76 protein-coding genes, 1 tRNA gene and 12 pseudogenes are annotated in these 90,417 nt (G+C 60.9%); 48 read left to right on the top strand and 41 right to left on the bottom strand.

Annotation, left to right across the window (positions count from 1 at the left end; genetic code table 11):
* Nucleotides 1-427, bottom strand: a pseudogene (locus NKI58_RS25415) (OmpA family protein); the annotation flags it as partial.
* A 248-nt stretch (nt 428-675) separates the two neighbouring features.
* Between NKI58_RS25415 and NKI58_RS25410 the strand changes: the two are divergent.
* Together NKI58_RS25410 and NKI58_RS25405 are read left to right on the top strand one after the other, a co-directional pair.
* The gene (locus NKI58_RS25410; RefSeq protein WP_352457557.1) at nt 676-1,122 is read left to right on the top strand and encodes a YcgN family cysteine cluster protein; all 447 of its coding nucleotides are present in this window, start codon (nt 676-678) and stop codon (nt 1,120-1,122) included.
* A gap of 224 nt (nt 1,123-1,346) precedes the next feature.
* Nucleotides 1,347-1,706: a hypothetical protein gene (locus tag NKI58_RS25405; RefSeq protein ID WP_352787156.1), complete on the top strand. Its 360-nt coding sequence runs from the start codon at nt 1,347-1,349 to the stop codon at nt 1,704-1,706.
* A 118-nt stretch (nt 1,707-1,824) separates the two neighbouring features.
* Here the strand turns inward: NKI58_RS25405 and NKI58_RS25400 are convergent, their stop codons facing one another.
* The gene (locus tag NKI58_RS25400) at nt 1,825-2,535 is read right to left on the bottom strand and encodes an SIMPL domain-containing protein (protein ID WP_352457554.1); all 711 of its coding nucleotides are present in this window, start codon (nt 2,533-2,535) and stop codon (nt 1,825-1,827) included.
* A gap of 184 nt (nt 2,536-2,719) precedes the next feature.
* Here NKI58_RS25400 and NKI58_RS25395 point away from each other — a divergent pair.
* Nucleotides 2,720-2,795: transfer RNA gene (locus tag NKI58_RS25395), tRNA-Ile, on the top strand.
* Nucleotides 2,796-2,816: 21 nt separating this feature from the next.
* On the opposite strand, the gene NKI58_RS25390 is transcribed toward NKI58_RS25395, so the two are convergent.
* The 5 genes from NKI58_RS25390 to NKI58_RS25370 form a co-directional block, all read right to left on the bottom strand.
* Nucleotides 2,817-4,034 (bottom strand): tyrosine-type recombinase/integrase, encoded by a 1,218-nt coding sequence (locus NKI58_RS25390; RefSeq protein ID WP_245274750.1) that lies wholly within the window; start codon nt 4,032-4,034, stop codon nt 2,817-2,819.
* Between the two features lie 670 nt (nt 4,035-4,704).
* Complete coding sequence (locus tag NKI58_RS25385) at nt 4,705-6,018, bottom strand: HlyD family type I secretion periplasmic adaptor subunit (RefSeq protein WP_023678274.1); 1,314 nt, start codon at nt 6,016-6,018, stop codon at nt 4,705-4,707.
* Complete coding sequence (locus tag NKI58_RS25380; RefSeq protein WP_245274754.1) at nt 5,996-7,768, bottom strand: type I secretion system permease/ATPase; 1,773 nt, start codon at nt 7,766-7,768, stop codon at nt 5,996-5,998. Before NKI58_RS25380 ends, NKI58_RS25385 begins: the two co-directional genes overlap by 23 nt.
* A gap of 386 nt (nt 7,769-8,154) precedes the next feature.
* Entirely contained in the window at nt 8,155-8,955 is an 801-nt protein-coding gene (locus tag NKI58_RS25375; RefSeq protein ID WP_023678272.1) for a calcium-binding protein, read from the bottom strand.
* A 464-nt stretch (nt 8,956-9,419) separates the two neighbouring features.
* A complete protein-coding gene (locus NKI58_RS25370) occupies nt 9,420-9,629 on the bottom strand; it encodes a hypothetical protein (RefSeq protein ID WP_023678271.1) in 210 nt (69 codons plus the stop codon).
* 32 nt (nt 9,630-9,661) lie between these two features.
* On the opposite strand from NKI58_RS25370, the pseudogene NKI58_RS25365 reads away from it, so the two are divergent.
* Nucleotides 9,662-9,820: pseudogene (locus NKI58_RS25365) on the top strand (IS66 family transposase); the annotation flags it as partial.
* A gap of 29 nt (nt 9,821-9,849) precedes the next feature.
* On the opposite strand, the pseudogene NKI58_RS25360 reads toward NKI58_RS25365, so the two are convergent.
* The 9 genes and pseudogenes from NKI58_RS25360 to NKI58_RS25320 form a co-directional block, all read right to left on the bottom strand.
* Nucleotides 9,850-10,112 (bottom strand): annotated as a pseudogene (locus NKI58_RS25360) (hypothetical protein); the annotation flags it as partial.
* 8 nt (nt 10,113-10,120) lie between these two features.
* Nucleotides 10,121-11,083 carry a LysR family transcriptional regulator gene (locus NKI58_RS25355; RefSeq protein ID WP_352853881.1) on the bottom strand — a complete coding sequence of 321 codons (963 nt, stop codon included), beginning with the start codon at nt 11,081-11,083 and terminating at the stop codon, nt 10,121-10,123.
* 67 nt (nt 11,084-11,150) lie between these two features.
* Complete coding sequence (locus NKI58_RS25350) at nt 11,151-11,939, bottom strand: ABC transporter permease (RefSeq protein WP_023678268.1); 789 nt, start codon at nt 11,937-11,939, stop codon at nt 11,151-11,153.
* Nucleotides 11,940-11,942: 3 nt separating this feature from the next.
* A complete protein-coding gene (nodI, locus tag NKI58_RS25345; protein ID WP_023678267.1) occupies nt 11,943-12,854 on the bottom strand; it encodes a nodulation factor ABC transporter ATP-binding protein NodI in 912 nt (303 codons plus the stop codon).
* A 38-nt stretch (nt 12,855-12,892) separates the two neighbouring features.
* Nucleotides 12,893-13,141: pseudogene (locus NKI58_RS25340) on the bottom strand (carbamoyltransferase N-terminal domain-containing protein); the annotation flags it as partial.
* 35 nt (nt 13,142-13,176) lie between these two features.
* A complete protein-coding gene (nodS, locus tag NKI58_RS25335) occupies nt 13,177-13,773 on the bottom strand; it encodes a nodulation methyltransferase NodS (protein WP_352450799.1) in 597 nt (198 codons plus the stop codon).
* A 48-nt stretch (nt 13,774-13,821) separates the two neighbouring features.
* Nucleotides 13,822-15,180, bottom strand: a complete 1,359-nt coding sequence (gene nodC / locus NKI58_RS25330; protein ID WP_352853880.1) for a chitooligosaccharide synthase NodC — start codon at nt 15,178-15,180, stop codon at nt 13,822-13,824.
* Nucleotides 15,181-15,194: 14 nt separating this feature from the next.
* Complete coding sequence (gene nodB / locus NKI58_RS25325; protein WP_352586914.1) at nt 15,195-15,851, bottom strand: chitooligosaccharide deacetylase NodB; 657 nt, start codon at nt 15,849-15,851, stop codon at nt 15,195-15,197.
* On the bottom strand, nt 15,848-16,441 hold the full coding sequence (locus NKI58_RS25320) for a NodA family N-acyltransferase (protein ID WP_023678262.1): 594 nt from the start codon (nt 16,439-16,441) through the stop codon (nt 15,848-15,850). The genes nodB and NKI58_RS25320 overlap by 4 nt, the downstream gene beginning before the upstream one ends.
* Nucleotides 16,442-16,711: 270 nt before the next feature.
* Here NKI58_RS25320 and NKI58_RS25315 point away from each other — a divergent pair, with 270 nt between their 5' ends.
* Nucleotides 16,712-17,734, top strand: a complete 1,023-nt coding sequence (locus tag NKI58_RS25315; protein WP_352586917.1) for a LysR family transcriptional regulator — start codon at nt 16,712-16,714, stop codon at nt 17,732-17,734.
* A gap of 93 nt (nt 17,735-17,827) precedes the next feature.
* Here the strand turns inward: NKI58_RS25315 and NKI58_RS35615 are convergent.
* The 4 genes and pseudogenes from NKI58_RS35615 to NKI58_RS25300 form a co-directional block, all read right to left on the bottom strand.
* Nucleotides 17,828-18,072, bottom strand: a pseudogene (locus NKI58_RS35615) (IS1634 family transposase); the annotation flags it as partial.
* 414 nt (nt 18,073-18,486) lie between these two features.
* Nucleotides 18,487-19,518: a LacI family DNA-binding transcriptional regulator gene (locus tag NKI58_RS25310; RefSeq protein WP_352853879.1), complete on the bottom strand. Its 1,032-nt coding sequence runs from the start codon at nt 19,516-19,518 to the stop codon at nt 18,487-18,489.
* A 302-nt stretch (nt 19,519-19,820) separates the two neighbouring features.
* Nucleotides 19,821-21,149: a dicarboxylate/amino acid:cation symporter gene (locus tag NKI58_RS25305; protein WP_352853877.1), complete on the bottom strand. Its 1,329-nt coding sequence runs from the start codon at nt 21,147-21,149 to the stop codon at nt 19,821-19,823.
* Between the two features lie 54 nt (nt 21,150-21,203).
* Complete coding sequence (locus tag NKI58_RS25300) at nt 21,204-21,413, bottom strand: hypothetical protein (protein ID WP_156937379.1); 210 nt, start codon at nt 21,411-21,413, stop codon at nt 21,204-21,206.
* Between the two features lie 735 nt (nt 21,414-22,148).
* On the opposite strand from NKI58_RS25300, the gene nifA (NKI58_RS25295) reads away from it, so the two are divergent.
* The 3 genes from nifA (NKI58_RS25295) to NKI58_RS25285 all read left to right on the top strand — a co-directional run bounded on the left by nifA (NKI58_RS25295) (nt 22,149) and on the right by NKI58_RS25285 (nt 26,427).
* Nucleotides 22,149-23,921, top strand: a complete 1,773-nt coding sequence (gene nifA, locus NKI58_RS25295) for a nif-specific transcriptional activator NifA (RefSeq protein ID WP_352853875.1) — start codon at nt 22,149-22,151, stop codon at nt 23,919-23,921.
* A 234-nt stretch (nt 23,922-24,155) separates the two neighbouring features.
* Entirely contained in the window at nt 24,156-25,295 is a 1,140-nt protein-coding gene (gene hisC / locus NKI58_RS25290; protein ID WP_352853874.1) for a histidinol-phosphate transaminase, read from the top strand.
* Nucleotides 25,296-25,386: 91 nt separating this feature from the next.
* Entirely contained in the window at nt 25,387-26,427 is a 1,041-nt protein-coding gene (locus NKI58_RS25285; RefSeq protein WP_352853873.1) for an LLM class flavin-dependent oxidoreductase, read from the top strand.
* A 249-nt stretch (nt 26,428-26,676) separates the two neighbouring features.
* Here NKI58_RS25285 and NKI58_RS25280 read toward each other — a convergent pair whose 3' ends face one another.
* The 18 genes from NKI58_RS25280 to NKI58_RS25195 form a co-directional block, all read right to left on the bottom strand.
* The gene (locus NKI58_RS25280) at nt 26,677-26,946 is read right to left on the bottom strand and encodes a hypothetical protein (protein WP_352853871.1); all 270 of its coding nucleotides are present in this window, start codon (nt 26,944-26,946) and stop codon (nt 26,677-26,679) included.
* An 88-nt stretch (nt 26,947-27,034) separates the two neighbouring features.
* The gene (locus NKI58_RS25275; RefSeq protein ID WP_352853868.1) at nt 27,035-28,930 is read right to left on the bottom strand and encodes an ABC transporter ATP-binding protein; all 1,896 of its coding nucleotides are present in this window, start codon (nt 28,928-28,930) and stop codon (nt 27,035-27,037) included.
* Nucleotides 28,930-30,798 carry an ABC transporter ATP-binding protein gene (locus tag NKI58_RS25270; protein WP_352827691.1) on the bottom strand — a complete coding sequence of 623 codons (1,869 nt, stop codon included), beginning with the start codon at nt 30,796-30,798 and terminating at the stop codon, nt 28,930-28,932. Before NKI58_RS25270 ends, NKI58_RS25275 begins: the two co-directional genes overlap by 1 nt.
* Before the next feature lie 73 nt (nt 30,799-30,871).
* Nucleotides 30,872-31,777 carry an SIR2 family NAD-dependent protein deacylase gene (locus NKI58_RS25265; protein WP_352784635.1) on the bottom strand — a complete coding sequence of 302 codons (906 nt, stop codon included), beginning with the start codon at nt 31,775-31,777 and terminating at the stop codon, nt 30,872-30,874.
* Nucleotides 31,778-31,813: 36 nt separating this feature from the next.
* Complete coding sequence (gene nifT / locus NKI58_RS25260; RefSeq protein WP_352457024.1) at nt 31,814-32,026, bottom strand: putative nitrogen fixation protein NifT; 213 nt, start codon at nt 32,024-32,026, stop codon at nt 31,814-31,816.
* Nucleotides 32,023-32,343, bottom strand: coding sequence for a nitrogen fixation protein NifZ (locus tag NKI58_RS25255; RefSeq protein WP_031256099.1), 321 nt, complete (start codon nt 32,341-32,343; stop codon nt 32,023-32,025). The genes nifT and NKI58_RS25255 overlap by 4 nt, the downstream gene beginning before the upstream one ends.
* A gap of 99 nt (nt 32,344-32,442) precedes the next feature.
* Nucleotides 32,443-32,637 (bottom strand): 4Fe-4S dicluster domain-containing protein, encoded by a 195-nt coding sequence (locus NKI58_RS25250; RefSeq protein WP_352457023.1) that lies wholly within the window; start codon nt 32,635-32,637, stop codon nt 32,443-32,445.
* Between the two features lie 31 nt (nt 32,638-32,668).
* A complete protein-coding gene (gene nifB, locus NKI58_RS25245) occupies nt 32,669-34,144 on the bottom strand; it encodes a nitrogenase cofactor biosynthesis protein NifB (protein ID WP_352784652.1) in 1,476 nt (491 codons plus the stop codon).
* A 237-nt stretch (nt 34,145-34,381) separates the two neighbouring features.
* Complete coding sequence (gene nifA, locus NKI58_RS25240; RefSeq protein ID WP_352853867.1) at nt 34,382-36,145, bottom strand: nif-specific transcriptional activator NifA; 1,764 nt, start codon at nt 36,143-36,145, stop codon at nt 34,382-34,384.
* Nucleotides 36,146-36,321: 176 nt separating this feature from the next.
* Nucleotides 36,322-36,621, bottom strand: a complete 300-nt coding sequence (locus tag NKI58_RS25235) for a ferredoxin family protein (protein ID WP_352480510.1) — start codon at nt 36,619-36,621, stop codon at nt 36,322-36,324.
* An 11-nt stretch (nt 36,622-36,632) separates the two neighbouring features.
* Nucleotides 36,633-37,940: an FAD-binding protein gene (locus NKI58_RS25230; protein WP_352853865.1), complete on the bottom strand. Its 1,308-nt coding sequence runs from the start codon at nt 37,938-37,940 to the stop codon at nt 36,633-36,635.
* A gap of 9 nt (nt 37,941-37,949) precedes the next feature.
* On the bottom strand, nt 37,950-39,059 hold the full coding sequence (locus NKI58_RS25225; RefSeq protein WP_352853864.1) for an electron transfer flavoprotein subunit alpha/FixB family protein: 1,110 nt from the start codon (nt 39,057-39,059) through the stop codon (nt 37,950-37,952).
* 18 nt (nt 39,060-39,077) lie between these two features.
* Complete coding sequence (locus NKI58_RS25220) at nt 39,078-39,929, bottom strand: electron transfer flavoprotein subunit beta/FixA family protein (RefSeq protein ID WP_352853862.1); 852 nt, start codon at nt 39,927-39,929, stop codon at nt 39,078-39,080.
* 188 nt (nt 39,930-40,117) lie between these two features.
* Nucleotides 40,118-40,498: a nitrogenase stabilizing/protective protein NifW gene (nifW, locus tag NKI58_RS25215; protein WP_352503026.1), complete on the bottom strand. Its 381-nt coding sequence runs from the start codon at nt 40,496-40,498 to the stop codon at nt 40,118-40,120.
* Nucleotides 40,495-41,703: a homocitrate synthase gene (gene nifV, locus NKI58_RS25210; RefSeq protein WP_352853860.1), complete on the bottom strand. Its 1,209-nt coding sequence runs from the start codon at nt 41,701-41,703 to the stop codon at nt 40,495-40,497. The genes nifW and nifV overlap by 4 nt, the downstream gene beginning before the upstream one ends.
* The gene (gene nifS, locus NKI58_RS25205; protein ID WP_352853859.1) at nt 41,700-42,917 is read right to left on the bottom strand and encodes a cysteine desulfurase NifS; all 1,218 of its coding nucleotides are present in this window, start codon (nt 42,915-42,917) and stop codon (nt 41,700-41,702) included. Before nifS ends, nifV begins: the two co-directional genes overlap by 4 nt.
* Entirely contained in the window at nt 42,868-43,113 is a 246-nt protein-coding gene (locus tag NKI58_RS25200) for a NifU family protein (protein ID WP_352472419.1), read from the bottom strand. The genes nifS and NKI58_RS25200 overlap by 50 nt, the downstream gene beginning before the upstream one ends.
* A 264-nt stretch (nt 43,114-43,377) precedes the next feature.
* Nucleotides 43,378-43,698: a HesB/IscA family protein gene (locus NKI58_RS25195; RefSeq protein WP_023678237.1), complete on the bottom strand. Its 321-nt coding sequence runs from the start codon at nt 43,696-43,698 to the stop codon at nt 43,378-43,380.
* Nucleotides 43,699-44,286: 588 nt separating this feature from the next.
* Here NKI58_RS25195 and hemP point away from each other — a divergent pair.
* From hemP to NKI58_RS25135, 11 genes and pseudogenes are all read left to right on the top strand, one after another.
* Nucleotides 44,287-44,391 carry a hemin uptake protein HemP gene (gene hemP / locus NKI58_RS25190; RefSeq protein ID WP_023678236.1) on the top strand — a complete coding sequence of 35 codons (105 nt, stop codon included), beginning with the start codon at nt 44,287-44,289 and terminating at the stop codon, nt 44,389-44,391.
* A gap of 32 nt (nt 44,392-44,423) precedes the next feature.
* Entirely contained in the window at nt 44,424-45,491 is a 1,068-nt protein-coding gene (locus NKI58_RS25185) for a hemin-degrading factor (protein ID WP_352853857.1), read from the top strand.
* 881 nt (nt 45,492-46,372) lie between these two features.
* Nucleotides 46,373-47,590, top strand: coding sequence for a cytochrome P450 (locus NKI58_RS25175; protein ID WP_352853856.1), 1,218 nt, complete (start codon nt 46,373-46,375; stop codon nt 47,588-47,590).
* Between the two features lie 40 nt (nt 47,591-47,630).
* Nucleotides 47,631-47,843, top strand: coding sequence for a ferredoxin (locus tag NKI58_RS25170; protein WP_031195447.1), 213 nt, complete (start codon nt 47,631-47,633; stop codon nt 47,841-47,843).
* A gap of 212 nt (nt 47,844-48,055) precedes the next feature.
* Nucleotides 48,056-48,699 (top strand): annotated as a pseudogene (locus NKI58_RS25165) (nuclear transport factor 2 family protein).
* A 1,485-nt stretch (nt 48,700-50,184) separates the two neighbouring features.
* Complete coding sequence (locus NKI58_RS25160; protein ID WP_352571072.1) at nt 50,185-50,841, top strand: antitoxin Xre/MbcA/ParS-like domain-containing protein; 657 nt, start codon at nt 50,185-50,187, stop codon at nt 50,839-50,841.
* A gap of 317 nt (nt 50,842-51,158) precedes the next feature.
* Entirely contained in the window at nt 51,159-52,310 is a 1,152-nt protein-coding gene (locus NKI58_RS25155) for a porin (protein ID WP_352571074.1), read from the top strand.
* 100 nt (nt 52,311-52,410) lie between these two features.
* Complete coding sequence (locus tag NKI58_RS25150) at nt 52,411-52,623, top strand: hypothetical protein (RefSeq protein ID WP_352571075.1); 213 nt, start codon at nt 52,411-52,413, stop codon at nt 52,621-52,623.
* A gap of 113 nt (nt 52,624-52,736) precedes the next feature.
* Nucleotides 52,737-52,952: pseudogene (locus NKI58_RS25145) on the top strand (IS5/IS1182 family transposase); the annotation flags it as partial.
* A gap of 357 nt (nt 52,953-53,309) precedes the next feature.
* Nucleotides 53,310-53,930, top strand: a complete 621-nt coding sequence (locus tag NKI58_RS25140; protein ID WP_352853854.1) for a nitrogen fixation protein NifQ — start codon at nt 53,310-53,312, stop codon at nt 53,928-53,930.
* A 137-nt stretch (nt 53,931-54,067) separates the two neighbouring features.
* Nucleotides 54,068-54,824: pseudogene (locus NKI58_RS25135) on the top strand (ABC transporter permease); the annotation flags it as partial.
* A gap of 236 nt (nt 54,825-55,060) precedes the next feature.
* Here NKI58_RS25135 and NKI58_RS25130 read toward each other — a convergent pair.
* The 3 genes from NKI58_RS25130 to NKI58_RS25120 all read right to left on the bottom strand — a co-directional run bounded on the left by NKI58_RS25130 (nt 55,061) and on the right by NKI58_RS25120 (nt 58,375).
* Entirely contained in the window at nt 55,061-56,278 is a 1,218-nt protein-coding gene (locus tag NKI58_RS25130; protein ID WP_352571079.1) for an MFS transporter, read from the bottom strand.
* A gap of 58 nt (nt 56,279-56,336) precedes the next feature.
* Nucleotides 56,337-57,773, bottom strand: coding sequence for an RNA polymerase factor sigma-54 (gene rpoN / locus NKI58_RS25125; RefSeq protein WP_352853853.1), 1,437 nt, complete (start codon nt 57,771-57,773; stop codon nt 56,337-56,339).
* Between the two features lie 68 nt (nt 57,774-57,841).
* Nucleotides 57,842-58,375 (bottom strand): peroxiredoxin, encoded by a 534-nt coding sequence (locus NKI58_RS25120; protein ID WP_352571083.1) that lies wholly within the window; start codon nt 58,373-58,375, stop codon nt 57,842-57,844.
* 1,068 nt (nt 58,376-59,443) lie between these two features.
* On the opposite strand from NKI58_RS25120, the gene NKI58_RS25115 reads away from it, so the two are divergent.
* The 29 genes and pseudogenes from NKI58_RS25115 (at nt 59,444) to NKI58_RS24970 (ending at nt 90,053) form a co-directional block, all read left to right on the top strand.
* The gene (locus NKI58_RS25115; RefSeq protein ID WP_352853852.1) at nt 59,444-59,884 is read left to right on the top strand and encodes a hypothetical protein; all 441 of its coding nucleotides are present in this window, start codon (nt 59,444-59,446) and stop codon (nt 59,882-59,884) included.
* A gap of 175 nt (nt 59,885-60,059) precedes the next feature.
* Nucleotides 60,060-61,262, top strand: coding sequence for a cytochrome P450 (locus NKI58_RS25110; RefSeq protein WP_352853850.1), 1,203 nt, complete (start codon nt 60,060-60,062; stop codon nt 61,260-61,262).
* A gap of 94 nt (nt 61,263-61,356) precedes the next feature.
* Complete coding sequence (locus NKI58_RS25105) at nt 61,357-62,646, top strand: cytochrome P450 (protein WP_352853848.1); 1,290 nt, start codon at nt 61,357-61,359, stop codon at nt 62,644-62,646.
* Nucleotides 62,630-62,773 (top strand): annotated as a pseudogene (locus NKI58_RS25100) (ferredoxin); the annotation flags it as partial. The gene NKI58_RS25105 and the pseudogene NKI58_RS25100, both read left to right, overlap by 17 nt.
* Nucleotides 62,774-62,944: 171 nt before the next feature.
* Nucleotides 62,945-63,787 (top strand): SDR family oxidoreductase, encoded by an 843-nt coding sequence (locus NKI58_RS25095; protein WP_352637447.1) that lies wholly within the window; start codon nt 62,945-62,947, stop codon nt 63,785-63,787.
* The gene (locus NKI58_RS25090) at nt 63,787-65,130 is read left to right on the top strand and encodes a cytochrome P450 (RefSeq protein WP_352853846.1); all 1,344 of its coding nucleotides are present in this window, start codon (nt 63,787-63,789) and stop codon (nt 65,128-65,130) included. The genes NKI58_RS25095 and NKI58_RS25090 overlap by 1 nt, the downstream gene beginning before the upstream one ends.
* Nucleotides 65,131-65,278: 148 nt before the next feature.
* Nucleotides 65,279-66,277 carry a polyprenyl synthetase family protein gene (locus NKI58_RS25085; protein ID WP_352571132.1) on the top strand — a complete coding sequence of 333 codons (999 nt, stop codon included), beginning with the start codon at nt 65,279-65,281 and terminating at the stop codon, nt 66,275-66,277.
* 150 nt (nt 66,278-66,427) lie between these two features.
* On the top strand, nt 66,428-67,978 hold the full coding sequence (locus tag NKI58_RS25080) for a hypothetical protein (protein ID WP_352853845.1): 1,551 nt from the start codon (nt 66,428-66,430) through the stop codon (nt 67,976-67,978).
* Nucleotides 67,975-68,877, top strand: a complete 903-nt coding sequence (locus tag NKI58_RS25075) for a terpene synthase family protein (RefSeq protein WP_352853843.1) — start codon at nt 67,975-67,977, stop codon at nt 68,875-68,877. Before NKI58_RS25080 ends, NKI58_RS25075 begins: the two co-directional genes overlap by 4 nt.
* An 85-nt stretch (nt 68,878-68,962) precedes the next feature.
* Complete coding sequence (gene fni, locus NKI58_RS25070) at nt 68,963-70,012, top strand: type 2 isopentenyl-diphosphate Delta-isomerase (RefSeq protein ID WP_352853841.1); 1,050 nt, start codon at nt 68,963-68,965, stop codon at nt 70,010-70,012.
* 58 nt (nt 70,013-70,070) lie between these two features.
* Nucleotides 70,071-71,228 (top strand): NAD(P)/FAD-dependent oxidoreductase, encoded by a 1,158-nt coding sequence (locus NKI58_RS25065; RefSeq protein ID WP_502898843.1) that lies wholly within the window; start codon nt 70,071-70,073, stop codon nt 71,226-71,228.
* 98 nt (nt 71,229-71,326) lie between these two features.
* Nucleotides 71,327-71,761, top strand: a pseudogene (locus NKI58_RS25060) (transposase); the annotation flags it as partial.
* Nucleotides 71,762-72,076: 315 nt separating this feature from the next.
* A complete protein-coding gene (locus NKI58_RS25055) occupies nt 72,077-72,403 on the top strand; it encodes a helix-turn-helix domain-containing protein (RefSeq protein WP_352825324.1) in 327 nt (108 codons plus the stop codon).
* Nucleotides 72,378-73,634 (top strand): type II toxin-antitoxin system HipA family toxin, encoded by a 1,257-nt coding sequence (locus NKI58_RS25050; protein WP_352853839.1) that lies wholly within the window; start codon nt 72,378-72,380, stop codon nt 73,632-73,634. Before NKI58_RS25055 ends, NKI58_RS25050 begins: the two co-directional genes overlap by 26 nt.
* Nucleotides 73,635-74,122: 488 nt before the next feature.
* A complete protein-coding gene (nifH, locus tag NKI58_RS25045; RefSeq protein ID WP_023801970.1) occupies nt 74,123-75,016 on the top strand; it encodes a nitrogenase iron protein in 894 nt (297 codons plus the stop codon).
* 99 nt (nt 75,017-75,115) lie between these two features.
* On the top strand, nt 75,116-76,618 hold the full coding sequence (gene nifD / locus NKI58_RS25040) for a nitrogenase molybdenum-iron protein alpha chain (RefSeq protein WP_352853836.1): 1,503 nt from the start codon (nt 75,116-75,118) through the stop codon (nt 76,616-76,618).
* 131 nt (nt 76,619-76,749) lie between these two features.
* Entirely contained in the window at nt 76,750-78,291 is a 1,542-nt protein-coding gene (gene nifK, locus NKI58_RS25035; protein WP_352853834.1) for a nitrogenase molybdenum-iron protein subunit beta, read from the top strand.
* Nucleotides 78,292-78,354: 63 nt separating this feature from the next.
* Complete coding sequence (gene nifE, locus NKI58_RS25030; RefSeq protein WP_352853833.1) at nt 78,355-79,845, top strand: nitrogenase iron-molybdenum cofactor biosynthesis protein NifE; 1,491 nt, start codon at nt 78,355-78,357, stop codon at nt 79,843-79,845.
* A 7-nt stretch (nt 79,846-79,852) separates the two neighbouring features.
* Nucleotides 79,853-81,235 carry a nitrogenase iron-molybdenum cofactor biosynthesis protein NifN gene (gene nifN / locus NKI58_RS25025; RefSeq protein ID WP_352853832.1) on the top strand — a complete coding sequence of 461 codons (1,383 nt, stop codon included), beginning with the start codon at nt 79,853-79,855 and terminating at the stop codon, nt 81,233-81,235.
* Nucleotides 81,201-81,698 carry a nitrogen fixation protein NifX gene (gene nifX, locus NKI58_RS25020; protein ID WP_352579084.1) on the top strand — a complete coding sequence of 166 codons (498 nt, stop codon included), beginning with the start codon at nt 81,201-81,203 and terminating at the stop codon, nt 81,696-81,698. The genes nifN and nifX overlap by 35 nt, the downstream gene beginning before the upstream one ends.
* 17 nt (nt 81,699-81,715) lie before the next feature.
* The gene (locus NKI58_RS25015; RefSeq protein ID WP_352853831.1) at nt 81,716-82,195 is read left to right on the top strand and encodes a NifX-associated nitrogen fixation protein; all 480 of its coding nucleotides are present in this window, start codon (nt 81,716-81,718) and stop codon (nt 82,193-82,195) included.
* Nucleotides 82,196-82,222: 27 nt separating this feature from the next.
* Nucleotides 82,223-83,008, top strand: a complete 786-nt coding sequence (locus tag NKI58_RS25010; RefSeq protein ID WP_352646356.1) for a response regulator transcription factor — start codon at nt 82,223-82,225, stop codon at nt 83,006-83,008.
* A 107-nt stretch (nt 83,009-83,115) separates the two neighbouring features.
* Complete coding sequence (locus NKI58_RS25005; protein WP_352853830.1) at nt 83,116-84,003, top strand: universal stress protein; 888 nt, start codon at nt 83,116-83,118, stop codon at nt 84,001-84,003.
* Between the two features lie 1,336 nt (nt 84,004-85,339).
* Nucleotides 85,340-86,509 (top strand): TlpA disulfide reductase family protein, encoded by a 1,170-nt coding sequence (locus NKI58_RS25000; protein WP_352853829.1) that lies wholly within the window; start codon nt 85,340-85,342, stop codon nt 86,507-86,509.
* A gap of 313 nt (nt 86,510-86,822) precedes the next feature.
* Nucleotides 86,823-87,290, top strand: a pseudogene (locus NKI58_RS24995) (NifX-associated nitrogen fixation protein).
* Between the two features lie 25 nt (nt 87,291-87,315).
* A complete protein-coding gene (locus tag NKI58_RS24990) occupies nt 87,316-87,519 on the top strand; it encodes a CCE_0567 family metalloprotein (RefSeq protein ID WP_352542107.1) in 204 nt (67 codons plus the stop codon).
* Nucleotides 87,516-87,833 (top strand): ferredoxin III, nif-specific, encoded by a 318-nt coding sequence (fdxB, locus tag NKI58_RS24985; protein ID WP_352853826.1) that lies wholly within the window; start codon nt 87,516-87,518, stop codon nt 87,831-87,833. The genes NKI58_RS24990 and fdxB overlap by 4 nt, the downstream gene beginning before the upstream one ends.
* 27 nt (nt 87,834-87,860) lie before the next feature.
* Nucleotides 87,861-88,184: an exopolysaccharide production repressor protein gene (locus tag NKI58_RS24980; RefSeq protein ID WP_352853824.1), complete on the top strand. Its 324-nt coding sequence runs from the start codon at nt 87,861-87,863 to the stop codon at nt 88,182-88,184.
* 823 nt (nt 88,185-89,007) lie between these two features.
* Nucleotides 89,008-90,053: pseudogene (locus tag NKI58_RS24970) on the top strand (IS110 family RNA-guided transposase).
* The last annotated feature ends 364 nt before the right edge of the window (nt 90,054-90,417 follow it).

Raw genomic sequence — 90,417 nt, 5'->3', positions numbered from 1 at the left:
GAGCGATCTGCTCGGCCGGAGCGGATTCTGTTTGCTGCTGCTGATTGCGCCGCTTCTTGCGGGGTTGCTCGGACTCGGCTGGAGCGATCTGCTCGGCCGGAGCGGATTCTGTTTGCTGCTGCTGATTGCGCCGCTTCTTGCGGGGTTGCTCGGACTCGGCTGGAGCCGCCTGCTCGGCCGGAGCGGATTCCGTTTGCTGCTGCTGGTCGCGCTTCTTCTTTCTGGGCTGCTCTGCCTGCTGGCTTTGCGCGCAGGCCTCCGCCGACTCGCCCTCGGCGCAACTCGATTGCACTGGGATGAGCGGCGCTGCGGTACGTTGCACGGGGCTGAATGCGGCATTGCCTTGCAGCGGGAACGCGCCTAGCGGCGCGGACGCCATCAACAGGCCAAGCGCTGTGCCTGCCAGAATCCGTGGTTGGCGTTTCATCATAAACACTCCTTGTGGCGTCCCATCCCTGCCCAAACTTTCAGCAACCATGTTTGGTTCCTGTTTGTAGGTTCTAGCGGTGGCACAGGGCGATTGACCGGCGTTTTGAAGGCGACTTCATGTCATTCGTATGGTCCTGGCGTATGGTCCTGGCGTATGTTCCGGCGTATGGTCCCGGCGTATGGTTCGGACGAGGGTGCACGGTTGCCGTGCTTGACCTTGACGCGTCCGAGGGCCACATGCCGACGATGGAAAAGCCGTTCTGGAAGACCAAGACGCTCGAGGCGATGACCCGGGCCGAGTGGGAATCACTCTGCGACGGTTGTGGCAAATGCTGCCTGTCCAAACTCGAAGACGAGGACACCGGAGAGATCTACTGGACCAGCGTCGGCTGCCGGCTATTCGACGCTGGAAGCTGCCGCTGCTCCGACTATGCCAACCGGCTGGCGCGTGTTCCGGATTGCGTCGGGCTGACGCCGCAGAATGTGCGCACCATCAGCTGGCTGCCCAAGACCTGCGCTTACCGGCTAGTGGCCGAGGGCCGCGATCTCTATTGGTGGCACAGGCTGGTGTCGGGAAGCGACGAGACCGTGCACGAGGCCGGCATCTCGATGCGCGGCCGGGTCAGCGCCAGCGAGACCGACCTTGCCGAGCCGGACGACTATTTCGACCATATGCTCGCGGACGAGCCTTAGGATTTCCTGCGGTAACGAAGACCGGGAACCATGGCAAAAGGGTACGTTCCCCATCTGCCCTGCATAGAACGGTTCCAGAAACGGAGAGACTAACGGCTGGCCCATTCTTGCCGCATGAACGGGGGATGAATGGCCGGTTCGCAAAAAATTCAGACAGGCGGGTGCATTCTCCTCCCATAGTTTCGACGAAAACGGGTGGAAACCCTCAACAAGGAGAGAAGACGATGTTCAACACCATCAAGACGGCGGCTCTTTCGGCTCTTGTCGGCCTTGGCACGCTTGCTGCCATCCCCGCTCATGCTGACAGCATCTATCTCGGCTTCGGCAACAACCAGGATCCGCGCGTCGGCGTCTATACCGGCGACGAAGATGATGGTTACTATCGCGAACACCGCCGTGAGCGCAACTGGCGCCGGTCCTGTTCGCCGGAGCGTGCCATCGACAAGGCCGAACGCATGGGCCTGCACCGCGCCCGCATCATCGACATCAACCGCCGCACGGTCAAGGTTGCCGGCCGCCAGTATGGCGATCGCGTCGTGATCGTATTCGCCAACGAGCGCGGCTGTCCGATCATCTATCGCTAAGGTCTTCGGGCCTGCGGCCGGCTGACTTGCAGCCGGGCCTTTCCGCCAGGACGGAAAGCGCGGCTCAAAAAACCCTGGAGGATCGATCCTCCGGGGTTTTTCATTCTGTAAGCGATGGTCATTTCAATTCGAAAGTCACCGTCACCTGTGCGGTATAGGAATTTTCGCCGGCTTGCACCGGGACCGACGCGCCGGCGGCATCGAATGCCTTGGCGTTGATCGGCATCGGCGGTGGTGCGAAATTCTGGTCGGTGATTTCCAGGACCCGGCCGATGCCGACGCCGGCCGCTTCGGCCAGCGTCTTGGCCTTGGCCGTGGCATTGGCGACGGCCTTCTTGCGCGCCTCGGTGACGGCTGCCGCCGGATCGTCGTTGGAGAAGGAGATGCCGCCGCCCTGGTTGACGCCGAGCGAAACCGCCTTATCGAGAATGTCGCCGGTCTTGTCGATGTCGCGGATGCGCACCGAAAGGGTGTTGGTCACCTGGTAGGCGACAAGCTCGGCCTCCTGGCTGCCGTCGGGCTTGTTGGTGTAGTTATAGCGCGGATTGATCTGGATGCCCGCGGTCTGCAGGTCGCGCTCCTTGATGCCGGACGATTTCATGGCAGCGATCACTGCGGCCATGGCGTCGTTATTGGCATCGAGCGCTGCACGTGCCGTCTTGGCTTCGCGCATGACGCTGAGCGTCAGCAGAGCCAGATCGGGTGCTATCGCCGCCTCGCCTTCACCGGTGACGACGATACGCGGCGGCGGTGGCGAATCGGCGGCGGCCGCGATCGCCGGAAATGCGATTGCGGCGGCAATCGCCAGGGGCAAAATACGTCTGGTCATGAAATCTCCTCGATCTGGGATCCCAAGACAGCCGAGTGTTGGCCGGCGTCCAATGGGCGACGTGCAAAAGGTTATCAATATGGGCTGATTTGGGCGATCTCTGCCAGCCCCCTTGGAACGCCTGCTCGGAAAGCCCTCGGAAAGCCTTGTGCGGTTCAGGGAAAAACACTAATCCAGCGCCGTGGGGCCTGTAGCTCAATGGTTAGAGCCGGCGGCTCATAACCGCTTGGTTGGGGGTTCGAGTCCCTCCGGGCCCACCATTGGCTTTTGTGGCCGTTGATTTAATTGGATTTTTTGGCCATTTTTGTCCCACCTCTTTCAACCCCCTCAGAAAGTGGGACAATTTTGTTCTCTTTTCGATCGATAACCAGCAGGTATTTCGCCGCTCTCGCTACCTTCCGGCGACGCGCTTTCTTGATGTAGTGGTCGGGCTGCTGGTACGTAGTCCACCCATATATCGCCTTCAGCTGCTCGTGCGTCGCGCCGTTCTCAGCGGCGATCGTCGCGCCGGCCTTGCGAATTCCATGAGCACTGCAGTGCGGCAGCTCAGCTTGATCACACCACTGGCGCATCTTGTTGCCCAGACCGTTCTCCGAGAACGGGCGACCATACTCATTGACCAGGAAGGTCATCTGGTCGGAGGGCGTGTGCTCAAGTTCCGCCTCTAGTTCGGGCAGAAGCGGGAGCTCCACCAACACCGCATCCTTGTTACGACTGGTCTTCCCAGGCTTAATTCTGATCCACTTCTCCCACTGCTCGGTCTCCTCGTTGTAGACGAGCGTGATGTGCTGTCGACCGAAGATCGCGACGTCGGACAACCGCAGGCCAGTAAACATGAAGATCGAGAGCGCACGTCTGGCTGCGGTACCCAGCGGATGCCGCTTCTCATATTGAACGATCTCCGACACGTCCCATGGGTGCCAGCCGTCGCCGCTCTTTAGCCGTCTGATGCCGCGGGCGGGATTGGAGTCGACGCCCGGAATCTCTGTGTCCTTTGCCCACTCAAACATCGCGCTGATGGCTTTTACGATATTGTTTGCCGCGCCAAGGGCGTCGAGCCTGGTGTCCCTGATCTCCTTAACATGAGACCGTTTCATACCGGCGAATGGCAGAGATCCCTTGGTGGGATACTGAGGATCCGGGTCACCTTCGAGGGGATGAGGTAATTCGCATACGCGCTCCAGAATTGCTCGTCGGCGCGCCATAGTGTCTTGGGTGATTTCCGTGCCGCCCCGACGGTAATACTCCTGGCAAAGCCACAGCAACGTGCCTTTCTTCGCTGGCTCGGAAGGCTTGGGGAGGCGCCGGCAAATCTCGGGAAGAGTGCCGGGCCGAACATAAGTGACCTCGGCGCGCGCGCACCGCAGTTCCTCGAGGAACTCGTCGCTGCCGGTCGGTTCACGGAGCCGGACCTTCTTCCGACCCGGTGCGCGAAAATAGTACCGATCATTGCCGTGGCGATCAGTGTCCTTCACTACGCCCTTAAGAGCGACCTTCACGGGCTCATCCGTCATGTTCGTGGTTTTCGATCCCAAGGATTGTCTAGTGGCGGCGAATCTTCGTCAAGCTTTGGTGCTCCTCCGATTTGGCGGTGAGGGAGCTTTCGAAACGCCAATACAAGTTCCTCGACGTCCCAAACAATGCGCCCCTTGCTCGGCATTCGTGGCTGCGGCATCCGGCCGTCCTGGACCATTTCATCAAAGGTCGTTGAGCTTACGCCGATGAACGTCGCAGCCTGCTCGCGATTGATTCCTACCGGCGGGAGCGAGGGCGGCAAGACGCTCGGGGTGCGCAGCATCGGTTTAGTGCGTTGAAAGCGCGTCTTTGGCGCCTGCCTGTCTTTCTATGCACCTGTCCGAATATTGCAGACGCTCAATCATGTCCTGGCCCTGTGCTTGCAGGCTCACCCTAGGTCTCCAGACCTAGGATCGCTCAAGACACCGGACTCTTTTCCAGCCTTTGTGTACGATGATGGGTATCTTAATGCGCTCGAGGCCAAGAACTGAATGGGCGGCGACTTGCAAGGGCAAAATGACCGCGGAACCACGTATCTGAGTCAGAGGCGCAATCCAACTGAGGAACGCATGGTTGTGTTTTCAGACGGTTATGACTTTCATGCATGCGTAACAACCAACAAGAATACCAACAAAATATTTCTGTGGATCACTTTCATTCCTCATGGAATGCGCGACTGATTTGGTCCGACAGCGGCTTCACAAAATAAGAAAGCGCCGTACGCTCGCCCGTCTGGATCATCGCTTCGGCCGGCATGCCGGGCACGAGCGTCAGGTCCTTGAGCTTCGTCAGTTCCGCATGCGGAACCGACAGACGCACCAGGTAATACGAGACGCCGTTTTTTTCGTCCGTCGCCAGATCGGCTGCGATCCGGCTGACATATCCGTTCAATACCGGCGTGGTCCTCAGATTGAAGGCTGACATCCGCAGCACGGCCTTGTGACCAAGCTGGATTTGGTCGATGTCCTTCGGGGTGATTCGTGCTTCAAGCGCAAGATCGTCGCCTTCCGGCACGATTAGCATAATCGGATCGGCGGGCGTGATCACTCCTCCGACCGTATGAACTGCGAGTTGTTGAATGGCGCCTGACTGCGGCGCGACAATATCGATCCGTCGCAGTTCCTGTTCAGCCGCCACCTTGCGCTCAACATACTCCCCAACCTGCGCCTGAACCTCTCTGAGCTCCTGGCCGACTTCCGTCTTGAAATCCGGATCGATCTGCAGGATCTGCAGGCGCGTTTCGGCTATGCGGGCTGCCGTCTGTGCCTGATGTGCAATCTTCTCACCGCGTTCGCCGCCGAAAGTGGCAACCTGCGTCTTCAGGCTGTTCAAGCGTTGGTCCGAGACAATGCCTTGGTCGCGCAGCCCACTCAGGGCAGCAATTTCCTTTTGGAGAATCTCGGTGCTTTTCTCACAAGCGATTTCCTGCGCCTTGAGCCCCTCGATCTCGTGCTCATATTGAGTGATGCGTTCCGCTAGCTGCGCCTGCCTTCCGTCGCGGGATTGTCTGCGGAATTCGAACAGCCGCGTCTCGCCATGTACTGCCGAAGCTACGTCCGGAACATCTCTGCGGGCGAGCAGCCAGTCCGGGAAGGCGATCTCCGCCAGATCGTCACGCTCAGCTTCGAGTCGTGCCAGGTTGGCGGCCAGCTCATCGAGCCGCTTGGTGACTACAGCGAGAGTGGCGCGCGTCTGGGTGGCGTCGAGCCGCATGAGGATGTCGCCGGCTTTTACTTTATCACCTTCGCTCACCAGGATTTCTCCCACCACCCCGCCGGTCGGGTGCTGCACCTTCTTCACATAGGAATCGACGACAAAGTGTCCGGACGCGACAACCGCACCGGAGAGATTCGTGAAGGCCGCCCAGGCTCCGGCTCCTCCAACAAAGATCACGCTCGCCAGAAGGCCCGCCACCAGGTGCCGGCGAATGGAGCTGGAAACGTCATTATTCTGATGAATGCCGGCCACCGGGATCCTCCATGTCAGCGCGCTCTCCCACGTTATCCTGTGTAGACTCGATGGCCTTGACGCCAGCGCCTGGTGCCATCGCTGCCCTCTTCAAGACTTTGGAAAGCGCTTCATCACGCGCACCGAATGCTCGCTGCCGTCCACCTTCCATGACCAACACAAAATCCACGGCGCGGATGGCGCTCGGCCGATGGGCGACGACAACCGCAATGCCCTTGCGCCCGCGCACGGAGGCGATCGCCTTGACGACCGCAGCCTCGCCTTCCGCATCGAGATTGGCATTGGGTTCATCCAGCACAACAAGGAAAGGGTCTCGATAAAGAGCACGGGCAAGACCGATACGCTGGCGCTGCCCGGCGGAAAGTGCCGATCCGGCCTCACCAATCGGAGTTTCGTAGCCGTGCTCAAATCGGAGGATCAGTTCGTGCGTGCCCGCTGCTTTCGCCGCGGTGACAATAGCCTCAGGGTCAGGATTATCTTCAAAACGAGCGATGTTTTCGGCAATGGTGCCGTCGAACAGTTCAACACCTTGCGGCAAATAGCCGATATGACGGCCTAGCGCTTCCCGGTCCCATTGATCGAGGCTTGCGCTGTCGATGCGAACCTTTCCGGCGACCGGCGTCCATGCGCCGACGATGGCGCGCGAGAGTGTCGACTTGCCCGAACCCGATGCACCGATGATCCCGAGTGCGCTTCCCGCCTGAACGGCAAACGCAAGGCCGGTCACGGTCGGCTTCCTTTCGCCGGGCGGAACGATTGTCACGCCTTCGAGGCGGAGTTCGCGTTCAGGTGCAGGCATTGGCATAACAGAAGCGGTTTCAGGAACCGTTCCCAGGAGGTCCTCCAGCCGCGCCCAACCCTGGCGCGCCATGAGGAAGGGTTTCCAGCTTGAAATGGCCAGATCGACCGGAGCCAGCGCACGCCCCATCATGATCGAACTGGCAATCATGACCCCGGCCGTAGCCTCCTGCCTGATGACAAGGTACGCGCCGACGGCAAGAATGGCCGATTGCAGCAGCACGCGCAACGACTTTGCAATGCCACCCAGCCCACCTGCCACGTCCCCAGCTTTCCGGTTGGCGGCCAGATACTCGGCATTGGCCTTGTGCCATCGGGCAGCGATCCGCTTTCCGAGACCGAGAGCTTGCACGACCTCGGCATTGCAACGCGCTGCTTGCAGTAGGCCATTGCGTACCATGTCGTGGGCAATGGTCTCGCGTATCGGCCGTTGCGAGAGAGTGTTGGTAAGAAGTGTCAGAGATGTGAGACCGATCGCCCCGATAAGTGCCGTCATGCCGATCCAGAAATGAAAGAGGAAGCAAATGGCAAGATAAAGCAGCATCCATGGCAGATCGAAGAACGCTGTCGGACCGTTTCCACCTAAGAATCCGCGAATATTGTCGAGATCGCGAAGCGGCTGCAAGCCGTCGCCCGGCATGCGCGTTAAAAGCGGAAGGCGAACGATCGCATCGTGAACGCGTCCGGAAAACTGTTCATCGAAACGCTCGCCAATCCGCAGCAGCACGCGGGCGCGCAAAACGTCGAGCAGGCATTGGAACGCATAAAGCCCTGCAGCAAGCACGACGAGCCCCACTAGCGTCGATACGCTGCCACTTGCCAGAACGCGGTCGTAGACCTGAAGCATGAACAGCGGCGAGATCAGCGCAAGCACGTTGACCACGCCGCTGATCAACAGAATTCCCCAAATAGCGGAAGTCAGAGGGAAAGGTCTCAAAGCTGAATCCTTCAAGGAATGGTTACTCACGTAGGTCTCCGTGAGGATCTGGCGACCCAGCTCCCTATATTGCTCCCCGAGCGGCAACCGACTCGCTGATTCAGGATCAGTGCTCCCGCCGAATATGTTTGGTTTGGCATCTAATGGAGCGGGTCAACAACAACACCGTCCGGCTGAAGGTTTGGAAGGGCAACGTCATCGTGGCCGGCCGCAAGGGCCCGAACAGGCTTCCGCCTCCACGCGTTCAGGGAGATTTCGGTGTACGACCAGCGCGACGTGCAGGGCTTCGTCAAGCTGTACACGCTGCGACTGCTCCCGGGCGCCCCGGCCCATCGCAAGTAGCGGAAACGGAAAGCGCCCGCCCAGGGGGGCGGGGCGCTGTTCCGTATGGGTTTTCCGGATCAAACGAAGGTGAAGTCCGACGCGGTCAGGCCTAGGTCGGCCACGGTGACCACACCGCCCAGGTGGACGAACTCATGCGCGCTGTTGTCGGCGGTGACATAGGCCAGAGTTGCGACTCTGTCGGTGTAGCTGCTTTGGTAGACAATGATGTCGCCGGCGTGCTCGCCGGAGATCGCACTCGCGGCTTCAGAAGCAGAGTTGAAAGATTCGCCAGTGATCACCACGACGTGTTCGCCGTTCGCACCCGAGGCCGCACCACTGTAGAAGCTGCTCACCGGGTAGCCGGACTGTATGCTGGCGTTGTTGACGAAGTTCGCGCCAAAACCGTCGTTGTAGAGGCCCACCGCATCGAAGGCGAACTTGTCCTCCGCCGGGTTGAAATCGGTGATAGTGGAAATGTCCGGCTTCGACCCGACACTCGGGACGACCCCAGGCACCGGATTGTGGAACTGGAACACGAACGTGTCACTGTCGGTGCCCCCGGTCAACGTGTCCTGGCCGTCACCCACGTAGACGACATCCTGGCCGGGACCGCCGCTGAGCCTGTCATTGTCCTCACCGGAGATGCGCGCGTTGAAGCGGCCGTTGTCGCCGGAGAGATCGTCCCAGCCATCTCCGCCGAAGATGCGGTCGTTACCCTCGCCGCCAAGGGCTCGGTCACTGCCCGCGCCAGCCGAGATCTCGTCGTTGCCGCCACGACCGTCAATCCAGTCATTGCCCCCGAAACCCTCCATCCAATCTTCAAGCTTGGTGCCGAGGAGTGTTTCGGAACCCGGGCCACCCTCGATAATGTTTGCCATCGAAAATACTCCTAATGATGCACCCTGCCTGACGCGTTTCATATTCCTCATCGGATAATTAGAGAAATCGATTGCTTGGATAGACACGCATTTACGAAATGGATGCACTCACGTTCACTTCCTTCTGCTGAGCAGTTGCGGGCTCGCAGGCGGCGGGGACGCTGGTCGCCGATGCAATCGATGAAGATTCGACACTCAAACCGGGACTAGACTAGGACGAACTTCGTAACGGGGCCGTCCTGGTTGGGCCCCAAACTTCTCTCTGTTTGCTCGACGCCGGCATACCCGCACCGTGAGCGCTGGACGAGGACAAGTTCCGCTGGCGGAGAACGGCGTGATCGGCTTGCCGCGCCGAAACTGATGGCGCTCGTCGAAGGCATGGACTGGACGCGCGTTCGAGCCGAACGGCGACGGCGTCCGGCCGGAAGGCGGTGGCGAAGTGACTCAGGCGCAAAAGGCGGGCTTCAGGCCGTGTAAAACAAGCTCCTGTCGGCGTCATGACGAGAAGCGCTTCGGCCCGTCCCCACGAAATCGATCCGCTCAAGGCGATGTTCGTCGCCATGGCGGCGGAGAAGGCCGAACTGCAACAACTCCGGAGCGAAACACTCAAGGCCGAGATCGTCCGGATGGCGACACTCAACGAGCGTGCCCAGGAGAGGATCGCCGACCTTCATGGGATCGTCAAGCAGCTGGAGCGCGCCGCTTCGGTCGCAGCTCCGAGAAGCTCGAACGTGCCCAGCAGGCCTTCGCCTTCGAAATCCAGACCGGGCTCGGCGCGATTGAGTCCGAGCTCGAGGCCGCAAGACCGACAGGCGAGCCGCGACGTGCTGCGCGACCGCGCAAGGCGTTCCCGGCGCATCTGGAGCGGGTCGAGATCGTCATCCAGCCCGAGCCATGGGGGAAGAAGCGCTCCCGCAGCCAATCGTCCAGTCCGTCAAACGCGGTCGGCCGCACAGGCTTGCGAAACGGAACAGTCCCGCCCTCGCTTAGATACCGAGGCACCGTGTTGCGAGCGCACCCGAATTCGTTCGCCCGTCGGTTCCCCAGCCAAGCTCATGCAGCGGCAGCATCGCTGCCACCTCTTCAGGCTGAAGGATCTGCTCTCCCTGCATCGTTCTCGACAATGCAGGAATCGCCCAATCCCAATCGCCATCCATGCCTCCTCTCATAACCGAGGGGTCGTCGGCCGACAACTGAAACGTCCGGTGCTCTTAGGCGGGGTAATCATACGAGATGCCTCCTGCAACATCATTTCCCGCATCCATAGGCTTGCCGGATCATTATTGTGAAGCGCAGGCCATTGGACGGCCTCCGTGAATGCGGCAGGAAGTGGCGGCGGAAGTTCGACAATCCGCAGGGGTGTTAATTTTGCGAAATGCTGCGCCAGCCGTAAGGGCATTGTCCCGATGCGGTTGGTGCCTGATAGAAGGGGCGGGATCATGCTAAAGCCCTGTACGACGACCTCGATACGTCTCTCGAAACCGTTCTCGAGCAAATACCATTCCTCGATGGAGGGCTGCCGGGTGTCCCCGAATTTAAGCACAACCTGCCCCATCGACAAGTATCGGTCGAATGTAAGTGGCTCTGACAGCTGCTTGTTCGTGCCGCAGCCTACGCATACGAGTATATCTTCGAACAGGGCTGCGCGAGGATGTTTCGACATGAACACTTCCGGCATAATCAGAAAATCAACGTCGCCGCGCCGGAGAAGCTCCTCGGGGTCGTCGGAAATAAGCAGACATTCGAAGCGGACGGCGGGAGCTTCCCGCGCAGCACGCTTTACGATCTTCTTAAAAAATACGAGCGTGAGGTAATCGGAAAGGATGATGCGGAAGCGACGATCCGATCGGGCCGGGTTAAAGGCGTCCCAGGAAATAATCGACAGCTGGATGTGCAGCAATGCCTCCCGGACTGCTGTGGCGAGCCCCTCCGCGCGCGGTGTCAAAATGAGTTCGCGGCCGTTCATCGTAAATAGCTCATCGCTGAAATAGGCGCGTAACCGACCGACGGCGGCGCTCATGGCCGGCTGACTCAGGTTAATACTGCGGGCCGCGGCGGTGACTTTACGCTCCCTGATCAAAGCATCCAGCACAACCAGGAGATTTAGATCGAGTCCCTTAAAACGCATGTATTGACCTATCCGACGCGTGGATGGGTATCGCCCAAAGAAACAATTTTACGAATGGTGAGTAGCGTCAACGCATCAGCCGACGACGAAATAGAGCAACCGATAGGAAGAACGGCAAAACCGTGTATATGCAAAGCGCGCCGATATGCAGGCCCATGCTGCCGGCCGGACGGCCAAGCATCGCCGGACGAATGAGGTCAATTGCATGTGCGAGCGGCAACAAGGAGGCGACGTCCTGAAAAGCGCCGGGCAATTGGTTGACCGGAAACATCGCGCCGCAAAGGAACAGCATGGGTGTTATAACAAGCGTATTATAAAATATGAAATATTCATAACTGGGCGCAAGCGCCGTGACGACCATCGCTAGACTCGCGAAGGCGAGGCCACTGAGAGCGATGACTGGCAGCAAGCAGAGGATGGATGGCCACGATGTGTAGCCGAGCGTGGTGGCAACAATGGTGATTGCTGTGCCCGCCATCAGGGCCTTGGTGGCTGCCCACGCCAATTCGCCGAGTACGATATCGCCGAGCGTCAGCTGAGTGCATAGCATTCCTTCCCAGGTGCGCTGGTTGTCCATGCGTCCGAAACTCCCGTAAACCGTTTCAGCGGTCGCCGATGCCATCGCGCTTGTGGCAACCATGCCAGCCGCGAGAAACGCAATGTACGAAGTGCCCTCAACAGGACCTATCATTGTTCCGATGCCAAAGCCGAGACCGAACAGATAGATCATCGGATCGGCGAGGTTGCCGAGAACCGATGCAAGCCCGATTTTCTTCCATCCAAGATAGTTGCGGCGCCAAACCGCGACCCAATTCCACGCATTGGCGGGCATGCCCGCCGCATAACGTTCGCCCATTGTTCAGTCCTCCATCTCGCGCCCGGTTAGCCGCAAGAACACATCCTCGAGATTGGGGGGACGCTGCAGAAGGCGCAGACCCGCGCGCCCGCGTAGCTGCCCCAGCACCTGCTCCGGATCGGGTGCATAGCAAAAAAGCGTCTCACCGCTCACCTCGATGCGCTGTGCGTACGGCCGGATCAGCGCACCCAGTTCATGCGGATTGCCGCCGTAGACCTCGACCACGTCACAGCCGATCTGCTCGTCAATGAGTGCGGACGGGCGGCCTTCGGCGATCTTGCGCCCCTCCTCCATAACGCACAGCCGATCGCACAGCCGCTCGGCCTCTTCCATGAAATGGGTAGTCAAAAGAATAGTCTTGCCCCGCGCCAGCAGCGATCGCAGCCGTTCCCAGATCAGGTGGCGGGCCTGCGGATCGAGGCCGGTGGTCGGCTCGTCCATCACCAGCAAGTGCGGGTCATTGATCAGCGCACGCGCGAGCGTCAGGCGCCGCTTCATGCCGCCGGACAGTTCGGCGACGCGCGCATCCGCTTTGTTCTCGAGGCGGGCGAACTCAAGCAGCGACGGTATGACCGCTTCGATCTGGCGTCTGCTCATCCGGAAGTAGCGCCCGAACACCAACAGGTTCTCGCGTACAGTGAACGCGGTATCAAGATTGTCGAACTGCGGGACCACGCCGATGCGCATACGTGCCAAACGCGCGCGCGCCGGCACTGGAGCGCCGAGCACAGTAATCTTCCCCGCATCAGGCGATGTCATGCCGAGGACCATACGCGCAATCGTGCTTTTGCCCGCACCGTTCGGTCCCAAGAGCCCGAAGCATTCCCCCGCCGTAACGCGGAACGACAGTCTGTCGACAACGAGCTTGTCATAAGTTTTGCTTACGTCAGTAAGATCGATCGTTACCGTGGACATGGGTTCATTTTACCGAGAGCGTCGCCACGACTGGCGGTTGCTGTTGCCTGCCGGACCTGAAACTGTGACTCGTCTTCGCCATCCCAGCCGTCGATAACGAACTGATCGACATCACAAGGATTTAGCCCCTGTTCCGCCAAAGCGGCGACAATTGCGTCGAGATTATCGATGGTTTGGTAACGCGGATTGTTGTGCCGCTTTTCCTGCTCTACGCAGAAGACGAGCCGTCCATCCTCGACAAGGGCGATCGCCCCATCATGGGTCAGCTTGGTACCACAGATGCGCATAGTGTCTCCACGTTAACGGCGATAGATTCGATTCATCAGGAAGCGGAAAGCGGGTTCCGGAAACGGACGAGCAAGCAGTCTTCGTTGACCGACTCGCCCCGACACTCAAGACGCTCTACCTCGATCAACGTTTCGTTCAGCATGGCGATGACCGGCTCAGCACCAGCGGCGTGACCCCAGCGACGGCAATTAGCATCCCTTGCCGATCCGAAGATCAGATGCCCGCCTGGCGCAAGCACCCGCACCAGGTTTTTGACGGCCGCGCGCATCTCGGCTATGTCTTCGAGGTAGTATAGGACCTCCGCCACAACGATCAGGTCAAACAACTCGTCGGTCGAAAACTGTTGAACATCGGAGACTATCCAGTTGATGCGCGACGGCTCCTTTATCCGTTGACGTGCTCGAGCAATCGCTTGCGCCACGACATCGATGACGGTGAGCCCTTGGCAGTAGGGGGCTAGTTTTTCCGTGAATGCGCCGGCAGCGCACCCGACTTCGAGGGCATTTGTAATGGAGCCTTGGGCAAGCGCCAGCTGGAGCATTTGCGTGTGGCGCTCCCGCTCGAACGGATTGCCGTCGAGGCGCCACGGATCGTCTGCGGCCAATTCCCGATCGAGCAACTGATGATTCATGTTCTGGGTCAAACTCGTCCACCTCTCGTCCACCTAGGTAATTAGCGATCACTCGTCGCCGCAAATGTTGCCCGAAAGCGCTAATCCCGAAGAATCCCGCCCAAGATTGAGCCTGCGAAGCGGAGCTGCATGCGGTGAGAATTCTGCCCTGCTTGATCCAGTGATCGGAGTTTGGGTGGGGGCCTGTTTTCCCCCAGTGTTCGATGTAGCGACAGCAGAGCTTCGCGACAGCCAATCGCTATTGCTCAATGTACACAGCGCGTAGGCCTTCAAGGGAAGTAAGAGAAAGATGTTGATGAACGTGTGCAGGGAAAAGCCCAGAAATCGAAACTGTCGAGCACGAACTGCTACCACGCTGCATCGGACCATGGTCATGCACACAATCATCAGTCCTGTCCACCAAGGCACAGTGCCTGTCAGTGCGAAATGTGCGAGGCCCGTTAGTACCGATAGGGCGAGGAGTAGCGCCCCGAGATTCTGTCCGACCACGTCCAACGTGAGATAGCTATTGAGGCCGGGCAGCAAGCGCAGCCCAAGCAGCGTGTCCCGGAATGTGCTTCGTGCCCAACGGAGTTGTTGGCGCAGATACGGTCCGAGTCTGTTCGGAACGACTGTGGCCGCGATGGCGCTCGGAACGTACTCGGTTCGAAAGCCTGCTTTCAGCATGAGGATAGTGAGATGGCGATCCTCACCGAAGTCGCTTGGCTTGCCCCGAAAAAATTGCGACTCGTACTGGTCCAGTAACAAAAGGAGCGCAGACCGGCGGTACATGGCACATGGGCCGCAACAGCACATAACGGCACCGAAGCGAGCCTGTGCCGCGCGCTCCTCGTTGCAAGCCAGCCAGTACTCCATGTCTATCAGCCTGGTCAGCCAGCTCTCGCTCCGGTTACTGGCCGTCAACTGACCCATGACTGCGCCGACCGCTGGATCTCGCATCTTCGGTACAAGCTTGGTAATGACGTCGGACGCGAGTATCGTGTCTGAATCAACGTTAAGCACCAAATCCCCGGATGAGCGGCGTATCGCGGCGATCTGTGCCTTGCGCTTTCCAACATTCTCGGGAAGCAAAATGATGTCGAACCTAGGGTCGCGCGCGTAGGTTTCGTGGACAGTTCCTACGGCTTCGCGATTTCCAGAACCGTCATCAACCACATAGACCCGAAGTCTTCCGGCGTATTCTTGGTCTGCAATGGAAGCCAGGCACTCTGAAAGCGTGCGCGGATCCTCGTTGAAGCAGGGGACGATGACATCCACGCTGGGCAGTTGATCGGAGCCGACGAGATCCTCCAACGCCGATGAGTCGTTTGTCGGCAGAGCATAAATCCCCTGCATGCTCTTATAAGCAGTCGAGAGCAGTGCATATAGCGAAATGGCCACAGTGCTGGTTGTACCAAGAAGAGTCATGGGATCTCGTTTGTTCAGTGATGTTGAGGAAGTGAGCGGATTACAAATCCGCGCTCATGAAGTGCTGGAATCAGCCGGGACAGCGCCGTGACCGTCTGGTCGCGCAGACCGGCGTGAGCGCCCTGGCTCAACTCGCCGGGAGGGCATCCGTCGTGTAAGAGTACGATTGCGCCCGGCCGGACAGAGGCGAGCACGGTATCGATAATCGCGTCGACCCCAGGGCGAGACCAATCTCGAGGGTCGACGGACCAATGGAGGGCCGTCAGCCCGGCGATCTGTGACGCTGTGAAGACTTCTTCGCTCCAGGCGCCGTAGGGCGCGCGAATGTAGCGCACCGAGGCCTGAGGGCACGCCCTCATGATGGCGCCGTTCGCTTCATAGATCTCACGTTGCACTTCGCCGAAGCCGCATTTGTACAGATCCGGATGAGTCATCGTGTGGTTGCCTAGCTCGTGCCCTTCTGCAAACATTCGTTGGATTAGATCCGGGTGCTCTAAGGCGTAGGCGCCGATGACGAAGAAAGTCGCCGGCACCCGCTGCTCTGCCAACACATCCAGAATCTCCGGTGTGAAAAGTGGATTGGGACCGTCGTCGAACGTCAGATAAACGCTGCGACGGCTGGTGCCGTCGGAGCACTCACGGCGCACTTCGTAGCAATCGGGACGGCTCATAGCTCTGGTCCGTTCCGATCGATCATTGCGCCGGTGGGCCATTCGCTGATCGGTCGTCCAACTGGCAGAACAATGACGAGTGCGTCATCGATGCGTGTGGGCGGCAGGTCGAGGCGCGCCTCTGGTCGGGTGGAGCGCACGCGAATTCCCGACAAAACAGCCAAAGGGCTGTATCGCCGCCCGAACCTCTCAACATGATTCCGCAGCGCGTCCCGGACGGTTCCGAAAGCGAATGGAACGCCAAGCTCCTGCAGTGTTGGAAGCATGACATGGATCGAATGGGCGATTCCGAGGCCCTCAAGATCCGGACGTACCCCGTACAGGCCCAGCTCAGCCACCAATAGATCGACCGCGTCAACCTTGACGAAACGGCGCAGTATGCCCATATGGGCCGCTACACCGCTCGAATCATAGGCGATTACGCGGAGTTCAGGCCTGGCTCCGGCCCAGCTTCGACTACCTTCGAACGGTTCTGCGTTGCACGCCCCAGTCGGCCCATAGGTATTTCGAAAGAACTTGGCGAGCTCGACATGGTCGGAGAGCTGCAACTCATTTTCCCAGCACAACTTCCACTGCACCTGCGAGCGCATTCAGGATCTCTCTTTCTTATTAGTTTCTTGCGGGCCGCATTACCCGGCCAAAGCGGCGGCGTTGTTTGACTGCACTCAACCGTTGTCGTTAGCGAAGGTGAGCCAGCCGGTCGGGCTCGCAAATGAGCTCTCTCGATGTTCCCGCCCGTGTCGCGGCGCCGTCGATTTGAGCTTGACGTCGGTCATTTACGTTCCTCTAATGCATGGTTCGTAAATTCGTAAAATTGATTGTTTAGATGATACCCATCCACACGCTGGATAGATCAGGACATGCGTTTTAAGGGGCTGGATCTAAATCTCCTCGTTGTGCTGGACGCTCTGATCAGGGAACGTAAAGTCACCGCGGCGGCCCGGAGTATTAACCTGAGCCAGCCGGCCATGAGCGCCGCCGTCGCTCGGTTACGCGCCTATTTCAGCGATGAGCTATTTGCGATGAACGGCCGCGAGCTCATTTTGACACCGCGCGCGGAGGGGCTCGCCCCAGCAGTCCGGGACGCATTGCTGCACATCCAGCTATCGATTATTTCCTGGGACGCCTTTAACCCAGCCCAATCGGATCGTCTCTTCCGAATCATGCTTTCCGATTACCTCACGCTCGTATTTTTTAAGAAGATCGTAGAGCGTGCTGCGCGGGAAGCTCCCGCCGTCCGCTTCGAATGTCTGCCTATTTCCGACGACCCCGAGGAGCTTCTCCGGCGCGGCGACGTTCATTTTCTGATTATGCCGGAAGTGTTCATGTCGAAACATCCTCGCGCAGCCCTGTTCGAAGATATGCTCGTATGCGTAGGCTGCGGCACGAACAAGCAGCTGTCAGAGCCACTTACATTCGAGCGATACTTGTCCATGGGGCATGTTGTGCTCAGATTCAGGCACACCCGGCAGCCCACCATGGAGGAATGGTATTTGCTCGAGCACGGTTTCGAGAGACGTATCGAGGTCGTCGTACAGGGCTTTAGCATGATCCCGCCCGTTGTATCAGGCACCAACCGCATCGGGACCATGCCCTTACGGCTGGCGCAGCATTTCGCAAAAACAACACCCCTGCGGATTGTCGGACTTCCGCCGCCACTTCCTCATCCCGCATTCACGGAGGCCGTCCAATGGCCTGCGCTTCACAATACTGATCCGGCAAGCCTGTGGATGCGGGAAATGATGTTGCAGGAGGCATCTCGCCTGGCGCCTTTGCTTGAAATTATTGAGCGTCTCGGGCACGCCGGATCCGACCTTGCCGTTGTTGGTACCGAATTGACTGCCGCCTCCGATTTCGCGTGCGAAGTCCCAGAAGAGATTTAGCCCCACTTAAACACCGGCTGTAAGAATAATGTCATTAATCAGCATGTTAGGCGCGCGCCGGCGCGTGTTACCACTACCTTTTTGGGGGTGATCTCAGGCGAGTTGTTTGTCGAGGTGTGTCGCAGAGCGATGCCAGCTGCCTTCAAGACGTTGCCCACTTTTGCCGTGACGTGGTGGTGACGACGCGACCATCCCTTTCGATGGTGGCTCCTGGAGGCGGTCGCGGAGGAGCGGTTGCCATTCGGGGCAGAGCGGCGCAGTTCCTTGCTGAGTACGAGGGCCAGGAACGAGCAGAACACATGCCCGGTTGGTGCTGAGTTGACTGCCGCCTCCGATTTCGCGTGCGAAGTCCCAGAAGATGTTTAGCCCCACTCAAATGCCAACTTTGCCGGCCTTGCCGCGGCTTTTCACGCGCGGCCAGGCGAGGAGATGGCGGTCGACGAGGTCGATCCCAATGGACTGTGCCGGCCTCGCTCGGCTACTGGCGTGAGGCATCCTTGACGACACCGCCCTGCACCGACAAAGTCGAGATGTTGGCAATGAAGCCGGTCGAGGTCGACGCTGCGGATGTAGGGAATTTACCTCGCGCTTCCGCCTGAACGCGCGGCCGATCCGTTCACTCAATCGGCGCTTTCATCCTGGGCCGCGGCTGAGGCCTGTGGGGTGCGGCTACCCCGCGTGGATCGGATCATCAATCAACTTTCTCTCATTTATGAAAGGAAACTCCCCGCTTACGATAGAATCCATCAGCTTCATATATTTTCCGGCAGATGGATGTCGAACGGCAGAAATGTCTGTCCTGGTGTTTCAGCAGTGCCGGTCTCGATAGCCCGCGTCATCAGCGTTATCAGCTCCTGGGAAAGCCGGCGCATTGGCGTGGCGACCGCCATCGTGATGATGTTATCTGCGAGTGCCGCCCGAGATTCCGGCGTGATTTCATTCACGATCGCGACGAGATCGCGACTTTTACCCTCTTCCCGGACCGCGGAGATGGCGCCCTCCATGCCGCCGCCGGCGACATAGAAGCCGACGAGCTCGGGTTCCCGCTGCATGAGATCAAGCGTTGCCTCGTAGGTGACCTGCCGTTTCTCCAGGTTCACAAGCGGATCGAGTACCTCGAACGTCGGCGCGTTCTCACGGCAATAGGAGCGAAAGCCGACGTCACGGAGCTCGTGCCCCTGGAAACGATGGCTGCCGACAAACACCGCCACCTTGCCGGGCCGTTTTGCGACCTTGGACACCATCCAAGCGGCCGTGCGCCCCACCTTGCGGTTGTTGAGGCCGATATAGCCCTGTCGCACGCCGGCGGCGAAGTCGGAAAGCAGCGAGAAAACCGGAATGCCTTTGGCCTTGAGGTCCTCAACCGCTGCTGTAATTTTCGGGTGGTCCGGTGCCACCATCGCGATCGCATGGCAGCGTGCGCCCAAATCCTTGAGCGGTGCGATTAGGTCGCTCGGCATATGTGACGGGGCGAATTGGATGAGCGGAATGCCGTGGAAGGACTGGGCCAAATTGACCGACGCTTCGACCTCGCGCGCAAAGTGTTGGTAGAAATGCTGGGCCGGTTTTCTCAAGATGAAGCCCAGACGGTAGCACGGTAGGTCTCGCCGCAAGCGCTGCTTGATGAGCCCGGCAGCATGATAGCCGATCGCGTGGGCGGCGTCGTGGACCCGCCGCGCGGTCTCCTCGCGCACCGGATGGCGGGCGTTCAGAACCCGATCGACCGTTGCTACGCTGACTCGGGCTTCGCGGGCGAGATCGGCAATTGTGGGGCGCTTGGTCATGGGTCCTATTCTGATTGGTTTTTGACGCAGGCTGGCTCTCTGTCACCTAGCGCGATTCGACAATGGTTTCGGGTGGGCAAAGTGAAGACGCCCGCATACCGAATGATCGACAGCGTATCGGACTACTCCAGACGTAGACCGGCCGGGTATAACGGAAGGTTCATTCGCTTAGGGCGGCGATGATTTGCACTCACACATTTAGCGCTTCTGATACATGGTCCGTGAGGCGCCGTTTAGAGCCTGCGAGTCGATCGTTCAGGTCATGTGACCAGCTTGGCGAAACCGGTCGCGGTGCGTCGCCCTTACTCGGCGGAGGGTAGCCGGTTTGATGCCTCGGCAAGCTGATGACCGCAGAAGGCGGCTTTCATCTGCGCTCGGTCCAATTCTCCTTCCCAGCGGGCAACGACGAGGGATGCCACTGCGTTGCCGACGCAATTCGTCAGCGCCCGGCATTCGGACATGAAGCGGTCGATGCCGAGTATCAGTGCCATCCCAGCAACGGGAACACTCGGAACTACGGCGAGCGTAGCAGCCAGGGTGATGAAGCCCGCACCTGTCACACCTGCAGCGCCCTTGGAGGAAAGCATCGCAACGAGCAGCAGCAGCACCTGATCGCCGATTGACAGATCGGTGTTCGTCGCCTGCGCGATGAAGAGGGCCGCCAGGGTCATGTAGATATTCGTGCCGTCCAGATTGAACGAATATCCGGCCGGGATGACGAGACCCACAACCGAACGCCTGGCGCCCGCCTTCTCCATCTTCTGCATGAGCGAGGGGAGCGCGGCCTCCGAGGAGGACGTTGCGAGGACAAGCAGCAGCTCTTCCTTGATGTAGCGAATAAGAGAACAGATCGAAAAGCCGTTGTAGCGGCAGACCGCGCCGAGAACCCCGAACACGAAGAGGAAGGCGGTGAAATAAAACGTCGCGACCAGCATCGCGAGGTTGACGACCGAACCGATGCCATATCTACCGATGGTGAAGGCCATTGCGCCGAAAGCGCCGATCGGCGCGGCTTTCATCAGAATGCCGACGAGCTTGAAGACAGGCGCGATGAGCGCCTGAAGGAAGGAAACGACAGGCTTGCCCGTCTCTCCGGCCATCGCGAGCGCCATGCCGAACAGAACCGAGAAGAACAGCACCTGCAGGATGTCGCCTTCCGCGAAGGCACCGACAATCGTTGGCGGGATGATGTTCATCAGGAAGCCGGTGACCGACTGCTCGTGGGCCTTTGCGGCATAGGTATTCACGGCCTGGACATCGAGCGAGGCCGGATCGATGTTGAGGCCGGCGCCAGGCTGGACGACATTGGCGACGATGAGGCCGACGATCAGCGCCAGCGTCGAGAAGGTGAGGAAATAGACCATTGCCTTGCCGGCGACCCGGCCGACCTTGTGAAGATCGTTCATGCCGGCAATGCCGGTCGCAATTGTCAGGAAGATGACAGGCGCGATGATCATCTTGACCAGCTTGATGAAGGCATCACCCAGCGGCTTCAGGCTCTCGCCGGTCCCCGGATAGAAATAGCCAATTGCGACGCCTAGGGCGATGGCGGCAAGCACCTGCGCGTAAAGCTTGGCATAGAAGGGTTTGCGGGGCGCGGGACTCGCGCCGCGGACTTGTGCAGCTGACACTGTTTCTCTCTCCCTGACCGGATCGAGGTGGCGTGACTTCTCCCGGGCTTCTCCCTATCGCGGCGCTCCGGTCGAACGCTGCACCAACGCCGCCGCAATACCCATGCCAAATGGATCCGCATGACCTGAACTGACGTTGGGCTCGCCAATGATGGGATGAATGCGGTGGCACAAGACGGGAATGACAAGGCCGCCGTCCAGCACGCGCTTGATGTTCTCCGGCAGATTGCCGGTCGATCTCTCTGGCTTGCGGTTTTGCTGCACATCGTGGCGGGCTCCTCGGTTTGCCGACTTTGGGAAGGGCCGCATCGCTGGCACCAGGGCGCAGAATTGCCGTGTTCTTTGCCGCGCTCCCGCTGCAGCGACAGCTTGAAAGCGACGTCGAGACGTAGGGATTGACGCCGCTGGTGCTGACCGCGACGATGCGGTTCAGAAGTTCCGAGCACCGCCGAGAAAGCCGCGCTCGACCGCCACCTTCGCGCCTTCACACGCGACGCCGCCGCCTTATCTGCGTCATCAATATCGAGGAAATGGCGGTTGCCGCGACCGACCAGTGTCGTCGGCAGTGATTATCGCTCCCGCCCCTGGTTCGCAGGCGCTGGTGACTGGCACGGCCCGGCAACTCGGCGCGGTCAGCCGCTCGGGCACCGCATCGCCGGCGCCGTATTTCTGTCGTTCAACATCGCCGACAAAAATTAGAACTGATGAATTCTATCATAGGCCGCGAGGTTTCCTTTCACGAATGAAAGAAAGCTCGATTGACTATCCCGCCTCGCTCCAGTCTTTTGAAAATCAACGTGTGGTTGCCCCCGTGCAAGCCGAGAACGTGGCCAAGCTTCGTGGAGGGAGAGCCAAGCGATGCGTCAGGGGTCGACCCGCTTTGCACTCGACCACACGGCGGTGGCACGAGTTCACGTCAGAGCATTTTCGCGCTTGCCCGCGACGTCGCGGGCGCACATGCCGCCGGCATGCATTTCATGGCGCGAGATCGAGGATCATATGCACCACAACATTCCCAAATCAGAACAAAATGCCAGCGAGTGCCGCATTTCGCTTCCGGATGCGAAAAGGGCTTACCCAAAGTCCGAGATGAACACCGCGGTCCCTTTTGTGCCATCGCACGAGCACGCGCTTACAGGCATCTTCGAAATATCGAAAGTACTCACCGACCCCGCCCGGCTCGAAGTCACGTTGGCCAAGGTCGTCGATCTCCTGCCCTCGTTTGTGCAGATGCGGCACGGCATCATCGCTCTCTTCGACGCTGAGGGCGTACTGGACATCACCGTAGTCACCGGCTGCGACGAGAACAGCGATGAGCGCTCCCGGATGCGCCTGCCGCGCAAGGCAATCGATCTGATTGTGACGACGGACACGCCGCTCGTCGCCGAGAACATAGCGGTGCATTCGGCCTTCACTGCCGCTGACATAGAGGTGCTTGGGGCCTCCGACACCGTGTCCTTCATCGGCGTTCCCATTCGTGTTGATGGGAACGCCGTAGGCACGCTGACTATCGACCGCGCCTTGGACAGCAGGTCAACGTATCGGCTCGATTATGATGTCCGGCTGCTCACCATGATAGCCAACATGGTGGGACAGACAGTCAAGTTGCACCGCTTCTCCGCGGGCGACCGCGAACGACCGACGGAGGTGGAAGATGGGCTGCAAACGCAATTCTCTGATGTCAAGCACCCTGCACCGCAGCGCAAGAAGGTTCACGTCAAGGGAATGATTGGCGATAGTCCGGCGCTAAGCGCGCTGCTCGAGAAGATCGCAGTTGTAGCTAAGGCAAAGACCACGGTTCTGTTGCGAGGCGAATCCGGTACCGGGAAGGAGCTGGTCGCCAAGGCAATTCACGAGTTGTCGCCGCGCGCCAAGCGGCCCTTCATCAAACTCAATTGTGCAGCGCTGCCAGAGACAGTCCTGGAATCCGAATTGTTCGGTCATGAGAAGGGTGCCTTCACAAGCGCGTTCAATTCCCGCAAGGGTCGCTTTGAGCTCGCCGACAAGGGGACGTTGTTTCTGGATGAGATCGGCGAGATCTCGGCCTCCTTCCAGGCAAAGCTACTGCGCGTGCTGCAGGAGCAGGAGTTTGAGCGCGTCGGCAGCAACCAGACCATCAAGGTCGACGTTCGCGTGATTGCCGCCACGAACAGGAACCTTGAAGAGGCGGTTGCAAGGAATGAGTTCCGCGCCGACCTATATTATCGCATCAACGTGGTTCCCTTGCTGGTGCCGGCGTTACGCCAAAGGCGCAGCGATATTCCGCTCCTCGCAGCTGAGTTTCTCAAGAATTTCAACGATGAGAACGGCCGTACGCTGACCTTCGATGCGCGTGCAATTGAAGTACTGATGAAATGTGAATTTCCCGGCAACATTCGCGAGCTTGAAAATTGCGTGCACCGGACAGCGATCCTGGCGGAGGGACGATCAATCGGGAGAAACGACTTTGCGTGCTCCCACGACCAATGCTTTGCCGAGGCGCTGCGGAAGAGCAGATCGGGCAAGGCCGCGCTGCAACCAGCGCCGATCCTCCCAGAGGCAGTGAATCCGGCCACGCCGCCGGATGCGGCCGCTCGTTCGGCCGCCACCACAGTCCCGCCTGCCGGAGCAACCCACTCATTGGGCGCGAGGACCACCGACGCCGAGCGCGTCATTGCTGCCATGGAAAGATGTGGCTGGGTGCAGGCAAAGGCGGCGCGCCTGCTTGGACTGACCCCGCGCCAGATTGGCTACGTGCTGAGGAAATACGGCATCGAGGTCAAGCGTCTGTGAAAGCATGACTCAGGCGGATTAGCTGAGACCGCTTAGCGGCTTGGCCCGCGCAGGGATGCAGATCCGCGTCCGCGTCAAGTCGATCCGACCGAGGACAGCCTGGCCGAATTCCCGTGGCAGCCGGCGTTGCGACCATCTTGTGAAAGGCGACGCTGCCATCGTCAATCCGTCCGCCATGTTGCTCTCGTTGCGAGCTCATACGGATGCCCTGTGCGACTGAAACGGAGATAAAATATGTCCGATGCAAAACTGCAAGCTGTGCTTTCGTCTCTTCCGCAAGGGACGCGACAGTTAGATGCTCTGCCGTCCAACGGACCAGCGCCGGACAGAAGTTTTGTCAAGCTGAATACGAATGAGAACCCGTTTCCGTTGCCGCCAATCATAATGCAAAGTGCAGTGGCGGCCCTCCAGCGCCAGTATCTGTATCCGGACGACGATAACATCAGCTTGAGGGAAGCAGCGTCCAATACCTATGGCGTATCCACGGATCAGGTCATCGCAGGCAACGGGTCGTCTGAACTGCTCGGACTCATCTACAGAGCTTTCCTCGCCCCTGGCGACAAGGTGGCGATGATATCGCCAGGGTTTTCGTTCAACCGCAAACTTGCCATGTTGCATGGTGCTGAGTTTCTCGAGATCGGATGTCAAACTCGTTCGCTGCCAATGGAGCAATTGCTTTCCGGTCCGGCAAAAGACGCCAAGTTCATTCTGGTGGCCAATCCAAACAATCCGACCGGAACATTCCTCTCGATAAGCAATATCGAACGCCTCGTGGCACAATCGGATCGCCTGGTCGTCCTTGATGAGGCCTACGTCGACTTTGCACCCGATCACGGGCTGCGCCTCATCAACCGTTATTCGAACCTTCTGATCTTGAGAACATTTTCGAAGAGCTATGCCGCCGCCGGCATTCGCGTCGGTTTCGGTTTCGGTCACCCTGAGATTATTGGCAGGCTGCGCAACATCCAGAACGTCTTCAACATGAACGTGATCGGGCATGCGGTTGGTATCAGCGTGCTTGCGCATCGCGGCGCCTACGCAGAGAACCACAAGCACATCAGACATGAACGACAGCGAGTGACAGCCGCACTGTCGCAACTTGGATTTTCCGTAACGCCCTCCCACGCAAATTTCTTGCTAGCCCGTGTGCCAGCGGGACAGGACGGCTCATGGTGGCAAGCAGCCTTGGAAAGGCAAAAGATACTCGTTGCCTACTTTCCGGACAATGGTTTGGAACATTGCATCCGCGTCAGCATCGGCACAAAAGAGCAATTGGATGCATTTCTTGCTGCCGCTCGCGATATAGTTGGAAGCTTAAACATACCAAGCACCACGGGCAGGGGAGCGCCAGGCTCTTCTCGTTCGGTACGCTGACGCTAATCCGATATCACACATTGCTATCTTTAGACTTGCTTGGTCACCCAAGCACGACAACATTTTTCTTTAAAATCGGGGACAATATCGAGTGACAAACGTCTTTCCTTCAAACCTAGCCTTCGGCATCTTCGATCATCTGGACGAGGACGGCCGCGATATCGCCCGGCAGTACGAAGATCGCCTGATATTAGCAGAGGCGTGCGATCAGCTAGGGTTCTATGCCTATCATCTCGCAGAGCACCACTGTACCCCCCATGGGAGAGGTCCATCGCCGAATCTGTTCTTATCGAGCGTCGCCCAGCGCACCCGGCGCCTGCGTCTCGGACCCTTGGTGATGCTGCTTGCGCTTTATCATCCGCTGCGTGCGTTCGAAGAGATCTGTATGCTGGACCAGTTGAGCGGTGGCAGGCTCGAACTGGGCATAGGGCGCGGTGCTCTCCCGATCGAATTGGGTTACTTCGGGATTGGTGCGGACGCGGTGCCGGGCCGCTATGCGGAAGCCAGCGAAATTCTTGTTGAAATACTTGTTAATGCCATGAAGGTTGGCACGCTGTGCTATCAAGGCCGCCATTTTGAGCTCAATGACGTTCCTTTGACGCTAAGACCTCATCAGCGTCCACATCCGCCGACATGGGTCGCCGCCAATCGACCCGAGTCCGCAGCCTGGGCCGCTGCGAATGGAGCAAACATCGCGTGTGTAGGGCCTTCCTCTTCTGTTCGCAAAACTACAGATGCCTTCCGCGCCTATCGAGAGGACAACACTGACACGGGCGATCGAGCGCTATTTATTGGATTGCTCCGAATGGTGGTGATTGGGCGTTCTGAAACAGACGCGTATTCGATCGCGGCACCTGCTTACGAACGATGGCTCAAGAGCTTCCAATTCCTTTACGACCTTAATGCCATCCCGACTCCACCAAACCTGCCGCTGACCTTCAATGAGGCAGTAGAGCGTGAATTGTGCGTGGTAGGATCAGCAGAATCTGTGCGAAAAGCTCTGTTAGATCAGTTGGAAGAGGCAGGTGCCAACTACCTGCTTTGTCAACTGGCATTTGGAAATTTGCCGCTAGATGCTTCCCTGTACACCGCGACGACCATTCAATCCGAAATCATGGCTCGACTTGTCTGACCGTGAAATTGGCGGTCTGATCTGAAGGTTAGATCGTTGTAACAGCGCTCCCTCATCCACGTGCCCGAGCGTGCACGTGGTGGGGACGGGCAATCGGGAGGGAGGCCAAACTGACCACGAGCCGGCGGCACAGATTACCAGGTTGTGCGTTGGCTGGCGTCTGGGCCATCGTGTGAACCTGCACGATCCTAAGGAGATGATGGCCGAGCGCGTCACGATGCCGGCACGCATCTGCTCGTCGCGCTCGCGCTAGTCGTTGCCCATAGCCCGCCGCAAGAGGTTCTTCTCGCCCGGGGCGGCGCCGGTAGCGGCTCCCGCATCCAGCTTCATCAGCGGCTCGGCGATAGCAAAGCCGTCACTCGCTACGGCGCTGTTGAGGGCGCGCTCGCGAGCGGCTTTGCTACGCCGAGCGACACCACCTGGGGCGAGTTCGCCCGATGTCGCGGGGTGCACCGCGGTCGGATAACGATGCTGGAGCGTTCGCAGGCGGTCTTCACGATCTGCGCGAGTACTTTGCATGAATGCTGCCTGCTTCCTCGTCTGCGGCGGCCTGAGTGTCCGCCGGCACGCCCGAAGTCAATGCCAGTACCACAAGGCCGCCAAGACGTCAGGTCTGGGAGCCGGCTTGTACGGTCATATCGTGTTCGGGAATATCGTCGAAGGAGGCGTAGTTGAGATTGTAGAGTTTGGAATACAGGCCCCCCATGGCTATTAGCTGATCGTGGTTGCCAGTCGCAATAACTTGGCCATTCTGAAGCACGATGATGCGGTCGGCACCCCCGATCGTGGCAAGACGGTGGGCGATGACGAGGCCAGTGCGCCCTTCAAGCAGCTTTACCAGAGCCTTCTGAATCTGCATTTCCGTGTAGCTGTCGATGTTGGCGGTAGCTTCGTCGAGCACGAGGATCTTGGCGTCGGCGACTAGGGCGCGGGCGAAACTGATGAGCTGGCGCTGGCCGAGAGATAAGTTGTCGCCGCGTTCGCCAAGTTGGGTCTCATACCCGTCGGCGAGGCTCATTATGAAGTCGTGGGCGCCGACCGCCTTGGCGGCCTCGATCACCTTGTCGCGCGTGGCTTCCGTCTTGTGGTATCGAATGTTCTCGAAGACCGTCCCGGTGAACAGGAACGGCTCCTGCAGCACCATGGCGACCTGGCGGCCGAGCGATTCCTGGGTGAGATCGCGCACATCATGTCCGCCGACCAGCACTTGGCCCTGCTGAACATCATAGAAGCGGTGGACCAGGGCCATCGCGCTCGATTTGCCAGAACCGCTCGGCCCGACCAGTGCGACCGTCTCGCCGGGATTGACCCGGAAGGAGACATTTTTCAGCACCGAACGGTTCGAATTGTAGCCGAAGGTGACGTCCCTGAACTCGACCGAGCCGTCCATTTCGGGCGAAAGCACCTCGGCATTGGGTTTGTCCTGAACATCGATCTTGACGTCGAGCACATCGGTCAGGCGCTTGCCTGAGGCCATGGCGCGCTGCATGACCGAATATTGCAGGGTGAGTGAGCGGATCGGGTCAAAGAAGCGCTGGATGTAAAATAGGTAGGCAATCAATACGCCCACATCTATGCGGCCATTCATGACCATCGAGCCGCCGACCACAATAACGGCGGCCATGGCGAGGCCGGTGAGGCCATCGACGATAGGCACCATGACCAGTGCATATTTGGCAGCGATCAGGTGGGTCCTGAGGTTGGCATGGGCCTTGTCGTCAAAAAGGATGAAATTCACCTGCTGGCGGTCCATTGACTGGACGGTGCGCACGCCGTGAATGGCTTCGGCCAGCGCGCCGTTGACGACGGAATTAGTCTCGTGTGCGGCCATGAAGGCGTCGCGGGCACGCGGCAGCCAGACAATGCGGACGATCACCAGGACCGGCAGAACCGAGAGCGTCAGGAGGCCGAGGCGGAAGTCGAGCCACAGCATTACGAAAACGATGCCGAAGAGAAGCGCAACATCGCCTACGGAATATACCGAGGTTTCGAGGAATTCCTGTATGGAGTTGACGTCGCCTTGCAGGCGCGACATGAGGCGTCCGACCTCGGTCTTGTCCATGAAGGAGAGCGAAACCTTCTGCAGATGGCCAAACATGGCGCGGCGGATGTCGAACAGGACAGTTTCGGCCACTTTCGCAACCACGGTTTCCTGCATGTAGCCGGCAGCGAAATTGACCAAAATCGCCAAAACGAACGCGCCGACGGCCGCGAGCTGGGCTGAGCGATCGGTCCTTGCCGGGTTCATGCCCTGGTCGAGCGCGTAGCGGATGATCAACGGGATGAGAAGCTGCGTCCCGGTGAAGATCAGCATTGCTGCAATCGTGATGACTACCCTGGCCCGATAGGGACGGACGAAAGCCCAGATGCGCCGGAGGATGCTCTTGTCGAAAGCCCGGCCGAACATCTCCTCCTCGATGCGGTGCGAGCCGACAACCGCGCGCGGAGGGCGTCTACCGTCGTCACGTTCGGCTTCGACTTCGCCGGCGCGGCCCTGCGCCATCAGCGGGCGCCCCCATACTGGGTCATATTGTCATCACCCGGGCGCGTCTGGAGATCGTAAAGGGCCCTGTAGCGTCCCCGCTTCGCCAAAAGCTCTTGATGCGTGCCGCGTTCTACGATTTCGCCGTTATCGACAAAAAGGATCTGATCGGCATGCACAAGCGCACTCAGCCGGTGCGCGATGATGATCGTCACCCGATCCTTGGCGAAGCGCCGCATCGCCGCGCGGATGCGCTGCTCGGTGCCGGCATCGATCGCGGCCGTTGAGTCGTCGAAAACGACGACGGAGGGGCGCAGCATCATGGTGCGAGCAATCGTGAGACGCTGGCGCTGGCCGCCAGAGAGAGAGACGCCGCGTTCGCCCACGACCGTCTCGTAGCCTGCTGGGAGCCCGAGGATGTAGTTGTGGAGCTGGGCGAATTCGCCAGCGCGTTCGATTCGCTGTCTCTTCGCCCAGGGATCGCCATAAGCGATGTTGTTCTCGATCGTAGTGGTGAATAGGAATGCATCCTGCTGTACGACGGCGACCGCCTTGCGAAGCGTCGCGAGGGTGACATTGCGTACGTCCTGGCCGTCCAGCGTGATGGCGCCACCGGTCACGTCGTAAAAGCGGGGGACCAGATGAGCCATCGTCGATTTGCCCGAACCCGGCGGACCGACGATCGCGATCGTCTCGCCTCTACGGGCCTCAAAGCTGAGGTTCTTCAAAATGGCGCGGTTTTCGGCGCTGGGGTACGCAAACGAGACATTGTGGAAGCGCAGAGTGCCGTCGCTTATCTCGAGCGGTCTGGCCTCGAGAGCATCCCTGATTGTGATCTCCTGGTCGAGGAGACCGAAAAGCCGCGAACCGCAGCTAGAAGCGCGGGCAAAGGCATTGACCATGAGGCCGATCTGGCGGACTGGCATTTGCAGGATTGTCATGAAGGTCAGGAAGGTCGCCACCGTTCCGACGCTGATCTCGCCAGCGACGAGCTTGCTGCCACCGATCCAGAGCACCAATCCCATTGCGAAAAAGAAGGACAAGGTCATCGCCGACGTGCTGGGCACGTAGATGTCAACGCGGTCGTGGGCGAGGTCGAGCGCGTTCTTGGAAGCGCCGTCGAACTTCAGCATCTCGTAGGCTTGAGCCGCAAAAGCGCGGACCACGCGGATGCCTGCGAGATTTTCCTCCATCACGCGGCTCAGTACCGAAAGCCGCTCATGCAGGTCGAGCCAGGTGGCGCGCAGCCTAAGCTGTGTGGCCGATGAGCGCCAGGCGACAAAAGGCACGAAGCTCAGCGCGACCAGGCCGAGCATGGGATCGGTCGAGATCATCATGTAGGCGCCGATCCCGATCAGCATGGTGAGCAGGACCACGCGAACGAGCGCGGTGGAAAAATACATCCGCACGCCTTGGAGATCGAGCATTCCGATGGTGATCAGATCGCCTGAATGGACCCGGTCGTGAAAGGAAAAGCTGAGACGCTGGATCTTGTCGTAGTAGGCGAGCCGCAGTTCGTACGCGACATGATGCCCGACGGCTTCGGCAAAATAGTTCTGCGCCATCGTGAAAAGGCCGCGTAGCGCGCTGACGGCGAGCAGCAGGAGAGCCGGGATCCAGAGCGCTTGTCCTGCCGCGGTCCCCGCGACACCGCCCCCGATGGCTGTCTGGGTCTGGTCGACAGCCCGGCCGAGCAGCTGGGGAATGAGCAACTGGAGGATTGCCGCCATGATCGTCGAGCCCATAGCGAAGGCGACCTGCCAGGGATGCCGCAAATTCATACGCGTGATGCGCAACAGCGTACTCAAATCCCGGCCCCAGCGCGCCGCTTCCACATGGGTCAACGAATTCAGAGCGTTCGTTGCGCTGCCGATAGCATCACTGCTCACGGGTGTATTCCCGACTGCATTTTGCGCCTTCGAGGCAAGCCGAAGGACCAATCATCAAGGGGGCCCGCCATTGTTAATCCTGTCCACCACCTGCAGCAGGGCGCGTTCCTATAAGCCGAGCCGCGGCTTCAGTTACTGGCATGTCGATCACCGTGATTCCGCTTGCCGCAAGGAAACGCGCTTCGTTTCTGGTCAGCGTTTCCGCGTCCATTACCGCGCAATGTGGACCTCGGGAGCGCTTCATGATCTGCCTGGCGTAGGTGCGCAGCATCTGATCGTTGAAGCGGCAGCCAACGAAGAAAAATCCGCGGGTGATGCGCCGTTCCTTCACCACGTCTGGGATCGGTGTCTGGATATCGATTTCGGTCAGGACTTCGACATAGTCGGAATCTGCGACGAGAAAGTTTTGCGCCGGCCTAATACTCCCGTGAGGTGTATAGAGAACCGTCTTCGCCCCCGATCGGGGGTCGAGTTCCCTCCCGGACAAATCGTAGGTTTTCGTCCAAATGTTACCGATTTCGTTCGCCCGCGTTACGCCCTGGATCTCGACGACGTCCGTTCGGCCGGTCTCTACGAGAGCCGTGCGCATCGCGCCGTCGTACCAGCTGTCGACGATGAGGGAGAGCGGCAGCCTTGCGAGCCAGGCGTGGAGGAGGGTAGGCGCCACCGGCGCTGCGAATATGTCGCTCATCCAAGCTTGCAGCGTCCGGCGATGCCGGCGCTGTTCGATGAACTGCGCAACCGACCACATATTGGTGCGGATCCTGGAAGGGGCTGGCGCCCGCGCATTGAGTGCCGCGGCAACGACCTCCGGCGTATGCGGCACAGGCGGTTCCGCACAGTTGAATTCAAGAAGACCCGGACCGAGATAGGGGATCACCTCATCGGCGGCGAGCGCTTTCTTCGCCAGGTCAAGCAGCTTTTCGGCAAAACTGTCCCGTACGATGACCAGGTGGCCCGATGTCAGGATCGTGTTCATGCTCGTTCCTCGCGACGCACCTATCAAGGGGCAGCATCAGTCCTCTTCGGAAACCTTCTTTGCCTCGACGGTGATCGGCAGACGCGTATCCCGTGGAAGATCGGGTAGGAGGAGCCGCCACCCGTTCCTGAGCGTCACAGTTCCGCCCCACAACTCTTCCTTCTCGAGCTTGATGATCGGCTCTTCGAGGTCCTTCTTCGGGACATACGCCGACAAGCCAGCATCGGTCCTGCGGATCATGACTTTCATCTGGCCGTCCCTTCATTGGTATTGCTTTCAGCACTGCAGGGCGCCTCGGCTTTGTCGAGGCTCATCAGTTCACGCGCTCGCATGCCGACGACGGTGCCACGGTCGATCCATTCGACCGCATAGATGAAGAACTGCTGGAGAAAGGTGCCAATGTCGCGCACATATCCCTCGTCGCCCTTCCGCACGAGATTTTCGCCGATCTCCCTGCCAGGATAGGTGCCGTCATTCTTTATGTGGCGAGTGGCACGTACCCGCTCTCCCGGCATGAATCGTGGAGGCCTGCGGATTTCGACCTCCTCTTCGCGTCCGAGCGACATGTCCGTTCCCTGATTTCTCTTGAGGCTGCAGATCGTGAACAAAGGCGTTCCAGGCGTCCTGCGAAGGCAGCCCCGACCATGTCGGCAGCCCAATGTCCGTCACGCAGGAACGCAGGTCTTCGGCACCGGGCATACCGAGGCACATTGCTGCGCATCGAAGACCCCCTCGCACTCGGTGCACTTGTGCGGCTCGATCACGTAGCTCTCGCCTTTGAACTTGATCGCGCCGGAGGGACATTCGAATTCGCAGGCGCCGCATTGGGTGCATTGGGATGCGATAATCTTGAAAGCCATTTTAACTCCTGGTCCGAATGAATGAGACAGCTCAGGCCGTCGCCGCGAGTGCGGGGGTCCCACACGCGGCGTAAATCGCGCTGATTGCGGTCTCGATATAGTCATGGGCATAAGCGTCGGTGGCTCGGATTCCAGCGTCCGCGAGCTGATCCTGCGGGCAATTTCCGACCTTGGCGCACAGCACGATATCTATGCCTTCAAGCGCTGCGATGACGCCATCGAGGGCGGCTTCTCCGCCCCAGCCGCCGAGGCAATACTGCTCCACCTTGCGATGCCCGACAAAGCTGATCCCTCTCGGCGAGGCTTGATAAACCTGGAATTCCTTCGCATGGCCGAAATGTTCATTGACGCGGCCGCCGCCCTTGGTCGCCACCGCGAAGAGAAGGGACTTGCCGGGGCTCGCTGCCTTGACCAATCCGATCGCTTCTCTCCTAGCCGCCACGTGATCACGGCGCTCCTCCGCGACCAGCTCCCGATAGGCCTTGCGATTGCTGGCATCGTAGGTGACCTCGCCGGGAATCCGGTCGAGTGTGAATTCCTGGCCACGATCCTCACCGAGCAGGCCGACGGCATCTGCCCGGCACTGCCGGCAGTGGCGCATCAACTGGGCGCCGCCTTCGACACGATCCTGAAGAGCCTTCATCTCCATTGCGTTTGGGCCGCGTTGCCCGCTCAGTCCGTAGTGCGTGCCGTGCGCCGGGTCCGAAATCAGCGGCATGAGGTTATGCAGGAACGCGCCTCGCTCCTTGACCCATCTATTCACCTCGATCAGATGCTCATCGTTCACGCCGGGGATCATCACCGAATTGATTTTGGTGAGAATGCCGCGCGCGGTCAGCATCTCCAGACCCAACATCTGCCGCTCGTGCAGGATCCGGGCGGCTTCGATGCCGACGTAGCGGCGATGGTCGTAAAAGATCCAAGGATAGATCTTTGCACCGACCTCAGGGTCGACCATGTTGATGGTGATCGTCACGTGATCGACATTCACATCGGCAAGCTCATCGACATGGTCCGGCAGCGCGAGCCCATTCGTGGAGATGCAAAACTTGATGTCTGGGATTTCCCTGGCAACTCGTTCCAACGTTGCCTTCGTCTTCTTCCAGTCGTAACAGGCATCGCCCGGTCCGGCGATGCCGAGCACGGAGAGTTGCGGCACCTCGTTGGCGACCGCGACCACCTTGCGTAGCGCCTGGTCGGGAGTCAGCTTTTCGGAGACCACCCCAGGCCGGCTTTCGTTGGCGCAGTCATATTTGCGATTGCAGTAGTTGCACTGGATATTGCAGCCGGGCGCGACCGCGACGTGCATGCGCGCGAAATAGTGATGCGCCTCTTCGGAAAAGCAGGGGTGATCCTTGATCTTCTCCCAGATAGCCGGATCCGTGTCGTCCGGCTTTATCGCCGAGCCGCAGGACGAAGACGCGCAGCCACCGGCTTTCACGGTGGCAATCAACTGGTCACCGAATGTCGTGCTGAGGCTCTCAAGCGAAATTGCCGGTGCGGACATCGAACGGCTCCGTTGCTGGTGAATGTCGCAGTTCAAACCGCAAGAGCTATGCCAGCTCAAAGAGCGGTTTTGGTTCACGAATTGGCTTTCGTGTCGGATTCCGTGGGATTGCTCCGACACACCTTTGTCGGGCTTCCGACAGTGGACAAGCAAATCGGGTCGCGAAGGCTACCAGCCTTGGGCGCGCAGAGTGTGAGGGAGACTACTCCGGGCTTACGTTTGACGTCATCACGACGTCTAGAATTTCTTCACCTCGATACCATGCCGGCGCAGGGCGTAGCCGATTTGCCGCGGCGTGAGGCCGAGGATACGAGCCGCCCTGGCCTGAACCCAACCGGCCTTGTCCATCGCGTCGATCAGCCGGTCGCGTTCCGTCAGACCCGGGGGACAAGCGGGATCGTTCGGATCGCCGGCCGTAACGGGAGATACCTTGCCTGCGGAGGCACCGATGCGACTGGCCGGCAGCCGCAATCCGACCGGCACTGCGTTGACCCGTGCGAGATCGTCGATGGCATTGCCGCCATTCGAGCGGTCGGCTCGCTTCCAGAGGAGCCAGGAAAGGCACTGGCTCTTCTTACAGGCGAAATCGGATTGAGTGATCGTCCTTGAACGCGCAAGTGTGGCCGTCCTTTGGACGCAGTTCTCCAGCTCGCGGACGTTACCAGGGAAGTAGCATTGCGAGATCAGGTCAAGCGCCGACGGTGCGAAGGCGAGTGCGCGATCGTTCTCCTTGTTGAATCGGTTGAGGAAGGCGTTCGCAAGGCGTGGAATATCGCCGGGTCGCTCTCTGAGCGGAGGCAGGATAATTGGCACCACATTGATGCGGTAATAAAGGTCGGCCCTGAACTCCCCTTTTATGACGGCCGTCTCGAGGTCCTTGTTGGTGGCGCATATGAGGCGCACGTCGACCTGTAGCGTTTTGGTGCCGCCGACTCGCTCCAACTCGCCTTCCTGCAAGACACGCAACAGCTTGGCTTGAAAGGCCGGCGAAATCTCGCCGATTTCATCAAGTAGCAGCGTCCCCTCATTTGCCAATTCAAAACGACCGGCGCGCTGGGAGATAGCACCCGTGAAAGCGCCCTTTTCATGCCCAAACAGTTCTGACTCCAGAACGCTTTCAGACAGTGCGGCGCAGTTCAATTTGACGAAAGACTTCTTCCTCCGACGTGAGAGCTTATGGATGGCTTGCGCAAAGAATTCCTTGCCGGTGCCGCTTTCACCCCGCAGAAGCACGGTGGAATTGGTCCCTGCTACGACCGAGACGGTTTCGAGCACCTGCTTGAGTGCGGGGCTTTCCCCGATGATCCCGTCGATTTTGGCATCCGCATGCCGGGCAGGGTCGTAGGTCCTCCCCTCGTTGGGCGATTTCTCCGGTCTCCATTGTTCATGGACAGACCGCTGACGATCTGTACTCAGGGTGCGATGGAGACGGATGGTCCGGCCGACAAGGTTGGCGACCATCGTCAGGAAGTATGTGTCCTCGTCGTCGCGAAAGTCGGTGACGCCGTCTCCGGCGCGGTCGATCGACAATGTCCCAAGGATCTTATGATCAGCCTTTAGCGGGATACCGATAAAGGCAATTGGGATGGTCCCGCCGCTCGAAGACGTTTGAAGGTCAGCCTGAAATAGTTGGGACTTGTGCACGTCCGGTATGACGAGCGGCGTCCCCGTAGCGACGATTTGATCTGTTACGGCCTGTGGTATGACGCGGCGAGTGCCTGTTTGAGGTGCTTGGGTATTGCCGGCACTTGCGGCAATCTCCGGCTCTCCTTCAGCGTCCAGGACGACGATTGCTCCGTGACGCATCTGCAGAAACGAAGGCAGGACGTTTATGACATTGGCGAGCGTAATCTCCAGCTCGCTGGGGGCGGTCAGCACCTTCGATATCTCGTAGAGTCCCCTGAGCGCGATATCTGCTTGGGGCATGCTTTTGATGGGCGGTTCAGGGCGGGTATCCCGAGGTGCTACCTCGTCGACCCGATCTTGGGGTACGTGAGCCATGGAAACACCTCAGGGGTTGTCGTCCAGAGTGCTCCTCCTTTTGTATCTGAATTCTGAAAGCACAGTATTCACGAGCTTCTCTTCGTTGCGAGGCGATTCCAGCAAAGATAGACTTGGCGTTGGTCGCGACCTCATGTGTACCAAGATTGACCCTGTTGATACGGTGCGTGCCTCGGTCATCCGAATTTGAAGAGGACTCCGAAGCCGCCGCGTGGATAGTTCCACTCGATCTCGCCACTGGTCTCGCACAAAATCCGGCAGGTGCCGCACTCCATGCAGCCGTCGGCAGTGATCTCCACTTGACCTTTGTCGTTCAACTCATAACATTTCGCCGGGCAGACGTGGGTCAGCGCGAGCAAGTTCGCGCTTGGCCTCTCGTGCGGTAGCACTTTGATATGCGGACGGCCGGAATCCACCAAGTAGCGGTTCTGGTAAAGCTTGTCCTCGACACGTGACTTCGTCACTGCGATCGTCATTTCGTCTCCCCTCAGCGCCACGCCAATGCAAGGCGGACCGCGTCGCTGACCAGCCCCCAGCGCGAGCGCGCCTTGATGAAGGCCGCCGTGGTCGCCTTTTCCTTCTCGATCTTCGGCGTGCCGTCGACACGCATGAAATTCTGCGCGGCTTGCGACATCAACCGCGGATAAGTCGTGAAGTAATTGCAGGAATTGGTGTGGAGCAAGGCCGGCATGTCTTTGTATTTCCTTAGGTCCTTGACCACGAAGGACTTGTCCAGCATGGCTTTGTAAGGGGCGAGATTCCGTTTGGTCATAGGACCGTTGCGGCTCTTGACCTCGATGATTGCCTCAGCCGCGATGCGGCCGGAGGTCATAGCTAGGTTCGAACCCTCGCGGTGAATGGCGTTGTTCAGTTGCGCGGCATCGCCGACCACGACCCAACCGTCGCCAAAGAGCTGCGGAATAGCCTTGTAGCCGCCTTCGGGAATGAGATGCGCGGAATATTCTTTCACTTCCGAGCCGGCAATCAGCGGCCGGATCGAAGGATGGGTTTTTAAGGCGTCGAGGAGGACGTAAGGGCTCTCGACCATCGCGGCGAAGTCGGAGACGAGGCAGCCAATGCCCAGTGAGATCGACTCCTTGTTGGTGTAGAGGAAGCCGAGCCCGGCCATGCTGCGGGAGGTCGTGCCCACCGCCTCGATCACGCAGCCTTCATCGCCTTTGAGGCCGAACCGCTGCTCAATGACCTCTTCGGGGAGGAAATGCATTTCCTTGACGGCGAGCGCCACCGTTTGCGGCTTCGGCATCTCGCGCAGGCCGGCCCGCGTGCCAAGCAGTCCGCAGACACCTTCTGCGAGGACGACCACGTCCGCGTAGATGGCTCCGCCGGCCCGGTCTGTGCGGACGCCGATCACCCTGTCCTTGGCGTCACGGATGAGTTCCGTCACGGTCGTCTCGCACAGAACCGTCGCGCCGGCCTCGCGCACCTTACGCGAAAACCATTTATCGAACTGGGCACGAATGATCGTGTAGCGGTTGGGCTTCGCCTCATTGAAGTCGTCCGACCGATAGTGAATCCCGGTGTGGGACGTGTCGTCCATCACCCAAAGCCGCTGTTCAACCAAATGCCGCTCGAGAGGCGCATCGTCCCGGAAATCCGGGATGATCTTCTCCAGCATGTTCGCGTACATGATGGCACCCTGGACATTCTTGGACCCCGGATATTCACCCCGCTCCAACTGCAGCACCTTCAGGCCGTGACTGGCCATGGTGTAAGCAGCTGCGTTTCCGGACATGCCGGCCCCAATAACAATGGCGTCGAATTTTTCCTCTTTCATGTCCATCCCTTAGCTCGCAAGCTTATCGCGACTGTGGGGCGACAGCCGCCGCGTGAAGGCTTCCGTCAGTGCGGGCAGGAAGCGGATCGCGTCGGTGACGATCCCGAGGTGGGCGAAATCGAAAATCGGCGCGTTCGGGTCGGTGTTGATGGCCACGATGAGATCCGCCCCCTCGACGCCAACCCGGTGCTGGATGGCGCCGGAAATCCCGGCCGCTATGTAAAGCTTCGGCCGGATGGTCTTGCCAGTTTGGCCGATCTGCCGATCAGCTGGCATCCAGCTCTTCTGGACCAACGGGCGCGAACAGCCGTGCTCGGCGCCGATTGCTCGCGCGAGATTCTTCACAAGCTGCAGGTTCTCCGCCGCGCCTAGACCGAGGCCTCCCGCAACCACGACGTCGGCATAGGCAAGATTTGCCTTTGCCGACTGACTATCCGGCAGGAAGCCCAGCACTTTGGTAACGATCTCGTCCTCGGCTACCGAGAGCTTGTGCCGGATGACACGCCCGACCGGATTATCCGCCCGCTGCGGCATGGGCATCACCCTCGGTCGCACTGTCGCCATCTGCGGCCGGAAATTGAGCGTATAGATCGTGCACAACAAGGAACCGCCGAAAGTCGGACGGGTGGCGGCGAGCGAACCGTCGGTATCCACATCAAGTTCGGTGCAGTCGGCCGTGAGCCCTGTCTGCAAGGTCGTCGCCACGGAGCCGGCAAGATCCCTGCCGAGTGTGGTGGCACCGAGAAGAAGGATCTCGGGTTTGTGGGTATCGACCAGATCGGTCATCGCCTTGGTGAATGGCTCGTTCCGATAGTCGGCGAGCAGCGGCGCCTCGACGATGTAGACAAGGTCGGCGCCATAAGCGAACGCTTCGGCAACGGCGTTCCCGATGGCCTCTCCCGGCGGTCCAAGCACGACGCCTGCAAGCTGGACCTGAAGCTTGTCTGCTAACTTGCGGCCTTCGCCGAGCAGTTCGAATGATACGGGATGGACATGGCCGCGTTCGAGCTCGATGAAAACCCAAACGTGCCGGTAGTCCTTGAAGTGCGCGGGCAGCTCCTTCTTTATGCCGGCACGGCCGGCGGCAGGGCGAGGGGTTTCTCGGTTCGCGTTCGACATCGTCTGATCCTTGCCCTCTCACGCGCCGCCGTTGAAGGCGAGCTCATGTTCCAATGCCGGCTGGCGGGTGAAGATTGCCGTGATGAGTTCGTCAGCGACATCGCGCAAAGCCTTCTCGGCGGTGTCGATTTTTGCCGCCTTTTCCGCCCGCGCAGGAGGGGCGAAAACGCGCTTGACGACCGTCGGTGAACCGCGGAGGCCGCATTTGGTGAGATCCTCAATGCCGGCATCGGCCGCACTCCATTTCAAGACCTGGCTGCGCGCGGCGCACAGGGCGTCCTGGATCGAGCCCCGGCGGATCTCGTTTGTGCCTTCCAGCATGGTGATGAGGCAAGGGAGCCTGCTCTTCAGCATCTGTGTGCCGCCTTCGGAGCGGCGCTCGACCTTGATCTCGCGTGCAGCAAGGTCAATAGAGGCGATCTTCGCGACATAGGTCAGTTGCAGGAGTGCGAGGCGCTTGGCGATGCCGGGCCCGACCTGGGCGGTGTCGCCATCGATCGTCTGCTTGCCGGTGAAGACGAGGTCTGGTGTGCCGAACGTCTCGCCAACCTTCGCGATTGCCTGGGAAAGGGCGAACGAGGTCGCCAGCGTGTCGGAGCCGGCAAAATAGCGGTCGGTCAAGAGCACCGCTCGGTCGGCGCCGTAACCGAGCGCCTTGCGCAGCGCGTCCTCTGCCATGGGCGGACCCATAGTGAGCACGGTGACTTCGCCACCATAGGCGTCGCGCAGTCTGAGGGCTTCTTCGAGGGCGAACAGGTCGTAAGGGTTGATGATAGTCGGAACACCCTGGCGCATGATCGTGTTCGTCACCGGATGGACCCTTATCTGTGCCGAGTCCGGCACCTGCTTGATGCAGATTACGATGTGCATTGGCGGTTTCTCAGGCTCCTGTCCGGATGCGGGCTTGGCGGTTCATCTCCTTGGTTTGCATCATTCGTGCCAACTGTTTTGCGCTGCCCCCTATTCCTAGAACTTCGCTTGGTTGCTTCTGAGGGCGCCGTGGTGATGACCGGATTTGTCGGCTTCTCGACATTGTCGCGTCGCAACCCGTGTCGCGGTCATTCCTGTCCGAACCGCTTCAGTACGGAGTCGAACGGGACAAAGGTGCGGCCCGGCGTGGCAGGTTTGTTCGGATCGTGGTCTTTGAGCACCTTGAAGACCCGATGGGTGAGCGGCGAGGAAACCGCGAAGTCCTCGTAAGCGCGTTCGAGCGTCGCGCGCACCCGCGCGGCAATCACCTGGTCGGGCAGACCGGAGAAATCTTCTTCGGCAAGGTATTGGCCCACGCGCTTCATGATATGGAGCCGCGAGACATTCAGCACCTTCGGATCATAGGAGACGCCAAGGACTGCGAAGAACTCCTCCGCAGCCGACAGGCGCTTCAGTCGTGCGAGGATGTCGGTGACATCGATAGGGCGGCTGTCAGCGGAACAATTCATTGCATTCTCCCTGGTCGGAAAACTGTGGTGTCGGTGCGCTCGCGCACTGCTGACCTGGACCCGCACAGCTCCGCGAGGGATGCCTCGCTGCACATTCCATCGTAGAGCTCGACCAGTTGAGTTGCAGCGACGGTCGATTTGGTCTCGGCCGCCTCGCGCCGGACGCGGGCCACCATCGCGGCTGCCAGATCCGGGTCGAGATCGCGACCGCTTTCGCTCAGCACATGGGCAATCGCAGCGGCGCCGGAATGCTTGCCGATGACGATACGCCGGCAGCGGCCCACGAGAGCCGGATCGAGCCCCTGATAAGTACGCGAGTCCTTCAGCAGCCCTGCGACGTGAATGCCGGATTCGTGCGTGAAAACATCGGCGCCGACGACCGGCTTAATGGCCGCGGTCTGCCGGCGGGCGGCCCAAGCCACTTGGGCGGAGAGGTCGGGCAATGCGGTCAGCTCGATGCCGGTATCCGCGCCGTCGAGGACCGCCATCGCGGCGGCCACCTCTTCCAGCGCGGCATTGCCCGCACGCTCGCCGAGCCCCAGGACGGTGACGGAGGCATGGCGCGCGCCTGCGCGGATCGCGGCCAGCGTGTTGGCGGCAGCAAGTCCGAGATCGTTGTGCGCATGAAATTCAAGGTCGATTGGAGACTGCGCCACGAGCTGGGCGACAAGTTCGAAGGTCGAAAACGGGTCGAGAACACCGACTGTGTCGGCTAGCCTGACGCGGCTTGCGCCGGCGCGTGCAGCCGTCTCGATGACGCGGGCGAGATGATCCCGATTGGCCCGCGAGGCATCCTCGCAGCCCACCGCGACGAAGAAGCCGGCGGCGGCGGCGCGCCTGACCATATGATCGATGACCTGGAGCGCTCCCGCCTTATCGAGGCCGAGCTTGGCGGCAAGTTGGATGTCCGACGCAGGCAGCGATAGATTGACGGCGTGGACGCCGCTCTCGATCGCTGCATCGAGATCCAGCGACGTCATCCGGCACCAGGCCATGAGCCGAACCGGGAGACGCCGCGCGACCACGGCGCGAATTGTTTCGATCTCGTCGGCGCCCATGACCGGCGTGCCGATCTCGATCTCTGTGACGCCGGCCGCCGCAAGAGACTCGGCGATCTCCAGCTTTTCCGTCGTGGTAAAGGCGACGCCGGGCGCCTGCTCGCCATCGCGCAAGGTCGTATCGTTGAGAGAGACATGACGGGTCATGAACGGGACCCCGTTCTGCTGCCGCTCAGGCATAGAGCGGATTGAACGTCTTCGGAGCTTCGCTTACCCGGCCCAGAACTGGGAAAGCCACGCAGCTTCTCCACGATTGCCGGCATGACCTCGAGCACCCGGTCGACGTCCGCTTCGCCGTTGTCCCGCGCCAAGGAGAAGCGGACTGCCGCGTGTGGCGTTTTCATCGCGCTCAGGACATGGCTCGGTTCCAGAGAGCCGGAGGTGCAGGCAGAGCCGGAGGAACACGCGATGCCCACGCGGCTGAGGAGGAGTGGAATTCCATCACTTTCGACATCTTCGAAGGAGATGTTTGCGGTGTTGGGCAACCGTTCCAGGGGATCACCAGTGACACAGGTGCTTGGGATGCGCTGGAGAATCCCGTCCTCTAAACGGTCGCGGAGCGACTTTACCCGTGTGGTCTCGTCGTCCATGAATTTCAAGGCGAGTTCGGCCGCCATGCCGAGCCCGACTATGCCGGGCGTATTCTCGGTGCCAGCACGCCGGTTGTGTTCTTGGTGGCCCCCCTTGATCAGCGAGTGGAAATTGACGCCACGTTTTACGAAAAGCGCGCCGATCCCTTTCGGCCCGTGCAGCTTGTGGCCGGAGAGCGACAGCATGTCGATTGCGGTCGACTTCAGGTCCATCGGAAGCTTGCCGACCGCCTGCACAGCATCGGTATGGAAAAGGGCGCCCACTTCCTTGGCCAACTCGGCAAACCTGGCCACGGGGAAGATCACACCAGTCTCATTGTTCGCCCACATTATCGAGACGATTGCGACCTGTGGGGTGAGGGCGGCCATATAGGCGTCGAGGTCGAGCCGGCCACGGCAATCCACCGGGATCCTGTGCACCTTGACGCGGCGGGTCTTCTCAAGATGCGCGCAGAGCGTCAGCACGGCGGGATGCTCGACCGCGGACGTCACGATCTCGGTTCGGTTGGGCGCCGCCTCGAGCGCCGAAAGAAGCGCTGCATTGTCGCTTTCTGTCCCACCCGAGGTGAAGGTGATCTCATCGTCGAACTCCGCGCCGATCAGAGCTTGCAACTGCCTCCGCGCCTTTCTCACCGCCGCACTGACTGAGGCGCCAAGAGCGTGCGCCGACGAAGGGTTGCCGAATTGATCCCTAAAGAACGGCAACATCGCTTGCACGACCTCAGGATCGACCCGTGTGGTTGCGTTGTTGTCGAGGTAGACAGGTTTCATGTGCGATCCTCAGTTGACCGGAATGACGCGAGCGCGCGACCGCCTCATTGAGCCTCTGGCGTATGCCGTTGATGATGATGGGCCCGAACTGGCAGCCGGCGCAGACGCCCGAGAGTTTGACGTAGACCGGATCGGCGTCGACATGGACAAGTCCGCAGTCGCCGCCGTCAGCCCGCAGGTAAGGACGCCCGAACACGACAACGTTATCGATAAGCCGAATTTGGCGCAGCGGCGCGATTTGGCGGCCAGCAGCTTGGGTGCCACCAGGAACCGAACTGTTTCGGGAGGCGACGTTCTTTGCGTCCTACCTGAAGCGATTGCCGGTCCCAAGATCGGCTTCGACCTTGCCTTGTTCTTGAGGACAGGGACATCTGTTGTGCCGGCCATATAAGCCTCCTCTGCCGCAAATGAGTCCGTCGGCGGCAATCGCTTCATGGACCCGCACAGGCGCTTCGGGCGATCAACTGAAGGACTTGCCGCAGCCGCACTTCTCGCGCGCGTTGGGGTTATCGAAGACAAAGCCGGAAGATTCGAGCCCGGTGAGGAAGTCGACGGTCATGCCGGCGACATGCGGTTGGGAGCCCGCGTCCACGAACAGCTTGATCCCATCTGTCTCGGTGATCGCGTCGCCCTCGCGCGACACGCTCTCCAGGCCCATTAAGTATTTGAAGCCGGCGCAGCCGCCGGCCTGGACCATGATGCGAAAGCCTTCCGCCGGCTCGCTGGCGCGGGAAAGAGCAGTCTTGATGGCGGCAACAGCGTTGTCGGTGAGCGTAATCATGGCTCCATTCTCCTCAGTCCGGGACCTGCTTGCGCAACACGTTGCATGCACCGTGCCAAAGCGAAAAAATGTTTCAACACAGCGCGGCATCTCTGACCCTGCGGTGGTTCTTGTGAGTCCATTGCTGCGAAGGTGTCGGCCAACCGACACGTACTGTCGGGTTTGTCGGGTCCGCCACGCGGGATGTTGGGCCTGAGTTGTTGGCTGAACTCACATTAAACCAATGACCATTACAAAAGACTTCTTCTGAGCTTGCTTCGGCGCAATTGGCACGGTTTTTGAAGCTCCACTGGCGAGGCGGCAAGAGACTGCCGATACACAATCGTGTCGTGGGTGCCCTCGCGATCGATGGGGCGAAGCAAGGGAGCAACATGTCAGGACTGGGTCAGACACGCTTTGTTTGGCGAAGCAGCGCCGCCCGTGGCATCCGAATGACCGATTGGCCGATTGCGACAACACCCACAATCGCTCACCACCGCCCGGTGGCCACCGACCGGCTCGATGTGATTCCATCGGCATGTGCCTGCTCGTGTCACTCGGGTCTCGCCGCTCCGATAGCACCCCCGGTTTTCGCGCGGGTGCGACGACGTGCGCACGCTGTCCAGCGACACTTTGTTCACGGGCCAGCAGCAGATCAGGGTCGAGCATTACGGCGCGCCCTATCGGCTGAAGATTCACCGGCAGGGCAGCTGATCCTCACACGTAGGTGGAAGCAGGGGTAAGACATGGACCAGCGCGAGAAACCGTCGCCGGACGAAATCCGGCGGGCGTGCGAAGACAATCCGAAAATCCGGGAGCATGATCTCGCCGCTCGATTGGGCATTTCGGAAGCCGAATTGGTCGCGGCGCATTGTGGTCACGGCGCGGTGCGCATCGAGCCGCGCGTCGATGATCTGCTGACCGGCCTCGAAGCGGTCGGCGAGGTGATGGCGGTCACCCGCAACCAAAGTGCCGTGCACCAAAAGATCGGCGTCTACGACAAAGTGGTCACCGGCAACCCGCATGCCATGGTGCTCGGCGACGAGATCGACCTGCGCATCTTCCCGAAAGCGTGGGCGTATGGCTTCGCCGTCGAGAAGCGCGAGGGAGCCGAGATCCGCCGCAGCCTGCAATTCTTTGATGCCACCGGCGAGGCGATGCACAAAGTACATCTCAGGCCCGCCTCGAACCTGCAGGCCTATCAGAATCTGGCGGCAGAGCTCGCATCCTCCGACCAGGAGCCGATCATATCGGTCGAGGCGAGCGGCGCGCGCGACAACGCAGTGAGTCCAGACCAAGCCGCCACGGTCGACGACCTACGCGAGCACTGGAGCCGGCTGAGCGACGTGCATCAGTTCTACCAGATGTTGAAGGCACTGAAGCTCAGCCGCTGCCAGGCGATGCGTATGGCCGACGAGGATTACGCCTGGCTGCTCGACAATGATGCCGTTGGCGCCCTGTTCCAACAGGCGGCCGAAGACGAGATGCCGATCATGTGCTTTGTCGGCAATCATGGTTGCATCCAGATCCATTCCGGCCCGATCAAGTCGGTCAAGCAGATCGGGCCGCGGATCAATGTGCTCGACGAGACCTTCCATCTGCATCTTAGGACCCATCACATCCGCGAGGTCTGGGCCGTGCGCAAGCCGACGAGGGACGGTCACGTCACGTCCATTGAAGCCTATGGCGCCGACGGCAAGATGATCATCCAGTTCTTCGGCACGCGCAAGGAAGGCGAACGCGAGCGCAGCGACTGGCGGTTTCTGGCCGAGAGTCTGCCACGCGTTCCCGGTCCGACCGACAGGGATGTGTAGAGCCGACAGGCCCTCGGATTGAACCGGCCGCCATAGGACTCGGCTCCACGTTCCGACAGCGGCTCGCGAGGAAATATAGGTCCATGTGCGATAGAGCTTGCCGTCGTAGCGCATACGGACGGTCAGGTGTGCACGCCGGAATTGATCGCATCGATACAGTCAAGCTCGTCGTCGGCCGGACCGCTGCGCACGAGCGCATCGCCGTCTAATCGGAAATCCTTGCAGCGGCTGCGAGCGATACAACGCATACGCCATCAGCGCCGAACCGAAGCGCGGCTCGACCTTGTTGATAATTTCGATCATCGCGCGCAAGCGCCGCCGGGTCTTGTCGGACCGCACCCGATCCTCTCGTGGATCGCGTCGTTGCTCAATCCGGGCCGTGCGAGCGATCTCCTCGCTCGTCGACCGCAAGGCTGTGCAGCAGCAGCCAGCCGAACAGCCCGATGTCGCGGACTCTACAAAACCGACGGTGGATGTCGGTTGTCGGACGTTGTCCTAAGAATGATGGACAGGTGATCATCAACTTAGCGGCGGCGGGCCCAGTGCAGGCTGGCATCGCTTGGTGCGGCACCATGGGTACGCCTATCCGGCACGCGACTTGCTTTGACAATTTGATCAGCAGGGGCATCAGCAGTGCGTCACGGAGCTCAGCGGTGATTGACCAGCCTCTCAACCCTAACGGGATAAGCGGCGGCTTGCTTCATGAGATGCCCTTCTGATTGACTTCGCAACCGATCTCATCCGCGCTGGTGCAGGTGGGCTGTATCGGGCGACAGAATCTAGAAGGCGCCTGACAAGAGACGTGCCCATGCTGGAAATCGACTTTATGAACAGCGGTGCAATGTCAATCGAGCCATGAACGCCAACGTAGAGAAAGCAAAATGGCGACCAACCCCGTTCCAGATCATGTCCCGCCCGAAATGGTGAGGGACTTCAGCCTGTTCACATCGCCAGGCATGCCACCAACACCCAACGGGGATCCACACGCAGCTGTCGCTTGCGTACATGACGGGCCTCCGATCTTTTATTCCCGCTACAACACGCAAGATGGCCGGGGTACCTGGGTGATCACCCGTGCCGCGGACCAGCGCAAGGTGCTGCAGGACGCAGAGACTTTTTCCAGCCATCGCAGCATCTTCTCCTCCATACTGGGTGAAACCTGGCCGACGATCCCGCTTGAGCTCGATCCACCGGCCCATGGCGTCTTTCGCTCACTGCTCAGTCCGCTGCTTTCGCCAAAGCGGGTGAGGGTGTTGGAGCCCGCTGTCCGCGAGCAAGCGATCATGCTGATCGATAGAATTGTCGCATCGGGCACAAGCTGCGACGCGATGAAGGATTTTGCCTTTCCTTTCGCGGTGAGCACCTTTCTTCGCTTTCTGGGGTTGCCGGATGACCGACTCGATACATTTGTCGGCTGGGGGAAAGATCTGCTCCACGGCGACGATGTGGAACGACCTGTGGCTGCCCGGAGGATCGTGGCATTCATCGACGAACTTGCAGCCATGCGCCGCGAGCAGGCGGTTGACGATTTCATGACCTTTATCGTGCAGGCACAGGTCGAGGGCCGACGGCTGACGGACACCCAAGTCCGCGGCATCGGCGTGCTTGTCTTCGTCGCTGGGCTCGACACGGTCGCAGCAGCTATAGGCTTTGACTTGGCGTACCTCGCGCGCAACCTCAAAGATCAGCAATTGCTGCGGAGCGAACCGGACCGCATCCCGCTCGCAACCGAAGAATTGCTGCGGGCCTATCCGCCCATTCAGTTGATCCGTGTGGCTACGAAAGATATCGACTTCGAAGGCGCGCCGATCCGGAAGGGAGACTATGTTTCCTGCGCCACGATGATTGCCAATCGTGACCCGGCGGAATTCGAATGCCCCAACACGATCGATTTGGAGCGGGAGGACAACCGCCACGCAGCGTTTGGCTATGGTCCCCACCGTTGCCTTGGCTCACACCTTGCCCGGCGGGAGATTGTCATTGGCCTGGAGGAGTGGCTGGCGCGCATCCCCGCTTTCAGGATCAAGCAGGGTACGGCACCCATAACCTCTGGCGGCCATGTGTTCGGGATCGAAAATTTGATCCTGGACTGGTCTTAGGCCCGCCCCGAGCCGGGGCACAGACAATGGAGGCAGCGCCATGCGCATCATCGTCCAAAATTCCAAATGCCAAGGTCACGCGCGATGCGCGGCGCAAGCGCCCGACATCTTCAAGCTTGATGACGAGGGTTACATCCTGCCCGGTGACATTGAAGTTGCGGAAGGGGAGGAGCTGCCTGCATCGCGAGGCGCGCGATCCTGCCCCGAACGGGCGCTGGAACTCGACCGTACACCGGCTGCGCGGGTTGAATAGGACGTCATTCAAGTCGAGAGTCTGGCGGGCTTGAATGGGATCGACCATGTGGCCGCACACTGGGAAAAGGACGGCGCGCGATCCCTGTCCCGGCACCGTCCTCGTCCAACTGCGCAGGGGGGCATCTCCGGCGTTGAGGTGCTCTGATGCGCAAACTGCAGGGCGCGGGTTGGCGAAACACCTCTTCCAATCACAGAATTGGGACAGAGCCGATGGACCAGGCGAAAAAAATTGCCGAACTACTTGACCGTGAGGCGATCCGCGACTGCCTCTATCGGTACTGCCGCGGAATAGACCGCGCGGATGAAGCGGCGCTCCGCAGCGCGTACTGGCCCGAGGCGCATGACAATCACCGGGCCAATTGCGGCTCGGCAGAGGGCTTTATCCGGTTTGCGCTCAGCGTCTTCAAGAGCGGACCCCGCAACATCCATCGATCACGAACGTCCTGATCGAATTCATCAGCTCGGCAGAGGCTGCGGTCGAGAGCTATTTCACCGCGCTGCAACGCGGACCGGACAACGACGGAGAAGTACGCCAGGCGCTCCTCTGCGGCCGATACTGCGATCTGTTTCACAAGAGGGAGGGGGAGTGGCGGATTGCCGAACGGACAGTGGTCTACGATTGGCTCGAGGAGCAGATCCCACCAGCGGTCGTTGAAACAGAACGGTTCGGCCCGCGACAGCCTATTGGAGCACCGCATCCGCACGATCCGGTTTACACGCTTAAGAAGCGTCGCATTCCTTCTCGCCCTGATGCCGTCAGAGGTTTCGAGTGGGAGGCCGCATCGGCAGTAGGGACAAAAGAGTATAACAATTTTGCAATGCCACAGCGATCCCGGCGAAAGCCTGCCGGGTGAGGATGCGGCCGATAGGAGTGCCCTTTTCTCCCCGCGACGGCGTGACGGTGACAGCGTTCTTCTCTGTCGCCACGAGCCCGCCGACGACGCTGGTGTGCATCGATTTGCGGGACCTCCGCAGAGCCGCTCATCGGGGCAAGCGCCTGTCCTCGGCGGATCCCTCACCAGCTTCGGCTGTCAAATCGAGAGTTGGACCGCTGCCGGAACCCACGAACAGCCCATATGGGCCTGCAACTGGCCGTTACCCTAGAACAACGCACCGGGTCGGCTCGGGGCATCAGGTGCTCGTCTTTGCTGATACGTCTACACAGACGTCACCGGCGTGCAAGCGTCGCGCAGTGCCGCCAGGGTAGCAATTGCGTAAAGGCGCCGATGCGGTTTGCCTTCCAAGAAGATCAGTCTCCGGGTCTGTTCCAGCAGTCAACTGGATGCTCGGGTACCCTGCAGCTAGACTATTCTGCGACTTCAGCGAAGGGGTACGCGCTTATCCAGAAGCGGGGTTCGTCGGGGACCGAGGACGATATCCTGGCCGCGGCCGTTCCAGAAGAGGCGCACCAGATCTGATCAAGCAGATCAAGTCGCACCACTTTAAACGCAAGACGATCGGGTCCGTCGTACTCGCTACGCGGCGGAGTGCTTCATTCCGGACGTCCTTGCGAGCGTCGAAGCAGCCGCAGTTCCCCATGGGACGCGGCCATCTGCAAACGCGATGGTATCGTCCGGAATATTATATTGGCGAACTGAACACCACGTCGCGCATACTAGCAGCTAGCAGGACAAACGCCCATGCGGCCTGTAGAGATATCCTGAGCGAAATACCACACCTTCCTTCGATCTCGATACCACTCGTGATCAGGGGGCCTGCTGGTCGGTGGTGACGAGGACGCGGCGCCTGGTCCTTCGGCTGAGATAGTCCGCTGAGGCACCGGATAAAACCTGCTCTCCCTGCCGGGAAGCCCGTATGAGTGGTTCGAGTGATCTTGCAAATGAAACCTCCCGAGGACGGGCTTTCAAGCTTTGTCATGAAGGAGGTGCCCTGCACCTGGCCAATGCGATGCGGCAACGGGGAAGCATGTATGTCGCCAGTAAATGCGAGCGTCGAAGTCGTGGTCGAGTATACAGCTTGTCTAAATGTGCAATACGTTCGATTTGTGCAAGTAACACTTGGAAAATAGTTGCATAAAAGCAACGTCCAAACTATATAACGATACAAAGATAAACTTTTAACTTGCCAAAACGAGCGTTGCGGATAGCGTCACGTTGCTAAGGATGCACTGAAATGTGCATCTGTTTCGATCGTGTGGACAAAGACGGATCGTCCATCGACGTTCTTCCCGTTTTTTATTGAGAGGCACAAGTTGAAACCGCAAGACGGTTGCTAGGTCGCGGGCAAACGAAGACGCAACACATCGCCGTCCTCCAAACTTCATGTCTTCAACGCTCTTTCGGCGGCTTGCTGAGGGAATGCTATTGGGAAAGCCACATATGTCCGCGTCGAGTGATCTTGGGGATGAAAAGCGCCAGACCGAGCTTTCAAGCTTTGTCATGAGGGAGGTGCAGCGCATTCTTGCCCAATGCGATGAGGCGAAGCAGGGTGACAAGGCTGCTGTTGCGCCTTCGGGTTCTCCTTCCAACGAATTGACCGCCGTGGCCGCCGAATTTCTTGGTAGGCTCGAGGCCGAAGCAGCGCGACGGCTAAACGCCCAGGCGGGTGAGATCGCTTCGCGACCCCGGCCAGCCGATCATCCGCTCGGGCATCCGGTTCTGAAAGATTGCCCGAGAGAAGGCGCGCGCATTGCAGAATGGGCCGGTCCAGTTGCCGGGTCGACGCATCTCGAGAGACGTTTTGGAATACCGCGATCCACGTTGTATTGGTGGCAGCAACACAATGATGTGGTTGCCTTTCGGAGAGGCTCCCGTAAGCATGTATTTCCCCTGGCTCAGTTCATCGACGGCAGGCCTATGCCCGGAATCAGGCAGGTTCTTTCCTCGATCTCCGATCCCAGATTGGCTTGGCTGTGGCTGATCAGCCCCTCGCCGCTTCTCAAGGGTCGCGTCCCTATCGAATTGCTCAGAGAAGGTATGAACACAGAAGTTGTTTCATCGGCCGCCCAGGCTATTTCTCTGATTGAACCTATCTGACGATTGGCCGGACGCCGGTGGCTGCTCGCGCACATTCTATACGTGCGTAAACACCAATTGTACCAATTGCGCGATTTGTGCAAATGTATAGTTGTCCAATTTGTGCAAGTAATATTGAAGATTCAGTGATAAAAATACAACTGTACTTCGTTATGTGGCTGACAAACGGGATTTGAACTTGCACTAATTCCCCCGGTGAATAGCGTTCGAGCCGGGAAGGATGCATCGCGATGCGCATCTTTTTCGATCGTGGGGACCGGGAGCGGTTCGTCCATCGACGTCCTCGCCCTTTTCAAATCATTGAATGGAGATAAAGTATGAACATCAAGAGCCTTCTTCTCGGCTCAGCTGCGGCTCTGATCGCAGCTTCCGGTGCTCGCGCCGCCGACGCGGTGACGGTCGCCGAGCCGGAACCGGCTGAATACGTCAAGATCTGCGACGTATATGGCTCGGGCTACTTCTACATCCCCGGCACCGAAACCTGCCTGCGCATCGGCGGCTATGTCCGTTACGACATCAGCGCTGGCGACGTTGGCTCCTACGACGGGGCGCGGACCCACGACGTCCAAGACGGCAGCGACCAGGGCACCTGGCGCAAGAACGCCCGCTTTGACCTAAGGACTTGGACCGGCCAGGAAACCGAACTCGGTACTTTGAAGACATACACCGAGACCAAATTCAATTTCGGTAACCGCAACGCCTATTCGGGTCCCGACAGTCCCCAGAACTATGCCTTCAACAGGGGCATCACACTAAACTTCGCCTGGATCCAGCTCGGTGGCCTTCGCGTCGGCAAGGACGAATCGGCGTTCGATACGTTTATCGGCTATGCCGGCAACGTCCTCAACGATACGCTCGTTCCCTACGGCGATTTCGACACCAACGTCGTGCAGTACTACTTCGACGCCGGCAATGGCTTCTCCGCCGTGGTATCGCTCGAAGAGGGTTCTGGCGTCGTCGGCACGATCGACAGCTACGTTCCGCATCTTGTCGGCGGCGTGAAGTACACGCAGGGCTGGGGCGCCATCAGCGGCGTCGTGGCTTACGACAGCAACTACGAAGAGGTAGCCGGCAAGGTCCGCTTGGATGTGAACGCCACCAACGAACTGTCCCTTTTCATTATGGCTGGCTATGGGACCGACGACAACCTAACCGATGGGACCTACGCCATTCCTGCCGGCGGCCGCGGCTTCTACAAGCAGTGGGGTGGCAACTGGGCCGTCTGGGGCGGCGGCACCTACAAGTTCAACGAGAAGACCTCTTTCAACCTTCAGGCGGCGTATGACGAGTGGAAGAACCTCGGCATTGCCGCCAATGTCGCCTACGATATCGTTCCTGGTCTGACGATCACGGCCGAAGTCGACTATCTCCACGCTGGCAAGTTCGGGGATGTGGACTTCTCTAACTGGACCAATGCCGACAAGAAGAACAGCGTCGGCGGTCTCCTCCGCTTCCAGCGCTCGTTCTGAGGATTGAAGAGCCCGTTGCCGCGTTCGAAGCGGTAACTGCGAGCCTTCAATTCGCGGCTGAACCATTGTGGTGAGGCTTGTAGAGGTTTCGGCGAATTGCTTGATCACGGACCTCCAATCCGAGCATTTCGTCGATGAGAAGGGCGCCCTGTTCCCGGGCGCCCTTTTTTTAACGGTTATCATCAGACTCTCTCCCGGGGGAACTGTGGGTAAGAAACAACGCATCGTCCTGCTGGCAGCTGTTTTGGCGTCTGCCTTTGGCTTTTTTTTGCTGATCCTGATCCTGCAGATGGTCAGTTTTTTGGTTGACTAGGCACGCGCAAGCGGGATGGATCGCGCAGAGACACGCGGAAGTTTTTTTCGCCAGCGAAACCCAGACGACCTGATGGGGAATCGCGCCAGCAGGTGGGCGCCACGTCCAGTGCCACCGACAAGGCCTACGATGCGCAGGACTTCACGAGTTACGCTTGATGAAGGTGACGCCGCACGTGGCGCAGAACACCAACGGGCGCCGTTCGGCGATCGACGGTCGCACGACGCGGCACAGCGACTATGCGGTCAGCCAGCGCATCCGCAAGCGCATTGAGGAGGCGGTTCGGATGGATCAAGACGGTCGCCGGACAGGCGAAGACGAACATTCGATCAGACATGCCTTGCCCCGGCTTCAATCGCTGTTCCTATGGCCTCCGGCCGGAGCGCAGCGTTCACCTTGCTGTCGCACACCTTGTGAGGGCTTCAGACGGATGCGCAATATCTGACCGCTATCGATGGCAGGACCTGGATCGGCTGCGCCCGCTCGGTGAAATACTCAGCGTCTGCGGCGGCGAGGATACGATTTCGACGGCGAGCTCGATCGCATGATCATGGTTCTCGACCATTGCCGACCTTTGCATTGGCTGCGGAGCCTGGCGCCCGCTTCTGCCCGAAGAACTGCCCGACCCATGTTGCGGCCGCCCGGTCGCTGCATGACTTGATAGGACAAACCAGGAGAACGGCACCATGTTTGCCCAACACTATGCCCGGCTCAGCACTGGCCAATGGCCGCAGATCGAGCTGGAGAGGAGGTTCGACCAGCATGTGCTTGCCTGTGTGCTTTCAAGTGCGCTCGAGGAGATCGAGGCCGGCGAGGCGACGGCGACGGAGGCAACCGGCCTTTCGCGCGCCGAGCTGCGCGATGTCCTGGCCCGCAGTTTCCCTGCTATTCCAATCAACGCGTTTGCCTTGGAAGAGGTGAGCGAGCCCGAGCCGGATCTGGAGGAAGAACCTCTGCGTGGACTGCTGCTGGAGCATGCCCGGCCGGGCGACAAGGCGAGCGCCCGCTTCGCCAAGATCATCGCCCGGCGTGCCATGCGCAATGACCATCTCTGGCAGGACCTCGGCCTTTTTAATCGGACCGAGCTCGGCCGCCTGCTCGCCTCGCATTTTCCGACGCTGGCGGCCGGCAACACCCAAAATATGAAATGGAAGAAGTACTTTTACCGCAAGCTCTGCGAGGCCGAAGGTTTTTCGCTGTGCAGCGCGCCCAGTTGCCGGGAATGCAATGATTTCGAAAGCTGCTTCGGCCCGGAGGAAGGCGAAAGCCGCCTCACACGGATCAAGAACCGCATGGCCTTGGATTAAGAGCCGCTTTCGTCAGTCGTACAAGCGCCTGGGCTCGCGCCGCGCCATATGTCTCTTGTCGAATGTCGACCGACGCCTTCGAGGATTTGAATCTGCTGTCCGGTTGCTTGGATGCTCCCTTCGGCGGTGCCGTCATCATGGCGGAGCAGGACCCGACCCGCACCATCGCCGCCGAGCAACTGGTGTTCTCCGTGCCGTTGCTGCTCGCCTGCCTGGCCGGGCTCTATTCGGAGCGGGCCGGCGTCTTCGACACCGGGCTCGAGGGCAAGATGCTGGCCGGCACCTTTGCCGGCGCCTCGGCGGCCGCGGTTACAGGCTCGGCTCGGCCTGGGCGCCGCCGTGGCCACCGCCGTGTTTTTCGCGCTGGTGCACGGTTTCGCCTCGATCACCCATCGCGGCGACCAGATCGTCTTCGGCGTCGCCATCAGTTTCATCGCTGCCGCGCTCCACCATCATTCTCGTCCAGGCCTGGTTCCGGCAGGGCGCGCGCCGGCGCTCTCTGAAGACTCGCGATTCGATCGTTGTGCCCAGCGCCGAAGCGGTGCGCAGCGTGCCGGTGCTCGGGCCGGTCTATCCGACCATTCGCTGCTGGTCTATGTCGCGTCCCTGATGGTGCCATCTACCTGGTTGTGCTGTTAGCACCCGCTTCGGCCTAGGGCTTCGCGCGGTCGGCGAAAATCCGGGCGCCGTTGATACCACTGGCATTTCGGTGACCTGGCTGCGCTATCGTGCGGCATCTTCATCGGCGTTCTGACGGGCATGGCCGGCGCGTAGCTGTCGCTCCCCCAGAATGCCGGCTTCGTGAAGGATATGACCGCCAGCAAGGGTTCCATCGTACTGGCAGCGCTCATCGTCGCCAAATGGAAACCGGTGCCGGCGAGGTTCGCCTGTCTGGCGGCGAAGGTCGCCATGGCCCGGAGGTGAAGCCAGCGGGGCGCTGGCGCTGGTCCATGCGAGATCGGAGGCCGACCTCGGAACAGGCTGCCGCGGCGGCGATCCAGTCGGCCTATACGCTCGGCGAAACGAAGCCTGCAACCGCCAAAGTAATCATGCGGAGGATCGCGCCGCGCCGTGCATGCGATTGCATCTCTCGTCCCGCTGCGCTGCTGAGATCTCTCCTGTCAGGCGGTCTAGGTTTCGCGCTTCGGGCCGAGCAGGAACACTATGAGGGCAGCGACGAAGGTGGCAACAGCACTGTAGGCAATGGCGCTGGTAATCCCCGCATTCTCCACCAATAGTCCGCCGAAAATCGCGCCGGCTGCGATTGCCACTTGGAATACTGTGACCAGCAGCACACCGGCGCTTTGGGCCTGCTCGGGAACGGCCCTCCGTACCATCCACGTCTGCAATCCCACTGGCACCGCGCCGAAGGCAAATCCCCACGCGGCAACAGCAATCGCCGAGGCCAAGGCCGATGCTCCCGCCGTCAGCAGCGAAACAGCGGCTATCGCTATGAGCAGCGGTGCAAGGGCCGCGACTGCCTTGAGACTGTACTCGGCCAGAAGCCCGCCGGCCAAATTGCCGAAGAATCCGCCGATGCCAAAAGCCAGCAACACGAGGGAGATCGTCTCGACATCCAGCGCGGGAATCTTCTCGAGGAAGGCGCGGATATAGGTGATTCCGGCGAAGTGGCCGGAAGCGACCAGCAGGACGACCAAAAGCGCAATTTTGACCATCGGAATCTTGGCCACATCCAGCAGGCTGCGGAAGCTAGCCACTCCAATCGGAGGCAGTCTCGGAATGGTTATGAGTTGCACGAGCAGTGTAGCGCCGCCGCCGGCTGCGGCGAGCATGAAGGCGCTTCGCCATCCCCAGATATCGCCGACATAAGCGCCGATTGGAGCTGCGCAGACGGTAGCTACGGAAACGCCGGTGAGGATGATCGACATAGCGCGCGGCAGGAGGTGGCTTGGAACGAGCCGCATCGCCAGTGCTGCCGACATCGACCAGAAGCCTCCGAGCGCAATGCCGAGCACGACGCGTGCAGTCAGGAGAACCGCCAGCGACCACGCGCCGGCCGCCAGAACGTCCGACAGGATCAGCAGCAGCGTCATGGTCCACATGACGGTCCTGCGGTCCAGGCGCTTTGTGATGATGGCCACCGTCGGCGCCGAGATCGCCCCGACGATAGCTGTCGCCGTCATCGCCTGTCCAGCCGCTCCCTCGCTGATACCGAGATCATGCGCGAGGGGCGTGAGCAGGCTGACAGGCAGAAACTCTGCCGTTACCAGCCCGAAGGTGCCCAAGGAAAGCGAAATGACCGCACCCCATGCGGGACCAGACGGTGGGACGGGCTTTTCTGGGTCGTGCAGAACAGCGTCCATGACGCCTGCTGCGGATTGGGTCATGAACGAAGTCTCCACTTTGATGCAATGCAACGTGATGTTGGCTGCCTTGACCCAAAATCTAAAAACACAAGCGCATTTCCCGGCGGCGTTGCACGGAGGAGGGGATGTTCATTGCTTCGCGATATTTTGTGACGGTGCGGCGCGCAACATCGATGCCGGTTTCATTCAGCCGGACAGCGATGTCATCGTCGGAAAGCACGGCACCGGGAGATTCTGCGGCAATTATCGCTTTGATCCGATAGCGGACAGCTTCGGCGGAGTGCGCATCGCCGCCTTGGCAGGACGCGATCGCGACGGTGAAAAAATACTTCAGTTCAAAGACTCCGCGCGGGGTAAGCATGTACTTGTTGGAGGTCACCCGGCTTACCGTCGACTCGTGCACGCCGATCGCGTCAGCGACGGTCCTGAGATTGAGAGGCCGCAGGTGGGCGACGCCATGTTCAAAAAAGGCATCCTGCTGGCGCACGATTTCAGCCGCAACCTTAAGAATCGTCTTGGCGCGCTGATCGAGGCTGCGGATCAGCCAGTTCGCGTTTTGCAAGCATTCGTTGAGAAATGCTTGATCTTTCGAATTTTGGGCGGTGTGACGCGAGACTTCGGCATAGTAGGCTTGGTTGATCAGCAGCTTGGGCAGTGTGGCCGGATCAAGTTCAATCTGCCATCCGCCTCCCGGCGAGGGCGTGACCCACACGTCGGGTATGATGGATTCCGACGCACCAGACTGGAACCGGTTTCCAGGCTTGGGATCGAGCGCACGAATCTCATGCAACATGTCGAGAAGGTCGTCTTCATCGACGCCGCAATGCTGCTTCAGTGCCTGAAAATCGCGTCGCGCAAGCATTTCAAGATTGGCAACCAAAGCTGCCATTGCCGGGTCGAACCGGTCTCGCTGGCGCAACTGGATCTCGAGGCATTCTCTGAGAGTTCGCGCAAAAATTCCCGGTGGATCAAAGTGCTGCAAGGTTCCGAGAACCCGTTCCACATCAGCCTCCCGGACGTTCAGGCTCTCGGCCTGCTCCAAAAGGTTTGCCCGAAGATAGCCAGTGTCTTCCAGATCGGCGGCAAGCTGGCCAGCGATCAGCCGCTCCTGTGGTGTGAACGCAGTGAGGGCGATCTGACGCGCGACATGGTCGTGCAATGTTTCGGCGAGGGTGGCAAACTCGTCGAGGGAAGGGCCATTACCCGGCGGGTTGTTGGTCGTGTTGCGAAGTGATTTCCATTGCCCGAGCCGTTCAGGCGACCCGCCCCCGGTCGGTCCGTCAACGGCGTTTGCGCGTGGGCCGATAGGCTGATCCGCTCCCGAACTCGAAACATCGCCAAAAGGCCCGCCATCGTTTGACGCAGATTCCAAGAGCGGGTTCTTCTCGATTTCCCGCTCCACGAACTGATGCAGTTCAGTATGCGCCAGTTGCAGCAAGCGAATCGACTCAATGAGTTGAGGCGATGCGACCATGGATTGCTTCTGGCGCTGAAGCAGGCTTGCTGAGGATTGCATGGTGAGCGCGATATCCTATCGATGAGCCTCTTGGGGTGGGTAATGGCACGAGTGAGACGTTTTCTAGGTCATGCGGCGGCCTTCAGCGTTTCGAGAACGTTTTGCGGGGATGAGACGCCATAGGGGTCGGCCTCGCAGTTGTCGGAGAAACCTTCCTCCTCGAACCACTGCTCCACCACGCCATTGTTGATCAGGGCGGCATAGCGCCAGGAGCGCATCCCGAAGCCGAGATTGTCCTTGGCGACCAGCATGCCCATCTTGCGTGTGAACTCGCCTGAGCCATCGGGGATGAGCTCGACCTTCTGCAGGCCCAAGGACTTCCCCCACGCATTCATGACGAAGGCATCGTTGACGGAGACGCAGTAAATCGCGTCAATTCCCTCCTTCTCAAACTCATCATAGAGCTTTTCGAAATTGGGGAGTTGGTAGGTCGAGCAGGTCGGAGTGAATGCGCCAGGCAGCGAGAACAGGATGACGCGCTTGCCGGCAAAGTAGTCGTCAGATGTCTTTTCTTCCCAGCGATATGGATTTGGGCCCTGGACTGACTTATCGCGAACACGCGTGAGAAATGTGACGAAGGGAACCTTCTTTTGAACGGTCATCAACTTGCTCCTGAGGAAAAAACTGGCGCGCCGGATTCTGGCAGAGGCTGGCGCAATACCGAGCAAAGGCTCGTATGCCGGGCATGAAATGAGGCCCTCGCGGCTCGCCCCCTCCTTTTTCCATCCCGATGCAGGGGAACGTCTTGGCTGCTGGTCTTCGTCACCCGAACGCCATCGATCTGAGCAAGTGGAGGCTGTCGAGCCGCTGGGGCAATCTTTCCACGGCTATGGCGCCGGAAGCGGCATCCATCGCTCGCGCTCGTGCCCGGGAAAAAGTGATAGCGGGCCCGAAGTAGCCAATATCGGAAGCATGTGGAGGCCTCAAATGTGACTTTCCGCAAGAGACCCGCGTTACTGAGCTGGTTCGGCGTATTGTCGATATTTGCCAGTGACCTGCCGACCTTGGCTTCGGTGGCTCTTTGATGGGGCTCTTGGGCACTCAGATGCTGATCAGAACCGGTAAACGGCAATTGCGCGAGCGCCATGTGTTGGCGTGCCGGCATCGGACCAGCCGTGCGCAAAGCGGCTACCGAGCACGGACCACCGGAGGAGACGATGTCCCGATGTTCAGCGGGAACGGGCACCGTCTCCTCAGGCCACGGTCTAGAGCTTCGTGTGTCAGGCATGGCGCAAGTCGCTTTCATCGTGGTTTGATGGGCTCTAACCAGGAGCAGCAAGCGGCGTGCCATTTCGAATAGAGATGCTTTTGGACCGCCCCCTTTCTCTCGGAGGCCGTGTCTTCGCCGAGATCGGGCGCGCGCTATAACTGCCCCGTCACCACACTTGACGACGGTGCTGTATGGTGCGGAGATTCGGCGCTTCCGCACCGGCTGGGCAAAGACGAACCGGAAGCCGAGCCGATGCACTACTCACACTGGCGGGGACTGCAGCGATTGCGTAGCGTCTGCCCGCTAGCGCGTTCTTGCGTGCGCAGGCACGGTCTATCGCGAACACGCGCTGTTGCAGCAACCATGAGCGTGCGGTCTTGGGCAAGCGCTCTGTTCTGAGAGGATCGAATTCCCCAATCGTGTCTATTTGCCACCCTCTTATGTTCGAAACTGGACCAGAATGTCGCAAGCCCGACCGAAAGGTCGCCGAGGCGTACTATCCGACACTGTTCTGTCGCCTTTGTTGGCCCGCGACACCGGCCTATTTCGCCGAGCTCTTGTCTGGCCTCAGGCTAACCCGATGAAAAGCAATCACAATTTTTTCTTCTGCTGGGTCGGCCAAATTGGCACGAGTTTTGAAGCTCCTTCGTTGCGGGCCGGGAGCTGCCGACCGACCTTCATTTCGTGGATGGCACCGCGATCGATGGAACGAAGAAAGAAAAGCAAAATGTCAAATCCGCATCAGATAGCATTCTATGGGAAGGGGGGCCTTGGCGAGACCGCCCCCTACCAAACAGGCTCGCCGCCCTTGTCGACCCTTGCGCAGGAAATTTTGATGGCCGGCTGCGACTCAAAGGCCCGCCACACTCGCCTTTATCCTGAACTCGAAGGCGCAGGATAACGTTCTGCATCTCGCCCCGCGGTATGCCTAGGCAGTTACACGTTGGCCGATCTTGATAATCGAATCGGGCTACGCTGCGGAGGACGTCGTCTACATGCCTTCCTAAGCCATTCGCTGCCCGCAGCGCCTGCCGGTCACCTTCCGCCCTTCCATCGCTTAGAGATCAAGTGCCACCATGTCCGAACAACCCCTGCCGACGCTGCCGATGTGGCGCGTCGATCACATCGAGCCCTCGCCCGAGATGTTGGCGCAACGCGCCAACGGTCCGATCCACCGCGTGCGCTTCCCGTCCGGGCACGAAGGCTGGTGGGTGACAGGCTACGATGAAGCCAAGGCGGTGCTGTCCGACGCGGCGTTCCGGCCCTCGGGAATGCCGCCCGCGACATTCACCCCGGATTCGGTGATTCTCGGATCGCCGGGGTGGTTGGTCTCGCACGAGGGGGGCGAGCATGCCCGGTTACGCACGATCGTGGCGCCGGCCTTCAGCAACCGCAGGGTGAAGCTGCTCGCGCAGCAGGTCGAGGTGATCGCCGCGCAGTTGTTCGAGACACTGGCGGCCCAGCCCCAGCCCGCCGACCTGCGGCGCCACCTCTCCTTTCCACTTCCGGCCATGGTCATCAGCGCGCTGATGGGCGTGCTCTACGAGGATCACGCCTTTTTCGCCGGACTGTCCGACGAGGTGATGACGCACCAGCATGAAAGCGGCCCGCGCAGCGCGTCGCGCTTGGCCTGGGAAGAACTGCGCGCCTACATTCGCGGCAAGATGCGGGACAAGCGCCAGGATCCTGGCGACAACCTGCTGACGGATCTGCTCGCGGCGGTCGACCAGGGCAAGGCGACCGAGGAAGAGGCGATCGGCCTGGCGACGGGCATGCTGGTGGCGGGGCACGAGAGCACCGTCGCGCAGATCGAATTCGGCCTGCTGGCCATGTTCCGCCATCCGCAACAGCGCGAACGCCTGGTCGGCGATCCATCCCTGGTGGACAAGGCGGTGGAGGAAATCCTGCGCATGTACCCGCCGGGCGCGGGCTGGGACGGCATCATGCGCTATCCGAGGACCGACGTGACCATCGCGGGCGTGGATATTCCTGCGGAGAGCAAGGTGCTTGTCGGCCTGCCGGCGACGTCGTTCGATGCGCGCCATTTCGACGACCCGGAAATCTTCGACATCGGACGCGACGAAAACCCGCACCTGGCGTTCTCCTACGGGCCGCACTACTGCATCGGCGCGGCGCTGGCCAGGCTGGAACTCAAGGTGGTGTTCGGTTCCATCTTCCAGCGCTTTCCCGCGCTGCGCCTGGCCGTGGCGCCCGAAGAACTGAAGTTGCGCAAGGAGATCATCACTGGCGGGTTCGAGGAGTTCCCAGTGCTCTGGTGATTCGCGGACGCCGCCGGGAATCGCGATCTTCTCCGCAATTTGCCGGCGCGCCTGGCGCGCGCCGGTCAGATCAGCCAGCCAACAGGTAACCAAGATGGACGTGCAAGAAACCACGGCAGCATGCCGGGACGCCTTCGCCGAACTGGCGTCGCCAGCGTGCATCCACGACCCGTATCCGTTCATGCGGTGGTTGCGCGAGCACGATCCGGTGCATCGCGCGGCGTCGGGCCTCTTTCTGTTGAGCCGCCACGCCGACATCTACTGGGCGCTCAAGGCCACGGGCGATGCTTTTCGGGGACCGGCGCCGGGCGAACTGGCGCGCTATTTCCCGCGTGCGGCGACCAGCCTGTCACTCAATCTGCTGGCGTCCACGCTAGCGATGAAGGAACCACCGACGCATACGCGTCTGCGCCGGCTGATCTCGCGCGATTTCACCATGGGCCAGATCGACAACCTGAGGCCGACCATCGCTCGCATCGTCGCAGCGCGCCTGGACGGCATGGCGCCCGCGCTGGAGCGCGGGGAGGCGGTGGACCTGCATCGGGAATTCGCGCTGGCCTTGCCCATGCTGGTTTTCGGCGAACTGTTCGGCATGCCCCCGGACGACATTCTCGGGCTCGTCACCGGCATCAGCGCCATTCTGGAAGGCCTGAGCCCGCACGCCAGCGATCCCCAACTCGCTGCGGCGGACGCGGCCAGCGCCAGAGTGCAGGCCTACTTCGGCGACCTCATACAGCGCAAGCGCACCGATTCCCGCCACGACATCGTGTCAATGCTGGTCGGCGCACACGACGACGATGCCGAGATGCTGTCGGATGCGGAATTGATCAGCATGCTGTGGGGCATGCTGCTGGGCGGCTTCGCCACCACTGCCGCGGCCATCGGCCATGCGGTCCTGGCGATGCTGGCGTATCCCGAACAGCGGCACTGGCTGAAGGGAGATGCCGTGGGGGTGAAGGCATTCGTCGAAGAAGCCCTGCGCTACGACGCGCCCGCCATGTTCAGCTCCATTCCGCGTATCGCCCAGCGCGACATCGAACTGGGCGGCGTGGTGATCCCGAAGAACGCGGACGTGCGCGTGCTGATCGCGGCCGGCAATCGCGACCCGGACGCCTTCGCCGATCCCGACCGCTTCGATCCCGTGCGGTTCTACGGCACCAGTCCTGGCATGTCGATCGACGGGAAGATCATGCTGACCTTCGGCCACGGCATCCACTTCTGCCTGGGTGCGCAACTGGCCCGAGTGCAGTTGGCCGAGAGCCTGCCGCGGATCCAGGCGCGCTTCCCCACGCTGGCATTGGCCGAGCAGCCGACCCGGGAGCCCTCCGCGTTCCTTAGGACGTTCCGCGCGCTGCCGGTGCGGCTGCATGGGCAGGAGGGCTGAGATGCGCGTCCTGGTCGATCAGGATCTGTGCGGAACTACCGGGCAGTGCGTGCTGACGCTGCCGGGCACCTTTCGCCAGCGCGAACCGGACGGCGTGGCCGAAGTGTGCGTGGCGACGGTCCCGCAGGCGCTGCACGCCGCCGTGCGGCTTGCGGCCAACCAGTGCCCGGTCGCCGCCATTCGGGTCATCGAAAGTGACGCTGGCCATGACGAGCGCGCCAGCGCCGACCCTGCGCCTTCTCCGGCGGAGGCCGAGCGGCATGCTGCGAAAGACCAATGCAATTCAGGAGTAGACACGATGGGACGGTTTGAAGGCAAGGTGGCCGTGGTGACCGGCGCCGGCGCCGGCATCGGCCAGGCATGCGCTCTCGCCATCGCGCGCGAGGGCGGCAGAGTGGTGGTGGCCGACATTGATGGCTCGGCGGCCATCGCCTGCACCGCGCAGATCGCGGCCGAAGCAGGCCACGCGCTGCCCATAGCCATGGATATCGCCGATGAGCAGGCGGTGGCAGCGCTGTTCGAGACGGCGGAGCGGCACTTCGGGGGGGTCGACCTGCTGGTGAACAATGCGAGCGCCATGCATCTGACCCCGCGCGACCGCGCGATCCTCGACCTGGACCTGGCAGTCTGGGACCAGACCATGGCGACCAATCTGCGCGGCACGCTGCTCTGCTGCCGGCAGGCCATCCCACGGATGATCGCCCGCGGCGGTGGCGCGATCGTCAACATGTCGTCGTGCCAGGGGCTCAGCGGCGACACGGCGCAGACGTCCTACGCCGCGTCGAAGGCGGCGATGAACATGCTCTCGGCTTCGCTCGCCACCCAATACGGTCATGCGCAGATCCGCTGCAACGCCGTTGCGCCGGGTCTCGTCATGACCGAGCGTCTCCTCGCCAAGCTGGACGAGTGCATGCAACGGCATCTGCGCCGGCACCAGCTCCTGCAGCGCGTCGGCCGCCCCGAGGACGTGGCCGCGCTCGTGGCGTTCCTGCTCTCCGACGATGCTGCGTTTATCACAGGCCAGGTCGTGTGCATCGATGGCGGCATGCTGGCGCATGTGCCGACATACGCCGACGGTGGCAACAGCTGCGCCGCGCGCCCTGCCGGCGACACCGAATCGGCGGCGGCGGCGCGCTGCTGATGGACATGCTGCTCAACCCACTCAACCGTCGGCACCGGCTGCGATGCGACATCCCGGTCATGCCTGGCGCTTTCCCCCTGGTCGGGCATCTTCCCGCCATTGTCTGCGACCTGCCGCGCCTGCTGCAGCGCGCAGAACGGACGCTGGGCAGCCACTTCTGGCTGGATTTCGGCCCTGCCGGACACCTGATGACCTGCGTGGATCCGGAAGCGTTCGCACTGCTCAAGCACAAGGACGTGTCCTCGGCGCTGATCGAAGAGATCGCGCCCGAATTGCTTGGCGGAACGTTGGTTGCCCAGGACGGCGGCGCGCACCGGCAGGCGCGCGATGCGATCAAGGCGGCGTTCCTGCCCAAGGGGCTGACCCAGGCCGGCATCGGCGACCTGTTCGCGCCCGTCATCCGGGCGCGGGTGCAGGCGTGGCGCGACCGCGGCGAGGCAACCATCCTGCGCGAAACCGGCGACCTGATGCTCAAGCTCATCTTCAGCCTCATGGGAATCCCCGCGCAGGACCTGCCGGGATGGCATCGCAAGTACCGGCAACTGCTGCAGTTGATCGTCGCCCCCCCGGTCGACCTGCCCGGACTGCCCTTGCGGCGCGGCCGCGCCGCCCGCGACTGGATCGACGCGCAGTTGCGCCAGTTCGTTCGCGACGCGCGCGCGCATGCTGCGCGCACCGGGTTGATCAACGACATGGTGAGCGTCTTCGACCGCAGCGACGATGGGCTCTCCGATGACGTCCTGGTCGCCAATATCCGCTTGCTGCTGCTTGCCGGTCACGACACCACTGCCTCGACGATGGCCTGGATGGTGATCGAGCTGGCGCGGCAGCCTGTGCTGTGGGACGCCCTGGTCGAGGAGGCGCAACGCGTGGGCGCGGTGCCGACCCGGCACGCGGACCTGGCGCAGTGTCCGGTCGCCGAGGCGCTGTTCCGCGAGACGCTGCGCCTGCATCCGGCGACCACGCTCCTGCCTCGTCGCGCGCTGCAGGAATTGCAACTCGGCCAACGGCGCATTCCCGCGGGCACCCATCTGTGCATCCCGCTGCTGCATTTCTCGACCTCGGCGCTGCTGCACGAGGCGCCTGATCAGTTCCGCCTGGCGCGGTGGCTGCATCGCACGGAGCCGATCCGGCCGGTGGACATGCTGCAGTTCGGTACCGGCCCACACGTCTGCATCGGCTACCACCTGGTATGGCTGGAAATGGTGCAGTTCTGCATCGCCTTGGCGCTGACCATGCACCAGGCCGGGGTGCGGCCGCGGTTGCTGAGCGGCGTCGAAAAAGGCCGGCGCTATTACCCGACCGCACATCCGTCCATGACAATCCGCATCGGATTCTCATGAGCTGGCATCGCATGCCCCGTGTGGCGGGCAGCGGCGCCGGCGACGCGCGACATTGCTGCACTCGGCGCGCGCGCTCGGTGCGACGCCGGCAACACCGCGGCGGCTCGGCGCTCGCCGTGGCCGTGTCAGGTACAAGGACATGAACAACATGCAGACCGGTTCCACGCTACACGACGACCGAACTGGCGTTTCTGCGCCCGGCGGATTGGGCGCGCAGGCGCGCGGCGCATCCGCCAGGCTGCTGCCGGAGATCTGGATGCAGGACGGCGCAAAGCGGCTCGAACAGGCGCTGGCGCGTCTTCTCTGCGCCCAAGACGACGGTGAGACCGAGCTGATGGCGGCGATGCGCTACGCCACCTTGCATGGCGGGAAGCGCACCCGCGCCTTGCTCTGTCTGGCTGCCGGCGCACTGGCCGACACGCCGGCGCACATGCTCGACGACGTCGGCGCCGCCATCGAGATGATGCACGCCTGTACCCTGGTCCACGACGACCTGCCCGCGATGGACGACGACGTGCTTCGCCGCGGCCGTCCGACCGTGCACGTCAAGTTCGGCGAAGCCACTGCGATCCTGGTCGGCGATGCGCTGCAGGCGCACGCGTTCCTGACCCTGGCGAGCCTGGATGCGCCGGGCGACAACCGTATCGCGCTCGTGCGCGAACTGGCGCAGGCCGTGTCCGCCGAGGGTGCCGCAGGCGGGCAGGCCATGGATCTGTCGCTGGTCGGAAAGCACGCCGAGCTGGACAGGATCGTGGCGATGCACCGGATGAAGAGCGGAGCGCTAGTGCGCGCGTCCGTTCGCATGGGCGCGCTATGCGCCATCGCGGAGGATGCCGCGCACGCTGCGCTGTACTGTGCGCTCGATCGCTACACCGCCTGTTTCGGCCTGGCGTTGCAGGTGGTCGACGACATTCTCGACGCGACAGCGGATACTGCGACGCTGGGCAAGACCCCCGGCAAGGACGCGGCGGCGCAGAAGCCGACCTGCGCGTCGATCATGGGGCTGCAGGCAGCGCGCCAGTTCGCGCTGGATTTGTTGCGCGACGCCGAGGAGGCCATCGCCCCGCTGGGGCCGCGTGCGGAACGGTTGGCGCAGATGCTGCAGCGGGTCAACGCGTATCTGTTCAAGCACGCGCCATGCGCATGAGCGCGCCCCTCCGCATGGAGTCGCCCCTGTGCCGCTGCGATCGGCCGGCGGCAGCGGTGCATGCTGCACTGTGTCCGAGTCCGCGGCGACGTGCGCGGCGTCTGCCCGATCCTGGTTCTCCGTTAACCCTCTGCAGAAGGAACATCCCGCGTGAACGCGCTGTCCGAACAGATCCTTTCCGACTTGCGCCACCTGCTGAGCGAGATGAGCGACGGCGGCAGCGTCGGTCCGTCCGTCTACGACACGGCGCGAGCTCTGCAGTTCCACGGCAACGTCACCGGTCGGCAGGACGCATACGGGTGGCTCATCGCGCAGCAACAGGCCGATGGCGGATGGGGAAGCGCGGACTTCCCGCTGTTCCGCCATGCGCCCACGTGGGCGGCGTTGCTGACATTGCAGCGTGCCGATCCTCTTCCCGGCGCTGCCGACGCAGTCCAGGCTGCAACCCGGTTCCTCGAGCGCCAGCCCGATCCCTACGCGCATGCGGTGCCGGAAGACGCGCCGATCGGCGCGGAGCTGATCCTGCCGCAGTTGTGCGGCGAGGCCGCATCCTTGCTCGGCGGCGTGGCGTTTCCGCGCCACCCGGCGCTGTTGCCGTTGCGGCAAGCACGCCTGGTCAAGCTGGGGGCGGTGGCGACGTTGCCGAGCGGCCATCCGTTGCTGCACTCCTGGGAAGCCTGGGGGACGTCGCCGACCACCGCGTGCCCGGATGACGACGGCAGCATCGGCATCAGTCCGGCGGCCACCGCCGCGTGGCGTGCGCACGCCGTGACACAGGGGAGCACGCCGCAGGTCGAGCGCGCCGACGCGTATCTGCAGGCGGCATCGCGGGCGACGCGCAGCGGCATCGAAGGTGTCGTTCCCAACGTCTGGCCGATCAATGTGTTCGAGCCATGCTGGTCGCTGTACACCCTGCATCTGGCCGGGCTGTTCGCGCATCCCGCGCTCGCCGAGGCGGTGCAAGTGATCGTCGCGCAGCTCGACGCCCGCCTGGGCGTGCGCGATCTGGGCCCGGCCTTGCACTTCGCGGCCGATGCGGACGACACCGCCGTTGCGATGTGCGTCCTGCGCCTTGCAGGCCGCGACCCGGCGGTCGATGCGTTGCGCCATTTCGAAATCGGCGAGCTGTTCGTCACCTTCCCCGGCGAGCGCAATGCCTCGGTGTCGACCAACATCCATGCCCTGCATGCGTTGCGAATGTTGGGAAAGCCCGCCGCCGGCACCAGCGCCTACGTCGAGGCCAATCGCAACCCGCACGGTCTATGGAACAACGAAAAATGGCACGTTTCGTGGCTGTATCCCACCGCGCATGCGGTCGCTGCGCTGGCGCAAGGCAAGCCCCAGTGGCGCGACGAGCGCGCGCTGGCGGCCCTGCTGCAGGCGCAGCGCGACGACGGCGGCTGGGGCGCCGGTCGCGCGTCCACATTCGAGGAAACCGCCTATGCGCTGTTCGCGTTGCACGTGATGGACGGGAGCGAAGAGCCGACAGGGCGCCGGCGCATCGCGCAGGCGGTGGCGCGTGCGCTGGAGTGGATGCTCGCCCGCCACGCGGCGCATGGATTGCCGCAGACGCCGCTGTGGATCGGCAAGGAACTGTATTGCCCCACCCGGGTGGTGCGCGTGGCCGAACTCGCCGGGTTGTGGCTGGCGCTTCGTTGGGGGCGGCGCGTACTGGCCGAGGGAGCAGGAGCGGCGCCATGATCCAGACCGATCGCGCGCTGCAGCAGGTGCTGGAGTGGGGGCGTTCCCTGACCGGTTTCGCCGACGAGCATGCCGTGGAAGCGGTCAGGGGCGGCCAGTACATCCTGCAGCGCATCCACCCGAGCCTGCACGACACCAGCGCCCGCACCGGCCGCGATCCGCAGGACGAAACGCTGATCGTGGCGTTCTATCGCGAACTGGCGCTGCTGTTCTGGCTCGACGATTGCAACGACCTTGGCCTGATCGCGCCGGAGCAGCTCGCCGCGGTGGAGCAGGCGCTGGGGCAGGGCGTGCCGTGCGCGTTCCCCGGATTCGAGGGCTGCGCTGTGCTGCGCGCTTCGCTGGCCGCGCTCGCCTACGATCGTCGAGACTATGCTCAGCTTCTCGACGATACACGGTGCTACTGCGCGGCGCTGCGCGCCGGACACGCGCAGGCGGCAGGGGCGGAACGCTGGTCCTACGCCGAGTACCTGCACAACGGCATCGATGCGATCGCCTACACGAACGTGTTCTGTTGCCTGTCGTTGCTGTGGGGGCTGGACATGGCGACATTGCGCGCGCGTCCGGCGTTTCGTCAGGTCCTGCGGCTGATCTCCGCGATAGGGCGCCTGCAGAACGATCTGCATGGACGCGAAAAGGATAGGTCGGCCGGCGAGGCCGACAACGCGGCGATCCTGCTGCTGCAGCGCTATCCGGCTATGCCCGTGGTGGAGTTCCTCAACGACGAGCTGGCCGGCCATACGCGCATGCTGCACCGGGTGATGGCGGAAGAACGCTTTCCCGCGCCGTGGGGACCGTTGATCGAGGCCATGGCGGCCATCCGCGCGCAGTACTACCAGACCTCGACCAGCCGCTACCGCAGCGACGCTGCGGGGGGAGGCCAGCGTGCGCCGGCCTGAACGCGCGGGAGGCGGCGGCGTGCGCGCGCTGCCGTCGGTCCGATCCGACGCAACGCCGTCGCCCGATGCCACGGATGGAGCGAGCATGAGCGACACCGCCCTGAGCCGGCGCAAGGACGACCATCTGGACATCGTGTTGGATCAGCGAACGGCGCCGGCCACGGTCGCCGCCGGCTGGGAGTACATCCGTTTCGAACACTGCGCATTGCCCGAGTTGGACCTGACGGAGATCGACCTGCGCGCCTCGCTGCTGGGCAAGACCATGCGCGCGCCGCTGCTGATCAGCTCCATGACCGGCGGCATGCCACGTGCCCAGGCCATCAACCGGCATCTGAGCGAGGCAGCGCAAGCCTTGGGGATCGCCATGTGCGTCGGTTCGCAGCGCGTGAGCCTGCAATCCCGCAACTCCCAGGGACTGACGCGCGCCCTGCGCCGCCTGGCCCCAGACATTCCCTTGCTGGCCAATATCGGCGCCGCGCAACTGCGCGAGGCCGACGGCCTGGACCTGGCGCGCCGGGCGGTGGATGCGCTGGAGGCCGATGGACTCATCGTTCATCTCAATCCGCTGCAGGAAGCGGTACAGCCGGAGGGCGACCGCGACTGGCGCGGCGTCCTGGCGCAGATCGCTCGCGCCGCGCGCAGCGTGGGCGTGCCGATCGTGGCCAAGGAAGTGGGGTCGGGGCTGTCCGCTTCGGTGGCCTGTGCGCTCGTCGACGCGGGCGTGGCGGCGATCGATGTCGCCGGCGCCGGCGGCACCAGTTGGGCCGCGGTGGAGGGCGAGCGCGCCCGCGATGCCGCCGACCGTGCAGTGGCGATGGCGTTCGCCGATTGGGGGATTCCGACCCGGGCCAGCGTGCAGGCGGTACGTCGGGCGCTGCCAAGGGTGAAGCTAATCGCGTCGGGCGGGGTCCGCGACGGCGTCGACGTGGCCAAGGCCATCCGCCTGGGCGCGGACATCGCCGGGCAGGCGGCCGGCGTGCTGCGCGCGGCTACGCTATCCACCGAGGCGGTTGTCGCGCATTTCGAGATCGTCATCCGCCAGTTGGCCGTCGCCTGCTTCTGCACCGGCTCGGCTGATCTGGCGGCGTTGCGTCAGGCGCGCTTGTTGCCCTCGGCACATCTGCCCGCCGGTTGATGCCGGCGTCGCCCGCACGTGGCGGCGGGCGCCTAGAACTGGAGAAGCGAAAAAGTGCATTACGACATCATCATATGGAGCCACCGTCGGCTCCTCGGTCGCCTATTATCTGCGCGAGGAGGGGTTTTCGGGCTCGATCGCGCTTGTCGAGCGCGACCCGCAATTTTCTCATGCGGCGACCACACTGTCCTGCGCCTCCATCCGCCAGCAATTCTCGATCCCGGAAAACATCCGTCTGTCGCAATTCACGCTGAAACTATTCCGGCGGCTCAGGGAAGAGTTTGGCGCGGACGCCGATATCGGCTTTCGCGAAGGCGGTTATCTCATCCTTGCCGGCGAGAACGGGCTGCCGATCCTGCGGGCCAACCACGAAGCGCAGATGGCCGAGGGCGGCGACATCGTGCTCGAGGATGCGGAGGCGCTCGTCTGCCGCTTTCCGTGGCTGTCGGTCGAGGGCATTTCCGCCGGCGCCTATGGCCGCAGCGGCGAAGGCTGGTTCGACGCGCATGCGATGCTGATGCTGTTCCGCAAGGCACTGCGAAGCAAGAACGTCGACTTTATCACGGCGTCGGTGACGGGTATCGAGCGGCTAGGCGGCCGCGTCACTGGTGTATTTCTGGACAATGGCGAGCGGCTCGAGGCCGGCACCGTCGTCAATGCCGCCGGGCCGAATGCCGGCAAGGTGGCAGCAATGGCCGGGCTGGCGCTGCCGGTGGAGCCGCGCAAGCGCAATGTCTTCGTCTTCGAGGCGCGCGAAAAATATGACGACATGCCGCTGCTGGTCGACCCGAGCGGCATCTATGTCCGACCGGAGGGCTCGGTCTACATCACCGGCGGCGCCGAGCCGGAAGAGGGCGAAGGACCGGCCGACCCCGCCGACTTCGACCCCGACTGGCCGCTGTTCGAAGAGGTGATCTGGCCGGTGCTGGCGACCCGCATTCCGGCCTTCGAGGCGATCAAGCCGACGCGCGCCTGGGTCGGCCATTACGACTACAACACGCTCGACCAGAATGCGGTGATCGGCCCGCACCCGGAGGTCGGCAATTTCCTCTTCGCCAACGGTTTTTCCGGCCACGGCTTGCAGCAGGCTCCGGCGGTCGGCAAGGCGCTGGCCGAACTGATCGTGCATGGCGGCTATCGCACGGTGGATTGCTCGGCGTTCGGGTACAGCCGGATCGCCGACGGGCGGCCGTTTCGGGAATTAAATGTGATTTGAGCAGGAAGGGCGGGTGCGCCGCGACGGTCCTTTTGATGCTGGAGGGACAGAGGGGGGCGAAGGAACGCGACAGGCGGTCGATGGCCCAAAGCTGGCGAAAACAGCCGGCCAGGGCCTGCCGCGAACGGAATGATTTTGTGAGATCGTGGCGCTCGATCCGCCGCATTTCCAGACGATCAGCGACTTCCGCAAGCGGCATTTGAAAGCGCTCGAGGCGCTATTTCGTGCAGGTTCTGAAGCTGTGTGAGACGGCAGGATTGGTCAAACTCGGCCATGTCGCGCTGGATGGCACGAAGATCAAGGCGAACGCGTCGAAACACAAGGCGATGAGTTATGAGCGCATGAAGAAGCGCGAGCTGGAATTGAAAGCCGAGGTCGCTCGCATGCTGACGGCGGCCGAGGCCGCGGATGCCGAGGAGGACGTGACTTTCGGCAAGGACAAGCGCGGCGACGAGATGCCGGATTGGGCCGGCGACAAGCAGAACCGGCTGGCCAAGATCCAGCAGGCGATGGCGTCGCTGGAAGCCGAGGCCAAGCTGGCGGCGCACGAAGAGCGCCGGATCGAGGCCGAAAAGAAGAGCAGCGCCAGGCCGCAGGCCGCAAGAAGCCTGGCAAACCGGCGGCGGCCCCATCAGAGGAGCCCGGTGGCCATAGCAGCTGTTCTCGGAGGAACGCCGTTCGCTGTGCGGGGCTAAAGCCTGAGAGATCCTCGAAGAAGGATTGATCTCTTTGCATATCATTATCTTCATATATGATACGCGAACAGATCATAAAAGTTTTGACTTGCTCGTTGGACGAGGTACCTTTGCGTATCATCGCGCATTGGAATAGATCGTATAGGTATCATGATGGACTCTGAATCGGAAATTCTGCGCGAAATCGGTGGGCTTTTCAGGCAGGCGAGGCTGGCCGCTGCCATGACGCAGGAGCAGGTCGCTGACTTGGCGGGTATATCCCGTCCCCGCTATCGCGACATCGAAAAGGGAGCCGCAGCGGCGCGTGCGACGACGCTCATGAATATCGCTCGCGCGCTCGGTCTGGAAATGATGCTGGTTCCGCAAGTCATGGTGCCGGCTGTCCAGGCTCTATTGCGTCCGCATGATGACGACGATCGACCCGCCTTTGTTTCTCAACCTGACGATGACGATCATGGCTCCAGTCTTTCGCGCACCTAAGACGATCCCGTCGTTGGACGTGCTCTTGAACGCACTGAAGATCGGCACAATCGTTAGGACGCCGGGCGATTTCAATGCATTCAACTTCGATGAGGCCTACCGCGCGACGGGCGGCTTTCCGGTTTTCAGCCTATCGTTCCGGGCAGCGACGGGAGGATTGCGGAAAGATCCGAAGCCTCTTGCGGGCGCCTTGCCCGCTTTCTTCGCGAACCTCCTGCCGGAGGAGAAATTGCGCGAGGCGATGGAAAAGCACCACGAAGGCAATGTGCGGCCAGGCAATGATTTCGATCTTTTAGCGGCGCTGGGCGCCGATCTGCCGGGAGCCGTGCGGGCGTTGCCCAGTGACGGCGCGATAGCGGTTTCGCAGGATGCTTCAAAGGATAAGCCCAAGGCACGGTTTTCACTTGCCGGCGTGCAGATGAAGCTGTCGGTCATGAAGAACACTGGAAAAGGCGGCGACCTTACCTTGCCGATGGACGACGAGCAGGGCCGGTACATCGCCAAGTTCCCTTCGACGGCGTTTCGGGGAGTTTCCGAGAACGAATTCGCCAACCTGGCGCTGGCAGCAGCAATCGGCATGGAGGTTCCTGAACGCGAACTTGTCGAGAAGTCCGATTTCGAGGATATTCCCGAAGAATTCAACACGCTGTCAGAGGGCAAGGTCCTTCTCGTCAAACGCTTCGATCGCGGCGCTGAGGGCGAGAGGATTCACATTGAGGATTTCGCTCAGGTCTTCGGCGTCTATCCCTCGCGCAAATATGAGGGGGCCGCTTATCACGACATAGCCTCGGCCCTCGGCGCGGCCGTCTCGCCTACGGCGGCTCTCGAATTCGTCCGCCGCCTGGCACTGACCGTCATTACCGGCAATGGCGACATGCACCTGAAGAACTGGTCGGTGATCTATCCCGGAAACGGCGACAAGCCGGCGCTTGCACCAATCTACGACGTCCTGTCCACCGTGCCATATATTCCCGCCGACGCCATGGCGCTTTCGCTTGGAGGGGAGCGCTCGTTCAAGGCGCTAACAGCACCGCGATGGAAAGCATTTGCGAACCGTGCAAGGCTTCCGGAGCCGGCAGTCCTGAAGGCAGTGGTCGAGACCGTCGAACTCGTCAACGAGCACTGGTGGCATCTGCCTGAGCGCGACGTTGTCGCAGCGAAAGTGCTCGAGCGGATCGACGAACATGTGAAGGCGATGACGCCGATACTGAACTCCTGCGCCGACAAGTGAGCCGAGTCCACTTGGGTTGGTGATATGGCCGAATTATCCGCCCGTGGCCCCGGATGGATGGCCGTGGATCCGATGGTATGCCAGCGTGGCGCGCAAGATTCCGCGCAGTGTCGATGAGGACACGCGAGACCAGGCACGTCAGCTCGCCGAAACAGAAGAGTTCGCAGCATCCCGCAATTAACGCTAGAGGGTCAAGATGCTGTTCGCCCACCTCAACACAACGATGCGGTTCGAACGAAGGCGGTGACTGAGGATCGCGTTCCGACGCTTTGTGTCGCCATTGTCGGGTCCGATACACGGCTTGTTCCGACGATCCTTTCTTTGGCCTCAAGCTAAATCCCTGAAAAGCAACCATGAAATTATTCTTCGGTTCGATCAGCCAAATTGGCACGAGTCTTGAGATCCTTGGGTGCGAGGCGGCGACAGCTGCCCGACCGAAATTCATGTCGCGGCAGCCGCGATGAATGGAACGAAGGAAGGAAAGCTACATGTCAGGTTTGCGTCAGATCGCCTTTTACGGCAAGGGCGGCATCGGCAAGTCCACCACCTCCCAAAATACGCTCGCCGCCCTTGTCGACCTCGGGCAGAGAATCCTCATCGTCGGCTGCGACCCCAAAGCCGACTCTACCCGCCTGATCCTGAACGCGAAGGCGCAGGATACGGTCCTGCACCTCGCGGCAGAGGAAGGTTCGGTGGAAGACCTGGAACTCGCGGACGTGCTCAAGGTCGGCTACAAAGGCATCAAATGCGTGGAGTCGGGCGGCCCTGAGCCGGGTGTCGGCTGCGCCGGCCGCGGCGTGATCACCTCGATCAACTTCCTCGAGGAGAACGGTGCCTACGACGATGTCGACTATGTCTCCTACGACGTGCTCGGGGATGTGGTGTGCGGCGGTTTCGCGATGCCGATCCGCGAGAACAAGGCCCAGGAAATCTATATCGTCATGTCCGGCGAGATGATGGCGCTCTATGCCGCTAACAACATCGCCAAAGGCATCCTGAAATACGCCCATTCGGGCGGCGTGCGGCTCGGCGGCCTGATCTGCAACGAGCGCCAAACCGATCGCGAGCTCGACCTCGCCGAAGCGCTGGCTTCCAGGCTCAATTCCAAGCTCATCCACTTCGTGCCGCGCGACAACATCGTCCAGCACGCCGAACTCAGGAAGATGTCTGTCATCCAGTATGCGCCGGACTCCAAGCAGGCCGGGGAATACCGGGCACTAGCCGAGAAGATCCATGCCAATTCGGGCCAGGGCACCATTCCAACCCCGATCACCATGGAGGAGCTCGAGGACATGCTGCTCGACTTCGGCATCATGAAGACTGACGAGCAGATGCTTGCCGAGCTTCAGGTCAAGGAAGCGGCCAAGGCGGCCGCACAGTAACGACCGCTGCCGACACGAGGCGCGGCCTTGACCTGGCGCGCCTTTCAAAGAACGGCGCCTCGTTGGTGAGGCGTCACCCTGAACCTTGAAAGGGGTCCCATGAGCCTGGAATACGAGAATGACGGCGCCCTCCATGCGAAGCTTATCGAGCAGGTGCTGTCGCAATATCCTGACAAGGCGGCGAAGCGCCGCAAAAAGCACCTCAGCGTCGCAAAGAGCGGCGACAAGGCTGGCGAGGAAAACGAGGTCCTTTCCGAATGCGAGGTCAAATCGAACATCAAGTCCATCCCCGGGGTGATGACGATTCGCGGCTGCGCATATGCCGGCTCGAAAGGCGTGGTGTGGGGTCCAGTCAAGGATATGGTCCATATCTCGCACGGCCCGGTCGGCTGCGGGCAATATTCCTGGTCGCAACGCCGCAACTACTACGTCGGCACGACCGGCATCGACACGTTCGTGACGATGCAGTTCACCTCCGATTTCCAGGAGAAGGACATTGTTTTCGGCGGCGACAAGAAGCTGGAACGGATCATTGACGAGATCGAGGAACTGTTTCCGCTGAACAAGGGCATGAGCGTGCAATCCGAATGCCCGATCGGCCTGATTGGCGACGACACCGAAGCGGTGTCCCGCAACAAGGCCAAGGAGCACGAAAAGACGATCGTGCCGGTGCGCTGCGAGGGCTTCCGCGGCGTCTCGCAATCCCTCGGCCACCACATCGCCAACGATGCGATCCGCGACTGGGTTTTCGAGAAGAAGGACGTCGAGTTCGAGGCCGGCCCGTACGATGTCAATGTGATCGGCGACTATAATATCGGCGGCGACGCCTGGGCTTCGCGCATCCTGCTCGAGGAGATGGGTCTGCGCGTGGTCGGCAACTGGTCGGGCGACGCTACGCTGGCCGAAATAGAGCGCGCGCCGAAGGCCAAGCTCAATCTCATCCATTGCTACAGGTCGATGAACTACATCTGCCGGCACATGGAGGAAAAGTATGGCATCGACTGGATGGAGTATAATTTCTTCGGCCCCTCCCAGACTGAAGCCTCTCTGCGCAAGATAGCCAAGCATTTCGGACCGGAAATCGAGGCCAAGGCCGAGGCGGTCATCGCCAAATACCGGCCCCTGGTCGATGCCGTCATCGCCAAGTACCGGCCGCGCCTCGAAGGCAGGACGGTGATGCTCTATGTCGGAGGGCTGCGCCCCCGTCACGTCGTCACGGCATATGAGGACTTGGGCATGGTTATCGTCGGCACTGGCTACGAATTTGGCCATAACGACGATTATCAGCGCACCGGCCACTACGTGAAGAAGGGCACGCTGATCTATGACGACGTGACTGGTTACGAGCTGGAGAAGTTCATCGAGGGGATCCGTCCTGATCTCGTTGGCTCCGGCATCAAAGAAAAGTACCCGGTCCAGAAGATGGGCATACCGTTCCGTCAAATGCATTCCTGGGATTATTCCGGCCCGTATCACGGCTACGACGGCTTCGCCATCTTCGCCCGCGACATGGATCTGGCCATCAACAACCCAGTCTGGAACCTCTACGACGCCCCCTGGAAGAAAAAAGCCGAGCCGTCGGCGGCGATCGCTGCGGAATGAAAAACCTGGCCTCCCGGAAGCCGGGAAGGCCGATGAACGCCTGCGGCTTTTTCTCCGCGGGAGACCTGAAAACGTTTCGACGTCCCTGTGCCGCCGTATGGCGCGGCCAGATGGAGAAGAGGTAACCACCCATGCCGCAGTCGGCTGAAAAAGTTCTCGACCACGCGCCCCTGTTCCGTGAGCCGGAATACAGGCAGATGCTCGCCGAGAAGAGGCTGAATTTCGAATGTCCGCACGCGGACCACGTCGTTACCGACCAACGCGAATTCACCAAGACGTGGGAATACCGCGAAAAGAACCTTGCTCGCGAAGCGCTTGTCGTGAACCCCGCCAAGGCCTGCCAGCCGCTCGGCGCGGTGTTCGCGGCCGCGGGCTTTGAGCGAACCATGTCCTTCGTCCACGGCAGCCAGGGCTGCGTGGCCTATTACCGCTCGCACCTGTCGCGCCATTTCAAGGAGCCTGCTTCGGCAGTTTCCTCCTCGATGACCGAGGACGCGGCAGTGTTCGGTGGCCTGAAGAACATGGTTGACGGGCTCGCCAACACGTACCAACTCTATGACCCGAAGATGATCGCCGTCTCGACCACTTGTATGGCCGAGGTCATTGGCGACGACCTGCACAGCTTCATCGAGAACGCCAAGGACCAAGGCTCGGTCCCGCGCGACTTCGACGTGCCCTTCGCCCACACGCCGGCCTTCGTCGGTAGTCATGTCGACGGCTACGACGTAACGGTCAAGGGCATTTTGGAGCACTTCTGGAAAGGCGAGGAGCGAACGGAAGCCGAGGCAACCATCAACATCATTCCGGGTTTCGACGGCTTTTGCGTTGGCAACAACCGGGAGCTCAAGCGCCTGCTCGATTTGATAGGCGTGTCCTATACCGTCATCCAAGACGCCTCTGACCAGTTCGACACGCCGTCGGACGGCGAATACCGCATGTACGACGGCGGCACGAAGATCGAAGACGTGAGGAAGGCACTCAACGCCGAGGCGACACTTTCGCTACAGCATTACAACACCCGAAAAACACTGGAGTATTGCGAGGGGGTAGGGCAGGCGACTGCCTCGTTCCATTACCCGCTTGGAGTCCAGGCGACCGACGACTTCCTGATGGAGGTCTCCGCGATTTCCGGCAAGCAAATCCCCGAGGCGATCCGCCTGGAGCGCGGCCGACTTGTTGACGCCATGGCGGACAGCCAATCATGGCTGCACGGGAAGAAATACGCCATCTACGGCGATCCGGACTTTGTCTACGCCATGGCCCGCTTCATCATGGAGACGGGCGGCGAGCCGACCCATTGCCTCGCCACCAACGGCACCTCGGCATGGGAAGCGGAGTTGAAGGAACTGCTTGCATCATCGCCCTTCGGCAAGGGTGCTCAAGTCTGGGCGGGCAAGGACCTCTGGGCGATGCGCTCGCTGCTCTTCACCGAGCCGGTGGACCTGCTGATCGGCAACTCCTATGGCAAGTATCTGGAGCGCGACACGGGCACGCCGCTGATCCGGCTGACGTTTCCGATCTTCGACCGCCACCATCACCATCGGTTTGCGCTTATGGGCTACCAAGGCGGGTTGCGCGTCCTGACGACGATCCTCGACAAGATCTTCGACAAGCTTGATCGCGACACAAGCGAGACGGGCGTGACGGACTATTCGTATGACCTCACCCGCTAAGGCTGGCGGCCGGCTCTTCGGTGAGGCCGGTCATCTTCCCAAGGGACTTTGGAGACCGACGCAATGTCCTCGCTCAGAGCCAAAATCCAGGATGTCTTCAACGAGCCCGCCTGCGAGCAGAACCGCGGCAAGGATGCCAAGGCACGCAAGGAAGGCTGTTCGAAGCCACTGACCCCCGGGGCGGCGGCCGGCGGCTGTGCCTTCGATGGCGCCAAGATCGTGCTGCAGCCGATCACCGACGTCGCACACCTGATCCATGCGCCGCTCGCCTGCGAGGGCAATTCCTGGGACAACCGCGGTGCGGCTTCTTCCGGGCCAACGCTGTGGCGCACAAGCTTCACGACCGACCTCACCGAACTCGATGTTGTGATGGGGCAGGGCGAACGGAAGCTCTTCAAAGCGATCCGCGAGATCAAGGAAGCGTATGGGCCGCCGGCTATTTTCGTGTATCCGACCTGCGTGACGGCGCTGATCGGCGACGACATCGAGGCCGTCTGCAAGCGCGCGGCAGAAAAGTTCGGCCTGCCGGTGGTGCCGGTCAATGCGCCGGGCTTCGTCGGCTCCAAGAATCTTGGCAACAAGCTTGCCGGCGAGGCGTTGCTGGATCATGTCATCGGCACGGTGGAGCCCGACGATGCCGGCCCTTACGACATCAATATCCTTGGCGAATTCAACCTCTCGGGCGAATTCTGGCTGGTGAAGCCGCTCCTTGATCGGCTGGGCATCCGGGTGCGCGCCTGCATTCCGGGCGACGCGCGCTACCTCGACATTGCCTCCGCGCACCGCGCCCGGGCGGCTATGATGGTGTGCTCGACCGCGCTCATCAATCTGGCCCGCAAGATGGAGCAGCGCTGGGACATCCCGTTTTTTGAGGGCTCCTTCTACGGCGTCACGGACACCTCGGAAGCGCTCCGACAGATCTCTCAGCTGCTCGTGAAGAAGGGTGCCGATCCGGAGATGCTCGGCCGCACCGAGGCGTTGATTGCAGAGGAGGAGGCGATCGCTTGGAAGAAGCTCGCGGCCTACCGGCCGAGGCTCGAAGGCAAGCGCGTGCTGCTCAACACGGGCGGTGTGAAGTCCTGGTCGGTCGTCCATGCGCTGATGGAGATCGGCATCGAGATCGTCGGCACCTCGCTCAAGAAATCCACAGTCGAAGACAGGGAGCGCGTCAAACAAATGCTCAAGGACGACAACCACATATTCGAGCAAATGGCAGCGCGCGAGCTTTACGCCATGCTCTCAGAACACAAGGCCGATATCATGCTGTCGGGCGGGCGCACGCAATTCATCGCGCTGAAGGCCAAGACACCCTGGCTCGATATCAACCAGGAGCGCCAACACCCTTACGCCGGCTATGACGGCATGGTGGAACTCGTACGTCAGATCGACCTCGCCATTCATAACCCGATCTGGTCCCAGGTGCGGGAGCCGGCACCATGGGATTGCCAGCCCGCGATGAAGGACGAACTGCCGCGCACAAAGAGCGAGACCGCGACCGTCCAGGCTTTCAAGAAATTCGCCGGCACGATGGCCGACGATCTCGGCGAGTGTTGAGGAAGCGATGGTCCGCATCCTTCCCCAGACCAAAGCGGCGGCGGTCAATCCGCTGAAGTCATCGCAGCCGCTGGGTGCCGCCTTGGCCTTTCTTGGCGTCGACGGCGCGATGCCGTTGTTCTACGGCAGCCAAGGCTGCACCAGCTTCGCGCTCGTGCTCTTCGTGCGGCATTTCAAGGAAGCCATCCCCTTGCAGACCACGGCGATGGACGAGGTGGCGACGATCCTTGGCGGGGCAGACCATCTGGAAGAGGCGATCCTCAACCTCAAGGCCCGCACAAAGCCAACGCTGATCGGGGTCTGCACGACGGCGCTGGTGGAAACCCGGGGCGAAGACTGCGCAGGAGATATCGCCAATATCAGGCTGAAGCGCACGGAAGAACTCGCAGGTACGGAGGTGGTGCTGGCCAACACACCGGATTTCGATGGCGCGATCGAAGAGGGCTGGGCCAAGGCTGTCACCGCGATGATCGAAAGGATTACGCGGCCCGGCGAGCAGGCGCGGCAGCCGAAGAAGATCGTGATCCTGCCTGGCTGGAACCTCACTGTGGCTGATATCGAGCATTTGCGTGAGATGGTTGAAAGCTTTGGACTCAAGCCGGTGATTCTGCCGGACGTCTCCGGCTCGCTCGACGGTACGGTGCCCAACCGCTGGGTCACCACCACCTATGGCGGCACCAGTTTCGAGGATATCCGCGAGCTTGGCACGGCCGAGCAATGCATCGTCATCGGTGAGCATATGCGCCGCCCGGCCGAGCTGCTGCAGAGGTTGACCGGCGTGCCTTACGTGCTGTTCCGGTCGCTGACTGGATTGAAGGACGCCGACCGGTTCGTCTCGCTGCTGTCCGCAGTTTCGGGCGCGGCGGCGCCGGCTGGGGTGCGCCGTCGCCGGGCGCAGTTGCAGGACGCGTTGCTCGACGGACATTTCCACTTTGGAGGCAAGAAAATTGCGATCGCTGCTGAACCAGACCAACTCTACCAACTCGCGAGCTTCTTCATCGGAATGGGCTCCGAAATCGCGGCGGCGGTCACCACGACCGACATGTCGAAAATTTTGGAGGAAGTACCGGCGCAGTCGGTTCAAATCGGCGATCTCGGCGATTTGGAAGCTCTTGGCGCCGGCGCTGATCTTCTCGTCACCCATTCCCACGGCGGCCAGGCGGCGCAGCGCCTCGGCATTCCGCTCATGCGGGTCGGCTTCCCGATCTTCGACCGGCTCGGCAGCCAGCACAAGCTCACGATCCTCTACCAGGGGACCCGCGACCTGATCTTCGAGGTCGCCAACATTTTTGAAGCCAACCGGCACGCGCCGACGCCCGAGGCGCTTGATCCACTCCGTAAACGAGAAATGCCAGATGAGCTCCGTTCGTCGCCTCTCGCTCGTCACTGACGAGGTTCACGCACCGACGCCGGAACGCCAAGCCGGCGCATTGCGCGTGGCGATCGCCACGCAGGACATGAAGAACCTCAACGCCCATTTCGGGTCGGCCAGGCGCTTTGCTGTCTACGACGTGATGCGCGAGGAGTGGAATCTCGTGGAAGCCGTGGCCTTCGATGACGTTTCCGACGAGAGCGGGAAGCATCGGACTGAGGGCGACGACCGCATCACCCCCAAGGTGGAGGCGCTGAAGGGCTGTCATCTCCTGTTTTGTCTGGCTATCGGGGGGCCTTCGGCAGCCAAGGTTGTTTCGGCAAAAATTCATCCGATCAAAGTGCCGCAGCCCCAAACCATCCAAGAGGTGCTGTTGCGCACGCAGATGATGCTCAGGACGTGTCCTCCCCCTTGGCTTCGCAAGGTGCTGGCGCAGGCAGGGGTCGCCGTACAGAAACCGTCCTTCGAGGACGAGGACTGAAATGAGGAGTAGGCGAAATGTCTGACGCCGTGGTTAGCCCTGCTGTCGCGGAAGACGAGGCGGCCCTTGCCACCCCGTTCGTCAAATGCCTCGTGCGGCTGGTCCGGGCTCATGATTCCCACGGGACTTGGGAAGGCAAATCGGACGCCGAGCTGCTGGGCGACTTCATCATCACCAGGGAACAGCGCCGTGCGATCCCGATCATCGGCGATCCAGATCCGGACGTGCTGTGGAGGCTCGAGATGTTTTACACGGCCGTCGGGCTTGCGATCGAGGAGCGCTCCGGCCTGATGGCATCGCCGATGATGGAGATGAGCCATGAGGGCTTCGGGCGCGTGCTTTTCACGGCCGGGCGGTTGGTCGTTCTGTCCAAGACCCTGCGCGACGTCCACCGATTCGGTTTCGAGACGTTTTGGAAACTCGCCGCGGCCGGTACCAAACTGGCCGGCGATGCCATCGCAGCCATTGAGGCTCATCCCGAGGTGGCGCGGGCGTGATGGAACCGATTTTCGATCATGAGGATCATGTCAGGCCTTGAGGACATGCGATGGCCAGCCCTCTCAATCGAGGCGGTCGAGGCCGATGTGGTTCTTGGGGTAGCGCTGATGAAGCCACTGGTACTGATCTGTTCGCAAGATGCTGAGTTGTATCTGTTCCTCAGCCACATTCTCGGAGTGGACGGCTTCACGAGTGAGCCGGCAGGCGGCGTGAAGGAAGCACTTGCATTGGCCGATGAACGGGAGCTCCAGGCGGTAGTGCTGGACTGCGGGCCGGCAAGCGCGACAGGCTCCACAATCTGCGCCCGGTTCAAGGGGGAGCCCCGGACCGGCGGCCTGCCCGTAATTGCGCTGATCGCGCCCGGCGCCGAGAACCAGCACCTCGATCTCTTGAAGGCTGGTATTGACGAGAGCTTTGTGCGGCCCTTCGCGCCGGCCAAGCTGCTTGACTGTCTACGGATGAAGCTGGCGCTGCCAAAGCCGGGTTCGAACGGGATTGAAAACGGCGGCTGGATCTCCTGTGGCGACCTTGAGATAAGGCTCGATGCCCACCGCGTTCGGGGTAATGGCCACGAAGTCCACCTCGGGCCGATCGAGTTCAACCTGCTGCGGCTTTTGCTTGAGACTCCCGGCAAGGTCTTCACCAGAGACGAGCTGATCAGCGCGGCCTGGCCGGCCAATATCCATGTCGGTGTACGCACCGTGGATGTCCATATCAGCCGGCTCAGAAGGGCGCTGAAGGCGGCCTCCCCCTCCAGCGTCATTCGTACCGTCAGGTCGGCCGGCTACTCGCTCGAGTGGCCGGACGGCTGAATAGATAACCGATGTGGTGCCACTCCGCATTTCCGCCGTGCTGAGGGCAAGTCTTGCGGCTTCGAAACGCGCCGGCAGGTACGAAATATTCAGAAAGAAGCAGTCAAATGGCTTTCAGAAGCGTACTCAGTGTGACGGGAGCTGACCACTCCGATCAGGATGTCAGAACAGCTGCCAGCTTGTGTGCCGAAGTCGGCGCGTATCTTTCCGTACTGGTGATGTCGCCTCCGCCGCTCATTATGCCTTCTCCGCTGCTCGGCGATGGCATCCCCGAGTGGCCTGGACAACGCGCACAGGCCATCGCCAGACTGGACAAACGGTTTAGGCAGATCGAAAGATTTTCACAGGACATGGCCAGACTGGAAACAACATCCAGGGAAATTCACAAACTGCTGAGAGCCACGCGGCTTTGCTATGACGTCGATACCCACTACTGCGATCAGGCCAGCGTCGGTGACGCGGTGCGACAGCGGGCGCTCTGCAACGACCTGACAATCGTCGGCCCCGCACTTCTCAACGACATTAATCTCGGACCTCTTGTTATCGACGGCAGCCTGTTCGATACCGGAAAGCCGGTGCTTGTCGTGCCGGAGGGCGCTGAGGCGACTCTGTCGCCACGGCGCGTGCTGGTCGGCTGGGATTCGCGAGTCGAGGCGTCCCGTTCAGTTCGGGAAGCGCTGGATCTGCTAGCCGATGCTGAGGAAGTTCGTGTCGCATTAGTCGACCCGGAGGCGACCTGCACCGGAAACGGTACCGAGCCAGGAGCCGATATCGCTGCCTATCTCACTCGGCACGGTGCTCGGGTCTCGGTTGACCTGCTGGCGAGCGCCGGAAAATCGGCAGCCACGGTGCTCGCGCAGCATGCAATCGACACGTCTGCCGACATGATAGTCATGGGCGCTTATGGCAACCGCAGGCTACGTGAGCGACTCTTCGGCGGCGTGACGAGATGGATAGATGGGAAGCCGTCATTGCCGTTGTTTTTGGCTCGATGACGGGTTCCAAGCAAGCACCGACGCTGTTCGAAGCTCTACCCCCCTGGTCACCTATCCTGATGCCAAGTCGGAGGAAGATCGCGCAAAGCGCAACTTTCGCGAAGCTCGAATCTGCAAGCGCCGTCGCCGAGACATCCCGGACCTCTCTAACGCGCGCTCGGGGGTTCTCCTCGCCCGAGATGATCCGTAACGCGGAGCCCAAAGGCCGCGCAGAGGTACAGGCGCTCCTCAATGCACTCAAAACCACCGCTTCAGGTCGGCGTCAGGTCGAGAAAGAGAGTCGCTTCAGCGCGGCAGGCCGCGTTCGGACCGTAGCCGCATCGTATTGGCGTTATCACGATTTCCCTCACACTGGCCGGGAGCTGACCACCGCAACGAGTGGCCAAGGCACCGACCTTCGAGTCGGGACGGCCGGGCTCTTGCCGGCGTCGGCGCGAACGATGGCATCAATCGCCTTGTCATCTCTGGGATGGTAGCCCGGGTTAGTGGCGGACAGCCGCATCTCCAGCGTTTCCCGTTGGTCCGGCCCAACCTGCGTGGCGACCGAGCGGTCTTTGGGTTTGCAATTCCGCCAACGCTCACATCCGCACGAAGCGGTCCCTGCAGCGCCTGAGCACAGGGAACACAGAAAATATCGGCACAAAGCAGGAACCCCGGAGAGTTCACCGGCCGGCACAGGCCGGCACTCATCCGGCCTTTTTCGCCGCGACATCATCATCGATCTGAGGATGGCGGTATTGGCGAGCTACAGCTGGACCTGCTTCGGTCGCGAAGAACTCCCATGACGCCAGCCCAGGAATTCAATCGCAAGGCGGGCGAGGGGGCACAGGCTGCGCTCGGATAGAGCGGCCCCTTGCAATCGCAAATGGCGAGATCGCTACCGCCTCCGGACCGGAACGGCAAGACGCTCAAGCCGGTGGCGTGAAGCGGACGATGATGACGAGCCTGACGATATCCAACGCAGTCATGATGGCCATCGGCCTCGTCCCTCGGCCCGAATGCATATTGAGTCGTCCGGGCCACGCTTTTCTGCCGACGCGAAGCGCGTGATGCTTGTCGAAAACCTGACAGCGGCAGAAAACATGTCGGCTTCAATACAACCGGCCATCTTGGCATTTGAAGGTTTTCTAGCGATTCATGCGCTTACTGCCCGCTGAGCGCGCTGGCACGGCCTTTGCGGATTGTGATGCGGCAACACTGCGTGAAAGCTGACTGCACGCAGACGCGCGAGACGAGGGATGCTCTCCTTTTCCTGCCCGTGTGCCCCCTCTCTAAAGAGGGAAACAAGCTCGCGCGTAAAGTCGCGCAACCTGTGGCAACAGCTTTGGATAGCAGCATGGTATTGCAGATGAAGTCACCGGCTCCTTCCACAAAAGTGGACACCTGGCTGCGTGGCGAGCCCCTGACGAATTTCGAACCCGGCAAAGTGTATATCGTCGAATTTTGGGCAACTTGGTGCGAACTATGTGTTGCGGAGATGCTCCAGCTGATGAGGCTGCAGGAAAAATACAGGGACAGCGGACTTGAGGTCGTCGGAGTCGCGGCTAATGAAGACGCTCCAACGGCAGTTGAGGCTCGCACCAAGTTGGACGCGTGGTTGACCGAAAAGTGCTCGAATCTGAACTATCGGATCGCGTTCGACTACACAGGCGAAATGAACAAGCTTTGGAGGGAAGCCAGCTTTTCCGTCGGGATTCCGACCTCGTTCGTGGTCGACCGAGACGGCCACATCGCCTTTATCGGTCATCCAAGCCAACTCGATGAGGTTTTGCCGGAAGTGCTCAACGGCAGCTGGCGCACCAGCGACAAAGCGAAAGCCGCCGATACGGAGCGGATCGCCACATGCGAACCCATGGCGCGCCAACACGCGTTGAAAAAGCCGATCGATGACAGATTCTGGGCGGCGGTGAAGTTAGAAGATTGGAAGACGGCGCTGTGGGCAATCGAAGAGGGCATCGCCTTGATGCCGGACGACATAAATTTCCGCCTGGCTCATGCGCATCTGTTGCTTCACAAAATTCAAGACATGTGGACCGGCTTGCCCGTGATGCGCCAATTGGTTCGCGACGCGATCGACAAAAACTCCGAGGACTGGATGGTTTCGGCGCTAGACGAACTTTTCCATCCGGCCAATGACCGTTCGCGCCTTCCCCCTGCTGAGCGCTTCGCGATGGGCAGGGAGCTGTCCGAACACATCCTGGCGCTGAATCCCCCGCAAGGGGACAGCCCTAAGTTCCGGTCCTATCCCGCGGTCGCCCGATACTATCACGAGAACGGCAACAATGATCGCGCGATCGAGTTGGTCGAACTGGCACTGACGTCGCTGGACGGTCCGGAGCCTATTCCGGCCGAATCGAAAGAGCAGCATCTGCCGGATTTGCTGCAGGCCCTCGCCAAGTACAGGGGTGCGAAGGCTTGTTGCGGCGCTCTCTTTGCGGCTGCGCAAAACAATTGCCCGAAGGTGCCAAAGCGCAGTCGGCCGAGGAGGAAAGATAAAAAGGGGTAATTGGTCGAAATGCCTTACCGGCCAATTCGTTCATTTCCCTGGCGTGACCGCAGCAGGAAGGTCCATGCAGCACTTGGTCGATCGTTTGCAGCAGGATCGAGGCTCGAAACTTCATGGCCTCCGGCCGCATTGCGGCGGAAGTGATCTTCGACGCGAATTCGAGGACGTGTTCAAGGTCGGCCAGAGGGATATCAATTGCGTGGCATCAGCCGCGCCGAGCCGGGCGTCGGCTGCGCAAGTGTGCCCGAAGTAGGCATCCCAGAAAACAGACATCGTGCTTCGACGAAGAGGACTGAAATAAGGAGAATATGAAATGCCTGAAGCCGCGGTCAGCCCTGCTGTCAACGGGGACGAGGGGCCATTGCCACCCCGTTTGTCAGATGCCTCGTGCGGCTGATCCGTGCTCAGGCTGCCTCCGCGTCACGGGAAGGCAAATCGGACGCCGAACTGCTGGGCGACCTCAGCATCACCAGAAAACAGCGCCGTGCGATCCCATTATCGGCGATCCCGATCCGGACGTGCTGTGGAGGGTCGATATATTCTACACGGCCGTCGGGCTTAAGGATCGAGGAGCGCTCCGGCCGATGACATCGCCAACGATGGAGATGAGACCCATGGGGCTTCGGACGATTGCTCTTCACTGGCGGGCGGTTGGTCGCTCTGTCGAGACATCCACCGGTTCGGCTTCGAGACGTTCAGGAAGCTCGCGGAGGCCGGTACGAAACTGGTCGACGATGCGACTGCAGCCATCGAAGCCTATCCCGACGTGGCGCCGGCCTGATGAAACCGATTTTGAGGAAGGATTTATGTCAAACCTGGATGAGATAGGGAAGAAAGTCCGAAAGCTTCAGCTGCGCGCGGCAGTTGCCAAGATGAAATTGCGCGACCTTGCAGAGAATCTCCCGGGAAAATGGAGGGAGATAGAGGAAGTTGCCGAGGAAACGTCCGCCGTTTTTGCCGAGTTGGATGGTGCCAAGAGAGAGCTCGCTGCAATGAAGAAGTTACGATGACGAGCACATTCACCACCCGCGACGGCTCCGGATGGGTGCCGGAATATCTCACCGCTATAGACGGCACGACCTGCATTGGCTGCGGCCGCTGTTTCAAAGTCTGCTCTCGCAAGGTCATGCATCTTTACGGGGTCGATGACGCGGGTGAAATCCTTGGCGCATGCGACGCCGAAGACGACGACTTCGATGGCGAGCTAAATCGCATGATCATGGTCGTCGACCATCCCGGCCGCTGCATTGGCTGCGGAGCCTGCGCCCGCGTCTGCCCGAAGAACTGCCAGACCCATGTTGCGGCCGACAATGTCGCTGCATGATCTGGTGGACAATCCAGGAGAACGGCATTGCCCTTCAGAATCTTCTGTCGCGTCCTGGGAATAGTCCTTTGCAGCACCGCTCTGACCGTCTACTTCGCTTCTCATTCCATCGGCACAGTAGTCGTCACGACGATGGCTTGTTCGCTGCTCCTTCAGCTGGCGTATTTCGCAAGCGTGCTCTTTCTGATCTGGCGGTCTGGCTGCGTTAGCCGAGCTGGCCAAAGGGCTGAGCGTTTCGACAGTTGCAAGGAAGTTGGATACGAGCCGCCAGACTATGATCAGGTGAGGAATGAATCCGCAGATTTACTCCAGCGCGACCAAATGTTGGCCATATCGCTGCTGCTGCCTTGAGGTGCCATGACAAGGTCAGAGCTCAAGCTGGCGCAAATTTTGGACCAACCATAAACATCGAGCAGATATTAGAAGGAATACTGTGCTTGAGAAGTCGATAGTGACCGCAATCCTGTCGTTCTAGTTAATCCAGGATATACAGTTCTTGAATGCCACGCATTGGGTAGTCTCTCGCACGCTGGCGTGCGGTTGCAACTCTCAATGACGAACGAGGCGCTGGAGATAGTAATGGGACTTTTCTGGCGCCGGATAACGCAGATGATGTCAAATCAAAGCCGCCTCTAGAATGACTCGTGAATGGCTAATTCAGCTCCATCGCGTGTTGCCGGAGAGAAAATGCTGGAAAGTTGGAACGCTATCTGGAGTGCGCTCCTCGGACCGGACAGGATGAACAAGCAGAATTGACGTTGGAAGCCGGGCTTTCGAAGGATGGAAGCCCATGGTGACTTATCGCACGCACAGCATCGAGTTCAATCGTCAGGTAGTGCAGGAGTTCCTGTCCGGCGAGACGCTGCATGGTCTCGCCAAGCGGCACGAACTGCCGCGTAACCTGATCCGCATCTGGGTTCAGAAATACGAGGCCGGCTCCTTCGACGAAGACGTGGCGGCGGCCGACACGATGCAGACCTATGAGGCGCGGATCGCAGCGCTGGAGCGGCTGGTAGGCCGGCAAGCCTTGGAAATTGAGTTTCTAAAGGGGGCTCTGAAAAGCGCACCACGTCCGAGAAGCGGGACTACATCCGTGTTGGGGTGGACGGCCCCCGACGGCATCGTGATGTGCCAGAATGAGGTCGTTGAAGATCTCAAACAAGGGAGACCGTCCGTGGATAAACTTATTCGCATTGGCATGGATACGTCAAAGAGCGTTTTCCAGTTGCATGGGGTGAATGAAGCCGAGCAGCCGGTGCTGCGCAAGAAACTGCAACGCAGCCAGGTGCTTGCGTTTTTTGCTCAGCTTCCGCCGCTGAAGGTGGGCATGGAAGCCTGCGGAGCGGCGCATTACTGGGCGCGCGAATTGCATGCGCTGGGCCATGAGGTGGTTCTGTTGCCGCCGCAATATGTGAAGCCCTATGTCAAGCGTGGCAAGTCGGATGCGGCGGACGCCGAGGCCATCTGCGAGGTGATGAGCGGCCGAACATGCGTTTTGTGCCGGTCAGGAGCGCCGAAAACCAGGGAGCGCAGATGCTAGCGAAGCTGCGCGCGCAGTTCATCGGCCGGCGCACGCAGCTTGCCAATTCGATACGCGGCTTTGCGGCAGAGTTCGGCCTTGTCGCGCCCAAGCGGCTTTCCCGTCTCGGCGATCTGCTGGCCGACATCCGCGCCGATACGACGCTCCCGGACATGGCCAGGCAGATGTTCGAGACATTGGCGCGCGATTATGCGCGGATCGCGGAGGAGATCGCCGCGCTCGATGAACAGCTTCTGGCGCTTCACAGGCAGAACGAAGTGAGCCGGCGGCTGGCCGTCGTGCCGGCGATTGGTCCTGTCGGAGCGACGCTTCTGGCGATCAAGGTACCGGAGGCGCATGGCTTCAAGTCGGGGCGAGACTTTGCCGCCTGGCTCGGGCTGACGCCGAAAAACCATTCGACAGCCGGCCGCAACCGGCTTGGGGTGATCACCCGCGCCGGCGACGAGATGCTGCGGAGTGTGCTGGTGGCGGGCGCCACCGCTCTCATCCAGCACATGCGGCGCGGCAGCAAACGGGTCTGGCCGTGGTTGCAAGCCTTGATTGCGCGCAAAAGCCCCAAGCTGGCGGCGGTGGCGCGGGCCAACAAGTTGGCCCGCATTGCTTGGAAAATGATGGTCAGCGGCGAGCATTATCGCCCCATGAGCGACGCCGTGTCCGAAGCCGCGTCGGCGCGACCATGAGGCAGGCAAAACGTTTGGCGTCAGGCGCTCGCGCGCGGCGCTGAAGGCCGGAACTTGCAAGCAAAGGAGAAGATGGTGTGATCGGTCGAACCGGGACAGGCGAGACATTCCGAGGTGCTCACCGGCAATCAATGCCGTGTCCGTATTTGGAACTCTCCGTCCGCGAAGCCCATTTTGGCCAGCGGCCGCAATGAGCGCGAAAAAAGGCCGGACATATGAGCGCAAGAGATCCGACATACGATCAAATCCAATCCTTGCAAGCAGGGGGCCGTCCACATATGATCACCGGCCCGGCGGTGTCTCCATCGCTGAAGGATGCCGGCTGATGGGGATCGCGCGATCAACCTACTACGATCAGCCCGAA

This window comes from Mesorhizobium sp. M0522, assembly GCF_040321085.1.
Lineage (GTDB): Bacteria > Pseudomonadota > Alphaproteobacteria > Rhizobiales > Rhizobiaceae > Mesorhizobium.
Note: the sequence above shows the minus strand (reverse complement) of the source record. Positions and strands in the feature narration are given on the sequence as shown.

Excerpts from the sequence above, each read along its gene's own strand:
- NKI58_RS25410 (WP_352457557.1), top strand. The coding sequence starts at position 676 with ATGGAAAAGCCGTTCTGGAAGACCAAGACGCTCGAGGCGATGACCCGG.
- NKI58_RS25405 (WP_352787156.1), top strand. The coding sequence starts at position 1,347 with ATGTTCAACACCATCAAGACGGCGGCTCTTTCGGCTCTTGTCGGCCTT.
- NKI58_RS25400 (WP_352457554.1), bottom strand. The coding sequence starts at position 2,535 with ATGACCAGACGTATTTTGCCCCTGGCGATTGCCGCCGCAATCGCATTT.
- NKI58_RS25375 (WP_023678272.1), bottom strand. The coding sequence starts at position 8,955 with ATGGCAAACATTATCGAGGGTGGCCCGGGTTCCGAAACACTCCTCGGC.
- NKI58_RS25370 (WP_023678271.1), bottom strand. The coding sequence starts at position 9,629 with ATGAAGGTCGGCGATCCTCTCCTGGGCACGCTCGTTGAGTGTCGCCAT.
- NKI58_RS25355 (WP_352853881.1), bottom strand. The coding sequence starts at position 11,083 with ATGCGTTTTAAGGGACTCGATCTAAATCTCCTGGTTGTGCTGGATGCT.
- NKI58_RS25350 (WP_023678268.1), bottom strand. The coding sequence starts at position 11,939 with ATGGGCGAACGTTATGCGGCGGGCATGCCCGCCAATGCGTGGAATTGG.
- nodI (WP_023678267.1), bottom strand. The coding sequence starts at position 12,854 with ATGTCCACGGTAACGATCGATCTTACTGACGTAAGCAAAACTTATGAC.
- nodS (WP_352450799.1), bottom strand. The coding sequence starts at position 13,773 with ATGAATCATCAGTTGCTCGATCGGGAATTGGCCGCAGACGATCCGTGG.
- nodC (WP_352853880.1), bottom strand. The coding sequence starts at position 15,180 with ATGACTCTTCTTGGTACAACCAGCACTGTGGCCATTTCGCTATATGCA.
- nodB (WP_352586914.1), bottom strand. The coding sequence starts at position 15,851 with ATGAGCCGTCCCGATTGCTACGAAGTGCGCCGTGAGTGCTCCGACGGC.
- NKI58_RS25320 (WP_023678262.1), bottom strand. The coding sequence starts at position 16,441 with ATGCGCTCGCAGGTGCAGTGGAAGTTGTGCTGGGAAAATGAGTTGCAG.
- NKI58_RS25315 (WP_352586917.1), top strand. The coding sequence starts at position 16,712 with ATGCGTTTTAAGGGGCTGGATCTAAATCTCCTCGTTGTGCTGGACGCT.
- NKI58_RS25310 (WP_352853879.1), bottom strand. The coding sequence starts at position 19,518 with ATGACCAAGCGCCCCACAATTGCCGATCTCGCCCGCGAAGCCCGAGTC.
- nifA (WP_352853875.1), top strand. The coding sequence starts at position 22,149 with ATGCACCACAACATTCCCAAATCAGAACAAAATGCCAGCGAGTGCCGC.
- hisC (WP_352853874.1), top strand. The coding sequence starts at position 24,156 with ATGTCCGATGCAAAACTGCAAGCTGTGCTTTCGTCTCTTCCGCAAGGG.
- NKI58_RS25280 (WP_352853871.1), bottom strand. The coding sequence starts at position 26,946 with ATGCAAAGTACTCGCGCAGATCGTGAAGACCGCCTGCGAACGCTCCAG.
- NKI58_RS25275 (WP_352853868.1), bottom strand. The coding sequence starts at position 28,930 with ATGGCGCAGGGCCGCGCCGGCGAAGTCGAAGCCGAACGTGACGACGGT.
- NKI58_RS25265 (WP_352784635.1), bottom strand. The coding sequence starts at position 31,777 with ATGAACACGATCCTGACATCGGGCCACCTGGTCATCGTACGGGACAGT.
- nifT (WP_352457024.1), bottom strand. The coding sequence starts at position 32,026 with ATGAAAGTCATGATCCGCAGGACCGATGCTGGCTTGTCGGCGTATGTC.
- NKI58_RS25255 (WP_031256099.1), bottom strand. The coding sequence starts at position 32,343 with ATGTCGCTCGGACGCGAAGAGGAGGTCGAAATCCGCAGGCCTCCACGA.
- NKI58_RS25250 (WP_352457023.1), bottom strand. The coding sequence starts at position 32,637 with ATGGCTTTCAAGATTATCGCATCCCAATGCACCCAATGCGGCGCCTGC.
- nifB (WP_352784652.1), bottom strand. The coding sequence starts at position 34,144 with ATGTCCGCACCGGCAATTTCGCTTGAGAGCCTCAGCACGACATTCGGT.
- nifA (WP_352853867.1), bottom strand. The coding sequence starts at position 36,145 with ATGGCTCACGTACCCCAAGATCGGGTCGACGAGGTAGCACCTCGGGAT.
- NKI58_RS25235 (WP_352480510.1), bottom strand. The coding sequence starts at position 36,621 with ATGACGATCGCAGTGACGAAGTCACGTGTCGAGGACAAGCTTTACCAG.
- NKI58_RS25230 (WP_352853865.1), bottom strand. The coding sequence starts at position 37,940 with ATGAAAGAGGAAAAATTCGACGCCATTGTTATTGGGGCCGGCATGTCC.
- NKI58_RS25225 (WP_352853864.1), bottom strand. The coding sequence starts at position 39,059 with ATGTCGAACGCGAACCGAGAAACCCCTCGCCCTGCCGCCGGCCGTGCC.
- NKI58_RS25220 (WP_352853862.1), bottom strand. The coding sequence starts at position 39,929 with ATGCACATCGTAATCTGCATCAAGCAGGTGCCGGACTCGGCACAGATA.
- nifW (WP_352503026.1), bottom strand. The coding sequence starts at position 40,498 with ATGAATTGTTCCGCTGACAGCCGCCCTATCGATGTCACCGACATCCTC.
- nifV (WP_352853860.1), bottom strand. The coding sequence starts at position 41,703 with ATGACCCGTCATGTCTCTCTCAACGATACGACCTTGCGCGATGGCGAG.
- nifS (WP_352853859.1), bottom strand. The coding sequence starts at position 42,917 with ATGAAACCTGTCTACCTCGACAACAACGCAACCACACGGGTCGATCCT.
- NKI58_RS25195 (WP_023678237.1), bottom strand. The coding sequence starts at position 43,698 with ATGATTACGCTCACCGACAACGCTGTTGCCGCCATCAAGACTGCTCTT.
- NKI58_RS25185 (WP_352853857.1), top strand. The coding sequence starts at position 44,424 with ATGGACCAGCGCGAGAAACCGTCGCCGGACGAAATCCGGCGGGCGTGC.
- NKI58_RS25175 (WP_352853856.1), top strand. The coding sequence starts at position 46,373 with ATGGCGACCAACCCCGTTCCAGATCATGTCCCGCCCGAAATGGTGAGG.
- NKI58_RS25170 (WP_031195447.1), top strand. The coding sequence starts at position 47,631 with ATGCGCATCATCGTCCAAAATTCCAAATGCCAAGGTCACGCGCGATGC.
- NKI58_RS25160 (WP_352571072.1), top strand. The coding sequence starts at position 50,185 with ATGTCCGCGTCGAGTGATCTTGGGGATGAAAAGCGCCAGACCGAGCTT.
- NKI58_RS25155 (WP_352571074.1), top strand. The coding sequence starts at position 51,159 with ATGAACATCAAGAGCCTTCTTCTCGGCTCAGCTGCGGCTCTGATCGCA.
- NKI58_RS25140 (WP_352853854.1), top strand. The coding sequence starts at position 53,310 with ATGTTTGCCCAACACTATGCCCGGCTCAGCACTGGCCAATGGCCGCAG.
- NKI58_RS25130 (WP_352571079.1), bottom strand. The coding sequence starts at position 56,278 with ATGACCCAATCCGCAGCAGGCGTCATGGACGCTGTTCTGCACGACCCA.
- rpoN (WP_352853853.1), bottom strand. The coding sequence starts at position 57,773 with ATGCAATCCTCAGCAAGCCTGCTTCAGCGCCAGAAGCAATCCATGGTC.
- NKI58_RS25120 (WP_352571083.1), bottom strand. The coding sequence starts at position 58,375 with ATGACCGTTCAAAAGAAGGTTCCCTTCGTCACATTTCTCACGCGTGTT.
- NKI58_RS25115 (WP_352853852.1), top strand. The coding sequence starts at position 59,444 with ATGTCGCAAGCCCGACCGAAAGGTCGCCGAGGCGTACTATCCGACACT.
- NKI58_RS25110 (WP_352853850.1), top strand. The coding sequence starts at position 60,060 with ATGTCCGAACAACCCCTGCCGACGCTGCCGATGTGGCGCGTCGATCAC.
- NKI58_RS25105 (WP_352853848.1), top strand. The coding sequence starts at position 61,357 with ATGGACGTGCAAGAAACCACGGCAGCATGCCGGGACGCCTTCGCCGAA.
- NKI58_RS25095 (WP_352637447.1), top strand. The coding sequence starts at position 62,945 with ATGGGACGGTTTGAAGGCAAGGTGGCCGTGGTGACCGGCGCCGGCGCC.
- NKI58_RS25090 (WP_352853846.1), top strand. The coding sequence starts at position 63,787 with ATGGACATGCTGCTCAACCCACTCAACCGTCGGCACCGGCTGCGATGC.
- NKI58_RS25085 (WP_352571132.1), top strand. The coding sequence starts at position 65,279 with ATGCAGACCGGTTCCACGCTACACGACGACCGAACTGGCGTTTCTGCG.
- NKI58_RS25075 (WP_352853843.1), top strand. The coding sequence starts at position 67,975 with ATGATCCAGACCGATCGCGCGCTGCAGCAGGTGCTGGAGTGGGGGCGT.
- fni (WP_352853841.1), top strand. The coding sequence starts at position 68,963 with ATGAGCGACACCGCCCTGAGCCGGCGCAAGGACGACCATCTGGACATC.
- NKI58_RS25055 (WP_352825324.1), top strand. The coding sequence starts at position 72,077 with ATGGACTCTGAATCGGAAATTCTGCGCGAAATCGGTGGGCTTTTCAGG.
- NKI58_RS25050 (WP_352853839.1), top strand. The coding sequence starts at position 72,378 with ATGGCTCCAGTCTTTCGCGCACCTAAGACGATCCCGTCGTTGGACGTG.
- nifH (WP_023801970.1), top strand. The coding sequence starts at position 74,123 with ATGTCAGGTTTGCGTCAGATCGCCTTTTACGGCAAGGGCGGCATCGGC.
- nifD (WP_352853836.1), top strand. The coding sequence starts at position 75,116 with ATGAGCCTGGAATACGAGAATGACGGCGCCCTCCATGCGAAGCTTATC.
- nifK (WP_352853834.1), top strand. The coding sequence starts at position 76,750 with ATGCCGCAGTCGGCTGAAAAAGTTCTCGACCACGCGCCCCTGTTCCGT.
- nifE (WP_352853833.1), top strand. The coding sequence starts at position 78,355 with ATGTCCTCGCTCAGAGCCAAAATCCAGGATGTCTTCAACGAGCCCGCC.
- nifN (WP_352853832.1), top strand. The coding sequence starts at position 79,853 with ATGGTCCGCATCCTTCCCCAGACCAAAGCGGCGGCGGTCAATCCGCTG.
- nifX (WP_352579084.1), top strand. The coding sequence starts at position 81,201 with ATGAGCTCCGTTCGTCGCCTCTCGCTCGTCACTGACGAGGTTCACGCA.
- NKI58_RS25015 (WP_352853831.1), top strand. The coding sequence starts at position 81,716 with ATGTCTGACGCCGTGGTTAGCCCTGCTGTCGCGGAAGACGAGGCGGCC.
- NKI58_RS25010 (WP_352646356.1), top strand. The coding sequence starts at position 82,223 with ATGTCAGGCCTTGAGGACATGCGATGGCCAGCCCTCTCAATCGAGGCG.
- NKI58_RS25005 (WP_352853830.1), top strand. The coding sequence starts at position 83,116 with ATGGCTTTCAGAAGCGTACTCAGTGTGACGGGAGCTGACCACTCCGAT.
- NKI58_RS25000 (WP_352853829.1), top strand. The coding sequence starts at position 85,340 with ATGGTATTGCAGATGAAGTCACCGGCTCCTTCCACAAAAGTGGACACC.
- NKI58_RS24990 (WP_352542107.1), top strand. The coding sequence starts at position 87,316 with ATGTCAAACCTGGATGAGATAGGGAAGAAAGTCCGAAAGCTTCAGCTG.
- fdxB (WP_352853826.1), top strand. The coding sequence starts at position 87,516 with ATGACGAGCACATTCACCACCCGCGACGGCTCCGGATGGGTGCCGGAA.